The following is a 115,177-nucleotide window of genomic DNA, read 5'->3' on the forward strand; positions in this document are numbered from 1 at the left end:
GCGTCGTGCTCCTGTTTCGTGGAGGCGGAGTGTGCGGCGATGATATCGTCCCACTGCTGCTGCGAGGTCTCGAACTCCTGCGACTGGTAGTAGAAGCGCACGAAGCCCGGTGCGGCGACCGGCTGAATGGCGCCTTCGGCGGCGGAGACCGCGCGGGCGAGCGAGCGCTTGACCAGATCCTGTCGAGCCATGAACTCGGAGTTGCCGCCGAGCAAAATGTCGGTACCGCGACCTGCCATGTTGGTGGCGATCGTGACCATGCCCAGCCGTCCAGCCTGGGCAACGATCTCGGCTTCCTTCTCGTGGAACTTGGCGTTCAGCACGACGTGGCGTACGCTCTTGCGCTTCAGGATGTCGGAGAGCAGTTCGGACTTCTCGATGCTGGTGGTGCCTACCAGCACAGGCTGCTTCATCGCGTGCAGGCGTTCGATCTCGTCGGCGACGGCGAAGTATTTTTCCTTGGCCGTACGGTAGACGACATCAGGATTCTCGATGCGCAGCATCTGCCGGTTGGTGGGGATGACGACGATGTCGAGCTTGTAGATCTTGTCGAACTCGGCGGCTTCTGTCTCGGCGGTGCCGGTCATTCCGGAGAGCTTCTTGTACAGGCGGAAGTAGTTCTGGAAGGTGATGGTCGCGAGCGTCTGATCTTCCTTGCGGATCTGCACGCCTTCCTTGGCTTCGACGGCCTGGTGCAGGCCATCCGACCAGCGGCGGCCGGGCATCAGGCGGCCGGTGAACTCGTCGACGATGATGACCTCGCCGTCCTTGACCACGTACTCCACATCGCGCTTGTAGAGCGAGTGTGCCTTGATGGCGACCTCGATGTGGTGCTTCATGTCCCAGTTCTCGGGGTCGGCGATGTTGCCGATGCCGAGGATGGCTTCGATCTTCTCCCAACCCTCGTCGGTGACGGTGATGGCGCGCGCCTTTTCGTCGACGACGTAATCGCCGGACCAGGTCTTGGTCTCGAGCGTCTCGATCAACTCGCCCAATTCCAACTTGGGAATAACGGTATTGGCGATGGCGTATTTGTCGGTGGTCTTATCGGTAGGGCCGGAGATGATGAGCGGGGTGCGGGCTTCGTCGATGAGGATCGAATCGACCTCGTCGACGATGCAGTAGTAGTGGCCGCGCTGCACGGTCTCGCCGAGTTCGAACTTCATGTTGTCGCGCAGATAGTCGAAGCCGAACTCGTTGTTCGTGCCGTAGGTGATGTCCGAAGCATAGGCTTCGCGGCGCTGGCGGTCGTCGAGGTCATGCACGATGACGCCGACTGTGAGACCGAGGAAGCCATAGATCTTGCCCATCCATTCAGCATCGCGCTTGGCGAGATAGTCGTTCACCGTTACGACGTGGACGCCGTGGCCGGCGAGCGCGTTCAGATAGCAGGGAAGTGTGGCGACGAGGGTCTTGCCTTCGCCGGTCTTCATCTCGGAGATCTTGCCGGAGTGCAGTGTCATGCCGCCGATCATCTGAACGTCGAAGTGGCGCATGCTGACGACGCGGCGACCGGCCTCACGAACGACCGCGAAGGCTTCGGGCAGAAGCTCATCGAGCGCGGCCTTCTCGGCAGCGACGATCTCTTCGGCATCCGTCAGGCCTTCGATGGCTTTGGCGATGCGGGCTTTGAATTCAAGAGTTTTGGCCTGCAGCTCGGCGTCGGAGAGGGATTTTGTGGCCTCATCGAAACTGTTGATCTGAGCAAGCACAGGGAGCATGCGCTTGACGGCGCGTTCGTTGCTGGTACCGAAGACTTTGGCGAGAACTTTGTTGAGCAAAACGGGTGTCCTTCTTGCGTGGGCGCCAGGTGGAGACACAGGCGCAGAGGATCGCAACCTCGAGTTTACGTGAAACGGATAGGCCGAACCGGAGTGGTGACCTGGACGAAACGCGCGGGAGGGCGGACTCTAGACGCCGAAACCGGTGACGGCCTGGAGCTCCATGGAGTGTGCGGAGGGCGGGCGCATCGTCCAGACGGTGCGGTGCAGCGCGAGCGAAGCGACGGGAAGATCGAGCGCAAGGGCGTCGCTGCTATCGGAGTTGAACTCCGATAGGGTGCTGATTCCGCCACGGTCCTGGCCCAGCAGCATGCTGATGTAATGGCCACCGATGCTGAAGTCGCCGTCGCGCAATGCCGATCCTTCTGCCACGCCAAGAGAGGCGAGCAGCAGGAGGACGCTTGCGAGATGGATCGCGCGGAGTCGCATTGATTGAATTTTAGCCGATAAGGCTAGTTCTTGAGGAAGGAGGCGACCGGAGATTTGATGGCCTGAAGGGCTGCGGCGACATCGGCAGCGTTCCGTTCGGCTCCCTGGGGGCTGGTATGGGTGTGATCTTTCGGAAAGAGAAGAGCCGTTTTTTCAGGGCCAAGGGCCTCCAGGCGGTTGGCTTCGAGGGTCGCCATGTCGGCAATAGGGACGTGCTGCGCGGCGGAGACCTGGTTTTCGTAGTCGCGGAAGCCCATGTCGCGCTCGATGTGGCCATCGTTCCAAATGTTGCGGATAGTAGGGGTTAGCAGGATGGGGGTGGCGCCCTTAGCGCGGGTGTCTGCAATATATTTGCGGAGATACCAGCCGTAGGTGTGGACGGTTTCGGTAGTTTTGCCGGCGAGTGGGCCGATGGTGAAGGGGGTCTTGATGGGGAGGTCCACGGTCTCTTCTCCAATGCCCTTGAGACTGTTGCGGCCTTTGGAGTCATTGCGGAGGGAGTCCGAGGTGCCGGCTCCGTCGTTATGGCCCATCTGGATGAGGACGAAGTCGCCGGGCTTGATCTCGGAGAGGACGTGATCCCATAGACCTTCGTTGAAGTAGGTGCGGGAGCTTCGGCCGGCACGGGCGCGGTTGGCTATATTGACGCGCGAGGTGTCGAAGAGAGCGGCGAAGTGGTCGCCCCAGCCGAGGTCGGCGCCATTGCGCGCGGTGGAGTCGCCGACGATGAAGACGGTAGGCAGCCTGGGATTGAGGGGAGCGTCGATAGGGGTGTTGATTTGAGGTGGGGCATCCGGTGTAGCCGGTATATTTTGCTGCGCCAGGGCCAATGATCCAAAGACAAGGGCAAGCACGGCAGGAAACGCCAGAAAACGGAGGGCACGTGCTGAATTCATGTGGGAAATAGTATCACTGGTGGATTATGTCGATACCTTTTTGGCAATCGCAACCGTTGCGAAAAAGGGTGTCTGGCAGCGGTCCGCAGTTGCTCCATTTCTAGAGAGCCGCGAGCTGCCAGAACTTTAAATAATTCCTGCAGATAGTACGATGGGCATAATTTCTAGCAGGTATGGAGCGTTCCGTGAAGTTGAGCAGTGGATATGCATTTATGGTTGCCGTGCTAACGGTGAGTGCGGCGGCACAGCAGGCTGGTACGTGGACGGTCAAGCCGGAGTGGGTGCGGGCCCATGAGGAGTTTCTGGCCAGCGATGCGATGCATGGCCGTGGCAGCGCGACTCACGATGAGGAGATCACGGCGACCTATGTGGCCTCGGAGTTCAGGGCCTATGGATTGAAACCTGCTCCGGAGATGCCGGGCTATATCCAGAGCGCGGAGGTTGTTTCGCCTGTGCTGGATGGCCACGCCGCACTCTCTGCACAGAGCGTTTCTGCGGCTGAAGGTACGGATCTTCAGCTTTTGGCTTCTTCGGGGGAGAGCGTGTCCGGCTCCCTGGTGCATGTATCTGCCAAAGAAGTCGGCGCAGCAAAGATCGATCGCAACTCGGTGGTTCTGCTAACCGGTTTGGCGCCTGGGCAGGGTGCGTTGGGTGTACTGCGGTCCGTCTGGAGACAGCATCCGGCAGTGCTTGTTTTGGAGCAGGGGGAGGAGACACAGCAACTCTCTACGATATTTGGTGGCAAGACCCACGTTTCTATTCATTTGAAGGAGATGCCGGCGGAGTTCGATGCGACGATCGTTGCGCTGAGCGGTAAGGTGTTCTCGCAGCTTGAGGCCGCAAAGGATGGCGAGCGGATAGGAGTTGCCGTGCACACCACTCTGCAGACTGCACCGAGGATGACGTATAACGCCATCGGCTACCTGGAAGGGAGCGATCCGAAGAGCGGGACGATTCTTCTGACAGCGCATCTGGATCATCTGGGGGTAGGGAGTGCGGTGAATGGGGATGCGATTTTCAACGGTGCGAATGATGATGCGGCGGGAACGACGGCCGTATTGGAGCTTGCGCATGCTCTCGCGGCAGGCCCTCGGCTGAAGCGCAATGTATTGTTTGTCTGCTATGGCAGCGAAGAGATTGGCGAGCTGGGGTCAACCTACTTTGGAATGCACCCGCCTGTGCCCCTGAAGGATTTGGTGACGAACCTGGAGTTCGAGATGATCGGCGCTCAGGACCCAAAGATGCCTAAGGGAGTGTTGTTGCTGACTGGCTGGGAGCGCTCAAACCTGGGGCCAACACTGAAGAAGCACGGCGCGTTGGTGGGGCCCGATCCCTATCCGGAACAGCACTTCTTTGAGCGTTCGGACAACTATGCGCTGGCGTTGAAGGGCGTAGTGGCGCACACGGCAGCAGGCTGGGGAACGCCGCCGACGTACCATCAACCGGACGATGACCTGGCGCATCTGGATCTGCCATTTATGACGGCTGCGATCCAGAGCCTGGTGGAACCGGTGCGGTGGTTGGCCGACAGCGACTTCAGGCCAGAGTGGGTGCCGGGTGGTGCGCCGAAGAACTAGGGAGCCTTGAGAGGTTTCTCATGGCGTCCGTTGCTCTACGGCTTTTGTGCGTGAAAGAGGTAATGGTTGAGGTCCGGCCAGAACTCCTTGACCTCGAAGGTGGCAGCATCGATGGCTATATCCAAGCCCCACTGGCTGCCGGTATTGCCGAAGCCACGCTGGCTGGATGGATAGTAGAGGTTGGAGATACCAGCAGAGGCTCCGGCACCAATGACTTCGCCAGCGTTGAAGACCTCATGGCCAGAGTCTGACCGGGTGATCACAGCGCGGCTGAGGGCATATTCGGTGCGTTTGAGAAACCCTCCGCGGCCTAACGTGTAATACCGAGTGTCTTCGTGAGTGACGGCGGGCACAATAAATTCCACCCAGTAGTTTTCGCTCGTCTGATCCACGGTTGAATGCCACAGGTAACGGCCATAGCCGACTCCGCCTTTACCAAACTCGGGTATGGAATTGCGCCCCAGGTCGAAGCCTGCAAGCGCTGCGGGAACAACGAGGGAAGAGTAATCGAAAGAGTCCTGGCTCGCGGTCACGAATTTCTCTTTGACCGATTGTGGCGGCAGCTTCTGATCCGCGCTCACGGCACGGAAGTTCGGGATGATGCCGAGGATGCGCGTCGTCTGTTTGCCCGTGGAATCGTCGCTCTGGGGTGTCTGAGGTGTTGGAGCATCGATGGTGGGTTGCAGACTCGACGACTCCAGAGGAGACCCCGCGATCGCGGAACTGGTGGCCTCACCCGGATCGGGCGAGGAGTTATACCGGGCGCTGGCCGCTGGGCTCACAGCGGTATTGGGAGCGGTAGAAACCGCAAGCTGCTGCGCACAGAGTCCACCGGTGCAGAGCAATCCGAGGAGAAGAGAGGTCGAAACTGTCTGCCATCGAGAGATCGTCGTCATGTTTCCTTATACGTTAGTTGCTTCTGGACTGGATTTGGATTCGAAGAGCTCAACTTGCTCTATGTATTCCTATCGTTGCAGTTGTTATAGATGGACGAGAGGGCTGCTGGGATGCACAGGATTGTGACTCCATCAAAAGAATCAAAGATTTAGGATAGCTTGGATGAACGAAGTGGCGGGAGCTATGCTGTGGGCATCTGCGCACTGCACCGTCGCGGAGTATGAGGAGAGTTTTGATGAGCAGCAAGGCAGTACAGTTTGGCAAGGACAATGGCGCACGGTTTGTCGAGGAACTAAAGGCGCTGCTGCGTATCCCATCGATTTCAACAACGCCGGAACGCGCAGGCGATGTACGCAAAGCGGCGGAGTTCGTGGCGGCGGGTCTGCGTGCGGCCGGCATGGAGAACGTGCGGCTCATTGAAACTTCGACCCCGAAGCGCGAAGGACATCCGCTGGTCTATGCCGACTGGTTGCATGCCCCTGGTAAGCCGACGGTGCTTTGCTATGGCCACTATGACGTGCAGCCTCCCGATCCGCTTGACGAGTGGAAGTCACCGCCGTTCGAGCCGGAGGAGCGCGACGGCAACATCTATGCACGAGGGGCCGTCGACGACAAGGGCCAGATGTGGATGCATGTGAAGGCGCTAGAGTCGCTGCTGAAGGCCGAGGGTAAGCTGCCGGTCAATATCAAGGTGATCGTCGAAGGCGAAGAAGAGGTTGGAGGCGAAGGCATTGCGACGTTCGTTCGTGAGCATGGCGACGTGCTGAAGGCCGATGCCGCACTGGTCAGCGACACCGAGATGTTCGCGCCTGAGCTGCCAACGCTGTGTGTGGGCCTGCGTGGCATGATCTATACCGAACTCGAGGTGCGTGGCGCGGCGACGGATCTTCACTCCGGCATGTACGGAGGCGCTGCCCCGAATCCCTTCGTAGCTCTGGCTCAGATCATTGCAAAGTTGAAAGACGAGTCCGGGCACATCGCAATTCCCGGCTTCTATGACGGTATCGAAGAGCCGACCGCCGATGAGCTAAAGGCGTGGAAGTCGCTGCCGTTCGATGAGGAGCACTATCGCAAGACCGAGGTTGGCTCAACGGAGCTGACTGGGGAATCGGGTTTCAGCGTCCTGGAGCGTACCTGGTCGCGGCCGACGATGGATGTTCACGGCATGCCCGGCGGTTTCACGGGGGCCGGCGCGAAGACGGTGATTCCCGCAAAGGCGCTGGCGAAGATCAGCTTCCGCCTCGTACCGGGAATGACTCCTGATGCGACATTTGCGAAATATAAGGCCTTCGTGGAGGAGATCTGTCCCAAGGGCATTCAGGTGTCGGTGAGGATGATCCACTCGGGCGAGCCGATCGTCGTGAGCACGGATAACGACTACATCCGTGCGGCGAAAGAGGCGATGGGAGAGGTCTTTGGCAAGGAGACGGTCTTCGTGCGCGGTGGCGGGTCGATTCCGATCGTCGGTGACTTCGTTCGGGAGCTGGGGATCCCGACGGTAATGATGGGCTTCGGTTTGCCGGACGACAACCTCCATGCGCCGAACGAAAAATTCCATCTGGCGAATTTCCATCGCGGGATTGAGTCGATCGTGCGGTTCTTTGGACTGGTTGGCGGCGCGTAGGGGAATCTCTATCGAGTTGCGAGGGATGATCGCTTGAGCGATACGAAGCTGCCCGTGCATGGATTTGTGCTGGCAGGCGGTAAGAGTTCGCGCATGGGCCAGGACAAAGCGCTGCTCCCATTTTGTGGGCGACCGATGATCGAGATCGCGGTTGAAAAGCTGCGGGAGTTCTGCGCGGAAGTCAGCATTGTGGGGAACCGAGAAGACCTGCAGGTGTTTGCGCCGGTAGTCCGGGAAGAACGGTTGAATGTGGGGCCGGCAGCAGGGGTTGAAGCTGGCTTATTTGCAGCGCTGCAACCGTGGACGATGTTTATACCGGTTGACGTCCCGCTGGTGCCGTTGGAAGTGCTGGGGACATGGGTCGCGGCTGTTATCGAACAGCAGGCAGCAGGATATGGCGCGAGCTGTCTGCTGGTCAATCAGCAGCGACAACCGGCGTTTTGCATGATGCGGCGGGAGTGCTATGGGTCTGTCACGCTTGCTCTCGAGCGAGGCGAACGCCGATTAGACGATATCTTGATAAATCTTGACAAAGACAAAGGGGTTGGCGGGGTATGGGTTTGCGATGTAGCGAAGCTTGCGTATACCCCCAATCCGGCATATTTGGATAGGAAGCTTTGGTTCTCAAACGTGAATACGGCACAAGAACTTGTTGAGGCGGAAGCCTGGGCTGTCGCATCGAAGGTATGAGCGCGAGTGACATACTAAGTCCAGGAGCGATCTATGACCGACGACAAAGAGGCCGCGCTGCCCAAGGGCGAAGAAGAGTCCTTGACGGCGGAACTCTCGCCAGACGTCTCTCCCGTCGTACAGGAGTTTATGGCGGAGGCCGCGCAGGCCAACGAAGAAGAAGCTGAAGCTATTGCGCAGGATACGACCTTCGCGGCGGACGCAGGGCTGGCCGGTGCGGCCTTTTCGACAGCTTCGCTGATAGGTCCCTACATCTCGTTCGAGCACGTCTGTAAATCATTTGGCGACTTTATCGTCTTAGAGGATGTGAGCTTCTTCGTCAACCCGGGGGAGACGCTCTGCATTCTGGGCCGAAGTGGTGTCGGCAAGTCGGTTTCACTACAGATATTGATGGGTTTTCTCAAGCCGGATCGTGGCACCGTGCTGGTTGCCGGTCAGGACATCTCAGGTCTCTCCGAGCGCGAAATGCAGGAGGTTCGACGCAAAGTCACGATGGTCTTCCAGAACGGAGCGTTGTTTGATTCTGTTTCGGTGGGCGAAAATGTGGCGTTTCCTCTGCGTGAGCGTAGAACCATGGAAGAAGACCAGATCCAGCAGGTAGTAAAAGGTTTATTGGAGATGGTCGGTGTTGCCGGGATGGAGAATATGCTGCCTTCAGACCTTTCTACGGGCATGAAACGATCGGTCGCCATCGCCCGCGCACTCGCAGCCCAGCCCTCGGCTGTGCTGTACGACGAGCCGACCACCATGGTCGATCCCTTGATGGCGCATCTTCTTGGCGATCTAATCCAACGCTTGAAGGTGCAATTGCATCTGACGAGTATTGTAGTTACTCACGACATGCGGTTTGCTCAGAAACTGGCCGATCGTGTTGTCTTTTTGCATGAAGGTAAGGCTAGTTTCTTCGGCACAATGGAAGAAATGCACGCCAGCAAAGACCCCGTGCTTCAGGAATTCCTTGCATTGGATGCCTTGGTTCTGCCAAACTAGCAACACACTCAACCCAGTAGGCGCAACTTTTTTGAAATGATTGTGTTACGGGAAACAGCCTCTTGTTTCTTCTATCTTCAATAAGATGCTGTCACCCTTTGTTCGGTAGACTAGGGAACACACTCAACAAGATATACAAACGCCAGTTCACTGGCGTTGGGGCCATTTACGGTAGCTCAAGATGACGACACCTGACTATCTCCAACAGATAGTGATTTCCGGAAGACAAAGAAGGTTGAACGCCTCCGCGTCTGGAGCTGCGGGCACGCTATCGCAGCCGGGATTGACCAGCATCGTCTGGGCGAGTTTTGACTTTCTGAGTGCCCTGCTGGGCGGTTTAATTGCGTTTAGGCTCCGGCTTATTCCCGAGGGCCGCGTCCCGGCCGATAGGGTTTTGGCTCATCTTGTGCCGGTGGAGCCAGCCGTTGCATTGATGTTCCTATTTCTTTTCGGCGCCTATCTGGTGATCTTTGCGCGGATCTATGGCCTGTATGGCATGGCCCAGAACCACAGCGGCCTGCACGAACAGCGGATGACTCTCCAGGCGACCCTGACCGCAGGTTTGCTGCTTTGCGGCAGTTTGTACGTCATGCACGGATATGGCATCTCGCGCGTCATGGTGATGCTGACGGTTGTGCTCACCATGGTGATGGTGATGGTGCGGCGCGCGATCATGCGGAAATTGCGGCAACGCCGCTACCTGCAGGGGTTGGAAACGCGCAACATTCTCATTGTGGGCGATGGGCGTGTGGGCCATGCGCTCCGCAATCATCTGGAAACCCTCCGTCACATGGGTTTTCGGTTCATGGGTTTTATCTCGCTTATGCCGCGCAGGGACGATCAAGCGGCCCCCGACGTGATCGGCGACGTTCGCGACTGTGTCGCTTTGGCGAGGTCGTTGTTTGTCGACGAGATTTACTTCTCGACTCCCGCGGACAAGCAGACTGTAGTTGCGGTCGTCGAAGAGGCTCGCTCGCAAGGCATTGATGTACGTGTGATTCCCGACCTCTATGACGGTTTAGCCTGGAATGCGCGAGTGGAATATATCGGTCAGTTTCCGACCATTCCGTTGCATCGCCGCGAGTTTCCACGCGGTGCTTTCCTGTTGAAACGCATTCTGGATGTAGTGCTGTCGCTCATCGTGCTTCTGTTGGTCTCGCCTTTGATGATTGCTATCGCCACTGCGGTTCGGTTCGGTTCGAAGGGGCCCATTTTTTATAGAGCGCAGCGCATCGGTCGTAAAGGACGTACTTTCACCTGCTATAAGTTCCGCACCATGGTGGTGGATGCCGATCGTCTGCGCAAGGACTTGGATCATTTGAACGAGCGTGAAGGAGTGCTCTTCAAGATCAGCAACGACCCCCGGATTACCAAGATCGGGGCTATGCTGCGCAAGTACTCGCTCGACGAACTTCCGCAACTTTTCAATGTATTGATCGGTGATATGAGCCTCGTGGGTCCACGTCCGCCGATAGCCTCGGAGGTCGAGCAGTACGATATCGCTCACCTGCGCCGGTTGGATGTGCTTCCGGGCATCACCGGCTTATGGCAGGTGGAAGCGCGTCAGGATCCCTCCTTCGACAGTTACATCTCGCTCGACACGGCCTATGTCGAGAATTGGACACTGCTCCTGGATCTTCGTATCCTTGCGCGGACCATCGGGGTCGTTGTGGGTGGCACAGGCTCTTGAGGTTGTTTTTTGCCGGTGCCTGTCCCAAAACCGTCCTCGCGATAGAACAGAATTCCTATAGGTATACCCAAAGGCAATCAATTGGACGGCGCTTTTCTCCAAGAAAAGCGCCACTCCTAACCTCCTTCCGGGGCACAGTAATAGGGATTCTGCTCTAGACTTGAACTGTGCGGATTGCGCTGGCCCAAATCAACCCGACTGTCGGAGACTTCTCCGGCAATCTGAAGAAGATTCGTGAGTTCACGGAGCGAGCGGTCGCGGAACACGCTGACCTGGTGATTTTTCCGGAACTGGCGACGTGTGGATACCCCCCTGCAGACCTTCTCGAAAAGGAATCGTTCTTAAAGCGCGCGGAAGAGTCGTTGACCGAGATAGCTGCGCTGACCAAAGGTGAAGGTCGCCCGGCGATCCTCTGCGGTTCGGTGCTACCGGTCCATCGGCCTACCGGCAAGCACGTGCGCAACGTCGCAGCTTTGCTGGAGGCGGGAGAGATCCGGTGTCTGCAGCAGAAGATGTTGCTTCCGTTCTACGACGTCTTTGATGAGCAGCGTTACTTTGAGCCAGCGACACAGCAGTCCCTCGTCGTCGTCAAAGGGCAAGCCGTGGCGATCACGGTGTGTGAGGACGCCTGGAACGACAAGATGTTCTGGCCGCGTCTCAACTATTCCATCGATCCCGTCGAGGAGTTGATGAAGCAGTGGGCTGTGCTGCCGCAACCGCTGAGCGGGCCGCGCCTGATTCTGAACATCTCCGCTTCACCCTATTGGCATGGCAAGGCCGAGGTCCGGCAGCGCATGATTGGCGCCCTGGCGAAGCGGCACAACGCGACCGCTGTGCTGGTGAACCAGGTGGGCGCGAACGACAGCCTGATCTTCGACGGAAACTCGTTCGTTGCCGGTCCTGATGGGGAAATTCATACCCAGGCCCGCGGCTTTGTTGAAGATCTTGTCCTCTTCGATACAGACAATGTCCCGGCGAAGACGGTCTCAGTATCGGATACAAACTACGAAACCCAGACAGCTCTTACCTGGCAGGCGTTGGTGCTTGGAACTCGCGATTACGTGCGCAAATGCGGCTTTCAGAAGGCAATTCTTGGTCTGAGCGGCGGCATCGACTCGGCTTTGGTAGCGGTGATTGCAGTGGAAGCGCTGGGGGCAGAGAATGTGCAGGGAATCGGTATGCCGAGCGAATTTTCTTCGAGCGGCTCCGTCAGCGATGCCGAGAAGCTGGCCCAAAATCTGGGTATTCCATTCTCCGTTGTGCCCGTTCGTGAGATTTATACAAGGTTTTCTGAATCGCTCCAGCCGTTTTTTGCTGGCACTCCGTTTGGTCTGGCCGAAGAGAACCTGCAACCGCGTATTCGTGGCAGCCTCCTGATGGCGCTCTCCAACAAGACTGGTGCGTTGGTGCTAACGACCGGCAATAAGAGTGAGATGGCGACCGGTTACTGCACGCTCTACGGCGATATGGTCGGAGCTCTTGCCGTGATCGGCGATGTGTATAAGACGGAGGTCTACGCTCTGAGCCGTTACGCTAACCGCGAGCGTGAGATCATCCCGGAAGATACCTTGACGAAGCCGCCTTCGGCCGAACTGCGGCCTGGGCAGAAGGATACCGACTCTCTGCCTCCTTACGAGGTGCTCGATCCCATCTTGAAGGCTTACATTGAAGAGTACTGCTCTGCCGAAGAGATCGAAGCCCGGCAGAATGTCAGCGTGGAACTGGTTCGGTCTGTGATTCAGCTCGTTGAGCGCAGCGAATACAAGCGGCAGCAAGCAGCGCCGGTACTCAAGGTTTCCAAGAAATCCTTTGGTATGGGGAGACGTTTCCCCATCGCCGCAAAACGCGAAGTTTAAAAAGATGCCCGAATCGGGCTCAGGAGATAGCAAGACGTGAAGAATAGCAAACTCGCATGGGCAGCCGGTTTGGCGCTGCTGACAACCGCAGCCTCCAACATTGCACAGACGCCCGCGCCACCCCAGCTTAGCCCCGCGACACAAGAAGCCAATCAAGCCGCAACCCCGCAGGCGCCTGCACCGCAAGCTGCAGCCCATGCCAATCCGTTTCCTGCGGTGAATCCGAAAAACTTTACTGCAACCTCTCCAACGTCCGATGACGTCAACAGCTTTCTGAAGTCAATCTGGGGCTACGACGAGAACCGCGTCTGGAGCGTCGCTGCAATCCTCGCAACACCGGCGCCCGGTGTCAGCAAGGTAGTGGTCTTCGTAGCCGACAAGACACAGCCAGGCAAGGGCACGCAGACCATCTTCTTCACAACGCCTGACGGCAAGCATGCGATCGCCGACAATGTGATCGACTTTGGTCCGAAGCCGTTTGCCGAGTCGCGGAAGGCGCTGCAAGAGCGTGCCAATGGACCTGCGCGGGGAGCGAAGAGCAACGATCTTCTGTTGGTTGAGTTCGCCGATCTTCAGTGCCCGCACTGCAAGGAAGTGCAGGCGATCATGGACAACATCGTGCAGGACTTTCCTCAGGCGCGCGTAGTGTATGAGAACTATCCGATCACCGGGCTTCATCCGTATGCGTTCCGCGCGGCTGCAGAGGGCGAGTGCGTACGCAAGGCCAAGGGCGATGCTGCCTTCTTTACCTATGCACAGGCTGTCTTTGACACACAGGAAGGTCTTACTGCTGAGCGTGCAGACGCCACGTTGAGCGCTGCGGTCACCAAGGCTGGCGGAGACCCGGCAGCGGCTGCTGCCTGCGCGGAGACTCCGGCGATCAAGGAGGACGTCAATGCCTCCGAGAAGCTTGGCACGGACATCGGAGTCGATCAGACACCCATGCTTGCGGTAAACGGCCATCTGCTTCCGATCGCGTCGATTCCATACGAGACACTGAAGAAGATCATCGCGTACCAGGCCGGGCAGGACGGCGTCGTTGTGCATGTGCAGCCCACGCTTTCGACACTGAAGTAGTATTCAGCGCGGGATAGAGAACCGATGGGGCTACAGTTGTAGCCCCATCGTCGTATCAGACATTTTTCCCGGCCAATTTCTCCAGACCTTCTCCTGTCAGAAAAACAATCCGCCAGTCGTTCAGGAAATGAGCGCCCATCGACTTGTACATGTCGATGGCGTGTTGATTCCAATCCAACACCGCCCACCGGATGAAGGCACGACCTTCCTGTTTTGCCGCTTGCGCAACATGTGCCAGCAATGCGCTGCCGATTCCGCGACGACGAAATTCCGGAAGAACAAAGAGATCTTCGAGATAAAACCCGGTGCCGCGCCAGGTGGAGTAGTAGGGGAAGAACACTGCGAAACCCACAGGCTCCCCGCACCATTCGCCGATGAAGACTCGAAACTGCGGGTTCGCGCCGAAGCCATCGCGCGCTATGTCAGCCTCTGTCGTGCGGACCTGGTCTGGCTCTTTTTCGTACTCGGCAAGCTCCCCTATCAGTCTTCTGATCAGGGTGGCGTCGGCGATGGTGGCTGCACGAATCGCTATCATCGGGTTCTGCCTCCACGTAATCCGGGTTTTAAACTTTGGCGCAGTTCAGTGTGTTTTCTCAGGTTCATCTTTCACCCGTGTCTGATCTGTGATCCAGTTGACCTCCCACGTCTTGCCTCCGTCGTCCGAATAGGACTGCTCAAAGTGGGCAGAATTGGGAGTGATCTTTGACCAGACAAATCGAACGTAGACGGATCGTCCCTTCCATAGCTCCTGATCGTAGAACTCGCCGTGTCGGTCCTTGAACTCGCCCACCATGGGTTGAAGAGGTTGGCCTAAGTCAGGGTCCTTGCTGCTAGCCCAATAGATGCTCCACTGATGAGTGAGCGGATTGTAGACGCGCAGAGTAAGACCTTCTATGTGTCCGGTTGGGCTATCGGTTTCGAACTCCTCGATATTGCCGCGCCCATCCCAAATCTTTCGTGTAACCGAAGTGCCATCAAATTCGACCCAGGTCTTGGAGCCGGCTAAGCGATCCTGCAGGCGCGACAAGTGGATCTTCCAGGTACCTATCTCATAGTCAAAATCGTGTTGCCCGTCTCGCACCGTGTCGGGTTTGACGGTCGGGGTTTGTGAAGACGCGGACGAAGGCTGTGCAAGATAACCAACGCTGCACAGCAGAAGAGACAGGCCAACGGATCTTAGTGAGTTCATTGTTCCTCCAGGTGTACGATTGCGCGTTAGTTCGAGGGCTGCGTTTCTCGGGTCAAATCGGCGGTAAAGTTGGGCTCCCACATTTTGCCGCCATCGTCCGAGTAGGCCTGTTCAACGTGGTGTGAGTTCGGAGTGATATCCGACCATACGAATCGAACAAGGATGGTTCTGCCGTTGTATGTCTCCTGGTCGAAGAGTTCGCCGCGCCCGTTCTTGAACTCCCCAATCATGGGCGGATTCAATGTGCCGTCGTTGACGTTGGCAAAGGTCTGGCTCCACTGGTGGGATTGAGGGTTGTAGAGAAACAGGGTCAATCCCTTGAGGTGAGTCGTCGCATTGCTGGCGTCGATCTCCTCCAGGTTGGCGCGGCCATCCCAAACCTTCCGGACGGTGACTGTGCCGTTGAGTTCTACCCAGGTGTTGGAGCCCGATAGTGGTTGCGTAAGGCGCCGGATGTGTGTCTTCCATGTGCCGAAGTGGAAGTCAAAATCGTGTTGACCGTCTCGCACTTGTTGCGGGCCGGCTTGAGCCGCCGCTGGGGTCGCTTGTGAAGATGCAGGAAGGGGATGGATGAGAAGACCAAACAGGCTCAACAGGAGATACGGTCTGATGTGTCGACGCAGGTTCATTGTGTCCTCCAGATTTAGCGTTCGCCTATTCACTCGAGTCAGGTTGCTTCCCTGTGATTCCATCAATGGCAAGGCTGAACATTTGCTACGGTTACAAGAGTGACGTGAACTATGGTATTTTCATATATCCACTTTCTATGGAACTCGCGATACCACTTTCGAAGAAAGGCGAACCGCTCTTCCGGCAGGTTTACCTTGGCCTGCGACAGGCTATCCTCGTGGGTAATTTCCGCGCTGGTGACCAGCTTCCTTCGACGCGAGACATGGCTGAACAGCTCGGTATTTCAAGAACAGTTGTACTTCTGGCCTATGACCAACTGCTCGCGGAAGGCTTCGTTGAAGGCCGTAGCGGCTCAGGAACCTATGTGTCCGAATTCCTGAAGGGCACCCGTCCTAAGAGTCCGGAAAAATCTGCCAGGGTACAACTTTCGCGTTTTGGAGTTGCGGCCGCCCAGGCTGCGAGTGGCGTGGATTTTCCAGATCGGCGCTCTGCCGTGCTTCGCTACAACTTTGCATTTGGCCGGAGCGACACGACGATCTTTCCCTTTGAGATGTGGCGTCGCATACTGCTGGCGAAGGCGCGGGAAGCGTCGGTACGCGAACTCGACTACGGCCCTGCAGCGGGAGTCCCCGCACTGCGCGAAGCCATCTGTGTTCATCTGCGGCGGTCTCGCGCGGTGGTCTGCGATCCGTCGGAGGTGATTGTTGTGAACGGCTCCCAGCAGGCACTGGATCTGATTGCGCGGGTCCTCGTGGAACGCGGCGATAGTGTGGCGATCGAAGATCCGCAGTATCAGGGCACAAGAGAAGTGCTTCGCGCTGCGGGTGCCCGGTTGCGGCCTGTCCCGGTCGATCGTGACGGCTTGAATCCCGCGAAGCTGCCGAAGCAGGCCAGGCTGGTATTCGTAACGCCATCGCACCAGTTTCCAACCGGTGCGATTCTGTCGCTCGCCCGGCGTATCGAGCTCCTCGAATGGGCCAGGCGCACCAACTCAGTCATCGTCGAGAATGACTACGATGGGGAGTTTCACTATCAGGGGCGGCCGCTGGAGTCTTTGCAAGGCCTCGACACAGAAGGCCGAGTCATCTACTTAGGGACGTTTTCGCGCACGGTGTTTCCTGCTCTCCGCATCGGGTATCTGATCGTGCCTAAGTTGCTGGCCCCCGCATTCACGACTGCCAAGTGGCTTTGCGATCAACACTCCGCCACGCTGGAGCAGCAGACTCTGGCGGAGTTTATAACTTCAGGAATGTATGAACGCCATCTGCGCCGGCTTCGCCGCAGGAATACAGCGCGCCGCGAGGTGCTGGTTCAGGCCATTCAAAAGTACCTGGGCGAACGTGTCGAAGTGACCGGCGATGGCTCTGGGGCTCACGTCGTATTGTGGCCCAGAAAACGCGTCTCGGAAGATACCGTAATCGCTCAGGCAGCCTCTCGAGGCGTGGGTATTTACGGAATATCCCATTCCTTTCTCACGCGGCCATCAAGGCCGGGATTGATGCTCGGCTACTCGACGATGAACGAAGCAGAGATTCGAGAGGGCATTCGACTCCTGGGCGAAGTACTCTAGGACTGATTCGACTGACCTTTATCAACCTATCGGTATACGCAGCAGATCCCAAAGCTGCCGCTTGCCATCCAGTGTTACCCGTACAGCTCGCGTGTCGCGCATCGGGGCCATCCACCTGAGATCGTTGAACCGCTTGTACATCGCACAACCAAGAGTTCCGGCCAGATGATGCCGGCGTTCCGTCCAGTCCAGGCAGCGTCGCGCAAGCTTCTTTTGCGAAAGATCGGACGATGGAAGCTCGATACCGAGCGCTTCCATCCAGGCTCGTCCTGATGGGGTAACGTTGTAAGTCTTTGCGTCGGATGCTCTGAGTAGGTCACGTTCCTCCAGTGTCTCGGTAATCCGCACACCAAGCCAGCCTGCAAGGTGTGAGTAGCAGGTACGTGCATGACCCAGGCTTCCCGCACTCGCTTGGCACAGGCTGTGGTTCCGGTCGCCGGACCGCGGCCGGGCAGTTAGCACCAGCAGGGCTTCAATCGCATCAGCAACCTCGGCACTCGAGAGCCGATAGTATCGGTGCCGTCCCTGACGTTCGAAACTCAGCAACCGGCCTTCGACTAGCTTGGCGAGATGACCACTCGCTGTCTGCGCTGAAACGTTGGCGATGGTGGCCAGTTCTCCCGCCGGTAAAGCGATACCGCCCATCAGGCTGAGCAGCATCGCGGCGCGTCCGGGGTCGCCCAATAGGTTAGCGGCAATCGACAGGTCTTCATGCATATAGAAAGTATGCCGCTTATGAAAGCCGATATACTTCGGCCAGCGACGAAGTATATCGTTGCATCTCTGGACTAGGCTGTTCCCGGAGGTAATCCTGTGATTACGCTGTATCTTCGTTACACCATCGATCCCAACAAGTTCTCCGACTTCGCAACCTACGCTGCGGAGGAGCAGATTCCTATTCGTGAGAGCGGAGGGAAGATCGTCGGCTACTTTCTGCCCACGGACTTCGCAGGGCCTACCAATGAAGCCTTCGGTTTGATCGATTTTCCATCGCTTGCGGAGTATGAGATCTACCGTGCCAAGCTGGCTGCGCATCCCCTGCACAAGAAGAACGCCGCGATTCTCCAGAGCAGTGGAGCAGTGCTCTCTATTCAGCGCTCGCTGATCCAGCGGGTGGAACCGGCAAAGGAGCCACAGTCATGACGGCGTTATCCCAAAATCCCGAAATCCCCGGCTACAACTTTGGCGCTCCGGAAGTTGCTCAATCGCCGCTTTCTTCTGAAGACCTCTTGCATTTGGAACAGACGCTCGGCTGGACGCTCGCCGATGAACAACTGCTGCGGAAGCATGCCGCATTATTCGAAGCTCAGGCGGAGCACATGGTGGACTCCTGGCGAGCCATCATTGGAGCGCAGCCGCATCTTGCGCACTGGTTCGTCGGACCTGACGGTCAGCCGGACGACGAGTACAAGGCACGTGTGAAGAGCCGGTTTGTTCGGTGGGTTGTCGATGTAGCGACGCGTCCGCACGATCGTGCATGGCTGAACTATCAGGAGGAGATTGGTCTGCGGCATACTCCGGCGAAAAAGAACAAGACCGATTCTCGCCATACTCCGCCTGTCGTGCCCCTACGCTATCTGTGGGCCTTTGTTCCTGTGGTGACAGAGGTACGTAGCTTCTTTGAAAGCGCCATCTCAGATTCGGCCGAGCTCACAGCCCTTGAGCGTGCCTGGACTAAAGCCGTGCATTTACATGTTGTGCTCTGGACGAGGCCTTACACCTCCGAGGGGCTTTGGTAATCCGCGTGGGGATAGAACTCCTGGCGGCCGTGCCTGAGACATACATAGGATGGCCGGTCCGGATAAGGCATATTTGGTGAGGCGCTATGTCACAGTAAATAAGAAGGTTATTAGGGTTTCGAAGATTTTGAGCACTTTCCTGGAGAACCCTGATTCCCAAGTGCACTCTGGGGCAACGCGGACGTCATCCCAGAGGATATTGCTGCGAAAGATGTGGCCTGTCTGAAAGGTCTGGCCGTATAATGACCACCCTTGCCTGTCGCTGAATTGGTTTACCCACAGGGTTCCCGACGCTGGACACTGTCCTGTCATAAACTAATAATGAGGCCCACTGAGAATAATGTGCGGTATTGTTGGTGTCTTTGGACACAATCCAGTTAGTCAGGTGATCTATGATTCCTTGTCCATGCTGCAACATCGCGGGCAGGACGCAGCTGGCATTGCCACCTGTTTTGAGGACCGTTTCTACCTCGAAAAGGGCAACGGACTGATCACCGAAGTCTTCGATGCCGCCAATATGGCGCGCCTGCTGGGCAATATCGGACTTGGACATGTGCGCTATCCGACCGCCGGCTGCGCCTCGGTGGCCGAAGCTCAGCCCTTCTATGTGAATTCGCCGTATGGCATCGTTTTTGCGCACAACGGTAACCTTACCAACGTGCCGGACATCGTCGAGAGCCTGTTCCACACGGACATGCGGCACCTGAACACGACCTCCGACTCCGAAGTGATGTTGAACGTCTTTGCCCACGCCCTGACCCGGCGCGGCGCGGTGAAGCCCAATGAGTTCGACATCTTCGCAGCCGTCGAAGAGGTGCATCGACGATGTAAGGGTGGCTACGCTGTCATCAGCGTGATTGCCGGAGTCGGCATGGTGGCGTTTCGCGATCTGCATGGTATTCGGCCGCTGGTCTTCGGCTCTCGTACCGAGGGTGGCAAGACCGAGTACATGATCGCCTCCGAAAGTGTTGCGTTGCAGGTAAGTGGCTTCAAGATCGAGCACGATCTCGCCCCTGGCGAGGTGATCTTCATCAGCGACGCGGGTGAGCTCTATACGCATGTAAGTTTGCAGGCACACGAGAAGGCCCCCTGCCTGTTCGAGTACGTGTATCTGGCGCGTCCCGACTCCACACTCGATGGTGCATCCGTCTATCAGTGCCGCATCAATATGGGGACCAAGCTGGCAGCGAAGATCAAGCGCGAGTGGGCACATGTGCCCATCGATGTGGTCATTCCGATCCCTTCAACCAGCCGTGTGGCGGCCCAGGAGATTGCGACGCGTCTCAACATCCCGTATCGCGATGCGCTCGTGCGCAATCGTTATGTAGGACGCACCTTCATCATGCCGGGACAGGCGATGCGCAAGCAGTCCATCCGGCGCAAGCTCAACCCGATTCCGCAGGCGTTTGAGGGCAAGAATATTCTGCTGGTGGACGATTCGATTGTGCGCGGCACGACGATTCGGGAGATCATCGCGATGGTTCGCGAACAGGGTGCGAAGAAGGTGTACGTCAGCTCCGCCGCCCCGCCGGTGCGCTTTCCCAATGTCTACGGCATCGATATGCCGGCTCGTTCGGAGTTGATTGCCAACGGCAAGACCGTGCAGCAACTCGCGACCGATATCGGAGCCGATGAGCTGATCTTTCAGGACCTGCAGGACCTGAAGGACTCGATCACCGAGGCCGAGCCTGGTCTTGCGCACTTCGACACATCCGTCTTCGATGGAACCTATGTGACGGGAGATGTTACGGAAGAGTATCTCGCCACCCTTGAAAAACAACGCAACGAAGCCGCGAAACATACAGAAGATGTCGCCAGCCATATCACTAGAAACTTCTCATCCCGCCTCTAGCGTGAAACCATCGGTGCGCGTGCTGCCGGGTCCGGCAGCGCTGACGCCGTTTGAGGCTAAGCGGCTCGCCGAGCGCCTGCGCGTGCTGGACGCGGGTGTCTCCGGCGTTTCAGTGTCGTATCTCTATTTGCTGTCAGTGCGCGAGGGCGCAGTCGACGAGACGCGGCTGGCCGAACTGCTGGGGCATGACGCGGAGATACTCTCCGGAGCCAGCGTCTGGATAGCTCCTCGTCTGGGTACGCAGTCGCCATGGTCCAGCAAGGCCACGGACATCCTGCACAATACGGGCTTTAGCAACATCGAGCGGATTGAGCGTGCGCGTGTCGTGCATATTGCGGGCGCGCACGATGTGAAGGCGCTTGTCGGCGCTCTGCACGATCGCATGACCGAGAGCGTCTTCTTCGAGAGTGCTGAAGAGCTGCAGGCACTGTTTGCTCCGCGGCAGCAGAAACCGCTGGCGCACATCGATGTGCTGGGCAACGGTGCTGCTGCGATTGCGGCGGCGGATCGTGAGCTTGGCCTGTCGCTGGCGGCGGATGAGATCGACTATCTCGTTGCGGAGTTCAAAAAGCTGGGCCGCAATCCGACTGACGTTGAGCTGTACATGTTCGCGCAGGCCAACAGCGAGCATTGCCGTCACAAGATCTTCAATGCCACATGGACGATCGACGGCGAGAAGCAGCCGCGTTCCTTGTTCCAGATGATTCGCAATACCAACGAAGTCTCCGGCGACAACGTGCTCTCGGCCTACCGGGATAACGCGGCGGTCATTCGCGGGTCGCGCGGCGGAAGGTTCTTCCCCGATGCCGAGGGGAACACGTACGGCTATCACGAAGAAGACATCCACATCCTGCTGAAGGTCGAGACGCACAATCACCCAACGGCAATCTCTCCGTGGCCCGGTGCCGCGACTGGCTCGGGTGGTGAGATTCGCGATGAAGGGGCAACTGGCCGTGGCGCAAAGCCGAAGGCTGGGCTGAGCGGATTTACCGTTTCCAATCTTGATTTGCCGCAGGCCCCGCAGCCGTGGGAGCAGCCGTATGGCCGCCCTGCGCACATCGCCTCTCCGCTCGACATCATGATCGAAGGGCCGTTGGGTGCGGCGGCGTTCAATAACGAGTTCGGACGGCCCAATCTGTGCGGCTACTTCCGGACGTATGAGCAAGAGAACGAAGGCCAAGTTTGGGGCTATCACAAGCCCATCATGCTCGCGGGCGGACTGGGCAATATCCGCGAGGAGCACGTCGAAAAGGGCGCGATGAAGCCCGGCTATGCGCTGGTCGTGCTGGGTGGTCCGGCGATGCTGATCGGCCTTGGCGGTGGTGCGGCTTCGAGCAGCGCTGGCGGCGGCAACACCGAACTGGACTTTGCCTCTGTGCAGCGCGACAACGCCGAGATGGAGCGCCGCGCACAAGAGGTCATCGACCGCAGCTGGCAGCGCGGAGAGAGCAATCCGATTGCATTCATTCACGATGTCGGCGCGGGTGGATTGTCGAATGCCTTTCCTGAGTTGGTGAAAGATGGTGGCTGCGGCGGCACGTTCGACCTGAACGCTATTCCGCGCGGCGAAGCTGGTCTGAGCCCGCTGGAAACATGGTGCAACGAGTCGCAGGAGCGCTATGTTCTGGCGATAGCGCCTGAAGACCTCGCAACCTTTGAAGAGATCTGCACGCGCGAGCGCTGCCCGTTTGCCGTGATCGGCTATGCGGAGCAGGAGCCGCATCTGACGCTGAATGACGGAGCAGAGAAGCCGATCGATCTGCCGCTGCAGGTGCTCTTCGGTAAGCCGCCGAAGATGGAACGGGCGTTTACCCGCACAGACCTCAAGACAACGCCGCTGGATCTATCCGGCGTAACGGTCGCGGATGCCGTGGAGCGTCTACTGAGACTGCCGACGATTGCATCGAAATCATTCCTGATTACGATTGGCGACCGCAGTATCAGTGGCATGGTCGTGCAGGACCAGATGGTTGGCCCGTGGCAGGTTCCTGTCGCTGACTGTGCCGTGACGCTTACCTCGTACGACACAACCACCGGCGAGGCGATGGCCGTGGGCGAACGCACCCCGCTGGCTGTGATCGATGCGGCAGCCTCGGCGCGCATGGCTGTGGGCGAAGTGATTACCAATATGGCGGGAGCAGCCATCAGTGAGCTCTCCGACATCAAGCTCTCGGCCAACTGGATGGCCGCTGCAGGGCAGGGCAATGAAGACCAGAAACTCTTCGACGCGGTACATGCTGTTGGCATGGAGTTCTGCCCCGCACTGGGGATGACGATTCCTGTCGGCAAAGACTCGATGTCGATGAAGACGAAGTGGCGCGAGGGCGAGACGGAAAAGGCTGTGGTGTCCCCGCTGTCGCTGATCGTCTCCGGCTTTGCGCCCGTGATCGATGCGCGCCGCACGCTGACGCCGCAACTGCAAGCGGGCGAGACCTCGTTGATTCTGATCGATCTGGGTGAGAGCAAAAATCGCCTTGGCGGATCGTGCCTCGCGCAGGTCTACAGCCAGATGGGTGATCAGTCTCCGGATGCACCGCAGCCTGCGACAGTAAAAGCATTCTTCGAGTCGATTCAGCGGCTCAACCGCGAGCAAAAACTCCTCGCCTATCACGACCGCAGCGATGGCGGTCTCTTCGTCACGCTCGTGGAGATGGCCTTTGCCGGACAGATGGGCCTGGAGATCGATCTTCCCAGCGCCGATCTCGGTACCTTGTTCAGTGAAGAGCTTGGAGCTGTGATTCAGGTTGCGAGCGACGACGCGCTGACTGTGCTCAATGCTCTAAAGTCCGCAGGACTTGCCGCGCGGGCAATCGGTCACAGCGCTCCAGGTAATGAGATCGTCTTTCGTCAGGGCGAGCAGGTTGTCTACAGCAATACGCGCACAGCGTTGCAGAAGATGTGGGCCGAGACGAGCTTCCATATTCAGTCTCTGCGCGACAATCCGGAGTGCGCTGCGCAGGAGTTTGCGTTGCTCGATGAGGTAGCCCGTCCAGGCTTGTCGGTGAGTACACCGTTTGAACCTGCGGAGCGTGTCAGCGCACCATTCTTCCATAGCACCCGCCCCCGTGTGGCGATTCTTCGCGAGCAGGGCGTAAACGGACAGGTAGAGATGGCCGCTGCCTTCGACCGTGCAGGATTTACTGCAGTCGATGTAGCGATGAGTGATCTTCTTGCTGGCCGAGCGAACTTAGGGGACTTCAGCGGTCTCGCAGCTTGCGGCGGCTTCTCTTACGGCGACGTGCTGGGCGCGGGGAGCGGATGGGCGAAGACGATCTTGTTCAACGACCGCTTGAAGGACCAGTTCACCGACTTCTTTCATCGCGAGGACACCTTCTCGCTCGGCGTCTGCAACGGTTGCCAGATGATGGCGCAGCTGCGAGACATCATTCCCGGTGCCTCGGCGTGGCCGCTCTTCGGGCGCAACGTGTCAGCACGATTTGAAGCGCGAGTGTGCATGGTCGAAGTTCAGGACACGCCGTCACTATTCTTTAGTGGCATGACTGGGGCTAAGGTTCCTATCGTAGTCGCGCACGGCGAAGGTTATGCAGGAGTAGACGGAGATCTAACCGCTCTGCGCTTCATAGACACGTACGGCCATGTGACGGAGCACTATCCGCTCAATCCGAACGGCTCTGTACAGGGTGTTGCAGGATTGAGCAGCGCCGATGGTCGTGCGCTGATCCTGATGCCTCATCCGGAGCGCGTCGCGCTGGGTTTGCAACACACCTGGACACGAAAATTGCAGCACAGCCCATGGCAACGTATGTTTGACAATGCTCGCAGATGGGTGAGGTAAGGAGAGAGTTTGAGCGCGAAGATTGATTACAAGTCCGCCGGAGTGGACATCGAGGCCGGTAATGAAGCAGTGCGGCGTATCAAGTCGCACGTCGCACGCACGCACTCGGCTGCGGTGTTGACCGGACTCGGATCGTTTGGCACGCTGTTTTCGCTGGGCGATGCGCTGAAGGGCATGAGCGAGCCGGTGATGGTGCAGAGCACTGATGGTGTCGGGACCAAAACAAAAGTCACCGTGATGGCTGGACGCTACGAAGACCTTGGCCGCGATCTCGTTGCCGCAGTTGCAGGTGACATCGTTGTGATGGGCGCGAAGCCGCTGACGTTTCTCGACTACGTTGGCCTGCACAAGACAGACCCTGCGATTGTGGAGGAGCTTGTCCGCGGCATGAGCGCGGCATGTTTCGACGCAGGCATCGCGTTGGTCGGTGGCGAGACAGCGGAGATGCCGGCGGTATACGCCGAGGGCGATCTCGATGTCGTTGGATTTGTAACCGGCGTCGTCGAGCGTGAGAAGTTGTTAACCGGAGCTACCATTGCGCCGGGTGATGTGCTCTACGCCATCAACTCCAGCGGCCTGCATACCAATGGCTTTTCGCTGGCCCGCAAGCTCTTCTTCGAGATTGGTGGCTATGCCATTGATGCGAAGCCGGAAGAGTTTGGCGGTAAGTCGCTCGCCGATGTGCTGCTCGCGCCGCATGCCAACTACGTCGCGCCGGTGCAGAGCATCCTTGGGGCCGGCATTCCAGTCAAAGGCATGGCGCACATTACTGGCGGCGGCTTAGTGGAAAATGTTCCACGCATTCTGCCTGAGGGGTTGGGTGTGGTGATCGACCGTGCGACGTGGACGCCGCAGCCTGTCTTCGCGACGATGCAGAAGCTCGGCAGCATCGACGACCTTGAGATGCACCGGACATTCAATATGGGCGTCGGTCTCGTGATCATCGCACCTGCAGGCCTGCAAGACGACCTGGCTGCTGCGATTGGCAGTTTCCCAGCATTGCGCGTTTGGCAGCTTGGCCGCGTTGAGGCTAATGCTTCCGGCGTGCGGTTTGGTGGTGAATAAATCAAATGGATCGCCAGCTACTCATTGACGCTATTCCTCATTGCCTGACGGAGACCAACCTGCCTTTGCTGGACAAGTATCCCGGCAAGGTACGCGATACCTATGACCTCGGTAACGAGCGTTTACTGCTCGTCACTACCGATCGTCAGAGTGGTTTCGACCGCATGCTTGGTGCGATTCCATTCAAGGGCCAGGTGCTCAACCGCACCTCGCTGCACTGGTTCACGGCGACGAAGCACATCGTCGGAAACCATGTGCTCGGCAGTCCGCATGCGAACGCGCTGCTGGCGCGCAAGTGCAAGGTGCTGCCGATTGAGTTCGTCGTCCGCGGCTACCTCACCGGTTCGACCGACACTTCTATCTGGACGCAGTATGCGAAGGGTGTGCGTCAGTACTACGACCTCACGCTGCCCGACGGCATGCGCAAGAACGAGAAGCTGCAGCAGAACATCGTGACGCCGACGACGAAGGAGACCGCGCACGATCGCCCGATCACGGCGGAGGAGATCGTCACTGAGGGCTGGCTGACGGCGGAGCAGTGGGAGTTCTGTTCCGCGAAGGCGCTTGCGCTGTTCGCCTTCGGCCAGAAGATCGCGGCGGAGCATGGATTGATTCTTGTCGATACCAAGTACGAGTTTGGCGTCGCTGGTGATGGCGAGATCCTGCTGATCGACGAGATCCACACGCCGGACTCCAGCCGCTACTGGCTGGCCGATAGCTATGCGTCACGACTGGCTGCAGGGCAGGAGCCGGAGATGATCGACAAGGAGTTCTTCCGGCTATGGTTTCGCGAGCGCTGCGATCCCTACAAGGATGCGATTCTTCCGGTGCCTCCCGATGACCTCATCGCAGAACTGGCCTCGCGTTACATTCAACTCTTCGAAAAGATCACGGGTACGGTGTTCGTGCCGGACCTGCGTCCGTTGGACGCCACGGTTATAGCGAGTTTATCGGCATGAAGGAAACGATCCTCATCATCGGCTCGGGCGCGCGTGAGCATGCCATTGCCGAAGCACTGGCGCGTTCGCCGCAACGGCCTAAGCTGATCTGTTTCAGCGGCGCACGCAATCCGGGGATTGCAGCGCTCTGTGCGGCGTATGGGATTGGCAGCATCGTGGACCCGAAGAGGGTAGTCGCGTTTGCTGCCGAGCACGCGCCGACGATGGCGATCGTCGGTCCCGAAGCGCCGCTGGCGGTAGGGGTTGCCGATGCGCTGTGGACGGCAAAGATTCCTGTCGTAGGCCCGACACAGGCACTGGCGCGTATCGAATCGAGCAAGGGCTTCGCCCGTGAGCTGCTGGCAAAGCACAACATCCCCGGCAACCCCTTCTTTCAGCGGTTCGAGTCGCTCGATGGTCTGGAGGCAGTCCTCACGCGTTTTCCGAATCAGCACGTCATCAAGGATGATGGACTGGCTGGCGGCAAGGGCGTAAAGGTCTGCGGCGATCATCTGCTGTCGTTGGACGATAGCCTCGCCTTCTGCCATGAGCTTGCCGCGGCCGGCCATCCGTTTGTTATTGAAGAGAAGATCGAAGGCGAAGAGTTTTCTCTGATGAGTTTCTGCGATGGTAAGACCCTACGTCATATGCCCGCGGTACAGGACCACAAACGTGCCTACGAGGGAGACAAGGGCCCGAACACCGGCGGTATGGGAACCTACACGGATGCAGACCACAAGCTGCCATTTCTGACCGATGCCGATATCGCCGCCGCTCAGTCGATCAATGAGCGCGTAGCGAAAGCGCTGGCCGAGGACTGTGGCGCTCCCTATCGGGGCATCTTGTATGGTGGCTTTATGGCGACGAAGGACGGCGTCAAGCTGATCGAATACAACGCACGCTTTGGGGACCCGGAGTCTCTCAATCTGCTGTCGCTGCTCGAAACGGACTTCGTTGCGGTGTGCCGCTCTATCGTCGATCAAACCCTGGATCAACAGTCGGTCGACTTCGCACGCGAAGCCAGCGTCTGCAAGTACATCGTGCCTGACGGATATCCCGATACGCCACGCAAGGGCGATGCGGTGCATCTTCCAACGCAATTGCCGCCGGATGTCACGCTGTTTTTGAGTGCTGTCGATGTCAAGGAGGGGCAACTGATCGCGACCGGCTCGCGCACTGTTGCGGTTGTTGGTAAAGCCGCAACCATCGCTCAAGCAGAGGTGCTGTGCGAGCAGGTGGTGCAGCAGATACCCGGCCCCTTCTTCCATCGCGTGGATATCGGTACGGCTACGCTCATTGATCGCCGGGTGGAACATATGAAATCGCTGAGGTCTGCATGAGTCTGAAGGTTGGAGTTCTTGGCTCAACTCGCGGTACTGCGTTGCAGGGAGTTATCGACGCGATCGCAGGCGGCACGCTGGATGTAGATCTCGCGCTGATTGTGTCGGATAAGGCGACAGCGCCAATTCTGCAGCGCGCTGCGGATCACGGCATTCCGTCCGTCTCTCTTTCGCCTGCGGGGCTTACGCGTGAGGTGTACGACGCGCAGGTAACCGAGGCCCTGCAACAGGCGGGCGTACAGCTCGTTCTGCTGATCGGCTATATGCGCATCGTCTCCGCATCGTTCGTGGCTGCGTGGCGTGGGCGGCTGCTCAATGTGCACCCCTCGCTGCTGCCGGCCTTTGGCGGCAAGATGAACAAGAGCGTGCATGAGGCGGTTCTGGCAGCAGGTGTAACCGAGACCGGCTGTACGATTCACCAGGTGACGGAAGATGTCGATGCCGGCCCGATTGTGTTGCAGAAGCGTTGCGCCGTGTTGCCGGGTGATACGGTGGACAGCCTGAAGGACCGTGTGCAGGCTCTGGAGCAGGAAGCCTTCGTCGAAGTCTTGCAGAGTTGGAGAGCTTAATGGCAAAGAAGAAAATTATCCAGGTCGGAATCATCATGGGCTCGAAGTCCGATTGGCCGACGATGGAAGAGGCCGCGAAGGTGCTGGACGAGTTCGGTATCGGCTATGAGGCCGAGGTGGTCTCCGCGCATCGCACGCCGGACAAGATGATGAAGTATGCGGAGAGCGCAAAGGACCGCGGTCTGCGCCTCATCATCGCGGGTGCGGGGGGAGCGGCGCACCTTCCCGGCATGGTCGCGGCCAAGACGAGCCTCCCTGTGCTCGGTGTTCCGGTGAAGAGCCGCGCGCTGGATGGATTGGATTCGCTGCTGTCGATCGCTCAGATGCCTGCGGGGATTCCCGTCGCAACGTTTGCCATTGGTGCAGCGGGAGCGAAGAACGCGGCCTTGTTTGCGGCGGCGATTCTTGCGCATGAAGATAAGACCCTCGCGCAGAAGCTGGAAAAATTCCGCAGCACGCAGACCAAAACCGTATTGAAGAATCCGAATCCGCGCGTATGACACAGACTCTTCGGCCACAAGTCGGTATCCTCGGCGCTGGACAACTCGCGCTCATGCTGGCGCAGGCCGCCAAGCCGCTCGGCGTGCAGATACTCTGCGCGGGCCAGCCCGGTGACTGTGCCGAACAGGTTGCGCAGGTGGTCCCCGTCGACCTGGACGATGCTGCAGCAGTCGCCGCATTTGCCGCGCAGGTTGATCTTGTCACCATCGAAAGTGAAAACATCCATGCTGCTGTGCTGCATGGACTGAATCTCTATCCGAATGCGCGGGCTGTCGGTATCGCACAGGACCGCTTGCCGGAGAAGCGTTTCTTTCAATCGTGCGGCATCGGCGTCGCGCCGTTTGCCTCTGTCGACAGCCTGCAGGATCTGGAGCGAGCAATAGAGTCCACCGGGCTGCCGGCGATCCTCAAGACCCGTCGCATGGGCTATGACGGCAAGGGGCAGGTGCGGTTGTATCGCCCAGAAGATGCGGCTGCTGCATGGGATGAGATCGGAGGCGTGCCCTGCATTCTCGAGGGCATGCTGCGGTTCGATGCGGAGGTGTCCCTGATCGCGGCACGCAGCCGGATAGGACAGATTGTGTTCTATCCGCTGATCCAGAACCATCATCGCGATGGCATTCTGCGAACCTCCATCGCGCCTTATGCCCATGCGGAGAGTCTGCAGGGGCAAGCTGAGGCTCACATGACAAAAGTGCTCGAAGAGCTCGACTATGTCGGTGTGCTGGCTATTGAGTTCTTCGTGCAGGGAGAGATGCTGCTGGCCAACGAGATGGCGCCGCGCGTCCATAACTCAGGGCATTGGACGATTGAAGGCTCAAAGACTTCGCAGTTTGAAAATCATCTGCGCGCCATTCTCGGTATGGAGCTCGGCAGCACGGAGAGCCGTCCGACGGTCATGCTGAACTGCATTGGAACGATGCCTCTGGTGGCGGAGACGGAGCAGTTTCCAACGCTGTCTCGGCACGACTATGGCAAAGAGGCAAGGCCTGGCCGCAAGGTCGGGCATCTGACGTTTCCGGCGTCTGCATCTGCGGATATTGCGGAGTGGCAACGGCTTTTGGAAACTTAGAACAAGCCATAAATCCGGGTGCCCCATCTTCGGCGCGTTTTTTGCGCCTAAGGTGGGCATCGCGCGAATAGCGCGACCGCTCCTGCCCATGTTTGTTTTATGGATGGCGTTTGTACTATCACGCTGGGTATCGACGCGAAGGCCTGTGGGCGTAAAAGCGTGGGCAGGAGCGATCGCCCTTCGGGCGATGCCCACCCTAGCCGCGATGAAGCCGCGCCGAGGGTGGGGCACCCGATCCCATACCGCTTCACCGTAATACGGAACCTGCTCTAGAAGAGCAGTTCTACTACTGTGGCTTAGGACCGTCTTCCTGTTCCACTTCTTTGCCCTCGCCAGGGAAAGGCCAGGTGCGGTTGAGGGGTTGCGTCTCTTCGCGGACAGGCTTGGGCACTTTGTCGATCTTCAGGTTCTCGAAGACATGCACCCCTAGTTTGCCTGCGCTGGCGAGGTCGATATCTCCGTCGTGGTCGAAGTCGGCCGCAACAAACTGAGTTCCGGCACTGGCTGTGCCATTGACCGAAAGTGCAATACGGGTGAAGACCGGGTCGTCTTTGCTGTCAGCGATTCGCATCGTGCCTGAGGCCGGTTGCTGTGCCCCTTTGGAGTGGCCTTTGGAAGGAGGAAACGATGCGGCGGTAGGAAGTTTGTACGCGTAGACGACGACAGGGTCATAAGATCCGGGGTCGTCGCCGGCGTGACCACGATAGCGCTTCCCTGTGATTAGTTCCGGTGTGCCATCGCCATCGATGTCGACCAAGGCGAGCGCGTGCGACTGCGAGAAGGATTCGTCGATGGTATGGCGTATCCATACCCGGTGGGCAGGCGTTCCGGCTTGCTCCAGCCAGTAGAGACCATAGCCATGACCCTGGCCGTAGATGAGATCCATCTTGCCATCGTGGTTTACGTCGTAGCCGAGAATAGGAAAGCCGGTATCGCCAAGGTCCCAGTCCGCGTGCCACACCCATTTATCGTTGTCTGCGTCGATCTGCTCGAACCAGCCATGAGGTGTGAGGACATCGGCCTTTCCGTCACCGTTGATATCGACGATGCCGATGCCGTGTCCATCCTGTTCGGGACCGCCAAGGTGATGCACTCGTGGCTTGTCTTTGCTGAAGTCGACCCACAGAACACCCGAACGGTTGTAGTGCGCCAATGCGATGTCGGGCTTGCCATCACCGTTGATGTCGGCAAATGCCCCACCTTCGGTATCAAAGCTGTCGGTGATCTTTTCGGCCTTCCACTGCTCGCCGGCTGCAACCGCCTTGGGCCCCGGATTGCGATACCACCACAGGCCGCCGGAGATCCATCCGGTGGTGACGAGATCAGGCAGGCCATCGTGATCCACATCGACGACCCATTCCCCGCAGTCGTTCACGAACTCGTTGTGAATGCCAACAGTTCGGAACTGGTGCTGCTTCCACTCACCACCGTTCGCGCCGGGATTCTCATACCAGTAAGCGCCGCTGAGCAGATCGGTGAAACCATCGCCATTCATATCGAGCATGGAGATGCCCTCCGCGTGATCCGTGCCGAGGCGATGGACGAGAAATGCGATGCGAGATTCGCCGCCAGGGCCGTTGCCGGGATGTTGCATGCGGAACTCGGTAGCGTGAGCGGGGTCCTGTGCTTGCGCGGCGTTGATCGCAACGAGGGGTAACAGGAACGCGAGGTGCTTCAGAGACAGTTTCACAGTACACTCCATCGAATCGGAAGGTTATACGATCTTCATGGTTTCAGGATTCCAGTGCACGACGCTATCGCGGTCGACACTGAGGTTGCAGAGCAAAGCAGCGCCCGCGGCGCGGAAACCAAAGGTCGCGTCTTCCACGACTGGTTTGCGAGTACGCACAGCGTCGAAGAAGTTGTGGAAGTGGTCGTAGCTATCCAGGTAGCCATCGGGGACGACGAAGGTTTCGACGTCGCGCGGCGGTGGGCCGGCAGGATGCTCGATGGGATATTTCTTGCGGTACTCATCAACGTACTGTTTCTGCATGGCGTCGGCGAAGGTAGAGACCGTGTAGCCGGGCTCCTTCGACATGGGACTGCGGGTGACGGTGACGGATCTTGTGGTGATCTCCATCTGTCCTTCGGACCCGGTGAAGAGGAAGCCTTCGCTCTCCTCACCGCCATCGACAAAGTTGACGCGTAGGCTGAGGTTGAAGCCCTCCGGGTAATCGAGCAAGCCGAGGAGAACATCATCGACGTCGCGGCCGTCCTTCCAATAGCGGAGGCCGCCGGTGGCCATGGCACGTGTGGGGCCGTGCGAGCCCGTGATGAAGTGCGTACCGCTAAAGAGATGCACGAACAGATCTCCGGCCACACCAGAGCCGTAGTCTTTCCACTTGCGCCACTGGAAGAAGCGTTCGCCTGAGAATGGAATTTTGGGGGCGGAGCCGAGGAAACGAGGCCAGTCGCAGGTCTCGGGCGAGGCATCGAGCGGGACGGAGTAATTCCAGGCGCCGGTGGACGAGTTGCGGTCCCAGCGCGCGGTGACCATGTTGAGCTTGCCGATGGCGCCGGAAGCAAGCAGATCCCGCGCCTTGGAGTAGAGAATGTTGCTGACGCGCTGGCTGCCTACCTGCAGAATGCGGTTGGTCGATCGGGCCGCCTCAATGATCTGTGGGCCATCCGAGTAGAGATGGATCATGGGCTTTTCGAGATAGACATCCTTGCCGGCGTGCATGGCGTCCACGGCGGCCTGTTTATGCCAGTGATCGGGTGTTGCAATCAGAACGGCGTCGACATCTTTGCGGCTGAGAATCTCGCGGTAGTCGCGGGTGGTGAAGATATCGGCGCCCCAGAGTTCCTTCGCATGGGTCAGGCGGCCGTCGTAGCAATCGGCCACAGCAACGAGTTTGACGCCAGGAACCTGGATGGCTGTTTTGGTGTCAAACTGCCCCTGGATACCCGCGCCGATGAGCGCTAGCTGGATGTTGTCATTCGGCGACCGCGGGGACGCCTCCTGTGCAAACAAGGGGCGAAGGTAGGATGCAGTGCCGGCTAGAGCTGCAGCCTTTGCAGCCGATTGAAGGAAATTTCTACGATCGAAGTAACGCATTGCTTGCTCATCCTCGTGATGTGATGGTGCCGCTGGAATCGGTACCACTATAGAGGAATGAACAGGACATTGTGAAATACGAACTTTCGTATACCTTGTTAACTCGCTCCAGCAGCGCAAAAAAAACACGCCGAAGATGGCCCCCCGACCGGAGGGGAGAATACTTTGTCATAAGCACTGTCTCCGTCGCGTACCGTTGCGAACCGCCGCGCCCGTTGCGTCAGAGCTTTTCGGGCGCCCGAGTTGGCAGTACTATCAGTTGCTTGAGTCTGTCTTCGTGTCCTTCTCAATCGCCTTCAGCACAATGTCCTTCGTCAGCAGCTCCGGCAGGACGTCTGGGTTGGAGGTTTTGCCCGCCGGGTAAATGACGTACGTAGGAACACCGCTGCGTCCCAATGAGCCAAGCTCTTCTGTAATCTGCGGGTCATACTGGGTCCAGTCGGCCTTGAGCAACTGCACCTGGTTGCTGATGAGTTTCTTCTCAACATCGGATGAACGCAGAACGGCACGTTCGTTGACCTGGCAGCTCAGGCACCAGGCCGCAGTGAAGTCGATGAAGACGGGCTTGCCTGAGGCGCGTGCGGCATCGAAGTTCGCCTGCGTGTAGGGCTGCCAGACGAGTGTCTCAACTGTGGGCTTACGCAACGGAAAGTAAAGCGCTCCTGCGATCAACAAAACGGCGACGATCCCCGAACCCCATTTGGCGGGCCAACGCCCTAGTGCCCAGCCTGCAATGGCCAGCACCAGGAAGCAGGCCATCAGAGCGACGATGCGGTCGATGCCATCGTTTGCGTAGAGGTGTCCGAAGACCCATGCGAGCCATATGGCAGTGGCGAACAGGATGACCGAGGTGAGCTGCTTGAGCACCTCCATCCAGGCGCCGGGCTTGGGCAGAATGCTCGTCCACTGCGGTTGCATGGTGAGTGCGAGGTAGGGCAGCGCGAGGCCGAGCGCCAGCGCCGTGAATACGAGGAAGGTGAGCCACGCCGGCTGTGCCAGTGCAAAGCCGATGGCCGCGCCCATCAGCGGGCCTGTGCAGGGCGTTGCGACGACGGTGGCGAGCACGCCGGTAAAGAAGCTGCCTGTCAGGCCTTGCTTCTTGGCCAGGCCTCCACCAGCGCTGGTGAGAGAGAGCCCGAGTTCAAACTGCCCCGCGAGCGACAGTGCGAGGAAGAAGAAGAACGCGGCCAGCACGGCAACGAACGCCGGTGACTGAAGCTGGAAGCCCCAGCCCAGTTCTTTGCCTGTCGTCCGCAGCACGAGCAGCACGGCGACCACGACCCAGAACGAGAAGACGATTCCCAGCGTGTAGACAAGCCCATGAGCTCGCTGGCGTCCGCGCTCTTCCGTGGAGGAGTGCACCAGCGCCATGCCCTTGAGGAACAGCACGGGGAAGACGCAGGGCATAAGGTTGAGCAGCAATCCGCCCAGGAACGCGAGGCCGATGGCGCTGAACAGGGTCACATCTTTTGCGCTGGTGGTATCGGAGCTCTTTCTTCCTCCCGCAGCGGTGGGCACTTCGCCAGGCACGACCTTGGCTGTAAATTCGTAGGCCTCGGTGTCGGTCAGTTTGAGGAGTCCGTGAAGCGTTGCGGGCAGGGGCGCGAGCTGCTTAGAAGAGGTCGAATCGGAGGCGCGCTGCACTCGAACCCGTATGCCATCCGGCAGCGGTTCGACGGTCTGGTCGGCGGCATTGTCGATCTGTTCCTGATCGAACGGGTAGAACTCAGCCTCCTGCTCGCGTCCGCCGGTTTTCAGGGTGATGACGAACTCTTTGGCTCCGCCCATCACAGCAACACTCATATCCGGACGCAGAGACTTGGGAAGGCTCGTGACCGCTTCGCCGAGCGCGCCGACGACCGGAGGCGCCGGCAATGGACCTTTCACAACGTCGAGATCGAGCCCGAGATGCGCTTTGCCCGGCAGGCACTGACTGCTGCACACCAGCCAGTTCACATGGGCGTCCAGGTGAACTTTGCCGGGTTTTAAGGTGGGTGCGGCGGTTACGGTAAAGGGAAAGGCGACCTGGTCTTCATAGCCGAAGTCCATCAGCGGACCGAGCGGAAGCTGCGATGGGGGAGGAAACTGCATCGGACCAGCTGTAATGCCCGTGGGAAGCGTCCAGGTGATCCGGGGCGGCTCGCCGGAGTCTCCGGCGTTGATCCAGTAGACGTGCCAGTGTTCCTCAATGGTGATGACCAGACCCGCCTGCACCTGGCCGCCAACGGCGACCTGTGGGGACAACGCGGTGAGCTCCACGGTGAGATGCGGGGCTTTTACGGGGCCAGGGCCGCCGTCGCCGACCTCGGCGATCTGCGCGCGGGCTGCAGGAGCAGCGGCGCAAAGCATAAGGGCAATCATGGCCGATGTGAAGCGCAGCAGGTCGCGAAGGGAACGTCGTAGATCCATTTGGTTATTGTAGAAGCTCATGGAAGATGTACATATCTGAACGTTGTCATCTCCATTGACCCATGCTCCCACCTTCGGTCGAAGCATGGGTATAGGGGAACGCGAACCGGCAGTGTTGCTGGCACGAGTAAACTGAGGGTTTCGTCAAACCGTCAATAGTGGTAAAGGTGCTGCATTGCACCCGAGTGAACAAAAAACGTCTACCCCGGGGACCCCGCTTTCCGGTCGAGATGAAATGTTGGGTGGGGCAAGGCAGCCTCCTCGGTTACAATCAGAGGTTAATGGGGCCGGTATCGAGTGATCGGCTTGAGCGGTTTCTCCAAGGTTTGTTAGGAGCAGTTTTGCACGGAGTAGCGATGCAACAAGCAGCAGCAAAGGGGAGGCGCCATTCTCTGGCCATCCTCACGACGGGTCTCGCAGCGGTGCTCTTTACGTCCGGTTGCGGCAACCAGTACCGCCCGGTCGTCACAGCCACCAACCCTGTCGGCCCCGCCGGACAGCCCACAAAGTATGCCGTGGCGATCTCCAACCCAGGGACAGGTCTGACAGGGTTGATCACTATTGTTGATGTTTCGGGTGATACGGTGCTTTCGACGCCGAATATTGGCCCTGCCAGCAATAATAATTTTATTCTTCCGCCCACTAGCCGTACCTGCCCGGTCAATCCGAATATCTTTTCGATCGACATAGCCACTGGCTCTACAGGGTTTATCGTCAACCCCAATTCTGCTTCGTGCACTACCTCTTCCACCTCAGGGGGGGGCTTTGCAGACTTTCCTCTCAGCCTTCCGACAAGCCTGCTGTCCCAGGACGTTGTGCAGTCTACGCTTGCGACCGGAGCGAATCCAACTAGTGTAGAGGCCATCACGGTGATCAGCACCGGTTCGACAGTCTTCGTCACCCAGGCTGGAGACTCGTCGCTCAGCCCGGCCGTTCCGGCATCCATTGCTGCGCTGAACGTTACCTCCGGCCCCTCTCTGCTGCAGTCCATCACCTTCGCCGACCCGACTCAGGTACCCGCGTTTGTGGTTGGGTATGACGGCACGCAGCGCGTCTATGCGCTCAGCGAGCCAAGCGCGGGTGGCCTCGGAGAAGCGTCGGCCATCGAAGGCACGCAGTTAGCTATCTCCGCCACGATCCCGGTGGGGATAAATCCGGTCTATGGGGTGATGACCTCCGACGCCAAACGGGCCTACATCCTTAACCAGGGATCGGGCACGGTTTCGGTGATCAACGTAGTGAACAATGCACTGGATACCGGGGTGCAGTATCCCCAACAGCCGGATGGCACAACTCCGCCGGTTGGCACGATTCCCCTGCCGAATATCACGACCCCGAGTGGGACCACCGCTCCTAATCCGGTATGGGCGGACTACACCCTGACGACTAACGAACTGGTGGTACTGAACCAGGGTGATGGCGTGAATCCTGGGTCTTTGAGCCTCATCAATATTCCGCTTTGCAATATCAACACGCAGCCAGCAAATCCCAATTGCAGCACGACCAATCCAACCGATGCGACGGGTTTTGGAACAATCGTGGCAACCATTCCTGTGGGCATCAATCCGACGATGGTTTCGATGCTGGTAGATGGTACCCAGGCCTATGTTGTGAACTCGGGCACTACGGGTACGGGAGCTGGAGCTTCTGTGAGTGTTGTGAATCTCTCTAACTATCAGGTGACGACAATTCCATATGGTGCTGATGTACCCGATACTACGGGCAGCGTGGCAAATACGGTCTTCGGCCATCCGAACACGGTATCGGCGACTACAGGATCGCCGACCGGCAAGGTGTACATTACGTCGCCGGATGACAGATACCTGACTATCCTTCGCACCGATAACAACACCGTCCAGGCGCATATCAACCTCCAGGGAACGGGTGTTCGTGTGCTGGTTAATGAACGATAGTAGCTGGGCTATTGGACCTATACAAGAGACCCGCCCCTGGGGGCGGGTCTCTCGCATTAGGGGAAGCTTGAAACCTCACCCCATGAAGATGCTGGCACAATACAGGGCGTACAAAAACAACAGTTTGCGTCCGCCAGGATAATTCCAAACGTTTCCGGATAATCCTTTCATATTATTGATAATAAATGAGTTATTCTTGATTTTCAACTTAGCCCGAATCGGCACGACTGCTCGTTTATGTCGTTTGCACCCCATCCCGGCTGCACGATTTGAACCAGGATCGCATTTGAATTTTGCAAGTGGCTCATCGGTCATTTGGAAAGATTGACAGGCAACAGCGCCTATGAAACTTCGTCTTGACAAGCTATTGGTAGATCGCGGGTTGGCGGCTTCTCGTGAACGTGCGCAGGCCCTCATTCTGGCTGGGCGAGTGCTCGTCGAGGAGCAGCGCGTCGATAAGCCTGGGACAGCCGTCGAGGCAGAGGCTTCTCTACGCATGCTGGGTGACGACCTGCGCTTTGTCGGGCGTGGAGGCCTCAAGCTGGAACATGCGCTCGAGACATGGTCGATTGCCGTGGAGGGCCTTGCCTGTGCCGATATCGGCGCCTCTACCGGCGGTTTTACCGACTGCCTGTTGCAGCGCAATGCAGCCAGCGTGCTGGCGGTCGATACGGGTTATGGTCAGATCGCGCACAAGCTGCGTGTAGACCCGCGCGTGACGCTTCTGGAGCGTACGAATGCCCGTACGCTTACGCCCGGGTCTCTGTTGCCGCATGCGCCGCAGCCAGTCCTCTTTTTTTGCATGGACGTCAGCTTTATCTCGGCGACCCTGGTGCTGCCTGCGGTTGTGGCGGCGCTTGCTCCAGAGGGCAGTCGCTGGGCCGGGAATGCGGTCATTCTCGTAAAGCCTCAGTTTGAGGCAGGGCGCGAGCACGTCGGTAAGGGTGGCATCGTTCGCGATCCGGCGGCGCAGCAGCTCGCAGTCGACCGCGTCGAAGCCGCTGTGCGTGGACTCGGAGGCGAGGCACTTGCGCTGATCGATTCGCCGATACTTGGCATGGAAGGGAACCGCGAGTTTCTGCTGCGGGCCCGTTTTGGAGCAACTCCCGTATCACTGTGAAGTGGACAAACCCTGCGAGTGCTGTTTTTCTTGGAAAAAAACAGCGTATAGACCTGTGACTCGCTCTACATCTATACGGGAGTTGCTCAGCATGACGCGGTTACACTTACACTACTCATAATGCCGATAGCCGCCATCATCTCCAAGCCGCAAAAGCCCGAGCTGGAAACTCTCCTGCCCGAACTGATCACGTGGCTCAAAGAACACGAGTTCGACTCAGTTCTCGATCCTGAGAGTGCGGCCTACATTGGCCGCAGCAACGATGCTATCGAGCGGCCGGAGTTACCATGCCATGAACCCTCGATTGTGATCTCGCTCGGCGGTGACGGGACTTTGCTCTCGGCGGCGCGGGCGTTTGCCAAGACCGATACCCCTATTCTCGGGGTCAATCTTGGCTCCCTCGGATTTTTGACCGAGGTGCCGCTGGCTGAGCTGTACATGACGTTTGAAGCATGGATGCAGGGCAAAGCCATCGTCGATGCGCGCAGCCTGATGCACGCGGAGCTTATACGCGATGGCCAGCCATTTCGTCAGTGGGACGCGCTGAATGACGTCGTGCTCTCCAAAGGCGCTATCGCTCGCATGGGTGAGTTTGCAATCGAACTAGACGGTCAATTCGTAGCCCGCTTCCGCGCCGACGGCGTCATCGTCTCCACACCTACCGGCTCAACAGCGTACACACTGGCAGCAGATGGCCCCATTCTGATTCCGAGTGTCGATGCGATGGTGCTTACGGCGATCTGCCCGCACCTGCTTACGATTCGGCCGATTGTTGTTCCAGGAAGCTCCGAGATCTGCGTTTCGGTCGACGGGGTACCGCATGAGACGTATCTCACGGTCGATGGGCAGGAGGCCGTAGAACTGCTGCTCGACGATCGTATCCTCTGTCGACGGTCGGAGCGCAGCGTACATCTACTGCGGCTGCATCCGAATGGGCTGTTCAACGTGTTGCGGTCGAAGTTGAGCTGGGGCGAGCGGTAAGGCTCTACTTGCCCAAATGCACCACGTTCGACACTGGATGGCAGAACACTTTGCCGTGGCTCAGCGCAATCCTGCGTTGTGCCAGCGCAGCCATCTCCGGGTCGTGGGTCACCATTACGATGGTGTGTCCGTTGCTGTGCAGCTCCGTCAGAATCTCCGCCACAATGCGTTGATTGGCTGCGTCGAGATTGCCGGTTGGTTCGTCGGCCAGCAGGATCGGTGGGTCGTTGATGAGAGCACGAGCGATGCAGACACGCTGCTGCTCACCCCCACTTAGTTCGCTGGGCAGATGATCGGCGCGATGGCCGAGACCGACGCGTTCGAGCGCCGCGCGCGCATCGTTTTCATGAGTCATGGAGTGAAAATACTGCGCCAGCATGACGTTTTCGAGTGCCGAGAGGTAAGGGATGAGGTGAAACTGCTGAAAGATGAATCCCACTTTGTCGGCGCGGAAGCGGTCAAGGTCGCCACCGCTCATTGCGTGGACTTCCGTGCTGTCGATGCGCAGCTTGCCGGCGGTCGGCGTGTCGAGGCAGCCGAGCAGGTTGACCAGCGTCGATTTGCCTGAACCAGAGGGTCCGGTGATGGCGACCCACTCGCCTGCACCGATGGTGAAGCTGGCATCGTTGAGCGCGTAGACCACTCCCGAACGTGATGGGTAGACACGCGAGACGCCGAGCAGTTCAATGACCGGGGCCGCGCCTTCAAGCATCGCTTCAGCGTGTTGCCGTTGTGCTTCTGAGACCATCTTCATGGTTGTTATTCACCCTTCAGCAGTGCGGCTGGTTGCAGGCCGCGGAGCACACGTGCGGGAAACAGCGCTGCACACGCCGCGATCACCAGGTTCAAGACTAAAACGAGCGGCAGCACCGACAGCCGAGGCCATGTGGCTGTGCCAAAATTCACCTCACCAATGGTCCAAGCCAGAGCCGATCCAAGGATATATCCGGCAACCACGCCGGCCGTGGCAATGGCCAGTGCTTCGAGCAGAAAGTGAGCGAATAGCTGGTTTTGTGACCCGCCCAGAGCCTTCATCAGCGCGAAGTCGCGGCGTCGTTCGAGCACACTAGCAGAAAGCGTTGCCAGCACGCTGACCGCGACGGTTAGTGCAATCAAGAGGACAGACCCGTACATCAGGGCATGGGTCTTGTCGACGATCCGCGATTCGCCTGCGACGAGTTGGCGTACAGGCTCGCTATGCAGTTGCGGCAGGTCATGCCGCAACTGGGATAGAACGGCGTTCACACGTTCTGCGCCGCCGGGAACCTGTATCTCGAGCACGCGAGGCTGCACGCCGGTCCAGCTCTCGAAGGCTGCAAGGGGCATATAGACGCGCGAGTCTTCATCTCCACCTGTACTCAGGCGCCCCGCGCCATGCAGTGTGACAGGTTGTCCCGCATAAGTGAGAGTCACATCATGCTCGTTGGCGATGAAACCGGCTGCGCGCTGGCCGAGCAAGGCCTGATTCTGTTGTGTAGGCCATTCGTTGACCTTCCACCACTTGTCGAGCTTCTGCATCGTGGCGAAGTCCACACCAGCGACGACAACCGGAGTCTTCCGGTCGGTGGTTGCGATGACGTAGGCAATAGGCGCGGTAAGCGAGTTGGTTCCCGCGATGTCTTGGACTTGTGTGATCTCGTCGGGCGTAACGGCGTCGCTGGTCGCGGTCACGATGACGTTCGCGCCAAAGCTGCGGAACTCGCGATGCAGCTTAGCGTCGAGGTCGGCATAGAGCGTAAGGAGCGCCGTGGCAACGGCCGCGGAGACTGTCAACGCGGCCAGCGCAGAGAAACTGCGTGCGCGGCGATGTGCGAGCGAGCGCAAGAGCATTTGGGGAAGCGAGATCTTTGTGCCGCCGATGCGCTTTGTCGGGGAGGTTGAGGCCATGCTCATGCGTTGGACCTCAGCACGGTTGAGGGGTCCATGCGCAAGGCACTGCGGATCGATGCAGTGCTTCCGGCGATGGCAACCAGCAGTGCCATGGCCAGCACTACCGGCAGCAGCACAGGGTTGAATGCGTGTTCCATGGCGAAGCGTTGCGTGATGCCTGAGGGCTCACCGAAGATCTTTGCGGTAAGCAGCGCCGCCAGCAGTGAGCCGACGGCGTACCCGACAACACCTGCGATGAGTGCGAGCAGTCCGGCTTCAGCGTAGAAGAGGGAAGCGATGCGGCCTTTGCTCGCACCAAGCGAGCGCATCAGGCCAATCTCGGTGCGGCGTTCGAGCACAGCTGTTGCCATCGCCGCGGATACCGCAACGGCAGCGGCCAGCAAGGCTGCTGCACTGACCAGCCACATCAGCCCGGCGATGCGTTCGAGGATCGTGCCTTCGCTCTGCTCCACCTGCCGTACCTGCTGGGCCTCTGCTCCGGGAATGGCTTCGCGAATCTGGTAGGCGATGGAATTGGCGTAGGGGCGGCAGTACCAGATGTCACGCTGCTTGGGGGCAAGGCTGTCGGGGTCTTTGCGCGCAAAGGCATCTTCAGGCTTGGTGCGAGCGCTGACATCCACGCGAGAAACGGCGTCGGGAAGACCGGCATATTGCTGTAGCGAACTGAGAGAAAAGACAGCCTTTGTTTCGGTAGCGTCACCTGTAGTGAGAATGCCTGTCACCGTGGCGGGTTCAGCCACATCTGAGACACCCAACACCATGAGGCGGTCGCCAATCGCTACCTTCAAGTCTTTCGCCAGTGCCGCACCGAGAACGATCTGATTGTTTTCCCGTGGCGCCGAACCCTGAAGCTTCCACCACGGATGCAACTGCGTTGCGCCGGTAATCAGGCTGGATTTGGCACTGCCGAAGTTGTGCTGGAACCAGAAACCAACCGCAGGAACGGGAGCAGGAGGAACGGCATCCATTTTGCCAAGGCTGATGGTGGCATCCAACTCCGGACTCAATCCGGTGATATTGTTCGCCCAGAAAATACCGTGCAGCTTCTCGAGATCGCTCTCATGCAGATATGCGCCGCCTGTCGCTGGCCGCAGCGTCTGGTCGCCGATCTTTACGTCGAGTGTGTCGGCCTTGGGGTAGACGGCGATGTTCGCGCCGTAGACCGCGAGTTCGCTGTGGATGCGGTCGCCGATGGTTGTCGCTAGTGCGAGCATCGCGGTGACCGCGGTGGTGCCGAGCAGGATCGCAAGACCCGCGAGCAGCTTGCGCCGCCGCTGTCGCACGAAGCTCTCACCCAGCATCCGTAGAAACATGAGGCGCTACTTTCCGAAGACTTTAACAAGTGGTTCGAGGTCGGTGCGGGCGATAACGATTTGACCGCCCTCGATCGTCGACTTCAAAGGAATTGGGTTGCAGCCGCCAGGCTGGCCCATCGAGCTTGCCACCAGCGGCGACGAGCACATCTTGCAGGTGATGCCTTGTTCCCCGATATAGAAGCCCACCGGCCCGCAGATAGAGCAGGCATCGGCGGCGGCGACCAGATTGCCGTCAGGTTTGCGAAAGAGCAGGAAACGTACTTCGGTGGACTTGCCGCCGTCGTCGATATGCACCGAGTAGCGATGCAGCTTGGTGTCGTTGATGTCTGCGGCGGGTACGGTCACCTGCGAGCCGACCAGAGTGACCGGTGTGGCCGCGCTCAAGGCCGTCGAACTCTGCGCGTAGATGAACTCGGCTGTTGAGAGGAAGATAAAAAGGAAGCTGATGATAACCACAGAGGTCATCCAGAGCCGTTCGCGCTTCGCGGTCCACTCCAGTTTGCGCCGGTCTGCGGGTGTGGCGTCTGCGGGAATTGTCTGAGGCGCACGGCTACGGTACTCAAACAGCACCATCAAGCCAGCCAGAGCGAGCATCGTCACGAAGAAAAAGAGGTCGTTGCGCACAATGGGACCGATGTAGCGCATCTCGGCGGTACTGGAGGGGAGAACGCCGTTTTCGGAGAGCTCATGCAGACCGCTGACGAGGAGCTGAAAGACGACAAAGTAAAGGATGACTGTCGTGACCCGGAAAAAGCGCTTCAGGTTGATGCGTACGCTGCCGCGGATGAACAGGACACCAAACACGACGGCTGCCGCGATGCCGAGCAGTGTTCCTGTAAAGCTCATCAGTTCCGTAGAATTGAGCGACACGCCTGCAAGGATGAGTACCGTCTCGACGCCTTCGCGCAGCACCATCAGGAAGACGAACATAAAGAGCCCGAAGCGGTTGCTGGTGAGCTTCGCGACCTTGGACTCGATCTCGCCCTTCATGCTGCGGGCTGTCTTGTGCATGAACCAGATCATGCCGACTACGAAGGCCGCAGCGACGAGCATCACCCAGCCTTCGAAGATATCTTCATTGAACTGGGTGCGCGAGATGACAATGGCGACGCCGACGCTGGCGGCAACGGCTGAGAGAAGCGCCACAAAGGCAGTCTTCTTGAGCTCACGACGGTCAATTTTGTCGAGATACGCGAAGATGATCCCGACGATCAGCGCCGCTTCGACACCCTCGCGGAGCGTGATGATAAAGGCTTGCAGCATCCCAGTCTTTCCTAGCTGGGCAGGCCCGGGGTCCCTGGCGGGCGGCATTTTGCCCGTTGGGGTGGTCCATTCACTACCCGCGCTTGCGACGCAATAAATTCCGTCGTTGCAAACTTCATTCTAATTTGGACTAAATAGGTCGTCAATCGACGATGCGCAGCGATACGACGAAAACGAACCGTTATCGTCAGTGGAAAGCACTGTATTGAAGGGGATTATGGTGCGCCCGGAAGGATTCGAACCTCCGACCTACTGGTTCGTAGCCAGGCGCTCTATCCAGCTGAGCTACGGGCGCACATTGCAAGAACGCAACTAAACAAGAATACCCGATGAAAGAGTGGGAAGCAACTGATTGCCGTCCGTTTTCCTCATTCAGATTGTCAGCAGATCCGCCCGCTTGCGCAGAATGGCTCGCAAGGCGTCCGTCGCCGATCGAATTTCGCTGAGATGTTCGAGAATCCACGCACTGCCACCATTCTGAGTCTGTCCGCGCAGTGCGGCTGCGATGATCACCAGCTCTTTGTCCACCTGGCCGAGTTGGAGCAGGGTATGAGCTTCATCCCGGTACCGTTGCCACATACGGTCGTTCTCCGGCACCGGTGCGGAACGTATCTGGGCAGCAATGGCAGTCAGCGCAGCGGCCTCCTCATCGATGGCTTTGGCTGTGCGCACGGCCTCGGGATTCGGAAAGGGATTCTCTCGCGTGGGCGGCGGCAGGTGCTCATGGCGGTACTTGATTCCGGTGTTGACGACATCGGTGCGTGCGGCTGCCAGCAGTTCGCTCACCTTGCTGCGAACCAGCAGGTCGTCGGTACGTAACTGGTTCTCCATGCGATAGAAGTTGTAGCCCCAGCCATAGAAGAGGTTGACGGCAACTTGTTCGAATTCGTTGGTCTCATAGAAGTACGGCATACTGAACCACCTGTTTCTAAAGGCTGAGCCCCGGCGTGGCCGGGGCTCCGTAGTGCAAGTTTTCGATCACTTGATTTTCAGGGTTTTATCCAGCTCAAAGGTTCCCAGTGCCTGGCCGCCAATGTTGAACGGCAGTCCAGCCGCGGCGTTTGGCGCGGAGATCAGGCCCTTCTCTGCCATTTGCAGGGCAAGGTAATAGCGCACCGCCTGCTCGGGCTCGAGGCCGAAGGCCTTCAGGGAGATTAACTCCCGCATCCGCGCATCCTTGGGAAGCATCAGCAGCTTCACGTCGTTCAGCGCGATGCCATAGATCTTGAGCGTGGCGGCGAGGTGTTCCTTGATGAGCTCAACGATGTCGTGAACTTTTTCGTTGATTTGCTCGAGCGGGGTGACCTGGATGACCTGATTGATGGCCTGTTCCACCACGGGGCCGGCATATTCGGCTACTTCGCTGGCTGAAATGGACATGCCATCGAACGGCATATGCGTAATCAAGTCCAGCGCATCTTCGGTGCTGTCGATGTGGATGTAATAGTCAACCTGGTACTGCACTTCGGCCATCTCTTTGCTGGTGGCGATGCCGACACTGCTCAATAACAGCTTGCTGCGGTTGATGTAGATGACCTCATACACCCAGGGCGATGAGCCGCCGAAGAATCCCTGCGCGATGGAGCCGAGCAATGGTTTATCCGGAGTTTGGATGGAGTATTGGCCCGTCTCATAGACGGACAACACCGCGCCACGAGACTTCAAAATACAAAAATGATTGCTCTCGACCGTGAGCAACGAGCCACTGACGATGCTCTCGTCAATGATTTTGATGGCAACCGTTTTCCTGCCGAGTAGATCGGATCCATCTCGTGCGAGAGAGGTAATAACCTGCCGCGTAATAGCCACTTAAGTGCCTCGTATTGAAATACGAAGACGGAACCGCCACCCGAAGATGGGATCGCCTCGTTGGCAGAGAATTATACGGTTGCCATGCACTTAGGGAGTTACAGGCTGAGCTAGGTTGCTGCGGGAGCGGCAACGGGTGCGGGTTCTGGCTGTGGTGGAATCAACGACACGCGATCCACGACATCCAGGCCAGAACGGCGCAGCAACTGATGCACGATAGGCTCGGTGAGCCGAGTGGCGTCGTATTCCACACGCACGGTCTTTTCGGCCTCGCTGAACTCTACGCGCCGAATCCCGTAGACCTCGCGAATGCGTCCCAGGGCCATCATGGCGGCCTCATTGGGCGAGGCGCCGTAGCGATACATCACATCAAGCTGCGTCATACGGTGATTTTACCAGCGGCCGCAGCCGGTTCGACTAACCTGCTGTCGAAAGCCTCTTCAGATAATCGACAATCTCGGGACTGGTCCAGTCCTGTGCGCTCACAAACTTGCGCCGTAGCATGCCCTGGCGGTCGATCACGTAGGTCTCAGGAATCTGTACAGTGCCGTACAGAGCGTTGATCCGTGCCGAAGGGTCCCGCACCGTCAGCAGGTCCACTTTGTTTTGCGTCAGAAATCGCTGATACGCGTCGGCGTCGTCATCAATGCTGATCGCGACGACTGTAATATCCGGCATATTGTGCTGCAGCAGCAGCAGGCTCGGCAGTTCTTCCACGCAGGGCGCACACCAACTCGCCCAGAGGTTCAGCAACACCACATGCCCGCGCAGCTTGCTCAGGTCCACCGTTCGCGTGCCATCAGACACCACAAACTGCGGAGCTGCCACGCCGATATTCCGCGGATGATTGCCGCGATCACACCCGGCCGCCAGCAGCGTCATCAAAAGCCCTGCGGCAAACATCCCTGCCTGTCGAATCCTAACCCGTCGTATACCCATTGCTTCCTATAATACGAAGCTGTGCCCGCCGATCCCAATACGAAGCAGAAACTCAGTCCCATTCTGGGCCTTCCCATCGATGACGAGCCACTCGCTGCCGTCGCCTATGCCGCTCCCGAGCCGGCAGACAACACCCCTCGCCCCGAGCTCACCGTCATTATCCCCGCCCGGAACGAGGAACAAAACCTCCCCGTATGCCTTGCCTCGCTTCTCGATCAGGATGGCGAACTCTTCAAGCTGGGCCTCGACTGGGAACTCTTCGTCATCGACGACGACTCGACCGATAGCACCCGCTCCATAGCCACCACAGCAGCCGACCAGTACCCCGGCATGACGGTCCTCGAAGCCCCCGCGCTCGACCTGCGAGCCACACAACGCGCCTTCACCGGCAAAACCAATGCCTGCTGGGCCGGTGCACAGCAGGCCACCGGCCGCTGGCTTCTCTTTACCGACGCGGACACGCTACACGAGCCTGGTGACCTTGTCCGCGCTCTGCACGAGGCGAAAAAGCATGAGGCAGCGTTGCTCTCCTACTCGCCGCGGCAGATCGTTCACGGCTTTTGGCAGCGCGCCTTGATGCCGCTGGTCTTCTCCGAACTGGCAAGTGCCTACCCGCCAAACCAGGTAAACGATCCTGCACAGCGAATCGCCGCGGCGAACGGGCAGTTTTTGATGGTGGAGCGCGAAGCGTACTTTGCCGTGGGAGGGCATCTGGCTGTTGGACGGTCAGTGCTTGAAGATGTGGACCTCGCCTACAAGATCAAGCATTCCAAACGTGGACTGAGGTTTCGCTACGCTCCCGATGCTCTGAGCACCCGCATGTATCGCGGGCTGAGCGACATGGTCGAAGGCTGGACGAAGAATCTCGCGCTGCTGTTCCCACATGCGCTTGGGCTGGCCGCATGGAGGCTGCTCGACGTTGCTTTGCTCCTGCTGCCGCTGTTGATCTTTGCCTTGCCCTATCTCGTCCTGTGGCAAAAGGTAGCGATTCTTCTGCTCTGGGCGAGGACGCTCCTGCGCTATTCTCGCCGTGTTGCGCGTTCGAATTTTGGCTTTGTGAGCTGCTCTCTCTCGATATTCGCTCTGCCGCTCTTTATTGTGTTGCTGGTTCGAAGTTGGATGAAGCATAAGCTTTTTCACCAGGTAACCTGGAAGGGCAGGGAATACCGTACGGGACGCTGAAGCGCGGCAGTAGCTCCCCGCATCCAACCATCTCGTTGTACTGTTAACTGTTAACTGTTTACTGATTTCTGTTCGCTGTTTCCTATTCCTATGATTCTGCTCACACGCAAAGCCGACTTCTCCGCCGCCCACTTCTACTGGAATGATTCATGGACCGAAGCCGAGAACTACCGTGTCTTCGGCAAATGCGCCAACCGCCAGGGGCACGGCCACAACTACACGCTGGAGGTTACGGTCGAAGGCAATGTCGATCCCACCTCGGGCTTCGTCGTCGACCTGAAGCAGTTGAAGGACATTCTGGAGCGTGAAGTCGTCTCGGTCTACGATCATCGGCATCTGAACCATGAGGTCCCTGAGTTCAAGACGGCTGTGCCCACGACGGAGAACATTGCCATCGCCATCTGGCGGCGGCTGGCTGGCAAGATCCCCAACGCAAAGCTGTACCGCGTGCGTGTCTACGAGATGCCCGACCTCTTCGCCGACTTCTATGGAGAAGGCGCATGAACGGCACGGTGGCACATCTAAACCGTCGTTACCACTTCGCGGCATCGCACCGTCTGCACATCGATGCGCTTTCGCCCGAGCGCAATCGCGAGATCTTCGGCAAGTGCAACAACCCCTTTGGGCATGGTCATAACTATGTTGTGCAGGTTACGTTCTCCGGACCGGTGGATGCAGCAACAGGTATGGTGACAAATCTCGCCGATCTAGACAGCTTTGCGCAGCGTGAGATGCTCGATCACTTTGACCACGCAAACCTGAATACGCTGGAGTATTTCCTCGACCTGGTGCCCAGCACCGAAAATCTGTGCCTCGAACTCTGGCGCATCTTCGCCGAGTATCCGCACGCGAAGCTCGAGCGCATCCGCGTGGAAGAGACCGGCAACAATGCCTTCGACTACTTCGGCAATGGCGCGAAGATAAAGCATCAAGAATAGAAATTACGAATCATTGTTGAGTAGAGACTACGAATGACTGACAAGCCACCTATCGAATCTCCTGACCCTACACTCGCGAGCGCGAGCCTGCAGCAGATCTATGCGGAGTTGCTGGCCCGCATTGGCGAAGACCCCACCCGCGACGGACTTCTGAATACACCGAAGCGCATGGAAAAGTCGATGGCGTTTCTGACCCAGGGTTACAAGCAGTCGGTCGACGATGTGCTGCACGGCGCGCTGTTCGACGTGCATTACGACGAGATGGTCATCGTCAAGGACATCGAGTTTTACTCGCAGTGCGAGCATCATCTGCTCCCGTTCTTCGGCAAGGCCCATGTGGCCTATGTGCCGAACGGTAAGGTCATCGGCCTGAGTAAGATTCCGCGTATTATCGATGTCTTCAGCCGTCGCCTGCAGGTGCAGGAGCGCCTGACACAGCAGGTGGCGGCAGCCATCGACGAGGCGATTCATCCGCAGGGCGTGGGCGTCATCATCGAAGCGCAGCATCTGTGCATGATGATGCGGGGCGTGGAGAAACAAAGCTCCAGCACTGTGACGAGTGCCATGCTCGGAGTCTTCAAGTCGCAACAGCAGACGCGCAACGAGTTCCTTTCGCTCGTCGAACGGCGGCGTTAGCTGCATGAATGGTCTCCTCGTTCTTGATAAACCCACCGGTCTTACCTCACATGATGTTGTTTCGATCGTGCGCCGCGCCACAGGCGAACGCTCTGTCGGCCATCTCGGCACGCTTGACCCCATGGCGACAGGCGTTTTGCCCTTGCTGCTCGGCAAGTACACGCGCCTGGCGCAGTTCTTCGGGCAGGCAGAAAAACACTATACCGGCGATATCCGCTTTGGTTTTGCCACCGATACCTTCGACGCTGAAGGCACGCCCGCGACTGAACCGCAACCTTTGACACAGTCGTTCGATGAACTGTGTAGGTTGGCACGGCATTTTCATGGCGAGATGGACCAGATGCCGCCGGTCTTCTCCGCGAAGAAGATTAATGGCGTCCCAGCGCACAAGCTCGCACGCGCGGGAAAAGAGGTGCCGGTAAAGCCTGCGCGTATTTGCATTCACTCCTTTGAACTGACGGGGTTGGAAGGTGATACAGCCAGTTTCGCGATGCACGTTTCAGCGGGTGGCTATGTGCGTTCTGTAGCGCATGAGCTTGGCCAACTCGCTGGTTGTGGAGCACATCTCTCATCGTTGCGCCGCACACAGGCTGGCCTGTTCACGCTGGAGCACGCGATCACCGTCGATGATCTGAAGACACTAAGTTCCGCAGAGATTGAAGCTCGTCTGCCCCATCCGCGCTCACTGTTGCCGGAGATGCCCAGTGTCACGGTCGACGATCAGACCGCGGGGCGCATTCGCAACGGCATGCAGGTCAATGTGCCAGAGTTCTCGCAAGCCTCGCTGGTGAAGGTCTTCACTGGGCCACGCGAGCTGCTCGCAATTGCTCGCCGTATTGCGGGCACTTTGGTGCAGCCGATCGTCGTGCTCGCGTAGATAAGTTCGCTAATGGCCGTGGCTTTTTAAAGCCTCAACGCTTCAGCATTGGCTCAATCAACCGCTCAACATTCACCGCAACCTGCTTGTTGCCCTTCGCGGTTGCATGAGTGTTGTCGTCCTGTATGTCCCCGGCCACGCCATATACGTCCTGCAGCAGGAACGGTAGCAGGGGCACGCGATACTGCTTCGCCAGCGCCGGGTACATCGCATCGAACTTTGCAATGTAGTCATGGCCGTAGTCCGGAGGCAGCGTGATGCCGGCCAGTGCGACCTTTGCTCCACTGGCTTGCAGCTGTTCGATGATGCTTGCGAGGTTCTGTTGGGTCTGTTCGAGTTGCAGTCCGCGCAGTCCGTCGTTGCCGCCGAACTCGACGACGACCAGCTCAGGATGCTGCGCGATCACGCGCGCGATGCGGCTTAGGCCGTCTTTCGTGGTGTTGCCGCTTACGCCGGCATTCGTGACGCGATAGTGAAAGCCTGCGTCATCGAGTCTCAGCTGCAGGTAGTCCGGATAGCTCTGGCCAGGGTCCGTTCCGTAGCCTGCGGTCAAGCTATTGCCGAAGCAGACGATCACGGGCAGGCCGGCTATGGGAGCCGCCGTTGGCTTTGGCTGGATTGAAACCGGGGCGCCTGGGTTTGCGTATTGCTTATTGGCGCCAGTTTTACAGCCGCCTTGCAACAGCGTGACGAACGCTACAGCTAAGATAGGAAGCACATTGAGTCGCTGCACAAGTCGATTCTACCTAGAGGGCACGCCGCTTGCTTGAAACTCCGTCAGCTTCCGCCTCATCCATGATCGCCGTCGAGTCTCTGCGTAAGTCGTTGCGCACGGGTTCGACCAACGTTGAGATCCTCAAGGGCATCGACTTCACGATCCATAAGGGCGAGTTTGCCGCCATCATGGGGGCATCGGGGTCGGGCAAATCGACGCTGCTCGGTTTGCTCGCGGGTCTCGATAATCCAACCTCCGGCAACGTGCATCTCAACGGCACTGCGATCAGCTATCTGCCTGAGGACAAGCTTGCAAAGTTGCGAGGCCGCACCATCGGCTTCGTCTTCCAGAGCTATCAGCTCATCCCAACGCTTACTGCATTCGAGAACGTGCTGCTGCCTTACGAGTTGAACGATGAATCCGGCGACCGGAAAGCCGGTCTCGAACGTGCGCGACAACTGCTAGTTTCGGTTGGTCTGGAGTCGAGGCTTGACCACTATCCGGTGCAACTCTCTGGTGGCGAGCAGCAGCGTGTGGCTCTCGCACGAGCCTTTATCCTGAGGCCACCTATCGTGCTGGCCGACGAACCTACCGGCAATCTGGATACATCCAACGGCAAGCATGTGTTGGAGCTTCTGCTTCAGCTCAACCACTCCGAAGGAACAACGCTCGTACTCGTGACGCATGATCCCGCACTCGCAGCACACGCAACACGGGTAATCACATTGAGCGACGGTCTTGTCGTCGCCGATCAACAGCAGACAGCACAACTCTGAGGAAGGGAACCCCAACCATGCCCAGCCTCAGCTACTCCACCGCCTCTCGCATCGCCGCTCGTGAGCTTCGTGCTTCTCGCGGGAAGTTTGTCTTTGTCGTAATTTCGGTGGCAATCGGAGTCGCTGCGCTTACAGGGGTGCGCGGGTTTTCGTCCTCATTTCGTGCGATGCTCCTGCTGCGCGCGCGCAGCATCATGGCCGCCGATCTCTCCGCGAGAACGACACAGCAACTTACACCGCAGGAACAAGCAGGTATCGACAATCTCGTTGCTACGGGAGGTGACGAGACTCAGATTACCGAGCTGCTTTCGATGGCTTCATCGATTACATCGCTCGATCCTCTTCTGGTGGCGGTGAAAGCCGTCGATCCAGCAAAGTATCCCTTCTATGGTCAGGTTGTTCTATCGCCCGTGATGCCGGTTACACAGGCACTGACGTCCACGACTGTCGCAGTTGGCGACGATCTGTTGCTGCGCCTGCATCTAAAGGTCGGCGACTCCATCAAGCTGGGCAACCGTGCGTATCGCATCGTCGCCACGGTAGTGGACGAGCCGGACCGGCTCTCGGGCTCGTTTGCTGCGGGGCCGCGCGTTCTGCTCTCCCAGGCTGCGCTTGCGGATTCCGGCCTGCTGGCTGAGGGCTCGCATGCCGCACGACGTTATCTTTTTAGGTTGTCAGCCACAAAGCAGGGAAACGCCAGTTCCGACAATGCGGTGGCCACCCTGAAATCGGAGCTTGAAACGCTGCTGCCCGAGGCGCAGATCGCCGACTATCGCGAGGCGAGTCCAGCTTTGACCAAAGGGCTCGACGGCGCAACCGGCCTGCTTTCGCTGATGTCCCTGGTAGCTCTTGTACTCGGTGCGGTAGGGGTTGCGATGGCCATGCGCGCGCACCTGCAACAGCGTCTGGACTCGATTGCCATTATGAAATCGCTCGGCGCAGGTTCCGGGCAGATCATGAAGATCTACCTGCTGCAGACACTGTTGCTGGGGTTCGGCGGAGGCCTGCTTGGCGTTGTGCTTGGCATCGGTGTGCAGCTTGCATTCCCGCTCTTCCTCGCCAAGTTGCTGCATATTACGCCGGACTTCCGTATCGACCTGCATGCGTTTGCCATTGGTCTGGGTGCGGGCATGTTGACCACACTGCTCTTCACCTTGCCGCCACTGCTCGACATCCGCGGCGTGCGCCCGATTCTGATTCTGCGCCGTGCTGTTGAAGTCAGCGATGATCCCTTCACGACCCGGCTGGTGCGTAAACTTCAGGGTTCTGCTGTCCAGCTCGGCGCTATTGCGATTATTCTCGTAGGCCTTGCGTTCCTTGCCGCCGCAGTGTCGGACTCGCGGCAGGTGGGTGGGTTCTTTGCCGCCGGCCTTGTTGTTGTGCTGCTGGTTCTGTTGACGGCGTCCTGGCTCACGCTGTCTCTTCTGCGCGTTTTTCTGCGCAAAACCCGGCTGCATCTGCCGTCAGTGGTGCGGCACGGCCTCTCGAATCTTTATCGTCCGGGCAACCCCTCCGCCGCGCTGCTGGCTGCACTCGGCCTTGGTGTGATGCAGATTGTGGCTGTGTATATCGCGCAGCGCGCCGTTGTGCAGGAGATGCAGGTTTCCACCTCCGCCAATCTGCCAAACATCTTCCTTATCGACATCGCAAGCGACGAGGTCGAAGGTGTTCGCACGCTGCTCATGCATCAGCCTGGCATTCGAGGGAACCCGGAGATACTGCCTGTCGTGAGCTCTCGGCTATTGTCGATCGATGGTGTTCCGGCTTCGCAGCTCAAGTTGGAGCACTTACCACGCCGCATGTTGCAGTCGATCAATCTCACCTGGCCGCCAACCGCCGATGCGCCGCCACCCGGGGATGACATCGTGGAAGGGAAGTGGTGGACCGCGCAGCAGTCAGCAGACTCCGCTACTCATCCACTGGTGGCCATCGAGAGGGAGGAGGCCGCTCGGTTGCGTGTGCATCCGGGACAGCAGATGACCTTCGCTGCACAAGACGCACAATTCACTGCGACGGTAGCCGCCATCTACGAACCCGATAGCCGTCACACCTTCTCTCGTGCGGGGTTCGTTGTGCCGCAGCCTGTGCTCGCGGGCCTGCCCGTAGTCTGGTACGGTGGCGTGCATTGTGACTTTTCGGCGACTGCGCTTTTGCAGCGTTCTCTCTATGAGCACTACCCGACGGTCACAGTCATCAATGTCGCGGCCACGCTCGAAACTGTGCGACAGGTGATCCTGCAGATCACCTACATCATCCAGTTCCTGGCTGCGTTCAGTATCTTTGCAGGCATCGTGATTCTTGCGAGCTCCATCGCGGGCACTCGCTACCGCCGCATCCGTGAGGTCGTCGTGCTGAAGACACTCGGCGCAACCCGTCCTCGCATCGCCGCTATTTTTTCGATAGAGTTCGCCGTTTTGGGGCTGGTCGCCGGCTTGGTGGGCTTGGTGTTTGCGAACATTCTCGCACGCCTGATCCTGCTCCATGCACTGCACTTCGAATATCACTTCCAGTTGTGGTTGAATCTCGGCGCGTGGTTCATTACAGCATTACTTACCGTTGCGGCGGGGTGGCTAGCGAGTTACCGCATCCTTGGCCAGAAGCCATTAGAGGTTTTGCGAGAAGAGTAAGTGGCCGGCTATTTCGGTATTCAAGAAAGGAAGGGGCCCGACTTGAAAGCTAGGGCCCCTTCGTTCTGTTGCATCATCACCGTTCCGTTACCTGATCCCGATGGTGCTAGGGAGCAAGTGTAGTGATCAGACCGGCATTCGGGCTGCCCCATCCGGTCACCAGGTCATAGCCCTTTTCAGCTGAATAGCTGCCGGATTTGCCGCTGGTGATGTCGTGAAAGTCCGTGCTGTAGGTGGAAGTTATATTTTCCGAATAGATGGTTGGGTTGATGAAGCCGATGGTTGAATCGCCGTTGGCAACCAACTGCTGGTTGACCAGCGCGATGAAACCAGCCCACATGGGTGCGGCGAAGCTGGTGCCCCCATACTCATTTGCCAGGCAGGTAGTCTGATCGGCACAGGTATAGAAGGTGAAGTTCGCGTTTGCCGATACGTCCGGGCCGTTGCGATATTTTGTCGAACCCTTATTGGTTGAGGTGATCACGCCCGAGAGCTTCTGCCACGAGGGGATCGCGATTTTGTCCGGTGAGATGCCGCCGCCGCTATCTGCCCATGCGGTCTCTGACTTCCAGGGACCAGCTGCGCTTGAGGTCGTCAGGTCTGTACCGCCGACTGAAACGACATACGCATCGTCCGCTGGCCAGGCCTCATTGCTCGAGGACCAGGTAGAACTGTCGCCGGACGCCGCGAAGAAGTTCTGGCCTTGAGCGGCCATCTTCTCAAAGTACGGGTCAAGTGTGCTGGGGTCTGCCGGCGTCCAGCCCCACGAGCAGCCAATGGTTGTCGGCAGGGGATTGTGCGTCGTCATGGAACTGATGATCGCGGTGTCGGTGGATCCAACGTATACCACCAGACTTGCCAGCCCTGGAGCCATGCCGATCGCCTGGGTCATGTCGAGCGTCTGTTCGGTGTCATCGCAGCCAGCCGAGTTCAGGCAGCTCGTGCTGGTTCCATCCGTGGAGAGGAGGGTGACAGGCACTTTGTTAGTTTGACCAACGTTCTTGAAATACGTGGTCAAGTCGGCCAGGTCGGTGCCTTCATATTCGAACAATCCGAGGTTCTGACCGGCGCCGGTGAGGGCTGTTCCGCCATAGTAGGCCGCGCGCATGTCGCTGCCCAGGAAAGAAGCTGAAGGGCCGGAGCCGGTAGTAGCGTGGGACACGACCGCCTCTGGCGAAATACCATGGGCCTTCGCGTAGTCACTCTTCTTAACTAACATCGTGTGCGGAATGGAGTAGTTATCCAAACCGGAGATATGCCATAAGTTGAATGGCAGGTTAGTTGTGGGCTCGTTGTCCGGGCCATAGAAGGTGCGATCCTCGGTGGGATGCTGGTACGTACGCATAGTTACATGGAAAGCAGTCTCGACGGCTGAAACAGGACCTTTGACCTGCACATCCATACCGTCACGGGTACCGCCAACGACCGTAAGGCCATTTTTATTCACGAATTGAATAACGGCATCATAATCGGCCTGGCTGGGTCCGAACCTTGTCGTGAACTCTGGTACGGTGAGGAAGTGTCGGTACAATCCACTATTCGGATCGTATATATCGCTCAATAAACTTTCGAGTTCCGCTTGGTTGCGCAACGGCAGAACAATATCCAGGTTCATCACCTGGTCTGCGGGAAGTTGCGCAATGGCCCGCGCCTCACCGGTGCTAGCCACTTCTCGTACATGACGAGTCAATACAGATTGCGCCTGGGATGCTGTCGTTACAGCTAGCCCAACCGCGATGATTGAGAACAGAATGGAACGAGAAGGACGAATTGCTGCGGAAAATGCACTTCTAGTAATTACTCTCTTCATAACAGAGCCCCTTTAAGGATCTTGTGAAGCCTGGCCTAAAACTCCAGGCGTAGTGAGAGATATCTAGTTGTAGCTAGGATTGGCGAGTAAGTATGTTTGTTATTGACGAACTTCAAATGGCAAGTCGTCGGAGTTACCGTATCACAAGTTATGTGTCACTGGTTATTGCAATAGATTTTTAAAAAGCTGTTTTTTGCAATTAATGGTTTACCTGCGAAGAATTACCCGGGAGAAGGTGCTCATAATGTAAGTGCCATGGTGTTTTGAAAACTATGGTTGGGAAAAATGAGATCAGGTCTTTATCGCCACAAAAACAATGTGGCTCTGCAAAGCGCACCCAATTGCATTATCGAATGCAGAGTAGTTTTTGAAACATGCGTCGAAGAGTGAAGCTAATAGTGGCTTAACTGCTGGAATGCATATATTTATCGTGGCTTAGTTTTTTGAGCGGAAAAATACTTGCGAGCTCTCCTGGTAGAAGAGTCCTTGTATCGTGCTCGAAAAAGAATGTGCTGAGTTATTCGATGCCAGTCGCGATAACCATCAAAAAATTGCGCCTGGTTTCGGCTGGAGCATCTTGAAATTTGTAATTTCCGTTGATTTTTAAAATGGTGCATTTTTCAAAAATGCAGTCGATGAGGTGGTTGTCATATAGAGCAACTTATTCATCGTGGTAGTTTCACTAGTAGATCTGCTTAAGTGATGTGTAAAGTCATCCTCGCGAAGCATCGGTGCCAGCCAGAGGCGTAGGCGGGGTCACGGTGCAACTGCGGCGGAAGCTGTCCGCAACATGTCGATCTCTTCCTGATCTTCCAAATGCAACAAGTGGGCTGTGCGTCCCAGGTGCCAGATAACAAGTGCAGCAAGGATAAAACCATAAGGTTCCACTACGTCAAGAACATTTTCTTTCACCGTTGAAACGGTGACGGTTTTTCGACGGATCAGTTGCTACGGGTATGAATCCCGCGAGCCCGCTGCGAACAGAGATTTGTTGTCATGAAAACTCGCCGAATTTGTGGCAGAAGGTTTCAAATACCTTCTCCCATGGTGTGCAGTCTGCCTATGCCCGGAAGTGTCTCACCGGATACCCTCTTGTGTCGAACTTTTTAGCAACAAACGGGCGAAAGAACGGAAACTGGACATCACCGCATATTTCGTTTCGGACACCACCGAATACTGCGCGAGGTTGACCTCACCGCCCATACCCTCGTACACTTGCAGAGGCGGCTGATTGTGGCTCCCGCCGAGCCTGCGGCTGCCGTTACAACCTGTTTTTTGCCCTCTCGTTCAATGGTAGGACTGACGACTCTGACTCGTCCAATCGGGGTTCGAATCCCTGGGGGGCAACCAATACCTATCAAAACCGAACTTCTTCGTACTTCCCTGAACATCCTCGCACGCGAGGATGTTCTTGTTTTACAAGGACTTACGCGAAAATAGTGTGCGAACGCGTCCGAAGACGTGCGGCTACAGCCGGACTTTTCTGGGGGGATTATTGTGGGGTACGGTGAGCAAAAGTGTGGGATCGAGAAAACCCACACTTTAGAGGCTCATTATGGACTGACTATCAAGGAAATTGAAAACGCAAAACCACGGGCCAAAAAATATTAACTGGCAGATGGCGGTGGACTATGTCTCATCGTCAAACCGTCCGGCGCAAAGCTCTGGCTTTGGCGGTATCGGTTCGATGGCATCGAGAAGAATATGTCTTTTGGAGAACACCCGGTTGTCGGCCCAAAAGATGCCCGTGAACCTCACTTAGCTGCGAAGAAACTACTGGCTGCCGGCATCAATCCGATGGGCGAACGCAAAGCCGAGGCCGAAGCCAAGCGAGAGGAAGTCAAGGCGCTCCAGCGTGAGACTGATAGCAGCATTCGGCCTTGATATGCAAGCCTGTAGAGCGCATATAGGAGCGTGTTGTTGCTCATGGGCTTCTTCTTGTCCATGGTCCCAGGGGATGCGGCGGTCGTTAGCCGTAGCTTTCCAGGGCCTTTTGCCGCGCAACATCCGACTCCGTCATGTACTGATCGAAGTTGCCAGCATGAACTTTGTCATGATCGTTGAAGTGGTACTCAAATCCGTCGTACTCGATGATGATCTGGACGGCACGGCCAGACTTTGTTGGAACGCGAAGCAAGAAATCAGTCTTCCAGGCCGGGTGGGTATACCTTGGATCGAGCTGTTGAAGGTATTCGCCGATATGGAATTGCGCCACCAACTCAAGCGAGTTCCCATGATTCTGGAAAAGACGAGTGGACTTCAACCATTCCAATACCTGCCGTTCCATCGGCGAAGCCGTATCTGTCGCCGACGCGTCCGGACTGCTGACATTGATGGATAGCATCTGCCGATGGAAAGGAACCCTTAATAGTGCACGTTACTACTCAAGGATAATCCTCTATACGTTAGTAGCGCTTGAGGCTATTCGTTCTTCAATGGCAGTTTCCCTAAATGTGGGCAGCGTTGTCGAGTCGGTTGGGTAAATGTTCCAGTAAGACTGGTGCTTATGATCCTTTCGATCCTCTATTTCCCCCGTTCCACCGGCTGGCTCCTCTTCGCCCAAGAGAGAATCTCATCGAACCGGATGCGATAGATTGCTGCCGTACCGTCTAGGCTTGCGGTCAAGATTTCTCGTCCGTTGCGGGAGAAATTAGCATCCGTAACCTGCCACATATTCTCGCCAAATATGGCCATCGGTCGTCCACTCTCAGCATCCCACAGCCGCGCTGTACGGTCGTCGCTGGCAGTCACGATCTGTTTACCATCAGGAGAGTAGACGGCAGTGAAAACCGTTGAGTTGTGCTCCATCACGATCTCTTCCTCTCGAAGCCAAACCGGACGAGAGAGCCTCGCTCGTGGTCGACTTGCCGTCATTCGGTCTTTGCTTTTAGCCTCGCCAGGCATATTGCTGGAAGGCGTCGTCTAGCGGCAGCTCGGCGATGGTCGCGAAGTAGTTTGTGATCGTTGAGGCCGCGACAATGGCTATGACCTCTAGAACCTGTTCCTTCGTGAAGCCGGTGGAGAGGAACGAATCATATTCTTGGTCGCTCAAATGTCCGCGTTTCTCAATGAGCGTTTTCGCCAGCGAGGAAAGTGCAGCAAATCGTTTGTCCTTCGGTACGCGTCGCTCACGGATCTCATTGGTCTCGCCGGAACTTACTTTCGCTTGGAGTGCCAATCCCGTGTGGAATGCGACGGCATATGTGGATGAGTTTGCGACTGCGTCGGTGAGAAGAACGATCTGAGTCTCCTGTTCAGTGAGGCTGCTGCTGTGTACCTGCTGAAATACGCCAACAAGGGAGTTGATGAGCTTCGGCGAGTTTGCAATCGCGGCGGCTATATTCGGTATAACTCCAAACGCTTGTTGTAGCTGTTCGAGCCCTGACTTCGAGCCCTCGGGTGCTGAGGCAATCGTGTGAATCGGATAGTTTGACATGGAAATCTCCTTAGTGATTTGGCTGTACCTGAAAATCTGGACTACTATTACTGATCTCGGATCGACGCTGCATCAATTACCCCGCAGGGAATTGATGCTGGTCATCCCGAACCGACGCCCCACCTACCTCTTTGATGAAGTCGAGCAGGAGCTCGCTGAGCCGAACCGGCTGCTCCTGTTGGATCCAGTGACCGGCGTCGTCGATCAGCTCGATGCCACTCATCCTCGTCGCCGCCTTCGTCTTCATCAGATCGAGCGCGCCCGGCGCCGAATAGGTACCCCAATCGCTCTTCCCGCCGATGAAGAGCGACGGGACATCGATCGTCTTGCCCGAAAACAGGCGCAACTTAGCGGTTAGGTCAGGATCGGAGTAGACGCGATAAGCCTGCAGGGCGCCTTGAAACCCGGTGCGGCCATACTCCTCCGTGTACACCCCAAGTTCCGGCTCGGTGAGCCATTTGCTGGCCAGCACCTCGGCGACGGAAGGTTGGAAGGGAGCCACGGTCTCGGGCATCGTCTTGCCGAGATCCATGACGTAATAGGTGGGCATTTGTGCAAGTTCTACGGCGGTTCGTGCCTTCAACGGATGCGGCTGATTCCCCGGCCAGTCAGCGCTCTTGACATAGAAAAATGCACGAAGAAACGCGTGTAAACCTTGAGGGGGGTGCGACATGTCATCATTCGCCTGCCGCGAGCTCAAGTACTGTTGGTAATACTCTCGCGGCGGATCGAGTGCCGCCAGCGCGACCGCCAACTTTTGATTGTCAGTGTTCGGTCCAACCGGCGATGCCTCGCTGTCCGAGGTGTTGAACGGAAGCGCCGGCGGACCGGGAAACGGTGCGCTCATCAGCACCACCGAGGGAAACACGTCAGGCCGGCCCAGCGCACAATAGGCCGCCACGGGCGAGCCCAGGTCGTGCCCGACGAGCATCGCCGTACGCCGATACCCCAACGCCGAAACCAACGCGAGGGCGTCGCGCGTCAAATTCAACAGGCCGAAGGGCTCGAGCGGGGTGTCATAGCTGTTCACCCAACCGGTAGTGCGGCCAAAACCCCGCTGGTCGGGCGCCACAACATGGTACCCCGCTTCAGCCAGAATCGGGATCAGGTGTCGCCAGCCGTAAGCCAGATCCGGAAAGCCGTGCAGAAGCAGCGCGAGCGGCCGGCCGGGGGTTTCATAACCGCCCTCGAGAACATGGACATCGAGGCCGTTGACCCCATGGATCATGCGGGAGCGAACTCCCTTGGGAAGCGTTCCCTCGCCATACGTTGATATGGTCATATCCGTTCCTCCTATTGGGTTTGCGCGGGCCGTTCGAAGTGAAGCCGCGACCAGGCTGGCCGCGCCCATCGCTAAGAAGGCTCGTCGGGACGTCGATGGCTTGAAAACTAACTGATTACTGGGCATCGCCGGGACTCTTACTATGTCGATCACCATAGTATGGTGATCGCCCTAGTAATGTCAAGCGAAACTTGTTATGTTCACGGTATGCCACGTAAGACTGACGCCCGAACTCGCGCGATTGCCACGGCCGAACGATTGTTTCGCATCCAGGGCTACACTGCGACTGGATTGATCCAGATCCTTGAAGAAAGCGGTGCGCCTAAGGGATCGTTCTACTTTCACTTTCCACGCGGCAAGACACAGCTCGCAGAAGAAGCAATCGATCAATACGTTGCGAAGAGAATTGCTGTTTTGCGGAATATCTCGGCGAATACGACGGGTGATGCTCTGAATTTCGTTCATCAGATTTTCACCACATTCGCGGCCGAAATGGTCGCCTCTGATTTCCAGTACGGATGTCTCATGCAAAATCTGGCGAATGAGCTGCCCGCGCTCGACGCTGAGCTGACCAAACGAGTAGCGCGCGGATTTGTTGATTCAACCGAGATTATTGCGGAGCATTTTAGGGGGTGCGGTTTCGCTCCCGCGCGTGCATCCTCTACCGCAGCCGCATTGGTAGCCGCCCTCGAAGGCGCGCGAACGATCGCCCGCCTGGAACGCACGCCGGCTATATTCGAGGCGCTGGCGGATGTTAGCGTCCAGAGGTGGTCTGCCCCAGAGGGGTGATCCGGCAACTTTTACCCGGTGCGCAGCACCGCTCACGTACCGGGCAAGATTCCGATGGAGGTTCATGCCTTACGAACCGCCGCGAACTCCACCCCGGATACTGGCTTCTTTGAAGTGACGGAAGGCTCTGGTACAACCGGAGACTTCAGAACACGTAGAAGAGACGGAACCGAGGCGATCACGGTCTCACAAATGTGGCACCCGCGTCTCGACGCCGATCCGGCGCATCGCTGGCTGCGAGGCATAGTGCTCGCAACCTGCCGCGAAGCGGGCTCGGTGATCAACACGGACAAAGCGCCGACCCGATAGAAACGCAGCTTCCAGTTCCTCTCGCTTTACGGTCCAATTCCCCATACATCGAACCGCAGCGTGCAGGCGTTCTCGCGTCGCTCGGCTTCGTAGCCAAATGCTTTCGTCTCCTGTCTGAGAAAGACCAGACCGGTCGGACGTGGAATGCCCGGTCATGGGAGAAAGAGCGGAAGCGTTGGATCTTTAGCTCCAGGACGCGAGCCTTTCGTCAAGGTCGTAGATGTAGGAGTGGGCAGTTGCTTGAGGTTTGTAGGGAGCCTGGGTTCGACCCCTCTCCATGATGGATTTCGTTTGAACTTGACGATAATCGTCATAACGAGTAATATTGATTACATGGCGGGAAAGTTGAAGCAAGAAATCCGGCAGACCAAAGACTTCGCCTCAACTGAAGGCGAGGCGGCTCTGAATGTTTTGCGCACAGCGGAGGTGATTCAGCAGAAGCTGAATGCTGTATTGAAACAGTTCGACCTGACGCTTACCCAGTACAACGTGCTCCGTATCCTGCGTGGAGCAGGAGATCAAGGCATTACGTGCTCCGTGCTCGCCGAACGAATGATAGCGAGAGATCCGGACATCACTCGGTTGCTCGATCGCATGGAACGCAGGGGGCTGGTTGTACGTCAGCGATCCGCCGACGATCGCAGGGTTGTTCTGACCATGCTTCATTTGAACGGTGCCACACTGCTGAATGAAACCCAGAAGCCGATGCGCAACGCGATGCTCGCCATTATGGGCAGATTAGGGGAGACGCGGTTGCTGTCACTCATCTCGTCGCTGGAAGAAGTGAGAGCAAACGAAGAGTGAGCCTTTTTTTAATCCAATACTTGTTATCACGATAAACCGTTGCACGGACACTATCTATCGTCCTTGCTGAGACAGACCATAACAATGCTTTCCAAAGCAGAAAAGGAACATAAAATGATCGCCATTACAGGAGCAAACGGAAACCTGGGCCAACTCGTTGTGAAAGGCCTCTTAGAGAAAATTCCAGCAAATCAGATCGTTGCCGCGGTCAGAGATCCAGAGAAGTCCGGCGCTTTGCTCGACCTGGGGGTCGAGGTGCGGAAAGCGGATTATGATCGTCCCGAAACGTTGACTGATGCTCTTACAGGGATTGAGAAGCTATTACTTATCTCTGCGGTAGTGCCGGGCGAACGATTCAGACAGCACAAAGCCGTGATTGATGCTGCGAAGGAAACAGGTGTGCAGTTGGTAGCCTACACGAGCATGTTGCGTGCTGACGCCTCCACGATGCTTCTTGCGGCCGAGCATAAGCGAACTGAAGAGTACCTGAAAGAATCTGGCCTCACGCTCGTGCTGTTACGCAACGGCTGGTATTTGGAGAACAACACTGGAGCTCTCGCTTCGGCACTTACCCATGGCGCTATCATGGGCTGCGCAGGTCAAGGCCGTTTCGCCTCTGCTTCGCGTGCAGATTATGCAGGTGCAGCGGTTACGGTTCTTACCCAGCTTGGTCATGAGAACAAAACCTATGAACTTGCAGGAGACCACTCCTTCTCAATGTACGAATTTGCAGAGGAGGTCTCGAAGCAGGCTGGTCGGCCTGTGGTCTACAACAATGTGATGCCGGCCGAGTATGAAGCTGCGCTGCTTAGCTTTGGGTTGCCGAGGATGATCGTTGACGTCGTCATTGATACCGACTCAAAGTCGTCAAAAGGGGATCTGGATAGTTCCTCCCGTGATCTGGCTAACCTTATCGGCAGAGACACGACTAGCTTCTCTCAGGCGATCAAACTTGCGCTGCAGGCCTGAGCGCCAACTTTGAGCTAATGAAGCCACAACGACCTAAGGAGCCTAGCGTGAAGACTATTTTGGCAGCTTTCGCAATTCTATCGATTACAGCCTCTACTTTAGCTCAGAGTCCATCGGGCAAGCCGCAGGCATGTTGGATTGAGACCTCTGCGGTCACTATGGATGGCGCGCCGGCGTGTATGTGACTCTGCATGTAGCCAACAAGGAGTACCTCCATCATTTTCGCTGGCGCTTCATTCGTATAGGAGTGCAGCGGAGACTCGTTGGACCGCGCCTGCGAAGCCATGACACACTGCTATCGTCGGGTCTGCTCTGCTGTAGACCACACCTCGGGAATTGAAACGATAAAGCACAAGTACAAAGCCGTTCTCCGGGGCTCTGCAAACCTCTGCTTACCGGATGAAGACAGAAAGGTTTGGTTGTCGATGAAACTGGTTGCTCTTGCTCTCTTGGGAAATTTCTTGTATTTGCAGCCGCAATCACCGGACAGCGAGCTCGCTGCAAAGCTTCGTGCTAAGGACGAACTGCTCCTCAACGCGGTGCATCGCGGTGATCGCAGCGCGTGGGCAAATGCCACTACGCCTGACTTCATGTACATCGAAGACGGAGACATTCTTAGGCGTGAAGCGCTCCTAAACGAACTGGAAGAAGATGGGGCTGCTCCGCTCATCATTCGAACCTATGACATGCACCGCCAAGGCGATACAGCGGTAGTCGTGCATTTGGATGATGTACCGGAGAGACCAGGTCGGGTGACGAAGAACAGTCACCTGCTCTTTACAGAGGTATGGCAGCAGATCGGTACCGATTGGAAGCTCCGCCTCATTGACATTGACCGTTTGAGGGTCGACCCGCCTGCGATCACTTTGCCCCCTGCGGATCTGGATCAGCTTGTAGGAACTTACCAGGCAGGGACGGCTGTTTATGTGATCCGTCGTGAAGGAAATCGGCTCCTCGGAGGCCGCGGTGGAGCCAAGGAAGAAGAGTTGAAGCCTGAGGTGCGCGACGTCTGGTTTGTTTCTGGACAAGCCAGATATAGGAAGATCTTCCAGCGAGATGCCAGTGGACAGATTATGGGATTCGTCAATCGCGACGAGAGCAGTGACGTGAGTTGGACGAAAGTCATCCCGGGTCAGCATTAGGCACGTGAGCAAGCGCTTCAACCCACGGTCAGCGTAGCGGCGCCGGTCACTCCATACTGACTGTACTCGCTCATCGAGTCTCCGTAGCGCTGGCACTGAGTGAGCGCAAGCCTACTCTAAATTGCCGATTCTAGGCTGAACGAGCGTCCCGTTTGCCCCGTCGTCCGGGTCTCCACTTAGGAGTTCGGATGCCGAGGAGCGCTTGATCGATCAGTTGCTTCCCGTACTGCTCCGTCAGTGCGGGGTGACGGAGCAGAAGCCGGAGATACATCGGCGCAACAATCGCATCGAGTAGAAGTTCCGGGTCTGTCGCGGCTAGGAATTCGCCGGACGCGATTCCACGCTCAATGTCTGCCACGGTGGATGCTCTTCTCGGGCGGATGTGGCTCTCGTAGAGTTCCTTCAGGATCGACGGATCTGCCTGGCCCTCAGCGATCAAGTCGGCGACGACCTTTCCGAACAAGCCATTGCATTGGGCGACGAGGTGCTTGACCCTCGTCCGCAATGCCTCTTCCGCCGAAGTCGCTTCCGGCACTTCGAGGATGGCATTGAACCGATCGTGGAACATGGCCATGATGAGGGCGCCCTTGGAGGGCCACCACTTGTACAGCGTCGGCTTTCCGACACCTGCTCGTTTTGCGACGGCATCCATGGTCAGATCGCGAGCGGGTTTTTCTTTCAGCAACTCCGAGACGGCGTCCAATATCTCAGCATGAGAGACGGCCGCATCGCTGCGGGGCCTTCCCAGATGGACCGCTTTGGACTTCGCCCTTGGCATACCTCAACTTACCTGAACGACACGTAAAAAGAAATGAATCCTTAAATTTTCCTTTACGTCTAGTAAAGTATAAGTAATTTTGTGCAGATGCTTCAGGGAGGAACAACAATGCAGACACTTCGGGAAGATATCAGTACAGCTTCGTGGCTGGTGCAACATACCTTGACCGCGGAGGACCGGGCAGCCATGGCCGCCATGCGCGCCATGGTGGAGCCCAACAAAGGCAAGCTTCAAGGGATTGCAGCTCGGGTTCCGTTCGACGCGATCATGGAGCACGTCTCTGCCCCGGTCGGCGTAGTCTACGAGGCTGACCGTGTTGGAGGTGTTTCGGGATGGTGGTGCAGACCCGAAACCGCGCGGCCCGGCCAAGCGGTGATGCACCTCCATGGCGGATGGTTCGGCTGGGGCTCCGCACAAGCGTTTCGTCATTTGGCAGGACATATCGCTGTCAGTGCCGGCGTAGCGACCTTCGTGCCCGACTACCGGCTTGCCCCGGAACATCCATTTCCTGCAGCTGCAGAAGACATCCGAGCCTGCTATTTCAGTCTGATCGAGCGAGGCTTCTCGAAGATCGCCATTACGGGTGACTCCGCTGGCGGAAACCTCGCGCTTGAGTTGCTTGTGTATCTTGCAGCAACCAAGGCTTCTGGCAGTGAGGCGCTTGTTGGAGGAGTGGCGCTTTCGCCAGTGACGGATCTGGCTCTCTCGGGAGACAGTTGGTCGACACAGGCTGATGCCGATCCATTCTTCACCCGGCCGCAAGCCGCCGAACTGGTGCGTTCCTATCTGGATGCACATGGTCCGGAAGACCCATTCGCCTCACCGCTTTATGCTGATCTCAAGGGTCTGGCCCCGATCCGGGTCCATGTGGGCACCGACGAGGTTCTACTCGATGATTCGGTCCGCCTGGTGGAGCGGGCGGTGGCTGTCGGAGTCGATGCCCGGCTGGACGTCTGGCAAGGGATGGTGCATGGACACCTGGGAAGCATAGGACGCCTGGCAGCTTCCACCAAGACACTTCAGCTTATCGGAGAGTTTCTGATCGAACGCTTCGCCAACACGGAAGCTCAACGGTAAGAGGAGTCATCAGGGCACATTCCGAAAAATCTGAATGTGCCGCTGTGTGGGAGGGCGATGATGGTGTCCCTAAGAGGGATTGGTTATCAGTCCAGACTTCCCCGTCGTAAAGTCGACGAACTCCTGTCGGAATTGGCCGCACAAACGGAGCATTGGTTGACCGCTGATGCTCCCGAATAAAAGGGGACAACTGAACTGTGGAAACGTCATTTGTGCTGATCGTTCTTTTCTTCGCCGCACTCGCAACCGGCGGTTTGATCGTTAACTGGATAGGACTAGGACGCGCGATGTCCCGGCTTTCGGTTTCTAGTTATATTGAATTCCACCAGCATACAAACCACACTTTCGATCCCTACATGCCGATCGTGGTTTTTGGTTCTGTGGCGGGTGGGATAGCTCTTGCTGTGATCTATGGTATCCATTCGATCTCCGGCAACTTGCCTCAGCAGGTGCAGTCTGCTATGCCCTCGTAATAGCGATTGCCCTACCCACATGTGTCCGCATCAACCATCAGATCAAGTCTTGGTCGATCGTGAATCCACCGCGCGAATGGGCACAAATGCGAGCACAATGGATTCGATTCCACGTCATTCGAACTCTATTCTCAGTGCCTGGGTTTGTTGTTTACATTCTCGCCGCGATCTTAGCTTCCCATCGATAATTCTGATAATTGATAGCCTTGCCCAACGGCATTCCGGCCCATGACACGTTCCGGTGTGTTTTTATGCTGATCGACCCGAAGGACTTCGAAAGTCGCTTCACCGCCTGGACCCAGGCCTTTGCTGAGAGCCCAGATCGAGAGGCCATCGCGATCGACGGCAAGACCGTCCGCGGCTCCTTCAACCGTAGCCGCGATCAGGGCCCCCTGCATATCGTCAGCGCCTGGGCCGGCGAACGGGGGGTTGGTGCTCGGGCAGCGCCAGGTCGACGACAAATCGAACGAAATCACAGCCATCCCTGAGTTGCTCGACACGTTGGATCTGAAGCGGAGCATCGTGACGCTGGACGCGATGGGCTGCCAACGAGTGATCGCCAGCAAGATCCTGGAGCGTGGCGCGGACTATCTAGTAACGCTCAAAGCCAATCAGGGCAAGTTCTTGCCGCCGTCAAGCAACACTGCGCCGCTACCTGTTTTGCCCTTGGTGCTTTCCACCGGCTGGCGTGGGACAGCCTCGATGACACCCATGGCCGTGTAGTGAGGCGCAGAATGTTCGTCTGTCCTGAGGCCGCTCTGCTGGAGCCTATGCTGGACTGGCCTGGTTTGCAGACGGTCGTGGCTGTGGAAAGCATTCGTAGCCTCAACGTCTAGTTTACTGCGGTCACTGTACCTACTAGTATGTAAAATAGTGTTTAGAGATCAAGCGAGGGGCTAATGAGTACATCTTTGGGACTCGGTTCGATTCGTACACCACGAGTGACATCTGTGAAGAATTCCATTGTGCTTGCTGGATACGCTATGTGCGCTTCTCTGTGCTTGAGTGCAGCGTGCCAAAGCCCGACGCCTTTTTCATTGCGGGACCTGGGGTCCGGAGCTTGGGCGGCGATCGATAACTCGGCGGCCAAGCCAGATCTAGCCGGTTCAAACGCAGGCTTTGTGATTGGGCCAGAAGCGGTCCTAGTGGTGGATACATTTGAAAGTTCGGCAGCGGCGCAGAAGATGTTGGAAGCGATCAGAGAGAAGACAAATTTGCCCGTGCGGTATGTCGTGAACACTCACTACCATCTTGACCACGTGGCTGGGAACGAAGTCTTTGCAAAATCTGGCGCTACTGTTATGGCCCAAGACAATGTGCGCCCTTGGATGCGAACAGAAAACCTGAAGTTTTTTGGTGAGAAGATCACGCCAAAGCAGCGGGAGTGGGTGGATAATTTCTATCTTCCAGATGTGACATACGCACAAGGCGCGACAGCATATATCGGAATCAATCGTGGCGAAGTACTGCGGTTCATGCCTGGTCACACCGGAGGGGATACGATCATCTACGATGCTCAGGCGAATGTCGTTTTCTGTGGCGATCTTTTCTGGAATCACACGCTGTCGAATTTGATCGATGCGTCGACCAAAGAGTGGGTTGAAACTTTGAACGTGCTGGTCCACGACTACCCTTCAGCAAAGTTCGTTCCGGGCCATGGCGAAAAGGTAGGGGATGCATCGGATGTTCGAGCTTTTCGCGATTACCTGGTGTTTCTTCGTCAGGCGGTTTCCCGTGCACAGGCAGACGGGGCAAGCAGTGCCAACGTTTTGAAAGTGGTATTGCCCCAGGTGAGCGAAAGCTACGGTAAGTGGGCATTTTTTGACTTCGCCGGACCCGGCATTCAGCAGACGGACGAGGAACTTCGACACCTAAAGAAACTACCGCAGCAGCCTTTGAAATGATCTGCCGTGCCCGTCGTTTTGCCAATACGGATAGCTTTCAGAGTATCTGCAGATGAACGGAATAGGTCCACCCCATAAGCAACAGTAAAAAGGGACTAGATCCATGCGTCCGCTCCTCAGCTCCGCAACACTCTCCTTCGAGATTCTCGACGGCTGCATGTTCAAAAAGGTCAGCAAACCAATTCACTCGTGTTGAGGTGTTTCATGTTTCATGTGCGTCTTAAGCCTTTGTTTCTATCATTGCTCGTGGTGAGCGCCTGCCAATCTCGGGCACAATTGCCGCTAAGTCTTTCGGTGGACCTGCGCGACGCTCCACGTAAGTTGCTTCATGCGACGGAAATTCTTCCCGTACAAGACGGGCCATTGACCCTCGCTTTTCCAGAATGGATACGCAACGAGCATGAGCCCGCTCCCCTAACGCAGCAGGTAGGCCTATTCATTAAAGCCCGTGATGGCAGCGGAGTTGTCGGCCAGGCTCTTTCCTGGAAGCGTGATTCCCTCGACCCGTATCTCTACCATGTGACCATTCCGAATGGAGTCCGCTCCATCGAAGTCAGATTCGACTTCATTACATCGGACAAGAATGGGGACGCCCTCGCATCTTCAGATGCAAACCTCGCGGTGTTGGACTGGAACACTGTCGTCCTTTACCCCTACAGCGGACCGGGTACGCGAGTTGCCAATCTCACCGTCACCCCGACGGTCATCTTGCCAGGCGGTTGGCATACGGCCACCGCACTCAAAGCTGTGGCGGGGGTAATGGAGCCGAGCAGTTCGGTCGTAAACTTTCAGCCGGTGTCGCTCGAGCAACTCGTCGATTCCCCGATGATCTCCGGACGCTACTTCCGAGAGATCGCACTTGCCCCTGAAGTTTCTCCCAGACATTACCTCGACATCGTAGCGGATCGCCCGGAAGACCTCGAAGTCCCTCAAGCGCGAGTTGATGAATTGAGCCAGGCGATTCGCCAGGCCGGGTTACTGTTTCGTAGTCATCACTACGACGAATATCGCTTTCTCATCACGCTTTCGAACAACATCTCGGGCGCAGCGATCGATCACCACCAATCTCTAGACAATCGGCGTCCGGCGAATTTTTTCCATAATGAGAAATGGCAGAGTTACACGATCCACGATTTTCTTCATAGCTGGAACGGCAAGTATCGGCGCCCTGAAGGACTCGCCACACCCAACTTTCAAACTCCTGTGATTACGAGCGGAATGTGGGTATACGAGGGGCTGACAGATTATCTGACCAATGTGATGACCGCGAGAACAGGCATCTGGACAAAGGAAGAGTTTTTGGAGGCTCTGGCATCGAAAGCTGCCTACTATGATCGCCGTCCAGGTATGCAGTGGAGGGATCTTGACGACGTTGACACGATGGCCTACCCGCTTTGGAGCAGTGAGGATTCCAGTTACGATAACTGGCGTCTCAACGGCTTTGATTTCTATAGCGAAGGGAACTTGATCTGGCTCGATGTCGATGTGACTATCCGCAACAAGTCGAACGGGAAGAAATCTCTTAACGACTTTGTGGCTCTCTTCCATGGCCTCGGTGGGGATACCGGCCCCAAAGTTGTTCCGTACTCCTTCAACGACATCGTAGCTTGCTTGAATCAGGTCGTTCCGAACGACTGGGAAGGCTTCCTCACCGAACGCCTTCACGCTCTGTCAAAAGCACCTCTTCAAGGCATCGCCGGAGCCGGCTACAGGCTGGTCTACAAAGAAGGTGCTGACAAAGACTTTCAGTATTCTCTTGCCATGAGCATCGGAGCGGACGGTTTAATCTCCGATGTCTTGATGGGCGAAATTGCCTATCAGGCAGGTTTCGGCCCTGGGATGAAAATACTTGCGGTGAACGGTCAACCATTCTCGCGAGCAACTCTGCAGCAGGCAATAGATGCCGCGAAAACGACGACGACGCCCATCGACTTCAAGGTTGACAATACTGGCGTAATCTCGGACCTGCGTCTTGACTATCACGGTGGGCAAAGGCATCCCGTGCTGGAGCGTGTCCCGAATACACCGGATCGGATCGCAGAAATTCTGCAGCCGATGAGCAGGTAGAGCAGTTCCCGTATGGATGTGAAGTGGAGAATCCCTGCGAGTGCTGTTTTTCTTGGGAAAAAACAGCGTATAGACCTGTGGCTCGCTATACACCTATACGGGAACTGCTCGAGTCAGCAACACAACACTTCATTCTTGGCCGGCTACTCGGAAAGCTTCATCGTAATAAGCTGAGAACACCACGGATCGCGCGGTGGAATGGCTTAGGAGAGGCAGCAGCGCTCGCCAGAACGTAGCCGCCCTGGATTACGGAAATAAGCGTCGCAGCCACTTCGGCCGCGTCTAGTTCCGTCGAAATCTCCCCGTTCTTTTGCCCCTCCTTTAAGACGGACTTGAGTTTGAGTTGAAGCCATTCGAACGTCTCGTCAATTGGGCGACGCAAATCCAAATCCGCGGCGATCTCGGGGTCCTGGGTCAGCTTACCGATTTGGCAGCCTTTCAAAACCTCACGGGAACGCAGCATGTAGCCGCGAATCCGTTCAAGCGGCGTACCCGATCCACTCAGCCACTTGTCAGCTCCAACACGAAAGGAGGCGGCACTCTGTTGGATTGCCTCTGCCGCCAGATCGGATTTCCCCTTGAAGTGGTGGTACATGCTCCCTTGGCCAGCGCCCGCCCGTTCCTGAATCGCTTTCGGACTCATACCTACATAGCCCCGCTCCCAGAGAAGTTCCTGCGCGCTTTGCACTAGACTTTGACGAGAGTTCATGGCCTGTACCTATTAGTACGTATACAGTCCCAGGTTAGCAAATGCATTTTAAGAGCCCGGCGGTCGAATTCGGGCCCCCGCCTCGTAATCCCGCGACAGCGGCCCCTGTCTTGGTTTCGGTAATTATCCCATCCCGTCGTCCGGTGCTCGCGGACACCATGGTCACCTGTTGCGACGACACCGTGTCCCGATGACTGCGAGCGCGTTTTGGTCCTAGAGACCGGCCGAGAAATGGCAGCATCGACGCTCCTCTCGAACCCCAACCGGCACCGAGCTTCCACCAGGACAGCTCATCCAGAGTGCCTATAGAAACCCGGTGGAGAGCAACATGCGGCGCAACGAAACCAAGAGCAACAGCAAAAGTACTATGAAGGAAAAAGATAAAAGCAAACCCTTGACACCAGTGACCTGCTCATAGAAAACGCCCTTGTCGTTAGCTACCTTCGAATGATAGCGACTCGGTAGCCATTGGCTCTCCTTCTCGATGAGTGGTAAATCACCGAGTAGTAATCCAGTGCCACTCCGCCTGGAAACTCGTCTTGGCCTGTTCTCAACAACAGTGAATTGTAGTTGTCGAAAAACCCGACTTCTAAGGAACGTTTCACACCCTGTCCATTGCGCTGACATCGCTATAGTTTAGGTTGAGGGGAGCTCGTCCCAGTTTCAGAAAAGGAACTAAACGGCCATAGGTCAGGCAGCGCCACGCCCATTCGAATGGCCCCATCTCGAACCGTGACAGCCAAATCGATGACCAAGTCAGCTGTAGAGCCTAGACTGCTATCGTCTGAGATAGACTCCGAGTTCGCGGGCTGTTATAGGCCGTTGGCGTCGGTCGGAAACATGCACTCCACGCGCAGTTCCTGCGCGGTGATGCACTGTGGAGTTCCAATGGTTGTGATCAAAGAGAAGTATGAGAAGCGTTGTTTGCCTCGCCGAAAAGTAATCGGCAGTACAGGGCTCTGGGGAGCAAGCGACGGCTTCAACTCTGCAGCTCCTGGATATTCCCGCAGTCGTTTAACCAGTTCTTGAAGCTCCGCATCGAGCACCTGGCCTACTGCCTCCCGCTGAACCCTTTGCAGTAGGCCGGCCGCGACCTTCTCCCACTCGTCGACATACGGTCGCATCCCGGCTGGATCGAACATCAGATCGAGAAGATTTCGCGGTTTTGGTCTCTTTTCCAAATCAATAAATGAACCAAAAAAGCGCGGTGCTGCCTCATTGGTTCGCACCACATTCCAGTGCCGGTCCAGTACCAGCGCTGGATGCGGCTCATGCTGCTTCAACATCCGGTCGATCGCTCCGGTGACGATCGCCATCTGCTCGGTATCTATACTCGGTTCGCTGTATTGGGGCGCGTACCCCGACGCGAGTAGCAATCCATTCCTCTCACGCAAAGGAATGTTCAATGCATCGCTAACGACAGAAAGAAGATCGCGGCTGGGAGCACTACGGCCGCTTTCGACGAAGCTCAGATGCCGCTGCGAGATGCCGGTATCCATCGATAGATCAAGCTGGCTTTTGCCGCGCTCTTGGCGCCAGTGGCGCAGCAACTCGCCGAGCGGTGGAAGTGCGTGAGTAGAATGCGTTCCCATTTCGATCTCCTGTTTCAAAAATTATCCAAATCGCGGAGCCCCACCAGTGGCCGACTGGCGAGGTGTCGATCTCCACTCTCTAAGCTAGCCAAACATACGGCTGGAAGGGGGCATCCAGGGTTGGATTGGCGATTGTCGCAAAGTAGTTTGTGATTGTCGAAGCTGCCACGATGGAGATGACTTCCAGAAGCTGTTCCTTTGTGAAGCCAGCAGCGATAAACGAGTCGAACTCCTCTTCGCTCAAGTGCCCGCGTTTCTCAATGAGAGTCTTTGCCAGAGTTGACAGTGCAGCAAGCCGCTTGTCCGTGGGCGCGCGCCGCTCACGAATCGCACTACTCTCTTCAGAACTGAGTCCTGCTTGGATTGCCAATCCCGTGTGGAACGCAACGGCATACGTAGAGGAGTTTGCGACTGCGTCCGTGAGGAGGACGGTTTGAATCTCCTGCTCAGTGAAGCTGCTGCTATGAACCTGTGCAAAGACGCCAACGAGGGAATTGATCAGTTTCGGCGAATTTGCAATGGCGCCAGCGATGTTGGGAATGACGCCAAACGCCTTCTGTAGCTGTTCTAGCCCTTGCTTCGAGTTCTCGGGCGCAGAAGTAATTGTGTGAATCGGATACTTTGCCATGTGATTCTCCTTAGTGATCTGGACTGTTGCAGGGATACTGCTCTTCGATCACTTTCCTACTATCGGACGAATCAAAAGGAGCAGCAATTACCTGGCAGGTAATCGTTAGCTTTGAGGGCGACTATGTGATGCATGGAAGCATCAGCCATCAGACTCTGAACTTCAGGCAGTAAACGTCAGATTGCGATCTGCGGCCTTCAAAACCACGTTTGATGTATTCACCAGTGTTGGCCCCGACAACTCGCTTGAACGCCTTACTGAACGCAGCGTCGGACTCGTAACCGACCGACCGAGCAACGTCTATGAGCTTTTTGTCACGCTGTTGTAGTAACTGCATCGCCTTCTGCATCCGCCACTCGGTTACATATTCCAGTGGCGTTTGTCCGAGGAGATCTTTAAAACGCGCTGCAAATGCGGAGCGAGACATGCCCGCCGCCTCGGCCAGGGATCCGACCGTCCAGGGTGAATTCACTCTGTCGTGAATGGCACTAAGAGCAGTACCCATTTGAGGATCGAAAACGGCGCGAAGCCATCCTTTGTTGCGTTCTGGTCCGGACGCGATATGCGCCCGGAGTATCTGGATAAACAGAACCTCGGCCAGCCGAGTCGCGACGACTCCAGATCCCGGCGCCTGTTCTGCCATTTCTGATGCCAGCGCCTGCATTGTGTTGTGAAGAGCAAGCGTGCGTGCCTGATCGGCCTTAATCAGAATGAAGCTCGGCAATAACTGAGTGATCGGCTTCAGGCTGGCGCGATCGAAACTGAAGGACCCACAGACGATCGTCGTCGGCGCGCCACCACCTCCATAATGAGCGACATTGCTTTTGGCTTTAGCGGCGATTTCGCGGAAGGTTGACCTTGGACGTGTTCGCGGGCTATCGCGCATGACGATCGAAGTGTCGCGGGCCAGCAAGAAGCAGTCGCCACCGGTGAGGGGAATCGGGTCCGGAATGCCTTCGACACTGAGCCAGCAGTTACCGCGCGACAGCATAGTGAAGTGCGCCAAATCTGTGGGTGAATTTTTTTTGCCGGAAGACGTGACTTTTTCTTCGGTCCGGTTCTCCTGTATCAAGCCCCACGGGGCTGTAGCTTCGAGCCTGTGCTGACCGAAAGCGGTTACGTGCATCGTTCTGAAGATGTCTGTTATCGGATCCAAGTTAAGCCCCCCTCTTTCTGGACGAATGGACAAAATCTTAGGACTCCCGAGCAGTTCTCGTCCACCACGAAAGAACTCTACTCCACTGTACGCAATGCTACACATCTACGAAGGAGAGTCATTATGGGAAAGCTAGAAGGTAAGGTTGCAGTCATCACAGGTGGATCGAGCGGCATGGCGCTAGCGAGCGCTAAGCTCTTCGTTCAAGAGGGCGCCTACGTTTTCATTACGGGTAGGAACCAGGAGCAGCTCGATGAGGCCGTCAAGTTGATTGGCCGGAACGTGACTGGAGTGCGCGGCGACGTTTCCAATCTCGACGACCTCGACCGCCTGTTCGATACAGTCAAGCGGGAAAAGGGCAAGATTGACGTCCTGTTCGCGAGCGCCGGTACGGGCGAATCCGTACCACTGGGCGAAATTACCGAGCAGCACTTCGATGCGGCCTTCAACCTGAATGTGCGCGGCACGCTGTTTACGGTTCAGAAGGCGTTGCCGCTGTTCAACGATGGCGGATCGATCTTCATGACCGGGTCAAATGCTGCGGTGAAAGGTTTTCCTGGTTTCAGCGTGTATGCGGCGAGCAAGGTGGCGTTGCGCTCCTTCGCACGCACTTGGCTCAACGAACTGAAGGACAGAAAGATCCGCGTGAACCTGCTGGTTCCCGGTGCTATTGCCACACCAATGCAGGAAGCAGTTCTCACCAAGGAAGCGAAGCAGTATTTTGAATCCCTAATCCCGCGGGGAAAGATGGGTCAATCTGAGGAAGTCGCGACGGTCGCGCTGTTTTTTGCTTCAGACGACTCGAGCTTCGTGAACGGGGTGGAGCTGTTTGTCGACGGCGGCATGACGGCCATCTAGCGTCTGCAGACCTCGGCCAATGGCTGACCTTTTGGCCACTCGCAAAGTGATTTACCGCGGGACCTTACGGAAGGTTGCCACACAACGGAATTTGATGTCCCGCGCAGTCGAAGGCTGGGAATCAACAACAACACGGATAGGAGAAACATTATGAGCTATGCAATCGTAGGATTCGGCAAGATCGGCCAGGCCCTCGCCCACGCCTTCGCCCGTAAAAACATCGACGTGACCGTCGCGAGCCGCCGGTCACCCGAGGAGTTGGCACCCCAGGCCCGGGCGATTGGCCCCACGGTCGTCGCCAAGTCGCTACAGGATGCACTCGAGGCCGACATCATCATCTTGGCGGTCCCGTTCGGGGAACATCGGGAGGTTGCGAAGGTCCTGCCAAGCTGGAAAGGCAAGACGGTCATCGACGCGATGAACTCGTCTCCAATCCCACCTGAGGAACTGGACGGTCTCCCGTCCTCCGCCTTCGTTGCGAAGTCGTTGACCGGCGGTAAGGTCGTGAAGGGTTTCAATCACCTGATTGCAGCCACCTTGGCTACCGATCCTGTTGTCGAGGGGGGCCACCGGGTCGTCTTTCTGTCGAGTGACGAGGAGGACGCGATTCCTCCGGTGGCAGATTTGGCCAAACAACTCGGGTTCGCACCCGTCAAGCTCGGAAAGTTCAACGAGGGTGGCGCGCTGGTGCACGCACGCGGTAAAACTTGGGGTCGCCTCATCTTTCAAGATTTGTTCAAGAAGGAGCAGTAATCGATCGTCGACCCTGTGATTTGGCCCGAGAAGGATGGTTCCGAAGCGTCCGATTAGATCGGACACACTTGATGTAAGGGAAAAGGAGAGATTCCGATAAGCATCGAAAAGAATGTCCTGGTTGTGAAGGATTTCTTTAAAGCCATGGGCAGCGGCGACAAGCAAGCTCTGCTGTCGTTGGTCACCGAAGATATTGAGTGGATCGTTCCGGGCGAGGACTGGCCGCTGGCCGGCACGCACCGAGGGCATGCGGGTTTGGCGAGTGTGCTTCAGAAGTCAAAGGAAGATGTAGAGATGACATACCCAAAGCCCCCCCGAATTTGTGGCGCGGGAGACCGGGTTCTGGTTGTCGGCGTCGCTACGGGGAAGATTAAAGCCACGAATAGGGCGTTCAAGGACGAGTGGGTCTTCGACATCACCGTTCGAAACGGCAAGTTGACGAGAATCCAGGAGTACATCGACACGCAAGCCCTGGCGCGGGCCTCCGAGACGGTCGTATGATCGCGCTCTCCAAGCAATGTGCGTTATGCGGGTGCGCCGCTACGACTTCACGGCTACGACCGGAAGCTGAACATTGTTGCTAGGCCGATTTGTAAGGATGGCGCTCGCGATAACGTGGAAGAGATGATCGGCCTGCGGCGCGAATGAAGGTTGGTCGACCGCCCAGCCGAGCGCCGACATCAGGGCGAACAGATCGTCCCCATTCATATCGGCACGCGCCGTTCCTTCGGCCTGAGCACGGAGCAGTAGTCGCGCGCTTGCTGAGTGGACCGCTGCGCATGAAGCATAAAGAGCGGAGTCAGGGTTCGTATGGGCGGCCGCCATGAGGGCGACGACGCCCCTATAGCTTTGTGCGAATGCCAGCCATTCGCGAAACCAGGACACGAGCGCTTCGTCAGGTGAGTTCGCCGTTTCGAGCTCGTCTGCTTTCTGAGTCAGTGCATCCAGATTCGTACAAAGCAACGCCTCGAACAAGGCTTCTCGCGTAGGGAAGTGACGAAGCACTGTCGCTAACCCGACGTCGGCCCGGCGGGCGATATCGCGCATGGATGCATTGACACCATGCTCGGTGACGACGTCACGCGCGACTGCAAGTAGGTGACTGTAATTTTTTCTGGCGTCAGCTCGCATGGGCCCCCTTGACAAACGGTTCAGTGAACCGATTATCCGGATCACTGAACCGTTTGTGGAGCCGAATATGGACCACTGATCCATATGATACAGCGCTGAGTGTCCACAACAGCATTTCTCACATCACTCACAAGGAGCATCACATGAAAGTTTTCGTCACTGGCGGGACCGGCCATATCGGTTCGTACATCGTCCCCGACCTCATCGCCGCTGGCCACGAGGTTACCGGGTTGGCCAGGTCGGACGCGTCCGCGGCGACTGTGTCCGCGCTCGGTGCCAAGGTGCGTCGCGGGGATATTTCCGACCTCGATGTGCTTAAGAAGGCGGCGGCGGAGTCCGATGGCGTCATCCACGTCGCGCACAGGCAAGACCTGCTTCCCGTCGGTGGGCTTGACGCCGTGGCCGCCGCGGAGCTCCAGATCATGCTCGCGTACGGCGATGCACTGGCCGGAACTGGAAAGCCGCTGGTCGTGTCGGGGAGCATTGGCTCGCCCGGGTGGGAAAAGCTGGGCCGCTCAGCCACCGAGGAAGACCCGGCCCTTCCCGGGGGCGATGCGTACAAGGGTACCCTGCGGGTTCGTAACGTCGTGGAGTTCGCCGTAGTCGGCCTCGCAGCGAAGGGCGTGCGGTCTTCGATCGTGCGGATTCCTCCTATCGCGCACAGCACGACCGATGTAGGGTTTCTCCCGCTGCTGATCGGGCTCGCGAAGGAGAAGGGCGTCGTCGGCTACCCTGGAGACGGCGCGAACCTTTGGCCGGCCGTGCACAGCCGCGACCTCGCCTCTTTGTTCCGCCTGGCGCTGGAGAAGGGTCCGGCTGGCAAAAACTGGCACGGGATTGAGGGCGAGGGCATCCAGTTCCGCGAGATCGCCGAGGCCATTGGAAGCCGTCTTGGCCTGCCAGCCGTGAGCATTCCCGCGGACGTACTGATGTTGCCGGGATTCTTTGGGTTCCTTGCGAATTTGGTCACGCTGGACCTCCCGGCGTCCAACCTCATCACCCGCCAGACCCTTGGCTGGGAACCCGCTCAGCCAAGCCTGCTCGCAGATTTGGACAACGGCCATTATTTCCCTGTCGGCTGATGAGCTGACGGCAGGGAGCCGAGTCGCAACGAGCCCGGCGGATAGCAATGTCGCAATCCGTTCGGGCAAAGACTCTGTCGACCCGGAGATGGCCTGAGGGATGACGCACGCGGCTCGGCACACACGGAAACAACCGGGGGATACCCCTTTCAGAGACTATGAACAATAACCCAACTCACGAGGAGACTGCACATGAGCACTATAAGCATCATTGGCACAGGCGGCATGGCCGGAGCGATCGGCGGACGTACAGCCAAGGCTGGATACACAGTCGAGGTAATCAGCCGCGACCCCGCTAAGGCGCGGGCGCTGGCGGACAAGGTCGCAGCCGGAGCGACCACCGGAACGTACGGTGCCGCTCCGGCGGGCGACATCGTCATCCTCGCCGTGCCGTACTCCAGTGCGGCGGCGGTGGTGGCCGAGTACGGGGACGCGCTCGACGGCAAGGTGATCATCGACATCACCAACCCGGTTGCCCCCGACCTCTCGAGCCTCGTCACCCCCCACGGCAGTTCTGGTGCGCAGGAGATCGCCAAGGTCGCCCCAGCTGGCGCGCATGTCGTGAAGGCATTCAACACCATCTTCGGCCACGTACTTGCTAAGGGTGAACGCCTCGACGCGTTCATCGCAGCCGACGATGCGGAGGCCAAGGCGCGCGTCTCGACCTTCATCGAGATTCTCGGGCTTCGTCCGTTGGATGTCGGCGGCCTGCAGATGGCCCAGACGCTTGAGGCGCTCGGCTTGATGATGATCGGACTGGCCAAAAACGGCGCCGGCACTTGGGACATCGCCATGAAACTCGATATCGGCTGACTCTCTGACACCACGCCCTCACCGGCGGGTCCACAACGTATCCGATTAGATCGGACACGGTCCGATGTAAGGGGAATGGAGAGATTTCGATGAGCATCGAAGAGAATATCCAGATTGCGAAGGATTTTTTGTAGCAATGGGCCGCAGCGATAAGCAAGGTCTGTTGGCGTTGTCTGCCGAAGATATTGAGTGGATCATTCCGGGCGAAGACTGGCCGCTGGCCGGCACGCACCGCGAGCACGCGGGATTGGGAATTTACTTCAAAAGGCTTCCGAAATGGTGGAAACTTCATTCCCAGAGCCCCTGAATTGGAGACCGGATTCTGGTCGTGGGCTTCGCTACGGGCAAAATCAAAGCTACGAATAGGACGTTCAAGGGTGTGCGCCTATAGCCAGCCTTTTCTACGGGTATTTTGGTGGGTATATATCGAGTGCAAAGTGTGGGTACGCAAAATACCCACACTCTCAAGGACCACCATGGCACTCACGATTAAAGGAAATCGACAACACAACTCCAATCGACAAGCCATACAAGCTGGCTGACGGCTGTGGCCTGTGTCTCTTAGTTACCCCAAGCGGCGGTAAACTCTGGCTGACTTCAAGCCGCGAGACGTGTTGGCTGCAACCGAATCAGAAAGCTTTGCCTGTCTAGATGAGAAGGATCTGCCGAGCGATGGACAGCTACAAGGGAGATGTCCTCACACGCTTTGGGCTCATGCTCTTGGCATACTGTTTCCCTCGCACATGCGAACTAATTGAAACACTATGGAACGAGTTCGACCTGGACAGAGCACGATGGGACATTCCTGCCGATCGCATGAAGATGAAGACTCCTCACATCATTCCTCTGTCAACTGTTCAACTCCGGCGTTCCTTCCATCGGACAGGATAAAAGGAACGCCGGAGTTGAGACTTCTTTCACTAATCGACAGGTGAGTCTCTTCGATAGCCAGTGAAAATCTAGCTAGTGCTTGGCGTACATGTCCTGAATATCTTTCTTTAGTTGCTGGCTGCTATCCGGGCGGGTGTAGAACATGTGGCCACCTGGGTATTCGTGTACCTGGACACGGTTGGTATCTCCCATGATTGGCATCTGGTCGACTGTGAGTATGCTGCCCATGAAGGGGCAGGAAAGATCGTTCCAGCCGTGTACGACGGACACGCGGAGTTTCGGGTCGGCGGCTACAGCCTGGCGCAAGTCGTCGACGGAGCCCTTGCGCAGGTCGTTGCCGGAGTTGTCCCACTCGCTGTTCACGTCATAAGAGAGGGCGTAGTAGCGGTTATCGGTCTTCCAGCCGACGATGCGTGTGACGAAGTCGACCATCGCGGTAGTAGTCGGGGCGATGATGCTTTCGAGAAGCGGGTCGTTTGACTGTTGGGTGGGAGAGAAAGGGAAGGGGTCGAAGGCGGAGACGTTGGAATCGTAGACGGAACCGATCTTGCCCTCAGAGCGGTGGACTTCGCGTAGATAGGCACCGATGTCGAGACGGCCTCCCGCGTAGCGAACAAAGGTGGGATCGAGTCCGGTAAGCTCTGTGACTTTTTTGATGAGACGGTCATTGGACTCGGGATTGGAGTGTCCGGCGAGTAGATCGGTCGCATACTCGCCGCGAGTATAGGCGATGACGTCGGCCATGGTCTCGGGTGTGAGCTTGTGCTGGCGTTCGAGGTTGGCAGCGGCGATGGAGGGGAGAGAGAGCATCCAGGGAAGCGGAGAGAGGTTGCCCATCTCATCGGCAGCAGGGTTGAGATAGGGGGAGACAAGGGTGACTCCGTTGAGGGCTACACCGAGCTGTGATTGCAGGTAATGGGTGATGCGCGGACCGCGGAAGCCCCCGTAGGATTCGCCGACAAAATACTTGCGCGAGGTAAGGCGAGAGTTTTTGACGAGCCAGTCGTAGATGACCAAAGAGAGGTACTGGATATCAGGAGTGGGAGAGTAAAAGAGTTTCTTGGCCTGATCAAGCGGAACGAGGGAGCGAGAGAAACCAGTGCCGATGGGATCGATGAAGACGAGATCGGTGAAGTCGAGCCACGTGCCGGGATTGTCATTGAGAGTGGCAGGGTCTGAGGGCGAGTCCCCGGGGTTGCCGAAGATGATGCGCTTGGGACCGATGGCTCCGAAGTTCAGATAGACGGAGGAAGCTCCGGGACCGCCGTTGAGGGCGAAGGTGACGGGGCGGGCGATATTGGGTTCAGTACCGTTGCCGGGGACGGTGTAGGCGGTGTATACGACCTCGCCGGTCGGCTTACCGTCCGTGTCCTTGAGAGTGATGGTGCCCACGGTGACGTTGTACTTGAGGGTATGGCCGTCAACCTGGATGGACTGCGAGATGGTGGCGTCGGCGGGAAGTTTGTTTTCGGGCTTGGGTGCGTCAGGTTTTGACTCAGCTTTGGGGTCGGGCTTTTTGTCCTGATTATCTTGTGCATGAATGGACAGGGTGAGGGTGGGTGCGAGAGACAAGGCAAGGACGAGTCGCGTGAACTTGGCAAATTGATCAAGGCGCATTGGATGAGGATATACCGGTGCTAGGCCGTGTCTGACGATCCTCAGATTGAGGCGAGCGGTCCTGCTGCAAGGCCGATGCCCCCAATTGCCCGTGTTTCTCTTTAGAAGATCGGTGGCACAAACATTTTCTAAAAAGTGCTTGACAGTTCATAGTCGTGCGGATAAAAATTCCGTCACTCATGGAAACGCTACCATTTGCGATGGAAACGTTACCATTACACTGCCTTGCAGGCAGTGTGTGCTGTGTAGGTGGTTAGTTGCTGCAATAGAAAGAAACTTCTGGAGGTTGGCATGCGCTGGATCATCAAGTTTTGCCCGATGCAATTGAAGAAGACCTTGCTTCAGGGGCGAGTCTCACAGCACTTTCGTTTTCTGTCTGCAATCCTTCTTCTGTCGGGTCTTACCCTTCCCCAGCAGATCTGGGGTCAGGCAGTTTCCTCAACGCTGCCGCTGTCGCCCTCTGATTGGTCTTTGGCATACAGCGGCCAGGATGCTTCGCTCTCTTCGGTCACCTATGCCGGTCAGCCTTCTCTGCAGTGGCAGGTAACTTCCGCTCTCGGCCATTCGGACTGGGTCAATGACACGCTGCCGCTGCTCACAGACGAGATGTATACGTTCACGGTCCAATTGGCCGGCACCGGCACCGCCGCGCTCAACATCTGGAACGGGGAGGCGAATGTCACAGCCCCACCCATCCAGCTGACATCGACGTTCCAGACGGTCAGTGAGACCGTCGCTGTCCTTTCGCCGAACCCGCAGTTCCAAATCCTCGATCCGGATAGCACCACATCGGCCGTAAATGTTTATTTCACGAACCCGACCGTGACTCCTGCGGGCCCGGCGAGCGGTCTTTCGCTATGGCAAACTGCGTATGGGGGACAGGACTCCAGCCTGATCTCGACAACCTACGATGGCGTGTCGTCGCTCGAGTGGCAGGTAACCTCAGCGCTCGGCCATTCCGACTGGATCTACACGTACGCACCGTTTGTACCAGGGAACACCTACCAGATCTCGGCGGATGTGGCCGGGATTGGAGCCGTAGCGATCAATGCATGGGACGGGAACGAAAATATCTCCGGGCCGCCAGTACCATTGACTCCGAATTTCCAGACGATCTCCGAAACGGTGCTGGCACTGGCGCCGAACACTGTCGTGGTCTCGCCCAGCACCCCACAGTTCCAGTTAGTGGACCCCGACAGCAACAGCTCGTCTGCGCTCACGCTGTACTTCAAAAACGTGACGTGGAAGCAAGTGACACCGGCTCCGCAGCCCCCCACAGGCGTATCGGCCCAGTTGCAGCGGGGTGACAGCGTGAAGGTCGATTGGAGCGCGGCCACACAGTGCAGCGGCACCGGGTTGCCGGCCATCACCGGCTACGATGTTTATGTCTCCGCTAAACCCTTCGCGGAGAACTATTCGAGCCCGAGCGCAAACATCTCCGGGTGCGGCAGCAGCGCGACGAGCGCCACGGTCCGCCTCCCTTCTGGCGGATTCCCAAGTGGCGGGTTCCCCGGTGGAATCGGCGGCGACAGGGCAATTTACGCGACAGTCGTGGCGACGAGTGCCGAAGGGAACTCCAACCCCAGCCCGCAGGTTTCCACCGATCAACTCACCGGCTCTGACGGAAAAGCCGAGGCTGCAGTGCAGGAGCTGCAGACTTACTATGACTCAACGACCGGGCTGTTCAACACCACCGGCTGGTGGAACTCCGCCAATGCCCTCGACGCGATCATCGACTACATGAAGCGCACGGGTTCGCGGACGTACCTGAGCGACGTTTCCAACACCTTTGCGACGGCCGTCAACGAGGCTCCGCCGCCGACCCCAGGCAATTTCATCGACACCGCCTACGACGACACCCAATGGTGGGCGCTTACCTGGGTCAACGCATACGAACTGACGCGTAACCCCGCCTACCTGCAGATGGCGGAAAAGATTCACTCGTACGTGACAGCAGCCTGGACACCTTCCTCGTGCGGTGGCGGGCTCATATGGCAGACCACGAACGCCTACCAGAACTCCGTCACAAACGAACTCTTCCTGGAGTTGTCCGCTCGCCTCTACCTGCTAACCCACCAGGCGTCGTACCTGCAGTGGGCGCAGAAAGAGTTGGCCTGGTTCAACGCCAGCGGACTCATCAACTCGTCGAACCTCATCAACGACGGCCTCACCACGTCGTGCCAGAACAACGGCCAGACGACCTGGACCTATAACCAGGGCGTGATCCTCGGTGGTCTTGCCGCGCTGTATCAGGCGACCCATGACCAGACGTATCTCACGGAGGCACAGCAAATCGCGAATGCCGCCATCAGCACCCTGGTCAGCTCGAACGGCAGCCTGATGGAGCCCTGCTCGGGATCCTGCCCAAGCCAGAACCCCGACCAAACCCAGTTCAAGGGCATCTTCATCCGTAACCTGGACTCTCTTTACGAGGTGACAGGCGACAAGTCTTACCTGGACTTCATAGATAAGAACGCGTCTTCGATCTGGGAGAACGACCGCAACATCTACGACCAGATCGGCTTCGACTGGTCAGGGCCGATCAGTGCGCCTGACGAGTCGTTCAATGCCTCCACGTTGAGCTCGGGGCTCGACGCTCTAAACGCCGCCGCCCATGCTCGGAATCGGGAGCATCCGCGCGGAAATTCATTCGACAGCTTTCAGTGAGACGTTAAGTCAAATACTTCATGATCTGCAATATGAGCGCACATTAGAGGGGGTCTGAAGAGTCGGCTTTTCGGCAACTACTACCGGAGAATGCGCAATGAAGAGTCTGTCTCGTGTTTCCGCGGGTCTGCACCTAGCACTCTCGTTTGCTGTCGTAGCACAGCAAACGCAGACCGCTACGCCCGCTTTCGAGACCGGGCAAGATGGTGGGAGACGAACTGGGTGATTGGGTCATCTGGTCAGTAGTCGAAAAGTCATCAAAGCAATTGGTATCGAACACTCCGGTGCCCACGACCTTCGCCGTACTTGCGCAAAGCTCTGCCGAAAGAATGGCGGCGACCTGGAGCAGCGGTTGGTAGGCGCCAAAGCCCGCATTGTTGACGAGCACGTCGACCGACTGAAACCGTTCCAATCCAGTCTTCATGGCCAGTTGGATCGAGTCCGAGTTGGTGACATTCAATGAAGTGGCTAGAGCCTGATCGAGCGCCTGCAGTTCCTTCCCGTGCTCGGGATCGCGCATGGTGGCGATCACATTCCAACCCTGCTGCTCCTTATTTGAAATCGATACTTAACTGGATGATCTCTTCGAGCAAATCGAGGAGCAAGTTCAGATCGAAGGAGAACCCTCAGAAGAACTGCTGTCGCGCTTCGGGGAGTTTTGCCCCGCGCACGGAGAGAAGGTCGATCGGATCGGCCGCTTCGTGCGGATGATGGAAGCACGCGAACAATACTGCCGTGCGGAGGCGGCGCGGCTTAGAGCATGTTTCATAAATCGATTCGGCCTCAAGCTGGGGACTTCTGCATGAGATGGGTGGTTTGATGAACTTCTTTCATGAGCAATATCCTATTTCGTCGGGATGAAAACTCCAGCCTAGAGGAAAGTGTGCGCAAGCAGCGTTCTTCACGCTCACTGCAGCTAGAAGGATACATGTCCTCCCAGCTGCAGTGAGCGCGGAGAGAGTCCTTGACCTAATATTTTCCCGAAATTTGGATCAGTAACATTATTATCAATTCCACCCAAATTCACGCGGTTTAGCACATTAAAGAACTCAGCTTTGAGCTGGACATTTACTCTCTTACCTTCTACCGCTACCGGAATATTCTTGATCAGGCTGGCGTCCATATCGAGTAGCGGTTGGTTCCGGAAGTGTCCTCTCGTTCCGTCTCCTTCAAACCCGGGAGTCGGCTGCCAGAAATTTGCTCCGTTCGATTGTGGTGTTCCTGAGTAGGTGTACACAGGCTTGCCGTAGTTTTCGTGAATAAAGTGACTGCGGCTGTATACGAGCGGCAGGCCGGCGGCTTGGTTTGGATAGTCCTCCGTCATGCCATCCGCGTTGTAGTCCCCGCTGTCGGGCTTCAATCCTGTGACTTTGCCGTTGCCGTCGCGGATCGGATCGAACTGCGCATTCGTATACATTCCATAGGGCGTTCCAGTCTGCCAGACATAGGTCGAGCCCACCTCCCAGCCTCCAAGGATCTGTCGCGATAGGAGATGACTCGCAAATGGGGTCTGGAAGCGATAAACGCCGGAGGCCGAGATACGATTCCGCACGTCGAAGTTTGTATCCCCTCTCCGCGCGCAGAGATCACGCGGGTCAGCGATCTGCTCATAGCCTGTAGAGCGCTCACCGCCGTCAAAACAATCGCTATTGTGTCCCCAGGTGTAGGAACCCTGAATTGTGCCACGAGAGGCGAAATCCCGTTTCAGACTCACCACCATCGCGTTATAGACAATGGGATCGAAGTTCGTGATGTACCACATCTGTCCGAAACTTGGGTTCAGTCTGTGCAGCGTCCCATCCTGGAACAGATCGCCGGGCTTGCGGTTGTAGTCCGTGCCGACAAGACCACCCCAGGTGTGAGAACCGTTGTAGCTCAGACCAAATACGAGCTTACCCGGCATGAGTTGCTCAACACCCGCAATGTAGTTCAGAGAACGAGGCGTGTGTAGGTGGGGATCCAGGCCGCCGACACCGCTTTGCAATCCAGCGATGCCTCCATTCGCATCCAGAGTATTCGATGGCAGTTGTGGCAGGTTGAAGCCGAAGGGGTATGTATTCGAGGTTCCTATCTGAAGGTCCGACGGCGATTTGATGGGAAGCGTTACTCCGAAGCTGTTGAAGACATAATTGGGGGGATTGCTGTCGACCCGATCGACAACTTCGCCAAGCGTAATCCAGTCGTTGTAGAGCCCTATGCCGCCGTGAACATTGGTCCGCTGACTGTTGCCAGGCGACCAGGCAAAGCCTGCCCGTGGGCTGAAGTTGTTGTTCAACCGCCCTGGAAACTCGTTGCTTCCGGTCGACCGCACGGCGGCATTTGAAAACTGCTCATCCACGGTGGTCCCCGGCGCGACGAAGATGTTGGTCAGCTTCAGGCCGAGAATACCGTGGGCATTTCCATAGTCATCCCAGCGAATGCTAAGAGTAATGTTCAGGTTTGGCTTCACTCGCCACTGGTCCTGGGCGAACAGACTTTCTGTGTTTAACCCTGCACCATACTGAAAGAGTTTGGGTTTGCCTGTCAAAGGGTCGTAGGCCCCGTATCCGCCGCTGTAGATGTTGCCCTGGACGTAGTCGAGGATACTGTTGAAGTAGTAATTGGGCCGGTTATTATCTGTCGGATCGACGCTCGTGTCGTCTCCCCAGTAATAGTTGCCTCCGAACTTGAAAGTGTGTTTCCCGGTCGTCCAAATCAGCTCATCACGCACTGTGTAATTGTGCTGAACAAATGTATTCCCACCTCCCGAACCCATACCGGTCGAGAAGTTGATGCCTATGGATGGGACCTGATACTGACCGTCCGAAGAGTTCACTCCCTTGAGATTGTTGCCTGAAAACGAAACCTCGTTCAGTAGCGATGTATTGAAGGTATGCGTCCAGTCGCCTTGGAATGCGTTGGTTAGAAAGTTGTTCGAAGTGCTGAATGCCGGTCGCGTCGCCAATGAGATGCCCGAGTTTTCAGAATGCACATAGCTGCCGTACAGCCGGTCCTTGGCGCTCAGGATTTGATCGCCTCGCGCGGTATATTGCAGGCCGTTGCGGAAGGGCGATGTGTTCCAGGTGCCTTGTACCAGCACCGGTAAATCACAGGGGATGCCAGTCGTACTTCCAGGACCGCAGTTACCCGGAAACAGATCCTGCGCACGTGACTGCACGTTGGTTTCAACGGGCCCCTGAATGGGATACTTCTGGAATAACTGCGTCTCCACCGTGTTTGGATAGTTCTGTTCTGCCCAGGTAACAAACTCCGGCGCCTCATAGGTCTGTACGCTGCTGCTCGAAGTCTTCGAGGCCAATTTGTCGACCGAAGCAAAGAAGAATGTCCGATTTTTCCAGATAGGGCCGCCGAAACTTCCGCCAAAATCCTGATTGAGAAAGGGTGCATACTTTGTCACCGATGGCAGGCTCTGCTTCGCAAGCAAGTGCTGATCGGTAAACAGGTAGTTTCCCGTACCGTGGAACTGGTTGCTACCAGACTTGGTCGTCATCGCGATCTGCATGGATGTTCCTCTGCCCTGGTCGGCAGTAAAGGTGTCTGTCTGTATGCTGATCTCCTGCACCGCGTCAGGATTGATCATGACATTCGAAGTCCCGTTCGTAATGTTGCTTCCCGTGTTCACGCCGTCCACGCTGAAGGTGTTTCCGTAAGGGCTTCGGCCGTTCGCGCTAACTCCGGTAAAGTATTCCGGGTTGTAATTGTTCGTCTGTCCATTCGTACCGGTTACACCCGGAGCCAGATTCATCAGCGTGAAGACGCTGTTGCCGGAGAGAGGCAAGTCTCGAAGCGTCTTATTGTCCAAGGTCAGCTGTTGACGGGTCTCCGCTGTGTCCAAAATTGGCGCCTGAGTTGTTACCTCAATGCTCGATGTGAGCGAGGCAATATGTAAAGCCACAGGAACGGCCCGGGTCTGTGCTGTCTCCAGAACTACGGAAGTTATGTTTTTTTCAAACCCTTTCGCTTCTACTGTGATGGTGTAGTTGCCAGGTGGCAGGCTCACGAACTGATAGTTACCTATTCGGTCCGATGAAATCCTGCGGGTCTCCTGCGTTGCCACGTTCACCAGTGTGACGGCCGCATTGGATACCACTTCTCCGGATGGATCATGAAGAGTGCCTTGAAAACTGCCGGAAAATTGAGCATGAGCAGTCGTTGTTGCGATCATGAATAACACTGCCACAAAAACTCCAGAAATCCATCGTGCGATGTAGCTCATCCTTGCCTCCGTAAGTTTGGCGCTATTTTTTCGAAAAGTGTCAGCCAGCCCTTAAGCGCCATTTTGGTGGCGGTTTGGGCTTCTGCACCTGTAAACGGTTTCGTTTTTGCGCAATTTGTAACCGTGGAGGAGACTAGTCAGTTGCATGAACGACGCGCATGAGTTGGATGGACTCTGCGCGCATAGTCCATCTGAACCAGACGGGGAAGCACCTTGCTGACGCCAAAATCGGAGCGTAGACTCGAGAGTCTCCGCAGCAATGCAGACTCACGCCGAAACATACTTTGCGAATTACGAGAACATACAATTCGAGCTGGGCCGGGTTCGCCAGCGTTGTGCTTATGCTGTGCCTGGGCTGCCGTTCGACCGCACCGGTCATGATCGCCGTTATTCCACGGACTGCGGGTACTGGACTGTGGGAGCCGGAACATGGCGGGGTCGATGCAGCCGCCGTCCATATAGGCGCCCACGTCTACTGGAATGCACCAACCAGCGAGGATGATGTGGAAGGCCAGATTTCCATGGTCGACCAGGTCATCGACAAGGGCTATCAAGGACTCATTCTGGCGCCGGATCAGGCATTGGCGCTGATCACTCCGGTTCGTCGCGCACTGGCTCACGGCATTCCCACCGTGATTGTGAGTTCTCCGCTGCTCATTCCACCAGGGCAGGGAGGCAAACTCTCCTACATCCTCAACGATGAAGAGGCTGGAGGGCGCATCGCTGCGCAGCGCGTTGCCGAACTACTCCATGGCCGGGGGACTGTAGCTGTTCTTGGGGTGAACCCCGACATCGCCGGCATCATGACTCGGGCACGAAGTTTCGAGTTGTTCCTCGCACAGAACTATCCCGGCATCCACGTCATGAAGAGGATGGGCTCCTTCAATATGCTCCACGAACAGCAGATAGCGGAAGAGACACTAAAGTCCAATCCGAGTATCGATGTGATCGTCGCGCTGATGTGGAGTTCAACACGAGGAGCGATCTCGGCAATCGAAGGCATTCCTGGCAATCGGCAGGTCAAGGTTATCGGTTTTGATCCGGATGGAACTCTTCCGTTTGAGATAGAAAGCCTCGATTCGGTCATCATGCAGGACACTCGTGCCATGGGCCAGCAGGCGGTGAATCTTATTGACGCAGAGCGCCAAGGCCGTCCGGTTCCTGCGTTGACCGTCCTTCAGCCCACCCTTGTCACCCGGAAGAATGTAAACACCTCTGAGGTCCGCAGGCTGACTTCGATGGACTGGAGACCAGGCCGCTGGGACGGGAGCACCGCCCCGTGACGATCACTTCGCCAATACGCCGGCTCTTATGGCTTGCCCTCGCCATCGTGTGTGTTTTGGGTGTGATGTTGCTGCTTGTACGCGCGACTCTGCATAGCCCAAAACGCGGCCTGCCATACCATGACTCTTTTGTAAGTGGCAAAGCAGATGAGTGGAAAGCCTTGGGCGGCACATGGGAGTTGGTTAACGGGGCGATGCGCAACGGCTCCGATGAGCGCGGCGCTAAACTGCTGACCGGTTCAAGCTATTGGCGCAACTATTCCATCGAAGCTGATGTGATGTTATTGGCAAAGAATGGCGATGCAGGCCTGGTACTGCGTTCGAACAACGAAGAAGCGGGCGTAGATTCCTACGTAGGCTACTATGCAGGGCTGCGCAATCTGGACAATTCTCTCGTACTGGGCCGCGCCAGTTATGGGTGGAGAGAGGGCACGAACAAGCTGGACTCCATTCAAGGCGGTATCCAGCCATTCCACTGGTACCATCTGAAACTGCTCGCATACCAGTGCCAGATCGTGGCCGCGGTGAGTGTTCCTTCTCAGAGAGATGCCACATCGATCGCAATCACAGATAAACACTGCATTGCGTCGGGTCGCGTTGGTCTTCGCTCGTATTCCTCAGGCGGTGTTTGGAGAAATGTTGTTGTTCGGGCTGCAACCCACGAAGATTTAGTGACGATGCTGGGAGAGGCTCCCAACCATGAAGCTGTTTTTACGCAGCCTTATTTTTCCGGGAATCCGGAGGATCTCAGCTTCGATCCTATGGCCGGACATGGAGAACAAGGAGCGCTGCGCTTCAGCCCAAATGCGCAGCCTATCGGTAGTCTTCGCCTCTCTTCGTATTCGAATACTGCAACTGCGACGGTGCGAGGCGTTGTCATTCTCACCTCGCCGGCGCTCTTCGTTCAGGACACAACTGGCGGTGTGATCGTTCCTCATGCCAATGCGCCCCCCCTCAAGGTAGGAGATGAAGTGGAGGTCTCCGGTGAGGTGCATCCTGGCAATTTCAGCTCTTCACTTGAGCATGCGACCGTGCGTGTTTTATGGGCACACACGCCCATGCCGGCGATGTCAGTGACCGCATCGCAAGCCGCTACCGGTGCATTCGATGCAAGCTTCATCGAAGTGGAAGGTCTTTTGCGCGCGAAGTCTTACGGGCCTGACAATACTCTTGTATTCGACTTTGATGCAGGACCGCAGACGTTTCGGGTCATCATGAGCCGGGGACGTGGTGACACCCTCTTCAAAAATCTAAAGCTGAACAGCTTGCTCCGGCTGCACGGTGTCTGCGTGGTTGATCCGGCTTACACACGGAATAGTACGCCATTCGTGCTTTTGCTACGCTCCACAGACGACCTGAAACTATTAGCCGGTCCGCCCTGGTGGAGCGCCGGCCATTTAATCGCCGTCGCGATCGGCGTTCTAATATTTGCTTTTGCGATCAGCTTGCTCTACAGCCGCGCTGAGCGCTGGCGTCTTCGCGCAGTGTTTGAAGAGCGTGAGAGGCTCGCTCACGAAATGCACGATACGCTTGCGCAGAGTTTTGCGGGAATCGGCTTTCAGCTTGAGGCCATTCGCAACGGTGTGCCCGACGACTTTTCGACTACGCATCAGCAACTTGATTTAGCCAGCGATCTGGTCCGCCACAGTCACGAGGAGGCGCGACGCAGTATCGCGACACTGCGTCCGGAGTCTCTTCAATCCGGAGACCTGATCGCGGCGCTCGGATCCTGTGCCAGCCGCATGGTGGAAGGCGGCGACATCAAAGTCGCGACGACGTGTAGCGGCGATCCGCGGCCTCTGCCATTGCGTTCTACCGACACGCTCTATCGGATTGGACAGGAATCCATCGCCAATGCTGTGCGCCACGCACGCTCTACCACGATCACCATCTCGATCGAGTATCAGGAGAAGCTCGTCCGATTGCTCGTCGCCGACGACGGTGTTGGATTCACGCCAACCGGAACGTTGCGTGGCTTCGGTCTGCAGGGGATGAGGAAACGTGCTGCCGACATCTCAGCGGCCTTGCAGATCCTCAGCACGCCGGGCCATGGCACTCGTGTTGAGGTCACCGCACCCTTGCCTCGACACATCACCATTCTTTCCTGGCCACAGGTTCTATGGAAGCACCTCACGGAGCGTTTATCGAATGCCGAAACAGCCAGACAGTAACATACGAATTCTGATTGTGGATGATCATCCCGTTGTTCGCGCGGGACTGACCAGCATGCTCGGCGCGCAGCCGGGGTTGGAGGTGGTCGGATCAGCCTCCAGTGGCGAGGAGGCGCTCGCGATGTTACAGAGTCACACGCCTGACTTACTGCTACTCGATCTGCGGATGCCTGGCATGAACGGCATCGATACGCTTCTTGCTATGAAGCGCCTAGGGGTGTCGACCCGCGTCATCGTTCTCACCAGCTATGAGACGGACGAAGATATTTATCGCGCTGTACAAGCTGGAACAGGAGGCTATCTGCTGAAGGATACTTCACGGCAGGAGATGGTCGAAGCCATCCGCATAGTCCACGCGGGCAAACGATATATACCCCGCCAGATTGCGTCGCGGTTGGCGGAACGCATGATGCGCTCCAATCTCACAGCCCGCGAACTCGAGATACTCAAAATGGTTGCCAGGGGTCTGACGAACAAACAGATTGGCAAGGCGCTCGAGATCAGCGGCAATACAGTACGCAACCATGTGAACAGCATTATTGAAAAGCTCGAAGTCTCTGACCGTACAGAGGCGACTACCACAGCGATCCAGCGCGGCCTCATTGAGGTCGACGGATAAAGACTCACCCCATGCACATAGAACATATGGACCATGCGGTATCTCCAACGCTTGATTACCATATCGTCAGTCTCTTCAGGAGTTCGCCTTGTTGCCCCCTTCTCTAAGAATCCATTCGAGCCGACGCCGATTTCTCCAACAACTTGGCTTTGCCGGCATGGCGTCTTCTCTCCCTGTCAGTGCGTTCGCAGCGTCTCCTGGTCAGACGGCCTCTTCGTCCACTGGCGTAAAGAATCGCGCACCTCTTGCACCGAATGCATTCTATTCACTACCGCTCGGCGCAGTTCGTCCCACGGGTTGGCTACGGTCGCAATTGGAGATTCAGGCGCAAGGGCTCGGCGGACATCTGGATGAAACCTGGCCTGACGTGGGTCCAAACAGCGGTTGGCTTGGTGGTTCGGGTGAGTCATGGGAGCGCGGGCCTTACTTTCTCGATGGACTGACACCGCTCGCCTATCTTCTCGACGATGCGCGCCTGAAAGCAAAAGCGCAAAAATACATTGACTGGACGCTGAACAATCAACAACCCAGCGGCATGTTTGGGCCACATTCCAACGACGACTGGTGGCCGCGTATGGTCATGCTCAAGGCACTGACGCAGTATCAGGAAGCGACAGGCGATCCGCGAGTGATTCCCGCAATGCAACACTACTTCGACTATCAGCTCACAGCGCTGCCAACGAGGGGACTGAGCGATTGGGGCAAATTTCGCTGGCAGGACGAAGTGCTGAGCGTGATCTGGCTCTACAACCGCACAGGCAATCCCAGGCTGCTGGACCTCGTGCACTTGCTGCATACCCAAGGTCATGACTGGCTTGCCCAGTACGCGAACTTCCAATACAAGGACCGCATCACAGGAGAGAAAATTAGGTCAGAGGAAGAATCCGGGCACAAGGATTTCGGGTTGTCGACACACGGCGTAAATAATGGGCAAGCCATTAAGACAGGGGCTGTGTGGTCGTTGGTCTCCGGTTCGGAGTCTGACCGCAGAGGCGTGTCGCAGATGATAGCGGAGCTCGATAAGTATCATGGGTTGCCGAACGGAATGTTCTCGTGCGACGAGCATCTTGCAGGACCAAATCCATCCCAGGGATCCGAACTCTGTACGGTAGTCGAATACATGTTTTCGTTGGAGCAATCGCTGGGCATTCTCGGTGATCCTGTTCTTGGCGACCGTCTGGAGAAGCTTGCGTTCAATGCTTTGCCAGGAACGCTGACAGATGACATGTGGGCGCATCAGTACAACCAGGAGCCGAACCAGGTGGAGTGCAGCTTGCATCGCAAGCCCTGGACGACCGATGGCCCAGAATCGAACTTATTTGGACTGGAGCCGAACTTCGGTTGTTGCACAGCAAACTTCCACCAGGGATGGCCGAAGTTTACTGCAAGCTTATTCATGCTGTCGCAGGACGATGGTGTCGTGGCCGCTGCCTATGCGCCCTGCGAGATGCGCACGATGGTTCGCGACACTCCTGTGCACATAGTGGAGGAAACAAATTATCCTTTCCACGGCACTGTAAGCATCACGGTCAATCCCGCATCCCCGCTTGCATTCCCGTTGTTGTTGCGAATTCCCGCGTGGGCTAAAGGTACAACTCTCACGGTGAATCGCCAGCAACAGCCCGCGCCTGAGTCAGGCACCTTTGCACGCATTGAGCGGAAGTGGAGAGCGGGTGATCGCGTTGAGATCGACTTTCATTTTGAGCCGAGAGTCTCTCAGGGTTTTCATGACTCTGTTGCCGTGGAACGTGGACCGCTGGTCTTCTCCTATGGAATCGGTGAAGATTGGCTTAAGCTGCGCGATCGAGGCATGACAGCCGACTGGCAGGTGTATCCCACAACGCAGTGGAACTATGCGCTGTCGCTGGATGCTGCATCACCATCACACGGAATCGTTACAGTTGAAGACGAGATGCACGATCGCCCATTCAGCGCGAAAGGGGCTCCTGTTAAGCTTCATGTGAAGGGACGAAAAGTGTCGTCCTGGCAGGCTGAAGATGGAGTAGTTAATCCGGTCCCGCAAAGCCCCGTGACCAGCGACCAATCCGAAGAGACGGTCACGCTGATTCCATATGCTGCTGCGAAGCTACGCATTACAGCATTTCCACAGTTAAAGACCTGAATATTCTGAGTTCAAAGAAGTTGGGATGGATGTTTCTCACAGAGCAGAAATCCAGCAATGACAGTGGCGCATGTACTTACGAAATCCCGGCGGTTTATTCACCCCAAACGAGAGACTGCACTTCTCGCTTGGCTGCTCCTAACCGGAAGTGTTTCATCACCTAGTTTGCGCGGAGATTCCGGTCAAGAGTGCGCTAGCCTTTTGTAGTCGGGATATTTCAGCAACGATGTTTTCGAGCAAGGGTCTCTCCCCCCTTCCATCAGTTTTGTCAGATCGCGACGCCTGTCTTCCCATCCTCGGCAGTGGCTCGCACATGTGGTGCGAGCCACTGCCTGCTCACCCCACGTGCCATGATATCGGTCGCGTGAAATGCCTACTGCTAAACATTGTTGGCACTGTCACCGCCCGTTACATCGTAGGTTGCTCCTGACACCATTCGTGCGGCATCAGATGCGAGGAATACTATAACCGGTGCCATCTCTGCCGGATCGATCCACGGCACACCCAAAATTGATTTGCTCTGCAGTACTTTACGAGCCGTTTCTTCGTCCATGGCTTTGTCCCCCGTTGGTGTGCGTCCCGCCACCTGCAGCGCTTGCTCATATCGCTCTTCATGGCGCGTGAGTGGTGTATCGATGAGTCCTGGAGCAAGGCAGTTCACCGTGATGCCATGCGGACCCAGTTCCATTGCTGCAGACTTCATCAAGCCGATGATGCCCCACTTCGATGCTGAATAAGCAGAACCGTTCAAAGTACCGTGCCGTCCCTGAGTGGATGTAGTCATGATGATCCGGCCGTGTTCCTGTTGCACCATATACGGCGCAAACGCTCGTAGAGCGTTTGCTGTCCCCGTCAGATTCACGTCGATCTGTATGTGCCAATCAGGATCTTCCATCTCAAGTAATGGACGGAACGCTTGGATACCAGCATTGGCAAACAAGATGTCAATGTGTCCAAACTCAGCGTTGATCTTCTCTGCGGCTCTGCGCAGTGCAGGGAGGTCGCGCTGGTCCAGCACAAAGCTTCTCCACTGGACGCCTTCGCTCTTGACCATTTCACCGGTTTGGTCGAGTTCGGCACGGCTAGCAGGTTCTACTCCCGAACGGGGATCGACGACGGCACAGATGTCGATCCCAACCACGTTAGCTCCGCTATGTGCCAAGGCGACTGCAGCTGCGCGTCCAATCCCTCGCGCTGCTCCAGTGACTACAGCCACTCTGCCATTGAGAATCCGTCCCCAAGGTTCTGCCTTCGCCTGCGTCATCTGCCCCTCCATGTTTCTTGTCAGTGCAACCGCGCTCAGCGCTGCTGACCCGGCTGCCAGGAAAAACCTGCGCGATATGATCGCCTTTGCTGACTCTTGCTTTCCATTTGATTGCATAAAGCGCCTCTACTGTTTCTCGCTAATGGGTGATGTTACTCAAAGACCTATAGCGTGCTGCTGATCGGGTGCAAATGACATAAACGCGCTCGTGGGCAAGGTTGTAATCCAGAGAAATCAAGAAATGTGTCTCTTACTACGAACGCCTTTCCAGTTGTTTTATCCTCGTGATTTCTAGAATTGCGGGGGTTATTGTATTGATTCCATTGAGGATTGCCCCTGCTGATCCTATTTCAGTATTCAGACTTCTCGCCTGTTGCAGGGACTGAGGTCGGAACGCCCGGGGTCCCGGCATAGGTGATGAGTAGCACGGTGGGTTCATCACCCGACTCGCCCCGATGCACATCGTCTACTGACTCTCCTACCGCCTGTCCCTGATGAACGATGTGAGTCTTGCCGCTGGCTTTGTCATGCAGCGTAAGAGTGCCCGAAAGCACATAGACGACATTTGGGAATGGATGCGTGTGCCATGGCAGGGCCGTGTGGGGTGCGATGGTCAGCTTGATCGTCGTTAGTTGTGGCTGACCCGTGGGGTAGTGTGTGTAGGGCTTGCCGTTCCACGATTGGGTTGTCTGCAGCAGGATCTCGCGGTGACCGCTTGCAACGCTATTCGCGCCGGTTTGAGCGAGTACGGCCGTCATAGATGCTACGGCGATGGCGGTAATTCCAAGGTTGCGGTACTTAGAAATCATGTCGTTGGTCTCCATGTGCGTGAGATGACTATTTGCCGGTGTAAGACACACGCCAAACGCTGCGAGAGCCGTCATCTGTAACGTAGAGGGCGCCATCGTGACCCACGGTTACTCCTACGGGTCGGCCCCAGACCTGCCCATCTGCAGTGACGAACCCGGTAAGAAAATCCTCGTACTCGCCGGTGGCTTTGCCGTTCTGCATGGGAATCCGAATCACCTCGTAGCCTCCGCGATTGGCGCGGTTCCAGGACCCGTGTTCGGCTGCGAATCCGTCGCCGTCGTATTGGGACGGGAAGTCGGATTTACTGGTGGGATAGAAGGTCATTCCGAGCGAGGCCATGTGGGGTTGAACCAGGACATCGGGAGTAATGACTTTGGACTGGAGTTCAGGATGGGTGCCCATGAGGCGCGGGTCCTGATGACCTCCCATATAGAACCAGGGCCAACCATAGAAGCCACCTTCTTTGACCGAAGTTACATAGTCCGGCACAAGATTGTTCCCCAGAGCGTCACGCTCGTTCGTGGAGCACCAGAGCTGATGGGTCACCGAGTTGATCGCCTCGCCGACGCAGTTCCGAATGCCGTAAGCGTACACTTCGACAAATTTGCCCGCGGGGGTGTACTCCAGCACATCCGCCCGATGGAACTCTTTAGGATGCGTGTCAGGATCGTCGGCATTCGATCCACTTCCAACGGACACCAGCATATGTTTGCCGTCGGCAGAGAAGACGACATCCCGCGTCCAATGGCCACCACCACGGAGTTGAGCATAGCCGGGGAGATCGGGCACGATAGTCTCAGGCTCGCGCGCGGCCTTTAGCTCTCCGGACTTGTAGGCGAATCGAACGACGGTCGTGGCATTTCCGACGTAGATCCACTTAGGATTTGCACCAGCGGGATAAAACGCTATGCCAAAGGGATGATCGAGGCCCGTAGCGAAGGTGCTGATGGTCGCTGCCTTACCCGCATCCGTGATGCCGCGCAGCACCAGTATGGAACCAGCCTGCGAGTCTGCCACGAAGAGATCGCCATTCGGCGCCGTGTGGATGATGCGGGGCATCACGAAGGTTCCAGAGGTCGGACCGTGTATCTCTTTCGTGTTTTCGGATCGCTGCATAGGAGTGGCTGCGTCACCGCCCGCATAGAGCTGGACCGTAAAACCGGCAGGGGCAATGGGCCACGCGCCCTCAGGCCTTTGGACAAGCTTGGGACCGTTGTCTACAGACTCGGATGGTTTCGGCTCTGGGAGATCTGCCACCGTGATCTTTCGCCGAACGCCCGGCTTCTGTTGCGCGTAGCCGGCAAAGGCGGCTTGACCGGTGATCGTCTGCTGGGCGTGGAGTACAGACGGAAGCAGCGCGGTGAAGGCGAAAAGGGCTAATGCGTGAATCTTTGCGAAGCGTGAACGTCTCATCATTCTTATCTCCAGATCTGTATTTTGGCGACAGTCGATCGTGTGATGGCTTAGAGCAGAACCCCTAGTACTGTTTCCCGGAAAGAGCTTGGGAGGGGAGCCTTCCTGGGGAAAAGCGCCGTCCAAAGGATCGCCTTTGGGGATGCCTATAGGGGTTCTGCTCCAGCTTTGGCCGCATTTCAACCACGCAGACTTGCGGGAGGATGGTTGACAGCGGCCAACTTGTCATACGCAGCCTGAGGTAGTTCAAGGCTCGCAGCAGCGATGTTCTCTTCCAGGTGCTTGACCGAGGACGTTCCGGGAATAGGCAGGATCACTTTGGAACGTTTGAGCAGCCACGCCAAGGCGACCTGCAACGGAGTCGCATCAAGATCGTTTGCGACCTGCTTGATGGCGTCATGGGCCTCCTTTGCCTGACCGAGCGGAGCCCACGGAAGGAACGCGATGTCGTTCTGCGCGCAGTAGTCGACGATGAAGTCCGATTCGCGATCAGCGAAGCTGTAGCGGTTCTGCACGGAGACAATCGGTACGATCCTGCGAGCCCTCTGCACATGTTCGCGCGTCACATTCGAGAGCGCGACATGGCGAATTTTACCCTGCGCGCGCAATCTGGCGAGTGCTTCTACCGATGCCTCGAAAGACACAGCATTGTCGGGAGCGTGCAGTTGATAGACATCGATATGGTCCAGACGCAGGCGCTTCAGGCTTCCCTCGAGTGCTTTGGTGAGATGTTCCGGGCTGGCATTGTGTGTCCATTGGCCGGGGCCAGGACGCTCCCATCCACCTTTGGTTGCGATCACTAATCCAGCTGGATAGGGGTAGAGTGCCTCTGCGATGAACTCTTCGGAGGTGCCAGGGCCGTAGGAGTCGGCCGTGTCGATCAGATTTACTCCGAGTTCAACCGCACGCCGAAGGGTCGCAACGGACGCAGCTCTGTCTGCGGGAGGTCCCCATACGCCTGCCCCTGTGATCCGCATCGCTCCATAACCCAGGCGGTTGACCGTGAGATCGCCGCCGATGGAAAACGTGCCGGCAGCTGCTGCTGAAAGAATCTGTTCCTCATTCGTAATCATGAGACTGCTCCTTTTCGTGTTGAGAATCTGGAAGGAATGACCAACCCACGATTTGTGCTCAGGCGGTGGGCCAGAAATCGTCAGGCAGATTGACAACGATCGGCTCTGACGTACTTCGTACAACGACCCATCGAAAGGGTTGTTCCTTCGAAGGGTTGAGTTCCTGATGGGGCAACCAAGCCGGCACATGTAGAAAATCGCCCGCTCGAACAGTGGCGGAGTGTTCTCCGAAGTCACCCCACCGCACCGTAGCCTCTCCTTCAAGGACGTAGACAACGGTGTCCTGTTCGCCATGGTGGTGAATGCCGGTCTTCCCTGAAGGCTCGACCACAAAGATGCCTGCCCATAGCGAGGAGAGAATTCCATTCATGGCTGCAATGGCGGACATCCTTAGCGAACCTGACGTCTGCTGCGTTTCGGTGCTCAGTCCAGCGGGGTGCACAACGCTGATCGTCGAATTCGGAATTCCATCCCGGTCAGATCCCATCCGAATAGCGACTCCACTCTGCAGAGCAAAGGGGTCTGCTATCGGGCGAGTGAGCGAATCATTGGATTTGTTTTCCATCTGATCTCCTGATCAGTTCGCTATTGTCCGGCGAACTAACTGTACTGTACCGTACATTACAATCAGATGCGCTCAATATCAAGTTCGACGCACCAATAATCCAGGGAGTCTCATAAGTTAGGGCTGGAAGAATTGGCCTTTAAGCAGGGAATCCCTCCGTCCCGCACCGCTAAAGCGTCACGGTTTGAGCTCCTCGCTATTCTGAACATCCTCATTCTTCAACGAATTAGCGACTCACCACACCAGGGAGCTTTTTATAGCAAAGCGCTTAGTGGTGGTTCTCTGACTCACTTATCAAGTCGATCTGGACGTTCAGGATGTGAAGGGACTGGATTGGCGCCTGGGGAGGATTCAGTATTTCCGGAGGTGCGCAGCTGTTGATTCTTCAGCAATAGATCGGCAATGATGAGTTGCAGTCCTTCGGTTTTTTGCCGCCAGAATGCGGCATCTTTCTGAGGCTCTGGAGTTGCCGGGGATTCATAGGCGATGGCCTCCTGGCTGGGTACGCCCAATTCAGCCGTGTCGCCCGTAGATACGGAGACAGTTGGTGAGGGGGCGTCGCTGCGCTTGAGAAGGCGATCGGCTGAAACATAGCCCGTACTCATCGCTACGATGAGGAGAGCGCCGATGATCGCCTGAGGAGCCAGTGAGGGAACGCCGGTACCTCTCGAAGCTGCACCGATGGCGAATGCGACGATAAACGCGATCAGGATTTTCATCTGCTCCTCCTTAAAGTATTTGAAGCCTTAGGTTTCGTTCAGAAGACCTTTTCTACCCTCAGTACGAGCTTGTTTCCCTCGGGTCGATTCTTAACGCCAAACTCGTGATATCCATTCGCATAGAAGAACCATTTCCCTGAGTTCCAGACCATGCCCGGACCGATCGCCGCTACTTGCTCCGGAGAGTTCCGAAGTGGGATGCCATGGATGCGGCCATCCGTGATCTGCCGGAGATAGTAGGCGTTTGGGCCGAGCCAGAGATGTTTGCCAAAGTTGTACGCAGTGGTGGCGTTGAAGTGGATTGCCTGGCCTGCCTGCATCGATTGAGCGCCTGTTGCGGATGGCGGACTATCGTTCGTCGAATTCCAGAGATAGTGAACGCGCCAGCTGGTCTCGATACGTTTGGCTGGGAACGCGGTAATCGCGTAATACGGATGAACCGTAAAGGCATTCGCGCCGATATTTACCGCGGAAGATCGTGTGTATGCGCCCACGGGCAGATCAAAATCGAAGACGACTCTCTGGTCGATAGGGACATTGCCAATCTTTCGCTCGCCCCATTGAAGGATGAAGGGAGACACTGTGAACGCTCCCCAGCCGCCGGATTGTCCCATGCTGCCGGCATTGACGTGTGCTGCAGATGCCACTACTTCCGTGCCGTACCAACCACCCAGGATTGTCTTATGAGTAATCCATGCGACGTGGGTCAGTTGGCTGATGCTGTTAACCGTGCCAGTCCCTGAGACCGTATTTCCTGAGCCGTCTACGATCGTTCCTTCATGCGCGCCGTCCCCAATCTCTTCAATGACCCCGCCAGGCCCGGCGATACCGTCGAGGAAGCTGGTGTCACCCAGGTTCACAGCCGGCTCAGCGACGTGCGTCTGCGCGACGAGTGGAGTTGCCGAGAGGAGTATCAGAAAAAGAACGTATTGGAGCGGCTTGAGCATGATCCTCTCTTAGGCGTAAACCAGGCGGCGGCCCAGGATCTCTTCGCGAAGTCTGTCGAGTGAGCGCAGCATAAACGTCAGCCCGTTCTCGTCCTGATACATGTCTTCCGCAACCTTGGCGTGAACGCCACCGACGACGACTTCTGGTCCCATCACGAGGTGCGCCTGCATGGAGATCAGTGTCTCCCGCAGCTGGTACTGGGCCCGGACGCCGCCTGTGAACGCCTTGGACGAACTGATGATCGAAACGGGCTTGTTCTTGAAACATGATTCGAAGACCGGACGCGAGGCCCAGTCAAGTGCATTCTTCAGAACGCCAGGCACGCCGTGGTTGTATTCAGGCGTTGTGATCAGGACTCCTTCGCTCTCCGCAATGATCTTCTTGAACGCTGCAACTGAGGGGATCTCAGGGGTCCGATCAAGGTCCTCGTTATAGAGGGGAATGTCTTCCAGCGTCACGACTTGAATGTCGATTGCAGGCGCGGCCTTTTCAGCAAGTATCTTCAGCAGCGACGTGCTGAAAGACGTTTTGCGGAGGCTTCCCGAAATACCGACTACTCGAACTGTTTCTCCCGTGCGGTTCATGTTGTTCTCCTCGTCTGCGGCTGTGTCAAGCGCTCACATTCACGAGGCTAGGCGCATCTTATTCATGTGTCCAACAAAAGGTTCGCATAATATATATCTCTAATGATGATGAATAGAGGAGTGACCCTATGGAGATACGACACCTGCAGAACTTCATCGCATTGGCGGAGGAGGGTAAGTTTACGACCGCCGCGCAACGCATGAACATCGTTCAATCGGGGCTGTCCGTGTCCATCAAAGAGCTCGAACAGGAGCTCGGAAGCCAACTGGTTACGCGGACGACTCGCAAAGTCTCATTGACTGCGGCTGGAGAGCTTTTCCTGGAGCATGCGCGCGGTTGTCTCGCGTTGCTGAACGATGGGGTTCAGGCGGTCCGGTCTCAGGATGGCGTCGTCAGAGGCCGTCTGCATCTCGGCATTCTGCAAAGCCTGACACCGTACGTGCAACTCGCGACCTTGCTGCAACGGTTCCACTCGTCGTACCCGGAGATCGAGTTTGCAGTTCGCGCTCTTTCTACAGAAGCAGTTCCTGCCCTGGTGCGTTCGGGGTATGTCGATCTGAGCTTTCAGGCAATCCTTGGCAAAGAGCAATGGCCTGGTGTTCAGGTCATCCCCTACGCACAAGACTCACTCGTTGCGATTTGTTCGAGCAAGCATGCGTTGGCAAGGAGCAGCAGTGTGCGACTCGAAATGCTCAGCCATGAGAGCTTTGTGGACCTCATGCCGGAGAGGGCTCTGCGGAAGCTGGTGGATCAGGTCTTCACCCAGCACCATTTGCTGAGAACGAGCGTATATGAGGTGAGCGATATTGAGACGCAACTCTATTTCGTGGCTCATGGTCTTGGCGTCGCAATCGTGCCGTCAGCCCTGGCTCGTTCCTCCGCCGAGTCCCATCAGCTTCATACGTTGCGGATTCTGAGTCAGGCTCCAAAGCTTCCCAAATGGCGAATCGCCATTCTGATACGGCCGAAGCGGACCGACATTCCTGGGAAGACGACGGTTGAACTCTTTCTGGAAACACTTGCCGAACTTTCACGGATGCCGAAGTCCACTTAAGGCGGTCGGAGCCCTCCTGTTTACGGAGGGCACTTTTCTCGTTTCCTGGAATCGCACTAAACTTGCGAACAGGGAAGCGGACGCAGCACGAGGCTTGTGATATTTGATACCGTTGGCGGGTCTAGCTGAAACCTTGGATCAGCCGAGAGCTTCTTCCAATCTGGATCGGCGGAAAACTTCTCCCAATCTGCCTCAAGCGAGTTCATATCAGGAAAGCTAAGCATATAGGTAAGATTCGGCAGATTCGGTCCGACCAGTGTATCGGCGTAGAAGACTCCCGTAGCGCCGGCTTTCGCGAAAATACCGAACTCGCCGTTATGAAACATCTCCACCTTCCGAACGTGATCCATGTTTGTCGGTGACTGATATTGACGAAGGTGATAGATGCGCTTTCCCTTGGCTGCGGCGGAGGCCGGCGGAGTGACCTTCGGATATCCCGGGAACGCCCGCAACAGGGAACTCTCTATGCGAATGTAGGGTGGCGTGGCCGCAGGAGCATCCCAGAACGGCGCAGCTGACTTCATAAAGACATCGTCCTTCGCCAACTCAAGGTCGGCTGTCACTAAAGTTTCCAGCTTCGAACTTGGCATCAGCAGATAATAGGACGGGCTGTCCGGTCCGAAGTAAACAGAGAATGCACCCACTGGTCCAATGCCGAGTCGGTTCAATGCCGGAATGAGAGCATCCGCAAAAAAATCATTGGTGAGCTTTACGCCCGGTCCACTTGCCAGATGGTACCGCCGCAAATCCATGTATTCGGGCGCAGAGTTGTCCGCAGTAGAGCCTGTCTGAGAAAGTAAATCACCAGCAGTAGCAAACGTGAGGGCTGAAGCAGCGAGGGAGCTAGATAGAAAATTGCGACGATCCAATGGAGTCTCCTTGGGATTAGATAGCTTAGTCCAAACACTTTCGGGATTACCACTTAGCGGTTCCGGTCACAATGGCGGTATTGCATTCTCCGTATACTTCGCTATTTTCTGCGAGGTGTGTACTGTACTGTACGTTACACTATAAACGCAGGGTCCGGCCACTCGATAGGGACTCGAAAGCCAGAGTGGCCGGACGCCATCGGTCACATAAGATACTGCTACTAGAGGATTCAAGCTGGAGATAGACTTGAATGCTTTTGGGATGCAGTAAGGGCTTGAGATGGGGAGAGATGGATGCCTAACAAGAGGTCGCGAGGAGACGTTCGAAATAGCAAGCTTCAGAAAGTTGCGGGAGACTTGTTCCTGAAGAGCGGCTATGAAGGCGTCACCATCGACAAAATCGTCGAGCTGGCTGGCGGTTCGAAAAGTACGGTTTACAGCGAATTCGGTGGGAAGTGCGGGCTTTTCATCAGCAGTATCGAGAACCTGTGCCGAGAGGCAAATGAACCGCTCACGAAGATTGACTACTCCGGATTGAACCTTGAAGCGAGTTTGAAGAAACTCTCGTTTCAGATCCTGAAGCTCATCACCGCGAAAAAGTCCGTGGAGCTTCATCGTCTCGCCATCGGCGAGGCCGTGAACTGTCCGGAAGTAGGGGAGGCATGGTACACACACGGTCCTGCAAGAACGGCCTCCTTCATACGATCGTTGCTGGAAAGTCATAAGGACGAGTTGCGAAAGACCTCGATTCCAATCGAACGGATGGCGGTAATGCTTCACGACTCATTAACAGGGGACGTGCTCTACCGTCTGTTGGCAGGGGTTGGTAAGCACGCAAACGATGCCGAGCTCGAGCGCTTAGCTTGCGCTGCCGTCGATGTCATTCTCGGGAGCGGTAGCGTTGAGGCCGCATGACTCGACAGCAGTCAGCGTCACATTTACTGATGGCGCTGAAGTTAAGCAGATGGTGTCGGTAAATCTTGTAATAACTGCACTGTATTCGTTGCCGTAACGAATTAAAGAGGTTTGTAACGAGTGAGGCAGAGGATGCCGTCTTCGGGTGAGATGGTGATCCGACAGGGCTCATAGGATTCGACGCGAACGGTAGTATTTTCATGGATGTCGACCTGTGCGATGAGGTGTTCCCGTTTCTCGTTGGAGTAGATGGTGCAGCACCAAGAATCTCCTTTGTCTTGCCAAACCAGGCTCAGTTTGCGGTTGTCGTGATGGCGTTGTTCGATCAGGTCGCCGCTGCGGAGATTGCAGGCTAAACGTCCTAGAACTGCGGGATCGGCCATGCGTTGGTCGACGATTTCTGTTAGTTCAAGGGATGTCATGAGGCTCCTCCGTTGAGGCGGGAAGTGTACCAAAGCCTTGATCAGGCAGGAAAGTTTCGATGTTTCCTGCGGAACAATCTTGAATGTATGCGATTGGCCTGGTGGCTGAAATTCGTGTTTTTGTGGAGTTGCGGTAGTGAGAAGGGGCTTTCCTGGTTAGTGGATCAGGAGGTTGGGAACGCAGCCGAAAAGGATGACTGACGCGGCCAGCAGGACGATTACCAACTGGGTGAAGGGTGGAGTTTTCAGAGGAGCGTCGTCATCGGGATTGGTGACGTAGGCGCGTTTGAGGACCTGAAGGTAGTAGTAGAGGGAGACGGCGCTTCCGGCGATGGCGAGGATCGCGAGCCAGACGAGGCCGGGGGTAGAGATTACGGCGACGAACAGGAAGAACTTGCCGAAGAATCCGGCAAGAGGTGGGATTCCGGCCAGCGAAAGCATGAAGACGAAGAGGCAGGCCGAGAGAATGGGAGCTCGTCGGCTGAGACCATTGAAGCTGGAGAGATGGTCGCTGCCGGTTTGCTGCTCAACAACGCCGACGATGGCGAAGGCACCGATAGTTGTTAGCGCGTAAGTAGTGACGTAGTAGAGGAGCGCGGAGAGGCTTTGCGGAGTGTGCGCTACGATGGCGAGAAGCATGTAGCCGGCGTGCGCGATGGCGGAGTATGCCAGCAAGCGGCGGACGCTGGTTTGGCGGATGGCTACGAGATTGCCGAGAATCATGGACGCGGCGGCGATGAGCGCGAGGGCAGGCGTCCAGCCGGTGGCGAAGTGCATCCAGGCGGCCCCGCCGGAAGCGCCGTTGAGAGCTATCGTCATGAACTTGAAGAATATGAAGAAGCTGGCGACCTTGGAGCTGGAGGCGATGAAAGTTGCGGCTGGGATGGGCGCGGCCTGGTATACGTCGGGTGCCCAGAAGTGGAACGGAACGGCGGCCACTTTGAAGCCGAAGCCGACGAGGGTCGTGACGATGGCGATGACGACAATCGGATTGAGCGGCGCGGCGTGTATCGCGGCGGCTATCTGCGCAAAGCTGGTGGAGTTTGCGAAGCCATAGAAGAGGCTGAAACCGAAGAGCAGAAAGGCGGCGGACATGGCGCCGAACAGGAAGTATTTAAGCGCGGCTTCAGAAGAGCGCGGGTTGAGCTTGTCGAAGGCGGTGAGGATGTAGAGAGAGAGGCTGAGGAGCTCCAGGGAAAGGAAGAGAACAAGAAGATCCTCAGTTGCCACGAGGAACATCATGCCGATGGTGGCGAAGAGGATGAGAGTGACGAATTCGCCGACGTGATCGGTGAAGGTGGAGTCGCTGGAGAGCAGCAGAATAAAGATGCTCAGGACAAGAAGGATGATCTGGACGCTGTTGATGAGCGGATTAGAGAGGAAGACTCCGTTGAGGAGATTGGCTCGTTGTGGTGCATAGACGAGATGGCAGATGGCTGCTGCGCACCCAAGAGTTGCGAGCAGGGAGGCCGCGGTGAAGCGGGTTTTTGTTGCGCTGTTGCGAAGGATGAGGAGATCGACGGCAAGGACGATCACGGAAGTGATGACGATGATGACTTCGGGGAGCGCCAGATGGAGAAGGTGGGTGTAGGTCATTGCCAGCTCCCTCTGCGGATGCCGTCAAAGAGCGGCGAGTTGAGAGCCGGAACGATGAGCTTCAGGAGGATCTGCGGATAGAGACCTATGGTGACGCTGGTGGCGATGAGAAGCAGGGCGCCGAGGCGTTCGGGGAGCGTGATGGGAGGGAGTGCCTCGGTGGATGAAGTGTGGTGGTCGTTCGTGACGGCCTCTCCGTGAGTGGCATCTGCGAAGAAGGCTTTTTGCATCGCGCGCCAGACGTAGACGATGCCGATGAGGATGCCCAGGCCGACGCAGAGGGCCAGTATGGGGAAGGCACGCCATGCGCCGATGAGAATCATCAGCTCCGCTACGAAGCCGCTGAAGCCAGGAAGGCCCATGCTGGCCATACCGGCGATGACGAAGGTGATTGCCGCGAAGGGAATGGCCTTGTTGAGGTTCATCGGGCCGAGAATGTTGAGGTCGCGGGTGTGGGTGCGGTCGTAGACCATGCGTCCAACGGTGGCGAAGAGCAGGCCGGCGAGGATGCCGTGCGAAAACATCTGGATGATCGCGCCGGAGAGGCCGATCTGGTTGAGCGTCATGAGGCCCAGGAGAATGAAGCCCATGTGGCTGACGCTGGAGTAACCGATGACGAACTTGAAGTCTTTTTGCACGAGGGCGACGGATGCGCCGTAAATGATCCCGATGATGGCAAGGATGGCGAAGACATCGCGCCAGGAGCCGAGGCCGAGGATATGGAAGCCCCATGGAGAAAGGCCGAGCGGGAAGAGTGTCATGGCCACGCGGAGGCAGCCGTAAGCGCCGAGCTTCATGACGACTCCGGCGAGAAGCATGGAAGCGGCTGTGGGTGCGGCAACGTGGCCGGTGGGCGCCCATGTGTGGAACGGCCAGAGGCCGGCGAGGATGGCGAAGCCGATAAAGACCAGCGGGAAGGCCATCAACTGAAAGTGCGGTGAGAAGTGTGCTTGCGCCAGCCGGGTGAGCGACATGGTGTGGATGCCGGAGGTGACGTAAGCGGCGATGAGTCCGATGAGGACCATCGCGGAGCCGACGAAGGAGTAGAGCGCGAGTTTCATCGCGCCGTACTCCTTGCGAGTGGAACCCCAGATGGCGATGAGGAAGTACTTGGGGATGATGACGATTTCGTAGAAGACGAAGAGGAGGAAGAGGTCGTAGCTGAGGAAGACTCCGTAGACGGAGCCGATGAGGAGGAGATAGAAGGCGAAGAACTCTTTGGTGCGGTGCTCGATATTCCAGGAGAAGAGTATGCCGGCGATGGCGACGATGCCGGTGAGAAGAACTAGGCAGAGACTGATGCCGTCGGCGGCGAGATGGTACTCGATGCCCAGAGAGGGAATCCACGGGATGCGCGTGATGGTGAGCAACTCGCCGGTGCGGTGGTGGATGAAGGCGGTGAGGGCGACGGCGAAACCGGCGATGGCCGCGAGCAGCGCGAGGAGGCGCGCGGCTGCGGCGCTATTTTTCGGCAGCAGCAGTAAGAGGAGCGCTGCCAGAAACGAGATGTAGATCGTCCACGCGAGCATTGGTTAGCGGTCAGAACTTGAGTTGATTCACGAGTTGCATTGTTGTGGTGTTAAAGAATGCGATGAGAATTTGCGGATAAAGGCCAAAGGCGAACAGCAGAGCGATGGCGGGCGCCAGTGCGAGGCGCTCGCCGGTGGTGAGGTCGGCGAAGGTGGACCACTTTTCATGGAGCGGCCCCGAGAAGACTTTTTGCAGGATGCCGAGGATGAAGATCGCCGTAATCATGAGGCCGATGGCTGAGAGCGACGTGGCCCAGGTGACGAGAGGAAATGAGCCCTTGAAGATAAGGAACTCGCCGATAAAGCCATTTAGGCCGGGGAGCCCGAGCGACGAGAAGAGTGCGATGCCCATCAGCCCAGTGAAAACGGGAGCGGCTTTGCGGAGACCGCCGAAGTCGTGAAGGCCACGCAGACCTCCGCTACGCTTTTCAAGCAGTGCGATGAACCAGAAGATGGTGGCCGCCGTGAGTCCGTGGTTGAAGCTCTGGAGCAGTGTGCCGTTGATGGCGGCATATTTTTCGGCTGTGAGCGACGCATCGCCACCGATGAACTTTGCCGCGGCGAAGATTGCCAGCAGGCAGTAGCCGAGATGGTTGATGGAGGAGTAAGCGAAGATGCGCTTAAGGTCCGTCTGGGCGAGCGCGGAGTACGTCGAGAGCACAATGGTGGCGACGGCCAGCCAGAGCAAAGGCGTGAGGACGAGCTGCATCTGCGGCCAGAAGATAGGGAGCAGAACGCGAAGGAAGCCGTAGATACCCATCTTCGACATGGCGCCAGTGAGGATGGCGGTGGTGCCGCTGGGGGCTTCCGAGTAAGCGGCCGGCAGCCAGGTGTGGAACGGGATGAGCGGAACTTTTACGGCGAAACCGAGGAAGGCTCCAGCAAAGAGGAGAAGCGCGAGGTGATGCGTGAGGAAGCGGTGCGTGCCGAGTGTGGAGACGACAGCGGGCATGAGCTGATTGGCTTGGGTGAGATGCGCCAGCTCGATGAAGTCAAAGCTGTGCGTGGCGAGGAAGAGGGCAATGAAGCTGAGCAGCATGGCGATGCTGCCGACCATGGTGTAGACGAGGAACTGGGTGGCGGCGGTGGTGCGGCGCTGGCCTCCCCAGAGCTTAATGAGGAAGAAGGCGGGAATGATGCTGAGTTCCCAGAAGGTGAACCAGTGAATGAAGTTGAGTGCGGTGAATACGCCGAAGAGGCAGGATTGTAGAAGGAGAACAAGCGCGAAGTAGAGTGCGGCGCGATCTTCAATGTGCCAAGAGGCGGCGATACCGATGGGGACGACGATGGCTGAGAGCAGAAGCATGAGAAGGCCGAGGCCATCGATGGCGAGTCGGTACTCGATGCTGAGAGCGGGAATCCAGGCGTGCCGTTCTTGAAATTGCAGCGTGGTCGACGCGTGGTCGAAGTGGAGTGCGATGACGAGAGTAAGGGCCAGGGCGGCGAGGCTGAACGTGAGCGCGAGGATGCGTGCGAGCTTGGGTTTGCGCCCGGTGAGGGCCACGAGGATGGCGCCAATAACCGGGAGCGCGGTGAGGATGGAGAGGAAGGGCATTATGCTTTGGCCCTCCAGAGCAGGAGCGCGGCAGCGAGGAAGAATGCGAGGCCGACATAGCGAAGATAGCTTTGGATGCGACCACGCTGGAGGAGGGCGAGTAGCTTTGCGCTACGCGAGACGGTAGTGCAGCCTTCATCGAAGCCGGCGTTGACGAAGTGTGTGTCGACAAAGTTATCGGTGTAAGCGAGGCCGAGGACCAGGTAGGAGATGGCCTGCACGATGGAGTTGAAGAACCAGCGGTCAAGCCTGTCGGCGACGTGCGAGAGCAGGGTATTGAGACGGACGACGGTGTTGGCGTAGAACTTGTCGATGTAGAAGGCGTGATGGAGCACGGAAAATGTGTGCGGCTGGATCTGCTGCAGTGCGTCGGGTTGCTCAGCGTGCGTGATCTTGCGGCCATAGAGTATCCAGCCGAGGGCGAGGCCGATGAAGACCAAAGTGGACGACGAGAGCATGACGGGGAGAATCCCGTTGCCGCTGAAGGCGGAGAGGTTGAGCACGGCGTACTTGTCTTCCAGGAAGTCCTGGAACCATGGCCATGAAGGCGCGCCGATGAAGCCGAGAAGCATGGTGCAGGCGGCGAGAATGATGAGCGGCACGGTCATGACGGAGGGACTCTCATGCGGCGGGCCATCGTGGTGCGCGGCGGCGGAGTCGTAGTCGTCATGCAGGAAGGAGTGAGAGGGGAGCGGCTTGCGCGAAGCGGCGGCGAACACGTAGCAGATCTGGCGCGTCATGTAGAAGGCAGTGAGCAACGCGCCAATGGCTCCCATGTAAAACGGCGTGTGCGAGAGCGGCCAGTCGTAGGCGGCATGGAGGATTTCGTCTTTGCTCCAGAAGCCGGAGAAGAAGAGAGGGAAGCCGCAGAGCGCGAGCATGCCGACGGCGTAGGTGGCAAAGGTGAGTGGCATGAATCTGCGCAGGCCGCCCATGTGACGGATGTCTTGCTCGCCATTGCTGCCGTGGATGACGGAGCCTGCGCCGAGGAAGAGGAGTGCCTTGAAGAAGGCATGCGTGACGAGATGGAACATGCCTACGGGAACGCCGCCGACGCCGAGTCCCATCATCATGTAGCCGAGCTGCGAGATGGTGGAGTAGGCGAGGATGCGCTTGATGTCGAACTGCGCGACGGCGATGAGCGCGCCGAAGAGAGCGGTGAGAGCTCCGACCCAGGTGATGACCTGCAGCGCGACGGAAGGCGTGAGGACGTTGACGACCTGCGCGCTCATGAGCGGGTAGACGCGCGCGACGAGGAAGACTCCAGCCGCGACCATGGTGGCTGCGTGGATGAGAGCGCTGACGGGAGTTGGGCCTTCCATCGCGTCCGGCAGCCAGACGTGCAGGGGAAACTGGCCGGACTTTCCGGCTGCTCCGCAGAAGATGAGGATGCCAATGCCAGTGGATACCGTGAGGCCGAGGATGGTGGTGTGCGAGACGAGCGCGTTGAGGGCGGAGGGCTCGAGGCAGCCGGCGCCGTTGTCGTAGAAGAGCAGGGTGCCAGTCTGGTGATAAAGCCAGGCTATGCCGAGAAAGAGACCGATGTCGCCGATGCGCGTGACGAGGAAGGCTTTTTTTGCGGCAGCCGCGGCGGCGGGGTTCGCGTACCAGAAGCCGATGAGGAGATAGGAGGTGAGGCCGACGATCTCCCAGCACATGAAGAGAAGCAGAAGGCTGTTGGCGATGATGACGCCGAGCATGGCTCCGGCGAAGAGGGCGAGGAAGCAGAAGAAGCGCGTGAAGTTCTCGTCGTGCTCCATGTAGCCGATGCTGTAGATGAAGATGAGCAGGCCGACGAAGGTGACCATTAGAAGCATGACGACAGTGAGCGGGCTGAGGAGCCAGCCGATGCGAACCCAGTCGCTGCCGAATTGAAACCAATTGAGGTTGAAGGCTTCTTTGATGTTGTTGCCGTGACCGATGGAAAGCGTGTGCGTGAAGGCGACGACGGAGAGCAGAAACGAGACGGACATGGAGCCGATGGCGAGCGCGGCCGCGAGGCTGCCGTGAGGTCGCTTCGTGATCGCGATGGTACCGGCTGCGAGTATAGGCAGCGCGGGGATCAGCCACAGGTTGGGGAGAATCCAGGTCATTCGTTCTAAGTGTTCAGCCCTTCAGGGTGTTGATGTGGTCGAGGTCGATGGTCTTGTGGTGACGATAGACGGCGAGGATAATGCCGAGGCCTACGGCGGCTTCGGCGGCGGCGATGCTGATGGAAAAGATAGTGAAGAGGATTCCGGTGAGGGCTTCGGGATGCGGGCCGTAGCGCCAGAAGGCGATGAAGTTGAGGTTGGCGGCGTTTAGCATGAGCTCGATGCCGATGAGGACGAGGATGGCGTTGCGGCGAGTGAGCGCGCCGGCAAGGCCGATGGAGAAGAGCAACGCGGAGAGCAGAAGGTAGCCGGTGAGTGGGGTCATCTGCTGCTCCTGTTCTGTGGCATCGCGATGATGACAGCGCCGATCAGTGCGGCGGTGAGGAGCAAGCCCATGATTTCAAGCGGGAGAGCGAAGCTGTGCATGAGCGCGTCGCCGATTTGGTTGGTGGAGACGGCGGGCTGTGCGGGCGTCGGCGTAGCGATATTGCTGCGGAGGATTGCCCAGGCAAGGACTGCGAACGTGGCTCCGGCGATGACGCAGCCGGTGATCCAGAAGGAGCTGAGCGCGGGCTGCGGGTGCGGGCCGGCGCTACGGGTCATCATGATAGCGAAGACGGCGAGGATGGCGATGGCGCCGACGTAAACGAGGATCTGTGTGAAGCCGACGAACTGCGCGCCGAGAGAAAGATAGAGCAGGGCGAGGCCGACGAAGCCCAGTGTGAGTGCGAGGACGCAGTGGATGAGATTGCGCAGACCCATCGCGGCGGAGGCTCCGGCGATAGTGAGTGCGGCGAGGATGAAGAAGGTTGCGTGCATGTTGGTCGGCGAAACTTATTCGGCGAAACGGTAGGTGCGAATTTGAAGCTGTTTGCGCTGCTTGAGGTTGCGGCTTAGGAGGAAGCAGGGGATTGCGAAGATGGCGATGCAGACGAGCCAGCGCAGGATGTTGTGGGGCATCAGGTGCCAGACGGCAGCGTCGATGAGGTTAAGGAGCGTCATGGGGAGCATGAACTTCCAGGCGAAGCCCATGAGTTGGTCCATGCGCAGGCGGGGAAACGTGCCGCGGACCCAGATGAAGGCCGCAATGAAGACGAGCAGCTTGAGGAAGAACCAGAGGTAAGACGGAATCCACGTGAGGAACGAGAAGGGCGCGGACCAGCCGCCGAGGAAGAGCGTGATGGCGAGGCCGGAGGTGGCGAACATGCCGAGGTATTCGCCTAGAAAGAAGAGCGCGAACTTGAAGCCGGAGTATTCGATGTAATAGCCGGCGATGATTTCGGATTCGCCTTCCGGAAGGTCGAAGGGGGAGCGGTTGGACTCGGCGGTGGCGGCGATCATGAAGAGGATGAAACCGCAGAAGCCCCACGGCGTGAGGACGTACCAGTGCGGCAGGATGCCGATGTAGCGTGCCTGCGCGTCGACGATGGAGACGGTGGAGAGCGTGCCCGTGGCCATGATGACGACGATTGCGGAAAGAACGAGCGGGATCTCGTAGCTGATCATTTGGGCTACGGCGCGCATGGCTCCGAGGAGTGAGTATTTGCTGCGGCTGGACCATCCGGCCATGAAGACGGCGAGTTCCACCATGGACCCGATGGCGAAAAAGAAGAGAACGCCTGCGCTGAGGTTCGCGATGACCATGTTGCGGCCGATGGGAAGAACCGCGTAGGCGAGGAATGCGGCGAGGACCAGAAGCAGCGGCGCGAGGAAGTGGACGACCTGATCCGCAGTGCGCGGAATGACATCTTCCTTGGTGAGCGATTTGATGCCGTCCGCGATGGGCTGCCAGAAACCGTAGGGGCCGACGCGGTTGGGGCCGTAGCGGTTCTGCATGCGGCCCAGGCCTTTGCGCTCGAGGACGGTGGTGATCGCGAAGAGCATTGGAAAGACGACGAGGACAGGTGCGACGGAAAGGATGGCGGAAACTATGGGCTGAAAAGCGGCAGGGACATAGCCCATGATCCATGTCTTCGATAGAACGAATATCTGGTCAATCGTTTGTGTGATGGGCAGATGCGTCATTTCTCCGGTGCGCCTCCGGTTGCTGACGGCGCCGGTGGCGCGGGTGAGGCAGCAGGTTTTGGCGCCGCAGCCTTGGCTCGTGCCGCGGCGAGCGCGGCGTCGACGTCGGCGGCTTCGGTGGGATGGACCTGGTGGTAGTACTCGTTGGGCTTTGCGAGGCGCTCTTTGGTCCAAAGAAGATCGCTGAAGCGACCCGTGGCGCTAGCTTCAAAGTCGTTGTCCATCTTGATGGCGTCGAAGGGGCAGACTTCGACGCAGATCTGGCAACTCATGCAGACAGAGACATCAATGTTGAAGCGAGTCGGATAGAACTGTGGTTTGCCGACGGCGTCAGGTTTTTTGTCGGTACTCTTCTCAATGAAGATGCACTTCGGCGG

The 115,177-nt window shown here is 57.2% G+C and carries 106 protein-coding genes and 2 tRNA genes; 54 read left to right on the plus strand and 54 right to left on the minus strand.

Annotation, left to right across the window (positions count from 1 at the left end):
* The 3 genes from secA to GSQ91_RS21925 all read right to left on the minus strand — a co-directional run.
* Window positions 1-1,781 (minus strand): preprotein translocase subunit SecA (gene secA / locus GSQ91_RS21915; RefSeq protein WP_158823906.1); only part of this gene is annotated, 1,781 nt, incomplete at its 3' end.
* A gap of 129 nt (window positions 1,782-1,910) precedes the next feature.
* The gene (locus GSQ91_RS21920; RefSeq protein ID WP_158823907.1) at window positions 1,911-2,210 is read right to left on the minus strand and encodes a hypothetical protein; all 300 of its coding nucleotides are present in this window, start codon (window positions 2,208-2,210) and stop codon (window positions 1,911-1,913) included.
* Window positions 2,211-2,233: 23 nt separating this feature from the next.
* The gene (locus GSQ91_RS21925) at window positions 2,234-3,106 is read right to left on the minus strand and encodes a rhamnogalacturonan acetylesterase (protein ID WP_158823908.1); all 873 of its coding nucleotides are present in this window, start codon (window positions 3,104-3,106) and stop codon (window positions 2,234-2,236) included.
* A gap of 185 nt (window positions 3,107-3,291) precedes the next feature.
* Between GSQ91_RS21925 and GSQ91_RS21930 the strand changes: the two genes are divergently transcribed.
* Complete coding sequence (locus GSQ91_RS21930; protein WP_254064816.1) at window positions 3,292-4,683, plus strand: M28 family peptidase; 1,392 nt, start codon at window positions 3,292-3,294, stop codon at window positions 4,681-4,683.
* A 35-nt stretch (window positions 4,684-4,718) separates the two neighbouring features.
* Here the strand turns inward: GSQ91_RS21930 and GSQ91_RS21935 are convergent, their stop codons facing one another.
* Window positions 4,719-5,579 (minus strand): hypothetical protein, encoded by an 861-nt coding sequence (locus GSQ91_RS21935; protein ID WP_158823909.1) that lies wholly within the window; start codon window positions 5,577-5,579, stop codon window positions 4,719-4,721.
* A gap of 236 nt (window positions 5,580-5,815) precedes the next feature.
* Between GSQ91_RS21935 and GSQ91_RS21940 the strand changes: the two genes are divergently transcribed.
* From GSQ91_RS21940 to GSQ91_RS21965, 6 genes are all read left to right on the plus strand, one after another.
* Complete coding sequence (locus GSQ91_RS21940; protein ID WP_158823910.1) at window positions 5,816-7,204, plus strand: dipeptidase; 1,389 nt, start codon at window positions 5,816-5,818, stop codon at window positions 7,202-7,204.
* A gap of 33 nt (window positions 7,205-7,237) precedes the next feature.
* The gene (locus tag GSQ91_RS21945) at window positions 7,238-7,894 is read left to right on the plus strand and encodes a molybdenum cofactor guanylyltransferase (RefSeq protein WP_158823911.1); all 657 of its coding nucleotides are present in this window, start codon (window positions 7,238-7,240) and stop codon (window positions 7,892-7,894) included.
* A 33-nt stretch (window positions 7,895-7,927) separates the two neighbouring features.
* Complete coding sequence (locus GSQ91_RS21950) at window positions 7,928-8,884, plus strand: ABC transporter ATP-binding protein (RefSeq protein ID WP_158823912.1); 957 nt, start codon at window positions 7,928-7,930, stop codon at window positions 8,882-8,884.
* 235 nt (window positions 8,885-9,119) lie between these two features.
* Window positions 9,120-10,574, plus strand: a complete 1,455-nt coding sequence (locus GSQ91_RS21955; RefSeq protein ID WP_254064818.1) for a sugar transferase — start codon at window positions 9,120-9,122, stop codon at window positions 10,572-10,574.
* A 167-nt stretch (window positions 10,575-10,741) separates the two neighbouring features.
* Complete coding sequence (locus tag GSQ91_RS21960) at window positions 10,742-12,430, plus strand: NAD+ synthase (RefSeq protein ID WP_158823913.1); 1,689 nt, start codon at window positions 10,742-10,744, stop codon at window positions 12,428-12,430.
* A 36-nt stretch (window positions 12,431-12,466) separates the two neighbouring features.
* Entirely contained in the window at window positions 12,467-13,507 is a 1,041-nt protein-coding gene (locus GSQ91_RS21965; protein ID WP_158823914.1) for a thioredoxin domain-containing protein, read from the plus strand.
* 55 nt (window positions 13,508-13,562) lie between these two features.
* On the opposite strand, the gene GSQ91_RS21970 is transcribed toward GSQ91_RS21965, so the two are convergent.
* From GSQ91_RS21970 to GSQ91_RS21980, 3 genes are read right to left on the minus strand one after another with little or no spacing between them, the layout of a single operon-like run.
* Window positions 13,563-14,042 (minus strand): GNAT family N-acetyltransferase, encoded by a 480-nt coding sequence (locus GSQ91_RS21970; protein WP_158823915.1) that lies wholly within the window; start codon window positions 14,040-14,042, stop codon window positions 13,563-13,565.
* Between the two features lie 45 nt (window positions 14,043-14,087).
* Complete coding sequence (locus tag GSQ91_RS21975; protein ID WP_158823916.1) at window positions 14,088-14,696, minus strand: hypothetical protein; 609 nt, start codon at window positions 14,694-14,696, stop codon at window positions 14,088-14,090.
* A gap of 26 nt (window positions 14,697-14,722) precedes the next feature.
* Window positions 14,723-15,325 (minus strand): hypothetical protein, encoded by a 603-nt coding sequence (locus GSQ91_RS21980; RefSeq protein ID WP_158823917.1) that lies wholly within the window; start codon window positions 15,323-15,325, stop codon window positions 14,723-14,725.
* A 137-nt stretch (window positions 15,326-15,462) separates the two neighbouring features.
* Between GSQ91_RS21980 and GSQ91_RS21985 the strand changes: the two genes are divergently transcribed.
* On the plus strand, window positions 15,463-16,896 hold the full coding sequence (locus tag GSQ91_RS21985; protein ID WP_158823918.1) for a PLP-dependent aminotransferase family protein: 1,434 nt from the start codon (window positions 15,463-15,465) through the stop codon (window positions 16,894-16,896).
* 21 nt (window positions 16,897-16,917) lie between these two features.
* Here the strand turns inward: GSQ91_RS21985 and GSQ91_RS21990 are convergent, their stop codons facing one another.
* Window positions 16,918-17,613, minus strand: a complete 696-nt coding sequence (locus GSQ91_RS21990; RefSeq protein ID WP_158823919.1) for a helix-turn-helix transcriptional regulator — start codon at window positions 17,611-17,613, stop codon at window positions 16,918-16,920.
* Between the two features lie 96 nt (window positions 17,614-17,709).
* On the opposite strand from GSQ91_RS21990, the gene GSQ91_RS21995 reads away from it, so the two are divergent.
* The 10 genes from GSQ91_RS21995 to GSQ91_RS22040 all read left to right on the plus strand — a co-directional run bounded on the left by GSQ91_RS21995 (window position 17,710) and on the right by GSQ91_RS22040 (window position 29,768).
* On the plus strand, window positions 17,710-18,039 hold the full coding sequence (locus GSQ91_RS21995) for an NIPSNAP family protein (RefSeq protein WP_158823920.1): 330 nt from the start codon (window positions 17,710-17,712) through the stop codon (window positions 18,037-18,039).
* Window positions 18,036-18,635: a protoglobin domain-containing protein gene (locus GSQ91_RS22000; RefSeq protein WP_158823921.1), complete on the plus strand. Its 600-nt coding sequence runs from the start codon at window positions 18,036-18,038 to the stop codon at window positions 18,633-18,635. Before GSQ91_RS21995 ends, GSQ91_RS22000 begins: the two co-directional genes overlap by 4 nt.
* A gap of 340 nt (window positions 18,636-18,975) precedes the next feature.
* Window positions 18,976-20,487, plus strand: coding sequence for an amidophosphoribosyltransferase (purF, locus tag GSQ91_RS22005; protein WP_158823922.1), 1,512 nt, complete (start codon window positions 18,976-18,978; stop codon window positions 20,485-20,487).
* 13 nt (window positions 20,488-20,500) lie between these two features.
* Entirely contained in the window at window positions 20,501-24,283 is a 3,783-nt protein-coding gene (gene purL / locus GSQ91_RS22010) for a phosphoribosylformylglycinamidine synthase (RefSeq protein WP_158823923.1), read from the plus strand.
* Window positions 24,284-24,292: 9 nt separating this feature from the next.
* On the plus strand, window positions 24,293-25,348 hold the full coding sequence (gene purM, locus GSQ91_RS22015; protein ID WP_158823924.1) for a phosphoribosylformylglycinamidine cyclo-ligase: 1,056 nt from the start codon (window positions 24,293-24,295) through the stop codon (window positions 25,346-25,348).
* Window positions 25,349-25,353: 5 nt separating this feature from the next.
* Window positions 25,354-26,307: a phosphoribosylaminoimidazolesuccinocarboxamide synthase gene (locus tag GSQ91_RS22020; protein ID WP_158823925.1), complete on the plus strand. Its 954-nt coding sequence runs from the start codon at window positions 25,354-25,356 to the stop codon at window positions 26,305-26,307.
* On the plus strand, window positions 26,304-27,626 hold the full coding sequence (purD, locus tag GSQ91_RS22025) for a phosphoribosylamine--glycine ligase (RefSeq protein ID WP_158823926.1): 1,323 nt from the start codon (window positions 26,304-26,306) through the stop codon (window positions 27,624-27,626). Before GSQ91_RS22020 ends, purD begins: the two co-directional genes overlap by 4 nt.
* Entirely contained in the window at window positions 27,623-28,195 is a 573-nt protein-coding gene (gene purN / locus GSQ91_RS22030; RefSeq protein ID WP_158823927.1) for a phosphoribosylglycinamide formyltransferase, read from the plus strand. Before purD ends, purN begins: the two co-directional genes overlap by 4 nt.
* A complete protein-coding gene (gene purE / locus GSQ91_RS22035; protein ID WP_158823928.1) occupies window positions 28,195-28,695 on the plus strand; it encodes a 5-(carboxyamino)imidazole ribonucleotide mutase in 501 nt (166 codons plus the stop codon). The genes purN and purE overlap by 1 nt, the downstream gene beginning before the upstream one ends.
* The gene (locus tag GSQ91_RS22040; RefSeq protein WP_158823929.1) at window positions 28,692-29,768 is read left to right on the plus strand and encodes a 5-(carboxyamino)imidazole ribonucleotide synthase; all 1,077 of its coding nucleotides are present in this window, start codon (window positions 28,692-28,694) and stop codon (window positions 29,766-29,768) included. Before purE ends, GSQ91_RS22040 begins: the two co-directional genes overlap by 4 nt.
* Window positions 29,769-30,054: 286 nt before the next feature.
* On the opposite strand, the gene GSQ91_RS22045 is transcribed toward GSQ91_RS22040, so the two are convergent.
* The 3 genes from GSQ91_RS22045 to GSQ91_RS22055 all read right to left on the minus strand — a co-directional run bounded on the left by GSQ91_RS22045 (window position 30,055) and on the right by GSQ91_RS22055 (window position 35,235).
* The gene (locus GSQ91_RS22045) at window positions 30,055-31,458 is read right to left on the minus strand and encodes a VCBS repeat-containing protein (RefSeq protein WP_254064820.1); all 1,404 of its coding nucleotides are present in this window, start codon (window positions 31,456-31,458) and stop codon (window positions 30,055-30,057) included.
* A 24-nt stretch (window positions 31,459-31,482) separates the two neighbouring features.
* Window positions 31,483-32,826, minus strand: coding sequence for a Gfo/Idh/MocA family protein (locus tag GSQ91_RS22050; RefSeq protein ID WP_158823931.1), 1,344 nt, complete (start codon window positions 32,824-32,826; stop codon window positions 31,483-31,485).
* Between the two features lie 255 nt (window positions 32,827-33,081).
* Window positions 33,082-35,235, minus strand: coding sequence for a protein-disulfide reductase DsbD (locus GSQ91_RS22055; RefSeq protein WP_254064821.1), 2,154 nt, complete (start codon window positions 35,233-35,235; stop codon window positions 33,082-33,084).
* 356 nt (window positions 35,236-35,591) lie between these two features.
* On the opposite strand from GSQ91_RS22055, the gene GSQ91_RS22060 reads away from it, so the two are divergent.
* The 3 genes from GSQ91_RS22060 to GSQ91_RS22070 all read left to right on the plus strand — a co-directional run bounded on the left by GSQ91_RS22060 (window position 35,592) and on the right by GSQ91_RS22070 (window position 39,249).
* Window positions 35,592-37,148 (plus strand): YncE family protein, encoded by a 1,557-nt coding sequence (locus GSQ91_RS22060; protein WP_158823933.1) that lies wholly within the window; start codon window positions 35,592-35,594, stop codon window positions 37,146-37,148.
* A gap of 343 nt (window positions 37,149-37,491) precedes the next feature.
* The gene (locus GSQ91_RS22065; protein WP_158823934.1) at window positions 37,492-38,268 is read left to right on the plus strand and encodes a TlyA family RNA methyltransferase; all 777 of its coding nucleotides are present in this window, start codon (window positions 37,492-37,494) and stop codon (window positions 38,266-38,268) included.
* Window positions 38,269-38,388: 120 nt separating this feature from the next.
* Window positions 38,389-39,249, plus strand: coding sequence for an NAD(+)/NADH kinase (locus GSQ91_RS22070; RefSeq protein ID WP_158823935.1), 861 nt, complete (start codon window positions 38,389-38,391; stop codon window positions 39,247-39,249).
* Between the two features lie 4 nt (window positions 39,250-39,253).
* Here GSQ91_RS22070 and GSQ91_RS22075 read toward each other — a convergent pair whose 3' ends face one another.
* The 9 genes from GSQ91_RS22075 to GSQ91_RS22115 all read right to left on the minus strand — a co-directional run bounded on the left by GSQ91_RS22075 (window position 39,254) and on the right by GSQ91_RS22115 (window position 46,430).
* Window positions 39,254-40,003, minus strand: coding sequence for an ABC transporter ATP-binding protein (locus GSQ91_RS22075; RefSeq protein WP_216845367.1), 750 nt, complete (start codon window positions 40,001-40,003; stop codon window positions 39,254-39,256).
* A 5-nt stretch (window positions 40,004-40,008) separates the two neighbouring features.
* Window positions 40,009-41,142: an FtsX-like permease family protein gene (locus GSQ91_RS22080; protein WP_254064822.1), complete on the minus strand. Its 1,134-nt coding sequence runs from the start codon at window positions 41,140-41,142 to the stop codon at window positions 40,009-40,011.
* Window positions 41,139-42,452: an ABC transporter permease gene (locus GSQ91_RS22085; RefSeq protein ID WP_158823936.1), complete on the minus strand. Its 1,314-nt coding sequence runs from the start codon at window positions 42,450-42,452 to the stop codon at window positions 41,139-41,141. The genes GSQ91_RS22080 and GSQ91_RS22085 overlap by 4 nt, the downstream gene beginning before the upstream one ends.
* Before the next feature lie 6 nt (window positions 42,453-42,458).
* A complete protein-coding gene (locus GSQ91_RS22090; protein WP_158823937.1) occupies window positions 42,459-43,718 on the minus strand; it encodes a Fe-S-containing protein in 1,260 nt (419 codons plus the stop codon).
* 218 nt (window positions 43,719-43,936) lie between these two features.
* Window positions 43,937-44,013: transfer RNA gene (locus tag GSQ91_RS22095), tRNA-Arg, on the minus strand.
* Between the two features lie 77 nt (window positions 44,014-44,090).
* Window positions 44,091-44,630, minus strand: coding sequence for a hypothetical protein (locus GSQ91_RS22100; protein ID WP_158823938.1), 540 nt, complete (start codon window positions 44,628-44,630; stop codon window positions 44,091-44,093).
* Window positions 44,631-44,696: 66 nt separating this feature from the next.
* Window positions 44,697-45,527 (minus strand): SPFH domain-containing protein, encoded by an 831-nt coding sequence (locus tag GSQ91_RS22105; RefSeq protein WP_158823939.1) that lies wholly within the window; start codon window positions 45,525-45,527, stop codon window positions 44,697-44,699.
* A gap of 110 nt (window positions 45,528-45,637) precedes the next feature.
* Window positions 45,638-45,910 carry a hypothetical protein gene (locus GSQ91_RS22110; RefSeq protein WP_158823940.1) on the minus strand — a complete coding sequence of 91 codons (273 nt, stop codon included), beginning with the start codon at window positions 45,908-45,910 and terminating at the stop codon, window positions 45,638-45,640.
* 34 nt (window positions 45,911-45,944) lie between these two features.
* Window positions 45,945-46,430, minus strand: a complete 486-nt coding sequence (locus GSQ91_RS22115) for a TlpA disulfide reductase family protein (protein ID WP_254064823.1) — start codon at window positions 46,428-46,430, stop codon at window positions 45,945-45,947.
* A 57-nt stretch (window positions 46,431-46,487) separates the two neighbouring features.
* Between GSQ91_RS22115 and GSQ91_RS22120 the strand changes: the two genes are divergently transcribed.
* From GSQ91_RS22120 to truB, 5 genes are all read left to right on the plus strand, one after another.
* A complete protein-coding gene (locus tag GSQ91_RS22120) occupies window positions 46,488-47,648 on the plus strand; it encodes a glycosyltransferase family 2 protein (RefSeq protein WP_158823941.1) in 1,161 nt (386 codons plus the stop codon).
* 90 nt (window positions 47,649-47,738) lie between these two features.
* Complete coding sequence (locus tag GSQ91_RS22125) at window positions 47,739-48,152, plus strand: 6-carboxytetrahydropterin synthase (RefSeq protein WP_158823942.1); 414 nt, start codon at window positions 47,739-47,741, stop codon at window positions 48,150-48,152.
* On the plus strand, window positions 48,149-48,586 hold the full coding sequence (locus tag GSQ91_RS22130) for a 6-carboxytetrahydropterin synthase (protein ID WP_158823943.1): 438 nt from the start codon (window positions 48,149-48,151) through the stop codon (window positions 48,584-48,586). The genes GSQ91_RS22125 and GSQ91_RS22130 overlap by 4 nt, the downstream gene beginning before the upstream one ends.
* Before the next feature lie 33 nt (window positions 48,587-48,619).
* The gene (gene folE / locus GSQ91_RS22135; RefSeq protein WP_158823944.1) at window positions 48,620-49,222 is read left to right on the plus strand and encodes a GTP cyclohydrolase I FolE; all 603 of its coding nucleotides are present in this window, start codon (window positions 48,620-48,622) and stop codon (window positions 49,220-49,222) included.
* 4 nt (window positions 49,223-49,226) lie between these two features.
* A complete protein-coding gene (gene truB, locus GSQ91_RS22140; protein ID WP_158823945.1) occupies window positions 49,227-50,099 on the plus strand; it encodes a tRNA pseudouridine(55) synthase TruB in 873 nt (290 codons plus the stop codon).
* 34 nt (window positions 50,100-50,133) lie between these two features.
* On the opposite strand, the gene GSQ91_RS22145 is transcribed toward truB, so the two are convergent.
* Window positions 50,134-50,832: an arylesterase gene (locus tag GSQ91_RS22145; RefSeq protein ID WP_254064824.1), complete on the minus strand. Its 699-nt coding sequence runs from the start codon at window positions 50,830-50,832 to the stop codon at window positions 50,134-50,136.
* A 62-nt stretch (window positions 50,833-50,894) separates the two neighbouring features.
* On the opposite strand from GSQ91_RS22145, the gene GSQ91_RS22150 reads away from it, so the two are divergent.
* Window positions 50,895-51,590 carry an ABC transporter ATP-binding protein gene (locus GSQ91_RS22150; protein ID WP_158824552.1) on the plus strand — a complete coding sequence of 232 codons (696 nt, stop codon included), beginning with the start codon at window positions 50,895-50,897 and terminating at the stop codon, window positions 51,588-51,590.
* A gap of 17 nt (window positions 51,591-51,607) precedes the next feature.
* Window positions 51,608-54,217: an ABC transporter permease gene (locus tag GSQ91_RS22155; RefSeq protein WP_158823946.1), complete on the plus strand. Its 2,610-nt coding sequence runs from the start codon at window positions 51,608-51,610 to the stop codon at window positions 54,215-54,217.
* Between the two features lie 106 nt (window positions 54,218-54,323).
* Here the strand turns inward: GSQ91_RS22155 and GSQ91_RS22160 are convergent, their stop codons facing one another.
* A complete protein-coding gene (locus GSQ91_RS22160) occupies window positions 54,324-55,886 on the minus strand; it encodes a protease pro-enzyme activation domain-containing protein (protein WP_158823947.1) in 1,563 nt (520 codons plus the stop codon).
* A 1,417-nt stretch (window positions 55,887-57,303) separates the two neighbouring features.
* Here GSQ91_RS22160 and GSQ91_RS22165 point away from each other — a divergent pair.
* Window positions 57,304-57,377: transfer RNA gene (locus tag GSQ91_RS22165), tRNA-Gln, on the plus strand.
* A 261-nt stretch (window positions 57,378-57,638) separates the two neighbouring features.
* On the plus strand, window positions 57,639-57,911 hold the full coding sequence (locus GSQ91_RS22170) for an Arm DNA-binding domain-containing protein (protein ID WP_158824553.1): 273 nt from the start codon (window positions 57,639-57,641) through the stop codon (window positions 57,909-57,911).
* 85 nt (window positions 57,912-57,996) lie between these two features.
* Here GSQ91_RS22170 and GSQ91_RS22175 read toward each other — a convergent pair whose 3' ends face one another.
* The 4 genes from GSQ91_RS22175 to GSQ91_RS22190 form a co-directional block, all read right to left on the minus strand.
* Window positions 57,997-58,371, minus strand: coding sequence for a hypothetical protein (locus GSQ91_RS22175; protein WP_158823948.1), 375 nt, complete (start codon window positions 58,369-58,371; stop codon window positions 57,997-57,999).
* Window positions 58,372-58,550: 179 nt separating this feature from the next.
* Window positions 58,551-58,835 (minus strand): WD40 repeat domain-containing protein, encoded by a 285-nt coding sequence (locus tag GSQ91_RS22180; protein ID WP_254064878.1) that lies wholly within the window; start codon window positions 58,833-58,835, stop codon window positions 58,551-58,553.
* Between the two features lie 79 nt (window positions 58,836-58,914).
* Window positions 58,915-59,463 carry a carboxymuconolactone decarboxylase family protein gene (locus GSQ91_RS22185; protein WP_158823950.1) on the minus strand — a complete coding sequence of 183 codons (549 nt, stop codon included), beginning with the start codon at window positions 59,461-59,463 and terminating at the stop codon, window positions 58,915-58,917.
* A 76-nt stretch (window positions 59,464-59,539) separates the two neighbouring features.
* The gene (locus GSQ91_RS22190) at window positions 59,540-60,745 is read right to left on the minus strand and encodes an alpha/beta fold hydrolase (RefSeq protein ID WP_216845369.1); all 1,206 of its coding nucleotides are present in this window, start codon (window positions 60,743-60,745) and stop codon (window positions 59,540-59,542) included.
* Between the two features lie 159 nt (window positions 60,746-60,904).
* Here GSQ91_RS22190 and GSQ91_RS22195 point away from each other — a divergent pair, with 159 nt between their 5' ends.
* From GSQ91_RS22195 to GSQ91_RS22215, 5 genes are all read left to right on the plus strand, one after another.
* Window positions 60,905-61,534 carry a TetR/AcrR family transcriptional regulator gene (locus GSQ91_RS22195; RefSeq protein WP_158823951.1) on the plus strand — a complete coding sequence of 210 codons (630 nt, stop codon included), beginning with the start codon at window positions 60,905-60,907 and terminating at the stop codon, window positions 61,532-61,534.
* A gap of 18 nt (window positions 61,535-61,552) precedes the next feature.
* Window positions 61,553-61,843: a hypothetical protein gene (locus GSQ91_RS22200; protein ID WP_158823952.1), complete on the plus strand. Its 291-nt coding sequence runs from the start codon at window positions 61,553-61,555 to the stop codon at window positions 61,841-61,843.
* Between the two features lie 345 nt (window positions 61,844-62,188).
* Window positions 62,189-62,647, plus strand: coding sequence for a MarR family winged helix-turn-helix transcriptional regulator (locus tag GSQ91_RS22205; RefSeq protein ID WP_158823953.1), 459 nt, complete (start codon window positions 62,189-62,191; stop codon window positions 62,645-62,647).
* A gap of 114 nt (window positions 62,648-62,761) precedes the next feature.
* Window positions 62,762-63,616 carry an SDR family oxidoreductase gene (locus tag GSQ91_RS22210; RefSeq protein WP_158823954.1) on the plus strand — a complete coding sequence of 285 codons (855 nt, stop codon included), beginning with the start codon at window positions 62,762-62,764 and terminating at the stop codon, window positions 63,614-63,616.
* Between the two features lie 467 nt (window positions 63,617-64,083).
* Window positions 64,084-64,758, plus strand: a complete 675-nt coding sequence (locus GSQ91_RS22215; protein WP_158823955.1) for a nuclear transport factor 2 family protein — start codon at window positions 64,084-64,086, stop codon at window positions 64,756-64,758.
* A 130-nt stretch (window positions 64,759-64,888) separates the two neighbouring features.
* On the opposite strand, the gene GSQ91_RS22220 is transcribed toward GSQ91_RS22215, so the two are convergent.
* Entirely contained in the window at window positions 64,889-65,536 is a 648-nt protein-coding gene (locus GSQ91_RS22220) for a TetR/AcrR family transcriptional regulator (protein WP_254064825.1), read from the minus strand.
* Window positions 65,537-65,644: 108 nt separating this feature from the next.
* On the opposite strand from GSQ91_RS22220, the gene GSQ91_RS22225 reads away from it, so the two are divergent.
* The 6 genes from GSQ91_RS22225 (at window position 65,645) to GSQ91_RS22250 (ending at window position 71,057) form a co-directional block, all read left to right on the plus strand.
* Entirely contained in the window at window positions 65,645-66,613 is a 969-nt protein-coding gene (locus GSQ91_RS22225; RefSeq protein ID WP_158823956.1) for an alpha/beta hydrolase fold domain-containing protein, read from the plus strand.
* A 212-nt stretch (window positions 66,614-66,825) separates the two neighbouring features.
* Entirely contained in the window at window positions 66,826-67,086 is a 261-nt protein-coding gene (locus GSQ91_RS22230; RefSeq protein ID WP_158823957.1) for a hypothetical protein, read from the plus strand.
* Between the two features lie 206 nt (window positions 67,087-67,292).
* The gene (locus tag GSQ91_RS26310; RefSeq protein ID WP_158823958.1) at window positions 67,293-67,574 is read left to right on the plus strand and encodes an ISAs1 family transposase; all 282 of its coding nucleotides are present in this window, start codon (window positions 67,293-67,295) and stop codon (window positions 67,572-67,574) included.
* A complete protein-coding gene (locus tag GSQ91_RS26315) occupies window positions 67,519-67,809 on the plus strand; it encodes an ISAs1 family transposase (RefSeq protein WP_158823959.1) in 291 nt (96 codons plus the stop codon). Before GSQ91_RS26310 ends, GSQ91_RS26315 begins: the two co-directional genes overlap by 56 nt.
* Before the next feature lie 227 nt (window positions 67,810-68,036).
* Complete coding sequence (locus tag GSQ91_RS22245) at window positions 68,037-68,990, plus strand: MBL fold metallo-hydrolase (RefSeq protein ID WP_158823960.1); 954 nt, start codon at window positions 68,037-68,039, stop codon at window positions 68,988-68,990.
* A gap of 204 nt (window positions 68,991-69,194) precedes the next feature.
* Window positions 69,195-71,057, plus strand: a complete 1,863-nt coding sequence (locus tag GSQ91_RS22250; RefSeq protein WP_158823961.1) for a M61 family peptidase — start codon at window positions 69,195-69,197, stop codon at window positions 71,055-71,057.
* Between the two features lie 157 nt (window positions 71,058-71,214).
* On the opposite strand, the gene GSQ91_RS22255 is transcribed toward GSQ91_RS22250, so the two are convergent.
* The 5 genes from GSQ91_RS22255 to GSQ91_RS22275 all read right to left on the minus strand — a co-directional run bounded on the left by GSQ91_RS22255 (window position 71,215) and on the right by GSQ91_RS22275 (window position 75,142).
* Window positions 71,215-71,766 carry a TetR/AcrR family transcriptional regulator gene (locus tag GSQ91_RS22255; RefSeq protein ID WP_158823962.1) on the minus strand — a complete coding sequence of 184 codons (552 nt, stop codon included), beginning with the start codon at window positions 71,764-71,766 and terminating at the stop codon, window positions 71,215-71,217.
* A gap of 601 nt (window positions 71,767-72,367) precedes the next feature.
* Window positions 72,368-72,526: a DUF418 domain-containing protein gene (locus GSQ91_RS26320; protein ID WP_158824556.1), complete on the minus strand. Its 159-nt coding sequence runs from the start codon at window positions 72,524-72,526 to the stop codon at window positions 72,368-72,370.
* A 52-nt stretch (window positions 72,527-72,578) separates the two neighbouring features.
* Window positions 72,579-73,358 carry a helix-turn-helix domain-containing protein gene (locus GSQ91_RS22265; RefSeq protein ID WP_158823963.1) on the minus strand — a complete coding sequence of 260 codons (780 nt, stop codon included), beginning with the start codon at window positions 73,356-73,358 and terminating at the stop codon, window positions 72,579-72,581.
* A 79-nt stretch (window positions 73,359-73,437) separates the two neighbouring features.
* A complete protein-coding gene (locus GSQ91_RS22270) occupies window positions 73,438-73,986 on the minus strand; it encodes a carboxymuconolactone decarboxylase family protein (protein ID WP_158823964.1) in 549 nt (182 codons plus the stop codon).
* A 148-nt stretch (window positions 73,987-74,134) separates the two neighbouring features.
* Window positions 74,135-75,142 (minus strand): AraC family transcriptional regulator, encoded by a 1,008-nt coding sequence (locus tag GSQ91_RS22275; protein WP_216845419.1) that lies wholly within the window; start codon window positions 75,140-75,142, stop codon window positions 74,135-74,137.
* 123 nt (window positions 75,143-75,265) lie between these two features.
* On the opposite strand from GSQ91_RS22275, the gene GSQ91_RS22280 reads away from it, so the two are divergent.
* From GSQ91_RS22280 to GSQ91_RS22290, 3 genes are all read left to right on the plus strand, one after another.
* Window positions 75,266-76,000, plus strand: a complete 735-nt coding sequence (locus tag GSQ91_RS22280; protein ID WP_158823966.1) for an SDR family NAD(P)-dependent oxidoreductase — start codon at window positions 75,266-75,268, stop codon at window positions 75,998-76,000.
* A gap of 150 nt (window positions 76,001-76,150) precedes the next feature.
* Window positions 76,151-76,753, plus strand: a complete 603-nt coding sequence (locus tag GSQ91_RS22285; protein WP_158823967.1) for an NADPH-dependent F420 reductase — start codon at window positions 76,151-76,153, stop codon at window positions 76,751-76,753.
* Between the two features lie 123 nt (window positions 76,754-76,876).
* A complete protein-coding gene (locus GSQ91_RS22290; RefSeq protein ID WP_254064827.1) occupies window positions 76,877-77,254 on the plus strand; it encodes a nuclear transport factor 2 family protein in 378 nt (125 codons plus the stop codon).
* A gap of 39 nt (window positions 77,255-77,293) precedes the next feature.
* On the opposite strand, the gene GSQ91_RS22295 is transcribed toward GSQ91_RS22290, so the two are convergent.
* Entirely contained in the window at window positions 77,294-77,884 is a 591-nt protein-coding gene (locus GSQ91_RS22295; protein ID WP_158823968.1) for a TetR/AcrR family transcriptional regulator, read from the minus strand.
* A 53-nt stretch (window positions 77,885-77,937) separates the two neighbouring features.
* On the opposite strand from GSQ91_RS22295, the gene GSQ91_RS22300 reads away from it, so the two are divergent.
* The 3 genes from GSQ91_RS22300 to GSQ91_RS25775 all read left to right on the plus strand — a co-directional run bounded on the left by GSQ91_RS22300 (window position 77,938) and on the right by GSQ91_RS25775 (window position 80,086).
* Complete coding sequence (locus tag GSQ91_RS22300; protein ID WP_216845371.1) at window positions 77,938-78,966, plus strand: SDR family oxidoreductase; 1,029 nt, start codon at window positions 77,938-77,940, stop codon at window positions 78,964-78,966.
* Window positions 78,967-79,152: 186 nt separating this feature from the next.
* Window positions 79,153-79,779: an NADPH-dependent F420 reductase gene (locus GSQ91_RS22305; protein ID WP_256370402.1), complete on the plus strand. Its 627-nt coding sequence runs from the start codon at window positions 79,153-79,155 to the stop codon at window positions 79,777-79,779.
* Between the two features lie 136 nt (window positions 79,780-79,915).
* Window positions 79,916-80,086 carry a hypothetical protein gene (locus GSQ91_RS25775; protein WP_216845373.1) on the plus strand — a complete coding sequence of 57 codons (171 nt, stop codon included), beginning with the start codon at window positions 79,916-79,918 and terminating at the stop codon, window positions 80,084-80,086.
* Window positions 80,087-80,742: 656 nt separating this feature from the next.
* Here GSQ91_RS25775 and GSQ91_RS22315 read toward each other — a convergent pair.
* Window positions 80,743-82,287: a S10 family peptidase gene (locus GSQ91_RS22315; RefSeq protein ID WP_158823970.1), complete on the minus strand. Its 1,545-nt coding sequence runs from the start codon at window positions 82,285-82,287 to the stop codon at window positions 80,743-80,745.
* A gap of 291 nt (window positions 82,288-82,578) precedes the next feature.
* On the opposite strand from GSQ91_RS22315, the gene GSQ91_RS22320 reads away from it, so the two are divergent.
* A complete protein-coding gene (locus GSQ91_RS22320) occupies window positions 82,579-84,954 on the plus strand; it encodes a glycoside hydrolase family 76 protein (RefSeq protein ID WP_158823971.1) in 2,376 nt (791 codons plus the stop codon).
* A gap of 133 nt (window positions 84,955-85,087) precedes the next feature.
* Here the strand turns inward: GSQ91_RS22320 and GSQ91_RS22325 are convergent, their stop codons facing one another.
* The gene (locus GSQ91_RS22325; protein ID WP_158823972.1) at window positions 85,088-85,486 is read right to left on the minus strand and encodes an SDR family NAD(P)-dependent oxidoreductase; all 399 of its coding nucleotides are present in this window, start codon (window positions 85,484-85,486) and stop codon (window positions 85,088-85,090) included.
* A gap of 384 nt (window positions 85,487-85,870) precedes the next feature.
* Window positions 85,871-89,134, minus strand: a complete 3,264-nt coding sequence (locus GSQ91_RS22330; protein WP_158823973.1) for a TonB-dependent receptor — start codon at window positions 89,132-89,134, stop codon at window positions 85,871-85,873.
* A 320-nt stretch (window positions 89,135-89,454) separates the two neighbouring features.
* On the opposite strand from GSQ91_RS22330, the gene GSQ91_RS22335 reads away from it, so the two are divergent.
* From GSQ91_RS22335 to GSQ91_RS22350, 4 genes are all read left to right on the plus strand, one after another.
* Window positions 89,455-90,453 carry a substrate-binding domain-containing protein gene (locus tag GSQ91_RS22335; protein WP_158823974.1) on the plus strand — a complete coding sequence of 333 codons (999 nt, stop codon included), beginning with the start codon at window positions 89,455-89,457 and terminating at the stop codon, window positions 90,451-90,453.
* Window positions 90,450-92,624 (plus strand): histidine kinase, encoded by a 2,175-nt coding sequence (locus GSQ91_RS22340; protein WP_158823975.1) that lies wholly within the window; start codon window positions 90,450-90,452, stop codon window positions 92,622-92,624. The genes GSQ91_RS22335 and GSQ91_RS22340 overlap by 4 nt, the downstream gene beginning before the upstream one ends.
* Window positions 92,602-93,243 (plus strand): response regulator transcription factor, encoded by a 642-nt coding sequence (locus GSQ91_RS22345; RefSeq protein WP_158823976.1) that lies wholly within the window; start codon window positions 92,602-92,604, stop codon window positions 93,241-93,243. The genes GSQ91_RS22340 and GSQ91_RS22345 overlap by 23 nt, the downstream gene beginning before the upstream one ends.
* A gap of 157 nt (window positions 93,244-93,400) precedes the next feature.
* Window positions 93,401-95,365: a beta-L-arabinofuranosidase domain-containing protein gene (locus tag GSQ91_RS22350; protein WP_158823977.1), complete on the plus strand. Its 1,965-nt coding sequence runs from the start codon at window positions 93,401-93,403 to the stop codon at window positions 95,363-95,365.
* Window positions 95,366-95,744: 379 nt separating this feature from the next.
* Here GSQ91_RS22350 and GSQ91_RS22355 read toward each other — a convergent pair whose 3' ends face one another.
* From GSQ91_RS22355 to GSQ91_RS22390, 8 genes are all read right to left on the minus strand, one after another.
* Entirely contained in the window at window positions 95,745-96,629 is an 885-nt protein-coding gene (locus GSQ91_RS22355; protein ID WP_158823978.1) for an SDR family NAD(P)-dependent oxidoreductase, read from the minus strand.
* Between the two features lie 350 nt (window positions 96,630-96,979).
* The gene (locus tag GSQ91_RS22360; RefSeq protein ID WP_158823979.1) at window positions 96,980-97,438 is read right to left on the minus strand and encodes a cupin domain-containing protein; all 459 of its coding nucleotides are present in this window, start codon (window positions 97,436-97,438) and stop codon (window positions 96,980-96,982) included.
* Between the two features lie 28 nt (window positions 97,439-97,466).
* Window positions 97,467-98,852 (minus strand): sorbosone dehydrogenase family protein, encoded by a 1,386-nt coding sequence (locus GSQ91_RS22365; protein ID WP_158824559.1) that lies wholly within the window; start codon window positions 98,850-98,852, stop codon window positions 97,467-97,469.
* A 179-nt stretch (window positions 98,853-99,031) separates the two neighbouring features.
* Window positions 99,032-99,925 carry an aldo/keto reductase gene (locus GSQ91_RS22370; RefSeq protein WP_158823980.1) on the minus strand — a complete coding sequence of 298 codons (894 nt, stop codon included), beginning with the start codon at window positions 99,923-99,925 and terminating at the stop codon, window positions 99,032-99,034.
* A gap of 58 nt (window positions 99,926-99,983) precedes the next feature.
* Window positions 99,984-100,490 carry a cupin domain-containing protein gene (locus GSQ91_RS22375; protein ID WP_158823981.1) on the minus strand — a complete coding sequence of 169 codons (507 nt, stop codon included), beginning with the start codon at window positions 100,488-100,490 and terminating at the stop codon, window positions 99,984-99,986.
* Between the two features lie 287 nt (window positions 100,491-100,777).
* Complete coding sequence (locus tag GSQ91_RS22380; protein WP_158823982.1) at window positions 100,778-101,209, minus strand: hypothetical protein; 432 nt, start codon at window positions 101,207-101,209, stop codon at window positions 100,778-100,780.
* Between the two features lie 38 nt (window positions 101,210-101,247).
* A complete protein-coding gene (locus GSQ91_RS22385; RefSeq protein ID WP_158823983.1) occupies window positions 101,248-102,156 on the minus strand; it encodes a transporter in 909 nt (302 codons plus the stop codon).
* A gap of 9 nt (window positions 102,157-102,165) precedes the next feature.
* Window positions 102,166-102,741 (minus strand): NADPH-dependent FMN reductase, encoded by a 576-nt coding sequence (locus GSQ91_RS22390; RefSeq protein ID WP_158823984.1) that lies wholly within the window; start codon window positions 102,739-102,741, stop codon window positions 102,166-102,168.
* A gap of 128 nt (window positions 102,742-102,869) precedes the next feature.
* Here GSQ91_RS22390 and GSQ91_RS22395 point away from each other — a divergent pair, with 128 nt between their 5' ends.
* Window positions 102,870-103,796 (plus strand): LysR family transcriptional regulator, encoded by a 927-nt coding sequence (locus GSQ91_RS22395; RefSeq protein WP_158823985.1) that lies wholly within the window; start codon window positions 102,870-102,872, stop codon window positions 103,794-103,796.
* Window positions 103,797-103,852: 56 nt separating this feature from the next.
* Here the strand turns inward: GSQ91_RS22395 and GSQ91_RS22400 are convergent, their stop codons facing one another.
* Window positions 103,853-104,665, minus strand: coding sequence for an NIPSNAP family protein (locus GSQ91_RS22400; RefSeq protein ID WP_158823986.1), 813 nt, complete (start codon window positions 104,663-104,665; stop codon window positions 103,853-103,855).
* 357 nt (window positions 104,666-105,022) lie between these two features.
* On the opposite strand from GSQ91_RS22400, the gene GSQ91_RS22405 reads away from it, so the two are divergent.
* Window positions 105,023-105,580, plus strand: coding sequence for a TetR/AcrR family transcriptional regulator C-terminal domain-containing protein (locus tag GSQ91_RS22405; protein ID WP_158824560.1), 558 nt, complete (start codon window positions 105,023-105,025; stop codon window positions 105,578-105,580).
* Window positions 105,581-105,681: 101 nt separating this feature from the next.
* Here GSQ91_RS22405 and GSQ91_RS22410 read toward each other — a convergent pair whose 3' ends face one another.
* From GSQ91_RS22410 to GSQ91_RS22450, 9 genes are all read right to left on the minus strand, one after another.
* Entirely contained in the window at window positions 105,682-106,002 is a 321-nt protein-coding gene (locus GSQ91_RS22410) for a hypothetical protein (protein ID WP_158823987.1), read from the minus strand.
* 156 nt (window positions 106,003-106,158) lie between these two features.
* A complete protein-coding gene (locus GSQ91_RS22415) occupies window positions 106,159-107,598 on the minus strand; it encodes an NADH-quinone oxidoreductase subunit N (RefSeq protein ID WP_158823988.1) in 1,440 nt (479 codons plus the stop codon).
* A complete protein-coding gene (locus tag GSQ91_RS22420) occupies window positions 107,595-109,127 on the minus strand; it encodes a NuoM family protein (RefSeq protein ID WP_158823989.1) in 1,533 nt (510 codons plus the stop codon). The genes GSQ91_RS22415 and GSQ91_RS22420 overlap by 4 nt, the downstream gene beginning before the upstream one ends.
* A 10-nt stretch (window positions 109,128-109,137) precedes the next feature.
* A complete protein-coding gene (locus GSQ91_RS22425) occupies window positions 109,138-110,682 on the minus strand; it encodes a NuoM family protein (RefSeq protein WP_158823990.1) in 1,545 nt (514 codons plus the stop codon).
* Window positions 110,682-112,775 carry an NADH-quinone oxidoreductase subunit L gene (gene nuoL, locus GSQ91_RS22430; RefSeq protein WP_158823991.1) on the minus strand — a complete coding sequence of 698 codons (2,094 nt, stop codon included), beginning with the start codon at window positions 112,773-112,775 and terminating at the stop codon, window positions 110,682-110,684. Before nuoL ends, GSQ91_RS22425 begins: the two co-directional genes overlap by 1 nt.
* A gap of 13 nt (window positions 112,776-112,788) precedes the next feature.
* Window positions 112,789-113,100, minus strand: a complete 312-nt coding sequence (gene nuoK / locus GSQ91_RS22435; RefSeq protein WP_158823992.1) for an NADH-quinone oxidoreductase subunit NuoK — start codon at window positions 113,098-113,100, stop codon at window positions 112,789-112,791.
* On the minus strand, window positions 113,097-113,594 hold the full coding sequence (locus GSQ91_RS22440) for an NADH-quinone oxidoreductase subunit J (RefSeq protein WP_158823993.1): 498 nt from the start codon (window positions 113,592-113,594) through the stop codon (window positions 113,097-113,099). The genes nuoK and GSQ91_RS22440 overlap by 4 nt, the downstream gene beginning before the upstream one ends.
* A gap of 15 nt (window positions 113,595-113,609) precedes the next feature.
* The gene (gene nuoH, locus GSQ91_RS22445; RefSeq protein WP_174240719.1) at window positions 113,610-114,800 is read right to left on the minus strand and encodes an NADH-quinone oxidoreductase subunit NuoH; all 1,191 of its coding nucleotides are present in this window, start codon (window positions 114,798-114,800) and stop codon (window positions 113,610-113,612) included.
* Window positions 114,797-115,177, minus strand: a 381-nt coding sequence (locus GSQ91_RS22450; RefSeq protein ID WP_174240720.1) for a 4Fe-4S binding protein, incomplete at its 5' end; no start/stop codon positions are given. The genes nuoH and GSQ91_RS22450, both read right to left, overlap by 4 nt.

The organism is Granulicella sp. S156 (assembly GCF_009766105.1).
Taxonomy (GTDB): domain Bacteria; phylum Acidobacteriota; class Terriglobia; order Terriglobales; family Acidobacteriaceae; genus Granulicella.

What these genes read in the sequence shown, in the direction of transcription:
- GSQ91_RS21920 (WP_158823907.1), bottom strand. Translation starts at nt 2,210, where the DNA reads ATGCGACTCCGCGCGATCCATCTCGCAAGCGTCCTCCTGCTGCTCGCC.
- GSQ91_RS21925 (WP_158823908.1), bottom strand. Translation starts at nt 3,106, where the DNA reads ATGAATTCAGCACGTGCCCTCCGTTTTCTGGCGTTTCCTGCCGTGCTT.
- GSQ91_RS21935 (WP_158823909.1), bottom strand. Translation starts at nt 5,579, where the DNA reads ATGACGACGATCTCTCGATGGCAGACAGTTTCGACCTCTCTTCTCCTC.
- GSQ91_RS21940 (WP_158823910.1), top strand. Translation starts at nt 5,816, where the DNA reads ATGAGCAGCAAGGCAGTACAGTTTGGCAAGGACAATGGCGCACGGTTT.
- GSQ91_RS21950 (WP_158823912.1), top strand. Translation starts at nt 7,928, where the DNA reads ATGACCGACGACAAAGAGGCCGCGCTGCCCAAGGGCGAAGAAGAGTCC.
- GSQ91_RS21970 (WP_158823915.1), bottom strand. Translation starts at nt 14,042, where the DNA reads ATGATAGCGATTCGTGCAGCCACCATCGCCGACGCCACCCTGATCAGA.
- GSQ91_RS21975 (WP_158823916.1), bottom strand. Translation starts at nt 14,696, where the DNA reads ATGAACTCACTAAGATCCGTTGGCCTGTCTCTTCTGCTGTGCAGCGTT.
- GSQ91_RS21980 (WP_158823917.1), bottom strand. Translation starts at nt 15,325, where the DNA reads ATGAACCTGCGTCGACACATCAGACCGTATCTCCTGTTGAGCCTGTTT.
- GSQ91_RS21985 (WP_158823918.1), top strand. Translation starts at nt 15,463, where the DNA reads ATGGAACTCGCGATACCACTTTCGAAGAAAGGCGAACCGCTCTTCCGG.
- GSQ91_RS21990 (WP_158823919.1), bottom strand. Translation starts at nt 17,613, where the DNA reads ATGCATGAAGACCTGTCGATTGCCGCTAACCTATTGGGCGACCCCGGA.
- GSQ91_RS22000 (WP_158823921.1), top strand. Translation starts at nt 18,036, where the DNA reads ATGACGGCGTTATCCCAAAATCCCGAAATCCCCGGCTACAACTTTGGC.
- purF (WP_158823922.1), top strand. Translation starts at nt 18,976, where the DNA reads ATGTGCGGTATTGTTGGTGTCTTTGGACACAATCCAGTTAGTCAGGTG.
- GSQ91_RS22020 (WP_158823925.1), top strand. Translation starts at nt 25,354, where the DNA reads ATGGATCGCCAGCTACTCATTGACGCTATTCCTCATTGCCTGACGGAG.
- purD (WP_158823926.1), top strand. Translation starts at nt 26,304, where the DNA reads ATGAAGGAAACGATCCTCATCATCGGCTCGGGCGCGCGTGAGCATGCC.
- purN (WP_158823927.1), top strand. Translation starts at nt 27,623, where the DNA reads ATGAGTCTGAAGGTTGGAGTTCTTGGCTCAACTCGCGGTACTGCGTTG.
- purE (WP_158823928.1), top strand. Translation starts at nt 28,195, where the DNA reads ATGGCAAAGAAGAAAATTATCCAGGTCGGAATCATCATGGGCTCGAAG.
- GSQ91_RS22040 (WP_158823929.1), top strand. Translation starts at nt 28,692, where the DNA reads ATGACACAGACTCTTCGGCCACAAGTCGGTATCCTCGGCGCTGGACAA.
- GSQ91_RS22050 (WP_158823931.1), bottom strand. Translation starts at nt 32,826, where the DNA reads ATGCGTTACTTCGATCGTAGAAATTTCCTTCAATCGGCTGCAAAGGCT.
- GSQ91_RS22055 (WP_254064821.1), bottom strand. Translation starts at nt 35,235, where the DNA reads ATGGATCTACGACGTTCCCTTCGCGACCTGCTGCGCTTCACATCGGCC.
- GSQ91_RS22060 (WP_158823933.1), top strand. Translation starts at nt 35,592, where the DNA reads ATGCAACAAGCAGCAGCAAAGGGGAGGCGCCATTCTCTGGCCATCCTC.
- GSQ91_RS22065 (WP_158823934.1), top strand. Translation starts at nt 37,492, where the DNA reads ATGAAACTTCGTCTTGACAAGCTATTGGTAGATCGCGGGTTGGCGGCT.
- GSQ91_RS22070 (WP_158823935.1), top strand. Translation starts at nt 38,389, where the DNA reads ATGCCGATAGCCGCCATCATCTCCAAGCCGCAAAAGCCCGAGCTGGAA.
- GSQ91_RS22075 (WP_216845367.1), bottom strand. Translation starts at nt 40,003, where the DNA reads ATGAAGATGGTCTCAGAAGCACAACGGCAACACGCTGAAGCGATGCTT.
- GSQ91_RS22080 (WP_254064822.1), bottom strand. Translation starts at nt 41,142, where the DNA reads ATGAGCATGGCCTCAACCTCCCCGACAAAGCGCATCGGCGGCACAAAG.
- GSQ91_RS22085 (WP_158823936.1), bottom strand. Translation starts at nt 42,452, where the DNA reads ATGTTTCTACGGATGCTGGGTGAGAGCTTCGTGCGACAGCGGCGGCGC.
- GSQ91_RS22090 (WP_158823937.1), bottom strand. Translation starts at nt 43,718, where the DNA reads ATGCTGCAAGCCTTTATCATCACGCTCCGCGAGGGTGTCGAAGCGGCG.
- GSQ91_RS22100 (WP_158823938.1), bottom strand. Translation starts at nt 44,630, where the DNA reads ATGCCGTACTTCTATGAGACCAACGAATTCGAACAAGTTGCCGTCAAC.
- GSQ91_RS22110 (WP_158823940.1), bottom strand. Translation starts at nt 45,910, where the DNA reads ATGACGCAGCTTGATGTGATGTATCGCTACGGCGCCTCGCCCAATGAG.
- GSQ91_RS22115 (WP_254064823.1), bottom strand. Translation starts at nt 46,430, where the DNA reads ATGTTTGCCGCAGGGCTTTTGATGACGCTGCTGGCGGCCGGGTGTGAT.
- GSQ91_RS22125 (WP_158823942.1), top strand. Translation starts at nt 47,739, where the DNA reads ATGATTCTGCTCACACGCAAAGCCGACTTCTCCGCCGCCCACTTCTAC.
- GSQ91_RS22130 (WP_158823943.1), top strand. Translation starts at nt 48,149, where the DNA reads ATGAACGGCACGGTGGCACATCTAAACCGTCGTTACCACTTCGCGGCA.
- folE (WP_158823944.1), top strand. Translation starts at nt 48,620, where the DNA reads ATGACTGACAAGCCACCTATCGAATCTCCTGACCCTACACTCGCGAGC.
- truB (WP_158823945.1), top strand. Translation starts at nt 49,227, where the DNA reads ATGAATGGTCTCCTCGTTCTTGATAAACCCACCGGTCTTACCTCACAT.
- GSQ91_RS22150 (WP_158824552.1), top strand. Translation starts at nt 50,895, where the DNA reads ATGATCGCCGTCGAGTCTCTGCGTAAGTCGTTGCGCACGGGTTCGACC.
- GSQ91_RS22155 (WP_158823946.1), top strand. Translation starts at nt 51,608, where the DNA reads ATGCCCAGCCTCAGCTACTCCACCGCCTCTCGCATCGCCGCTCGTGAG.
- GSQ91_RS22175 (WP_158823948.1), bottom strand. Translation starts at nt 58,371, where the DNA reads ATGCTATCCATCAATGTCAGCAGTCCGGACGCGTCGGCGACAGATACG.
- GSQ91_RS22180 (WP_254064878.1), bottom strand. Translation starts at nt 58,835, where the DNA reads ATGGAGCACAACTCAACGGTTTTCACTGCCGTCTACTCTCCTGATGGT.
- GSQ91_RS22185 (WP_158823950.1), bottom strand. Translation starts at nt 59,463, where the DNA reads ATGTCAAACTATCCGATTCACACGATTGCCTCAGCACCCGAGGGCTCG.
- GSQ91_RS22190 (WP_216845369.1), bottom strand. Translation starts at nt 60,745, where the DNA reads ATGACCATATCAACGTATGGCGAGGGAACGCTTCCCAAGGGAGTTCGC.
- GSQ91_RS22195 (WP_158823951.1), top strand. Translation starts at nt 60,905, where the DNA reads ATGGTGATCGCCCTAGTAATGTCAAGCGAAACTTGTTATGTTCACGGT.
- GSQ91_RS22210 (WP_158823954.1), top strand. Translation starts at nt 62,762, where the DNA reads ATGATCGCCATTACAGGAGCAAACGGAAACCTGGGCCAACTCGTTGTG.
- GSQ91_RS22220 (WP_254064825.1), bottom strand. Translation starts at nt 65,536, where the DNA reads ATGCCAAGGGCGAAGTCCAAAGCGGTCCATCTGGGAAGGCCCCGCAGC.
- GSQ91_RS22225 (WP_158823956.1), top strand. Translation starts at nt 65,645, where the DNA reads ATGCAGACACTTCGGGAAGATATCAGTACAGCTTCGTGGCTGGTGCAA.
- GSQ91_RS22250 (WP_158823961.1), top strand. Translation starts at nt 69,195, where the DNA reads ATGTTTCATGTGCGTCTTAAGCCTTTGTTTCTATCATTGCTCGTGGTG.
- GSQ91_RS22255 (WP_158823962.1), bottom strand. Translation starts at nt 71,766, where the DNA reads ATGAACTCTCGTCAAAGTCTAGTGCAAAGCGCGCAGGAACTTCTCTGG.
- GSQ91_RS22265 (WP_158823963.1), bottom strand. Translation starts at nt 73,358, where the DNA reads ATGGGAACGCATTCTACTCACGCACTTCCACCGCTCGGCGAGTTGCTG.
- GSQ91_RS22270 (WP_158823964.1), bottom strand. Translation starts at nt 73,986, where the DNA reads ATGGCAAAGTATCCGATTCACACAATTACTTCTGCGCCCGAGAACTCG.
- GSQ91_RS22280 (WP_158823966.1), top strand. Translation starts at nt 75,266, where the DNA reads ATGGGAAAGCTAGAAGGTAAGGTTGCAGTCATCACAGGTGGATCGAGC.
- GSQ91_RS22285 (WP_158823967.1), top strand. Translation starts at nt 76,151, where the DNA reads ATGAGCTATGCAATCGTAGGATTCGGCAAGATCGGCCAGGCCCTCGCC.
- GSQ91_RS22295 (WP_158823968.1), bottom strand. Translation starts at nt 77,884, where the DNA reads ATGCGAGCTGACGCCAGAAAAAATTACAGTCACCTACTTGCAGTCGCG.
- GSQ91_RS25775 (WP_216845373.1), top strand. Translation starts at nt 79,916, where the DNA reads ATGGGCCGCAGCGATAAGCAAGGTCTGTTGGCGTTGTCTGCCGAAGAT.
- GSQ91_RS22315 (WP_158823970.1), bottom strand. Translation starts at nt 82,287, where the DNA reads ATGCGCCTTGATCAATTTGCCAAGTTCACGCGACTCGTCCTTGCCTTG.
- GSQ91_RS22320 (WP_158823971.1), top strand. Translation starts at nt 82,579, where the DNA reads ATGCGCTGGATCATCAAGTTTTGCCCGATGCAATTGAAGAAGACCTTG.
- GSQ91_RS22345 (WP_158823976.1), top strand. Translation starts at nt 92,602, where the DNA reads ATGCCGAAACAGCCAGACAGTAACATACGAATTCTGATTGTGGATGAT.
- GSQ91_RS22350 (WP_158823977.1), top strand. Translation starts at nt 93,401, where the DNA reads ATGGCGTCTTCTCTCCCTGTCAGTGCGTTCGCAGCGTCTCCTGGTCAG.
- GSQ91_RS22355 (WP_158823978.1), bottom strand. Translation starts at nt 96,629, where the DNA reads ATGACGCAGGCGAAGGCAGAACCTTGGGGACGGATTCTCAATGGCAGA.
- GSQ91_RS22360 (WP_158823979.1), bottom strand. Translation starts at nt 97,438, where the DNA reads ATGATTTCTAAGTACCGCAACCTTGGAATTACCGCCATCGCCGTAGCA.
- GSQ91_RS22365 (WP_158824559.1), bottom strand. Translation starts at nt 98,852, where the DNA reads ATGAGACGTTCACGCTTCGCAAAGATTCACGCATTAGCCCTTTTCGCC.
- GSQ91_RS22370 (WP_158823980.1), bottom strand. Translation starts at nt 99,925, where the DNA reads ATGATTACGAATGAGGAACAGATTCTTTCAGCAGCAGCTGCCGGCACG.
- GSQ91_RS22375 (WP_158823981.1), bottom strand. Translation starts at nt 100,490, where the DNA reads ATGGAAAACAAATCCAATGATTCGCTCACTCGCCCGATAGCAGACCCC.
- GSQ91_RS22380 (WP_158823982.1), bottom strand. Translation starts at nt 101,209, where the DNA reads ATGAAAATCCTGATCGCGTTTATCGTCGCATTCGCCATCGGTGCAGCT.
- GSQ91_RS22385 (WP_158823983.1), bottom strand. Translation starts at nt 102,156, where the DNA reads ATGCTCAAGCCGCTCCAATACGTTCTTTTTCTGATACTCCTCTCGGCA.
- GSQ91_RS22390 (WP_158823984.1), bottom strand. Translation starts at nt 102,741, where the DNA reads ATGAACCGCACGGGAGAAACAGTTCGAGTAGTCGGTATTTCGGGAAGC.
- GSQ91_RS22395 (WP_158823985.1), top strand. Translation starts at nt 102,870, where the DNA reads ATGGAGATACGACACCTGCAGAACTTCATCGCATTGGCGGAGGAGGGT.
- GSQ91_RS22410 (WP_158823987.1), bottom strand. Translation starts at nt 106,002, where the DNA reads ATGACATCCCTTGAACTAACAGAAATCGTCGACCAACGCATGGCCGAT.
- GSQ91_RS22415 (WP_158823988.1), bottom strand. Translation starts at nt 107,598, where the DNA reads ATGACCTACACCCACCTTCTCCATCTGGCGCTCCCCGAAGTCATCATC.
- GSQ91_RS22420 (WP_158823989.1), bottom strand. Translation starts at nt 109,127, where the DNA reads ATGCTCGCGTGGACGATCTACATCTCGTTTCTGGCAGCGCTCCTCTTA.
- GSQ91_RS22425 (WP_158823990.1), bottom strand. Translation starts at nt 110,682, where the DNA reads ATGCCCTTCCTCTCCATCCTCACCGCGCTCCCGGTTATTGGCGCCATC.
- nuoL (WP_158823991.1), bottom strand. Translation starts at nt 112,775, where the DNA reads ATGACCTGGATTCTCCCCAACCTGTGGCTGATCCCCGCGCTGCCTATA.
- nuoK (WP_158823992.1), bottom strand. Translation starts at nt 113,100, where the DNA reads ATGACCCCACTCACCGGCTACCTTCTGCTCTCCGCGTTGCTCTTCTCC.
- GSQ91_RS22440 (WP_158823993.1), bottom strand. Translation starts at nt 113,594, where the DNA reads ATGCACGCAACCTTCTTCATCCTCGCCGCACTCACTATCGCCGGAGCC.
- nuoH (WP_174240719.1), bottom strand. Translation starts at nt 114,800, where the DNA reads ATGACGCATCTGCCCATCACACAAACGATTGACCAGATATTCGTTCTA.